This window comes from Nonomuraea composti (assembly GCF_012034275.1).
GTDB classification, from domain to species: Bacteria; Actinomycetota; Actinomycetes; order Streptosporangiales; family Streptosporangiaceae; genus Nonomuraea; species Nonomuraea composti.
Window position 1 is genome coordinate 1 of record NZ_JAATEP010000047.1, and the last position, 93295, is coordinate 93295.

A 93295-nucleotide genomic window follows, 5' to 3' on the forward strand; every position below is an offset into this window, starting at 1 on the left:
CCCGGCCCTTGACACCGTCCTCGGCACCGCCCGGGCGCGCGATGTTCGTGGCGCAGCAGCGGCTCGTCGGGGACCTGGCCGAGCCGGCGCAGCGCCCACTCGGGCGGGTTGTGGGCGGCGCGCTGGCCGAGCTGCTCGGTGCGCTGGTCCATCCGCCCCTTCTACGCTCCGCTCCGCGTGCGTCTCACGATGGCCGGGTGCCGAGCTCGGATTGCAGGCCGTTCAGGATCGTGCGCAGCCCGAACTCGAGATCCTGGTCGGGCGCCGGCGGGAGGGTGCCATCCTCCTGCGCCTGGCTGTGGGCGCGGAGCCGCGGGAACCTCATCGCGATCTCGGTCGCCTGCGCCATCATGGTGCGGATCTGCTCCTGCTCGTCGCCGCCCGTGCGGCGCAGGCGCGCTCGCCACGCCGCTTCGGAGGCCACGCCGAGCGCGTTGCCCAGGACGAAGGTGAAGACGGTCTTCATGGCCCGCTCGGCGTCTCGTCCGGTGAAGCCGGCCGCCAGGTAGACCGCGAGCAGGTGATCGTCGTGGCGGGCTTTGCCGGGGCCGTACAGCAGGTGGGTGCTCATGGCGGGGACCAGCCACGGATGCCGGATGATCATGGCGTACAGCCCTTTGGCCATGGCGGTGGCCGCCGCCTGCCAGGTGACCTTCTCCAGGTCCGGTAGCTCGATCTCCGCCCAGACCGCGTCGGCGGCGAGCACGAGGAGGTTGTCCTTGCTCTTGACGTGCCAGTAGACGGCCGTGGCCGCGGAGTTCAGGCGGGTGCCGAGCTGGCGCATGCTCAGGCCTTCGATGCCGTCGCTGTCCAGCAGCTCGACGGCCGTTCGGACGATCTGGTCCTGGGTCAGCGTCTCGCGTGGCACCTGCCCAGGATAGGGCGGTCTTGCACAGCGTTCGAGCCTGGACTTGCACAGTGTTCAAGTGCGGCCCTACGCTCCCACTTGAACAGTGTGCAAGTCGTCGGAAGGCATGCCGTGATACCGGTCGTAGTTCTGTGCGCGTCACTCCTGCAGCTCCTGCTCGCGGGCACCTTCTTGGTCATCCCCGTCATCGGCCGGCGCCGTGGCCCCGACGCGCAAAGGGCGGCCGAGGCCGAAGTGGCCAGACAGGGCATTCCGGGCGACGTCCTGGCCCGGCACCGGATCGACTTCGGAGCCAGCCGGGCCAGCGTCGTCCTCGCGATGTCCATCGGCGTGTGCCTCATGGCGCTCGCCCTGCTCAACCTGAGCGGAAGCGGCACCGGCCGACTGCTGTCCTGGATCTTCCAGGCGATCGTCTTCGTGCTCGGCTGCGTGATCATGCCGGGTGAGGTGTTCACCACGCGATACCTGAAGGCGGCCGCCCGCAAGTCGGACGACCCGAGCCTGCGCGGCCTCGACGTCGGAGCATTCGTCGACGCTGCCGCGAAGGCGTACCCGTCCTGGTTCCGCGGGGTGATCGCCGCCCGCCTCGCCCTGACGACGGCCGGCTCGCTCCTGGTCATCGGCTTGCTGGCCACGCCTGCAGCCGGCGGCTACTTCGCGTGACACCACTGCGGCGAAGCGCCCGACGCGCACCGAGTGCAGTGTGGCGCCCGGCAGTGCGGATCAGCGCCTCGATCATCTGAACCGGCCCGCGCGGCAGTGGGTCGTGCACCGCGCAATCGAGAATGTCCTCGGCCGTCGCGCTCGGTGCCTCCATCGCCGTCCGGGTCGCCATGAAGTCCACGTCAGCCCTTCACCGGCCGCGGCGAGTTGCGCGCTCGCGCGGAAAGCGCGCAACGGCTCTCCCGCCGTCAGCCCGGACCGTACGTGAGCTCGCCACCGCCCAGGGACACCCGGCCGCCTGAGCCGGCGTACATTTCGCGTAGTCATTCGCGCTGTTGGCGTCAGAAATGCATCGCCTGTCCGTAGTCGGCGGGCTGGACGCGCTGTCGCTGGACGCGATGGCGGCGGTCGCGTACGGGCCAGGCCCGAGGCGGTCGTGCTGGTGCTCGCCCTCGCGGGCGTTCGGCATCGGGCCCGGACGTTGAGCACGCCAGTCGCGTGGCGTCCCGCTTTCCCGCGATCAACCGGTGCGCTTCCGGATGAGCCCTCGTCAGGCGGGGACGTGAGCCTCCAGCCTGGCCCGCGTGGCGTGCATGTCCCACAGGAGGTCCGCCAGCTGGGCAGGGTCGGCTGCGGGCATGTCCGGCATGGGCTCGCCCTGGGCCAGCCGTCGCTGGTAGTCCTTCTCGAAGGGGGTGCCCAGGATGCGGGCGCCGATGTAGAGCAGGCCGACGTACACGCCCTGGCCTGTCACCTCGGCCGCCAGCGACTGCAGGTAGTTCCGCTGCGCGGCCAGGATCGTGGGCCAGCCGCTCATGTGCGGGCGGCCGTGGACGGCGGCGGCCCCCTGAGCGCTGAGGATGGCGCCGTCGCCGCGCTCGATCATGGCCGGCAGGAACTCGCCGACCAGGCCCATGAGGGTGTAGAGCGTGATCGGCAGCCGGTCCAGGATCAGCTCGCGGGTGAGCCGGGTGGCGGGTACGAAGGCCAGTTCCGTGGGGGCCGGGCCGTAGTAGAACGCTGTGGGGTCGCCCACCTTCTCCCTGATCCGGCCGGCGAGCGCGGGGACGGTGTCGCTCCGGTCGAGGTCGCCGGTGATCACGTGGGCGGTGACGCCGTCGGCGGCGAGCTCTCCTGCCAGGGACTCCAGACGTTCGCGGCGGCGGGCGACGAGGACGACCTCGTACCCCTCCTTGCCGTAGCGGCGGGCGACCGCCTGGCCGACGCCGGGACCGCTTCCGAAGACTGCGATGGATTTCGTCATGACACTCAGCGAACCGCACCGGCCGGCAGATGATCCATGGGAGAAAGTCTGAAATGCCTTTGCGATCGTCTAGGTTGGGCGGGTGGACGTGCTCACCGATCTGCTGCACCGTGCCCGCGCGCAGGACGCCCTCGTCCGGCAGCTGATCCAGCCGCCGCCGTGGGCGATCACGTACGCCGACGCGCCGCCCCTCACGGTCGCGGCCACGCTCGGCGGGCGGGCCGTGATCCGGCTCGCGGACGCTCCTCCCACCCGGCTCTGCTCGGGTGACATCGCGCTCATCACCGCTTCCGGCGGCTACACGATCGCGGACGACCCCGCGACCCCGCCCCAGTACGTCATCCGCGACGGCCGCAAGTTCCTGCCCAGCGGCGCGCCCGTGCCCGTGGACGACGTCCCGGCACCGGTCCCCCGCACGTTCGGCACGGGCCTGTCCGGTGCGGGCCTGTCCAGCCCGGGGTCCGGCGCCACCGTCATGCTGCGCGGTGCGTACGACCTGCGCGGCGACGTGGCGTCCCGCCTGCTGGAGCTGCTTCCCCCGCTGGCCGTCGTGCCGGCCGGGCCGCGTACCCGGGTGCTGCTCGACCTGCTCTCCACCGAGGCCGCCAGCGGCGAGCCGGGACAGGACACCGTGCTCGCCGGCCTGCTGGACCTGATCCTCGTGATCGCGCTGCGGGCCTGGTGCATCAGGCCGGAGGCGACGCCGCCCGCCTGGTACCGGGCGTTGAGCGACCCGGTGATCGGCGAGGCGCTGCGCCTGCTGCACGAGGAGCCCGCGCATCGGTGGACGGTGGCCTCGTTGGCGGCGAAGGTGGGCCTGTCCAGGGCCGCCTTCGCCCAGCGGTTCACCGCCCTGGTCGGCCGGCCGCCGCTCGGCTACCTCACCGATTGGCGCATGACCCTGGCCGCCGACCTGCTCCGCGATCCCCGCAGGAGCGTCGCCTCGGTGGCGCGCGAGGTGGGCTACGGGGATGCTTTCGCGTTCAGCGTCGCGTTCAAGCGTGCTCGCGGGTGCACGCCGTCGCAGGCTCAGCGTTCGTCCACGACCTGACCGTTCTGGGCGGTGGCGTCCTTGGTGAGGGCCATGGTCAGCGGCGCCTCGGCGAAGGTGGCGATGGCGGCGAACGCCGCGCCCATCTGCCCGGCGTCCTCCCAGTGCCAGGTGTCGGTGTAGGTGCCGTCCTCCAGGCGGATCAGCACGGTGCGGGTGAGCCCGGGGTGCCGCTCCCGTACGGTGGCGATGAGGGAGGTGCGGCGGGCCAGGAACTCCTCCAGGTCGGGGTCGGCGACGGAGTAGTGGTGCGCGCGTACGGCGGACATGTCAGTTGTCTTCCTTTCGTGGGTGTGCGTGGATTACCAGCTGCCGGCGACCTGGCGGATGGGGGCGTTGAGGCGGTTGAAGAGGTTCGTGGTGGCGGTCATCAGCAGGATCGAGGCGAGCTGCTTCTCGTCGAAGTGGTCCGCGGCCTCGTCCCAGATCTCGTCCGGCACGGCGTCGGTGCGGTCGGCCAGCCGGGTCGCGCACTCGGCCAGCGCCAGCGCGGCCCGCTCGGCGTCGGTGTAGTACGGGGCCTCGCGCCAGGCCGCGACCAGGCCGAGGCGCTCGTCGGTGGTGCCGAGCTTGCGCAGGTTCTTCAGGCCCGCGTCCACGCAGAAGCTGCAGCCGTTGATCTGGCTGACCCGCAGGTGGATCATCTCCATGAGCTCCTGCGGGAGGCCCTGCGACTGGGCGGCCTTCATCAGCTCCATGATCGGCTTCATCGCGGCGGGGATGACCGTGGCGGGGTTCTTCATCCGGGCTTCCATCGTTGTCTCCTCTGTCGTGCTTCGTGTGAGATCAGAGTGGACGTCCGGATTGATACATTCGCTATGCGTCCACGATGTGCCGGAGATGGGGGTCACGATGCTGCGCTTCTCTCTGCTCGGACCCGTGCAGCTGACCCTCGACGGCACGCCGGTCCCGAGCATCGCCCCACGTCATCGGGCGGTCCTGGCCTACCTTCTGCTCAACGCGGGCCGGGTGATCAGCATCGAGCGGCTGATCGAGGCGATGTGGGGTTACGACATGCCGGACACCGCCCGCTCGCAGATCCACGCCTCGATCACCGCCATCCGCAAGGCGCTGCGCGGCGCGGGCGCCGAGGGGCTGCTGGAGACCCGGGCCGGCGGCTACGTGGCGCGGCCCGAGCCGGGGCAGGTGGACACGCAGGAGTTCACCGAGCTGGTGGCGGCAGGGGCACTGCGCGAGGCGCTGGGGCTGTGGAGTGGTGAGGCGCTGGAGGGGGTGCACGCGCATTACGTCGCCGGGGTCAGGGAGTTGTGGAACGAGCGGCGGCTGTCGGCGTACGAGCGGCTGGTGGAGGGTGAGCTGGCCGCCGGACGGCACGCTGAGCTGCTCGACGAGCTGGCCGCGCAGGTGAGCGCGTACCCGCTGCGCGAGAAGCTCACCGGCCATCTCGTCCTGGCCCTGCACCGCGCGGGCCGCCAGGCCGACGCCCTGGCCGCGGCCCGCGCCTACCGCACGGCCCTCGCCGACGAACAGGGCCTCGACCCCGGCCACGCTTTCACCGAGCTGGAGCAGGCCGTCCTCAAGGACGACCCGTCCCTGCGCCTGCCCGCCGCCCCGGCCTCCTTCGTGGGGCAGAGCGCTTCCGCGGCCGGGGCGGTGGCCGTCCCGGCGGGCTCGGGCGCCTCCCCTGCGGGGCCGGGCGCCTGGCCGGCGGGGTTGATCACCGCCGCACAGCCGTCTCGCCGCCCGGCCTTCCTTCCGTACGACATTCCCGACTTCTCCGGAAGGGCCGTCGAACTGGAGCGGCTCGTGGCCGAGCACCACGAACCGGGCGTCATCACCATCGACGGCATGGCGGGCATCGGCAAGACCACGCTCGCCGTGCACGTGGCCCACCGGCTGGCCGAACGCTATCCGGACGGGCAGCTCTTCCTCGACCTCCAGGCCCACACCGCAGGCCGGGAGCCGATCGACCCGGCCGCCGCGCTGGAGGCGCTGCTGCGGCAGCTCGGGGTACAGGCCGACCGCATCCCGGTCACGACGGCCGAGCGGGGCGCGCTCTGGCGGGCCGAGCTGGCCGGGCGTCGCGTGCTGGCCGTCCTGGACAACGCGCGCGACGCCGACCACGTACGCCCCTTGCTGCCGGGCCGCTCCGACACCCTCGTCCTGATCACCAGCAGACGGCGGCTCGTCGGCCTGGACGGAGCCCACGCGCTGTCCGTCGACGTGCTGGCGGAGCGGGACGCGCAAGAGTTGTTCGAACGCATCGTGGGCGAGCGCGCCCGGCAGGAGCCGGACGCCGTCCGCGAGGTGCTGCAGCTGTGCGGGCACCTGCCGCTCGCCCTGCGGATCTCGGCCGCCCGCCTCCAGCACCGCCCGAGCTGGACCGTGGCGTACCTGGCCGGCCGGCTGAACGACCACCGGCGGCTGCTGAACGGCGTGTCGGCCGCCTTCGCCCTGTCGTACGAGCAGCTCGACGAGGCGGAGCAGCGCATGTTCCGCCTGCTCGGCCTGGTGCCCGGCCGCGACATCGACGCCTGCGGCGCGGCGGCCCTGGCCGGGATCGACGAGGACGAGGCCGAGGAACTGCTCGAAGGGCTCCTCGACGCCCACATGCTGCTGCAACGCGAGCCCGGCCGCTACACCTTCCACGACCTGCTCCGCGAGCACGCCCGCAGCCTCGCCGAGAACGACGGCGCGGTCATGCGGCTGCTCGCGTACTACCTGCACCGCTCCCGCGCGGCGATGGACCGGCTCTTCCCGCACAGCCTCGCCGAGCGCGAGGGCATCCCCCAGCCCGCGACCCCGATCGCGCCCCTCCGCGACGCCGCCGAGGCGAGCGCCTGGCTGGACGCCGAACGCGCGAACATCATCGCCACCGCCGTCCACGGCCCGGAGATCTGCCTGGGCATGCTGGCTTTGACCATGCGCCCGTACCTGGACCGGCAGGCCCACCACGACGACGCGCTCACCCTGCACACCCTGGCGCTCCAGCGCAGCCGCAAGCTCGGCGACCGCGAGGTCCAGGCGCGGGCGCTGACCGACCTGGCGTGGACGTACTGGCGGCTGGGCGAGTACGAGCGGGCCGAGGAGCACGCCCACCGGGCCCTCGACGCGTGCGAGGAGGCCTACGAGCGGGCCAGGGCCCTGCTCACGCTGGGCAACGTGGCCCTGCGCAGGCGACGGGACGTGGAGGCTGAGCAGTACCTCAGGCAGGCGCTCGACCTGTCCCGCATCGGCGCCGACACCTGGGGCGAGGCGCACGTCCTCGGCATCCTGGCCCTCACCCTGGACCGGGCGGGCCGTGCCGAGGAGGCCCGCCGCCACCTCGACCTGGCCCTCGCCCTCCACCGCAAGGTCGGCAACCCGGCGGGAGAGGCGGCCACCCTCGACCACCTCGGCATCGTCCTGCGCCGCCAGGGCGAGCCGGCCCAGGCCCGCGCCCGCCACGAGCAGGCCGCCGCCCTCTACCGCGAGCTGGGCAACCCCGCCGACGAGGCCGGGGCGCTCAACGGTCTGGCCGAGGCGGCGGACGATCCGGCCCGCGCGATCGAAGAGCACACGGCCGCGCTCGCCCTGGCCGACCGCACCCGCAACCGCCCGGAGCAGGCCCGCGCGCACGACGGGCTGGCCCGCGCCCACCTCGCCCTCGGCCACCCCGAACAGGCCGGCGAGCACGGCCGCCTGGCCCTGGCCCTGTACGCCGAGCTCGGCGTCCCGGAGGCCGAGGAGCTGCGCGCCTTCCTGGAACCCGCGTGAATCACGCTGACCTGCCGAAACGTGCAGCGCACGGGCTATCGCGGGGAGCCGTCCCGCAGCCGGGACGCGACCTCCACGTGCAGACCGCCGCCCTCCCCCGCCCCCGGCACGTTGAACTCCACGGCGTTGTCCACCCGGCTGTCCACCAGGTTTGGCCACCAGGTTGGCCAGCAGCCGTTCGACCTGGGCCCGGTCGCCCGCGACCGGTGCGGGCTTCGATGTCCGCGTCCAGCACCCAGTGATCGGCGGATTCACCCCGGACGACTTCGCCATCGACACCGCCGCCGGCACGGTCACCTGCCCCGCCGGGCACACCGTCCCGCTCGCCGCACCAGGAGGCCGCTACCAGCAACGCCGCGCCACCTTCACCGGCCTGTGCGCCGCCTGCCCGCTGCGCGAGCGGTGCACCACCGCCAAGACCGGCCGCGTGCTCACCATCCGCCCGCACCACCACCTACAGGCCGCCGCCCGCCACCAAGCCGCCACCGACCCCCGCCTGGCAAGACGACTACCGCCGCTGGCGCCCCATGGTCGAACGCGCCGTCGCCTGGCTCGTCGCCCGAGGCAACCGCCGCCTGCACTACCGCGGCACCGCCGCCAACGACCGCTGGCTCCACCACCGCGCCAGTTCCGGCGCAAGGGTGCTGGACCTGCTAGGAAAGGCGGGTCGTACGGCGACCGACGTGGCTCGTGACTTAGACATCAGCACCCAGACGATCCAAACCTGGCGGCGGCAAGACCCTATCGACTGTGGTTTGGGAGAGATGGAGCCGCATCATGCCGGCTGGAAGCTGATCTGGACCCGTAGACCGCCCTCGGGAAGGGCGTGGGCGTCGAGCCGGGCGTTGTGGGCGGCGGCGATGGCGGCCACGATGGACAGTCCCAACCCCGACCCGTCCTCCTGCCCGGTCCGCACCGTGGCGAGTCTGCGGAACGGTGCGAACAGGGAATCGACCTGATCGGCGGGGATGGTCGGCCCGCTGTTGCTCACGCACAGCGTCGGCCGCCCGGCGTCGAGGCCTGTCCGGATTCTCACCCAGCCTCCCCTCGACGTGTTGTGGCGCACGGCATTGTCCAGGAGGTTGGCCGCCAACCGCTCCACGAGCGTTGGATCGCCTGATGTGCAGGCCACGTCCAGCTGTGTCTCCAGTCGTAGCCCGGGATTGAGCGGATCGAGATCCGCTGCGACGAGGCCACCACCGCCGGCGCGGCCATCCCCAGGCGGCTCGGCTACTGCCTGGACCACATTGAGGACTACAACCGGGACGCGCCCGAAGACACTTGCCGCAAGATGATCTAGATCCACGCTAAGGCTGGTGGATCGCAACACGGCTGAACCAGCGAGAGAACGATGCCGGGCATGCCCATGAGGATCACACCGATGCCGGTGCGGTCGGTCACCAGGAGCGGCGCGGGCGCCGGCTCGGAGCGGTTCGCGGGAGCGCGACATCAGTGAGTTCTTTCATGCTCCACCGGTGACCGCCGGACGGGGCGGACCGGCCCTTCACCTGCGCGGTTCGCTCTGGCGCCGGGTGGCGTGGATGGAGCCGAGGAGGCCGAGGGCCTGGGCGCTGGCGCTGCCCGGCTCGGCGTGGTAGATCACGAGCTGCTGGCCGGGGGCGTCGCGGACGTCGAAGGCCTGGTAGGTGAGCGTGAGCGGGCCCACGTCGGGGTGCAGGAATCGCTTGGCGTCCTGGGTCTTGCCCCGTACGGTGTGGGCGTTCCACAGCCGGGCGAAGTCCGTACTCCGCTCGGCGAGATCGCCGACGAGCTCGGCCAGCCGCGGGTCGTCCGGGGCGAAGCCGGCCGCCTGGCGCAGGTTGGCCACGGTGGCCTGGGCCGCCCGGTCCCAGTCGGTGTAGAAGCGCCGGCCGGCGGGGTCGAGGAAGGTCATGCGGGCCAGGTTGTCCGCCGGCTCGAAGGGGCTGTAGAGGGCGTCGGCCAGGGCGTTGGTGGCCAGGATGTCCAGGGTCCGGTTCATCACGAATGCGGGGGTGTGCGGGTAGCCGTCCATCAACTGGCGCAGCGCCGGGCTGACCCGCTCGGCGGCCTGCGTGAAGGGCCGGTCGTCAGGGGTGGTCCCGGCCAGCCGGTACAGGTGCGCCCGGGCGTCGGCGTCGAGGCGCAGCGCGCGGCCGAGGGCGTCGAGCACCTGACCTGAGGGATTGCGCTCGCGCCCTTGTTCCAGGCGGGTGTAGTAGTCGGCGTTCACACCGGCCAGGACGGCGACCTCCTCACGGCGCAGCCCGGCGACTCTGCGGGCTCCGTAGCTCGCCATGCCGACGTCCTCCGGCCGCAGGGCGGCGCGGCGTGCGCGCAGGAATTCTCCCAGGTGGTTGCTCCCCATGCGACCACGCTATCCGGCGGCCCCGTGTGCTGCCTGGGTGCGCCGCACCCAGGCAGCACACGTCCTGGTTGATGCCTTCTGACCTGCGCAGACTCGATGAAGTACGGCACCCGCCACCGACTCCTCACCCTCGGAGGAAGCCCTTTGAACGCCATCCTGGACCAGCTGCGCAACGCCGTCCCCGGCCGCCGCGTCCTGCTCACCGGAGCAGCAGCCGTCGTCACCATGAGTCCGAGCTCGCCGTCGGCGTCCGGCCAGGGCTGAGCATCGATGTCGACGTCGCCTGGCCGGCGACATGTTCACGCAGATGCGCGCCCTGCACACCGTCCAGCGCATGCGCGCCGTCAACGCCGCCTACGGCACCGGCGAGCGCCCGCCCGGATCGGCGTGCACGGCGTCCTCGACTCGCCGACCGCCGGCTTTGACCGGCCGCACCGTTGCCGGCGCCGGCGTGACCATCACTTGTCCATTCAACGGAGCCCGTCCATGTTCAGAGATCCCCTGCACCTCCTCGGACTGTTCACCACGCTGCTCCCCTGCGCCGCTCCGGGCAGTGGCCGCGTGGAGCGCGCTCCGCACCCGTACGTCGGCATGTGGGTCACCGCCGACGGACGGATCCGCCAGGGACTCCTCGCCGGCGGCCGCCACGAGGAGGAACGCGACGGCCGCCAGCGTGCCTGCACGGGCCGCTACCCCGTCACGGGCACCCATCTCGACGACCACGACGACCTGAGCTTCACCGCCACTGGCGACGTGCTCCACCACGAGCGCCTCGTGCTGTACCGGCAGGAGCGGCCGTCATGAGCGGGATCGCCGGATCGGCTCCCCCGTCACCGGCGCCCGCAACGCGACAAGACCTGACCGGACCGACCACATCAACGAGAAACCCGAAGGAGTTCCCATGACAGGACCACGACTCGCCGGCAAGGTCGCGCTGATCACCGGCGCGACCGGCGGCATCGGCGCGGCGACCGCCGAACTCTTCGCCCGCGAGGGCGCCCGGCTGATGATCACCGATGTCGCCGAAGGGCCCCTGCGGGAACTGGCCTCCACGATCGAGGCCCTCGGCGCGGAGGTCGCCGCCGCCCGCCTCGACGTCTCCTCGGTGCGGGAGTGGCAGGAGGTGATCGGTCTCGTACGCGAGCGTTTCGGCAGGCTGAACGTGCTGGTGAACCTGGCCGGCATCGTGGACTGGCCCGGCATCGAGGACACGGCGGAGGATGCCTGGGACCGCGTCATCGACGTCAACCAGAAAGGCACCTGGCTCGGCATGAAGGCCGCGATGCCGCTCCTGCGCGCGAGCGGCAACGCCTCGGTGATCAACACCTCGTCGGTGCTCGGGATCGTCGGCAGCGGCGCCGCGGCGGCCTACCAGGCGTCCAAGGGCGCGGTACGCCTGCTGAGCAAGACCGCCGCGGTCGAGTACGCGCGCCAGGGCGTGCGGGTCAACTCCGTGCACCCCGGCGTCATCGCCACGCCGATGATCCAGGAACTCCTGGACGAGCAGGGTGACCAGCAGCCGGACATCCAGCGCACCCCGATGCGCCGGGCCGGGCGCGCCGAGGAGGTCGCCCCCGCCTACCTCTTCCTCGCCTGCGACGATTCCTCCTTCGTCACCGGAGCGGAGTTCGTGATCGACGGCGGGCTCACCGCGTACTGAGCAGCCGGACACCGAACAGATAGGGCCGCCGGCGCGTCGTCGCGCCGGGAACCGGCCGGTCACGCCTGCGGCGCCTGGCCGCCGCGGCAGGAAGGAAAGGGATGATGACATCCACGCATGCGTCCACCCGGACCACAGAGTCCACCGAGTCCACCGAGTTCGCCGGAAAGGTGGCCCTCGTCACCGGGGCCGCGCGTGGCGTGGGCCGGCAGACCGTCCGGCTGCTGCACCGCCGCGGCGCCCGGATCGTCGCCCTCGATCAGCGCCAGGAGGTGGCAGAGCTGCCTGCGGAGTTTCCCGGCGTGCATCCTCTGATCGGGGACGTGGCGGACGAGGCGGTGGCCGAGCGGGCCGTACGGGAGGCCGTGGAGCGGTTCGGCGCTCTGGACATCCTGGTCAACAACGCGGGCCGCACCTTGAACAAGCCGGTCACGGACACGACGGCGCAGGACTGGGACGCGCTGATGGCGGTCAACGCGCGCGGCTCGTTCTTCTTCGCCCGCGAAGCCTTCCGCGTGATGCGCGAGCGCGGCGGCGGCGCCATCGTGAGCACGGGCTCCTACGTCTGCACCGTCGGCATGCCGGAGGGCGTCGCCTACGCGGCGTCCAAGGGCGCCTTGGCCCAGCTCACCAAGGTCCTCGCCATCGAGGGCGGCCCGCTGGGCATCCGGGCCAACCTCGTGGCCGCAGGCGTCATCGAGACCGACTTCCTCGACACCTTCCGCACCGACAGCCGCGCATATTTGGCCTCTTTCGCCGGCGCCCAGCCGCTCGGGCGGGTGGCCCAGCCCGAGGAGATCGCCGAGGTGCTCTGCTTCCTCGCCTCACCGCGCGCCGGCTTCATCACCGGTGCCGTGCTCGCCGCCGATGGCGGCTTCACCGCCATGTGAGAGTCAGTCAGCGCCGGCGGCCGCAGTTCGTGGACGATCGGGTTGAGGCCCGGCGTGCAGGAGTCCGCATCACGCAGATCGCCTGGGTTGACGGCACTGATCAACTCCTTCGGTCAGTCATCGGTCGATGCGGACACTCCTACGGTGACGGTGGCCGCGTGACGCGCAGAAGAGATGGCAACGCGACGCAGAGCTATGGGGGTGTGTCCAGCGATCGGCTCAGCGGCGGACGCGGTAGCGGATGTGGGTGGCCTCGGGCGTGTCGATCACCTGAATGATCTCCAACTCGATCTCCGACGGCAGGACGTCGAACAACCGGCGTCCTGCGCCCAGGAGTACGGGGATGTGGTGGATCTGCACTTCATCCAGCACCCCCGCCTGGAGGGCCTGCTGCACCGTGTACGCGCCGCCACGAATCTGCACGTCCCGTTCCCCGGCGGCGGCCTTCGCCTGCGCCATCGCGCTTTCGATGCCGTCGTTCACGTAGGTCACCAGCGGATAGCCCCACCGGGCGGCCGGGCTGGGCGGCCGATGGCTGGGAACGAAGATCGGCAGACCGCCGTGAGAGCCGCCCCAGTGGTCCATGAGCTCAGCGGTCCGCCGTCCCGCGAGGATCGCACCGGCCCCGTTCCATTCGTCTTGGAACTGCTTGACCGGCCCGGGATGCTGGTCCGAGTCGGCCCACTTGTGCAGCCGCTCGCCATCGTCGCCACCGAGGAAGTCGTTGGGGTCGGCGATGTACCCGTCGAGGGACATCGACATGTCGAGCACTGATTTGGACATGGCCCACTCCTTGTTTCACGGCGTGGCCCCTCGGCCACCGCGTTCCTCATGATGCGGCCAGGTCAGAGCCGTCCGCGATACATTCGGCGGCAGCCGAATCCGGCGGAACCCGGGCATGCTCACGCTGACGTTCACCGCCTACGACGTGACCTCGATCAGGTTCGCGTTCCCCCGCTCAGGGAGGTCTCCGCCGGCATCCACGCGCTGCGCACCGTGGCCGGCCGGACGCAGCACCTGCCCTGGTCGAGGGAGGTACGCTCCAAGCTCACCGCCGGCCTGGCGCCCCTGCTCGGCCTCATTCCCCGGGGGCGAGTACATCCCCGACTTCCTGAGCCCCATCCCCGGCCGCCCACCCCGGACCTGACCGCCGAGCTGGCCGCGCTGCGTGCCATCCCCGATGAGGTGATCCGGAGCACCCTCACCAACGGCACTGTCGTCAGCGCTGACTTCGACGTCGCGCTGGCACCCACCGGGACCGGCCCATGAAGACGGGGGTTTCCGGACTTTCTGGACAGGCCCTACGCGCTGGGCGTGCGCGAGAGGAGCGGATGATGTGACCTACAGCGCACCTTGGCTGGGGAGCAGCAACGTTATCTGGCCGGACGTCACTCGTAGTGACGCGGCCTCTGAGCCAGATCACGTTAGGTGGAGCCTTTCGGGCATCCGGCCATCTTCTTCTTCACGCGCACAGTCAGCTCGGAAGTGAACTTCACCCGGTCCGACTGTGCCCAGACGAGCACCTGCCCCCGGGGCTGTCGGCACCGCGTCGCCGACGAACCAGTTGCCCGGCACCTGCGCTGGGCGCGGTCCGAGCTCATGCCGACCCTGAACCCACCGTCAGCGGCGCTGTATCGGGAGTTGAGGCCGCTTTCATGGGGCGGGCGCATCGTGATGGTGTGTCCAGTGAAATCCTGGCTCACCCGACGTGACCGAGCTCGTGGCAAGCCCGTCATCGCGGAAGCCGGCGGGCGCAGCGCCCGGGCCGCAAGAGGTTGATCAAGGACGGCCGACATGGATCGATCCGAACTCCAGGCGACCCGTTCCCGCCTGACCGACGACCTGTCCATTGACCCGGGCGAGCTGCGCGAGATCGCCCTCCGGCTGCTCGACGAGGTCACCCGCGAGCGGCTCAGGGAGAGCCTGCTGCGCGCCGACTACGCCGACCTCCTGGAGGCGTCCAGGGCCGCGGTGGCGGCCACCTGGCAGGGCTGCCCCGACCCGACGGCTCCTCTGGAGCACCGGCTGCGCCGCCTGGGCCTGCTGCCGCCCCTGGGCATGCCGCCCGGCCAGGCCCTCGCCGACGCCGCCAGCCTCTGTACGGTCCTGCGCGGGACGCCGTGACCCGATGGACGTCAGGCAACTGGGTCACGACGGCCCGGTCACCTCGGTCATCGGCGTCGGCGGTACGGCCTTCTCCGGAGCCGTGGACGTCGAGGACTGCGTCCGGGTCGTCCGTCACGCGCTTGATCTGGGCGTCACGCTGCTCGACACGACCTGCCGTACCGGACATGAGCAGGTGGAGCGGCTGGTCGGGCGGGCGGTCGCGGGCCGCCGCGGTCAGGCGGTGCTGGCGGCGCCGGCCCGCCCCGGCGGCGGGAGCCTGGCGCGGGCCTGCGACGCCGTCCTGCGCCGGATGGCCGTCGACCACCTCGACGTCTTCTACCTGGACTGCCCGACCTGGACGCGGCCGATCGAGGAGGGGGTGGGCGAGCTGGCCGAGCTGGTCGCGGCGGGCAAGGTCCGGCACATCGGGCTGGCCGAGCCGCTGGCCGGGCAGATCCACCGCGTCGCCGGGCAGCCGGTCTCGGTGATCGCCTGCGAGTACTCGCTGCTGAAGCGCCGGGCCGAGCTGGACCGGATTCCCGCGGCCCGGGCGCACCGGCTCGGGGTGGTCGCCCGCGGCCCGCTCGGCCGCGGGTTCCTGGCCGGCGCCGACAGGTTGTCGGCGGCGCATTCGGCGTGCGGCGACCCGCGGCGGGCCGGGCTCGGCATCGCGGAGGCCGGACCGCTGGCCGAGCGCATGCGGGCGCTGCGGGCGGCTGAGGAGATCGCCACCCAGCTCCATCTCGGCCTGGCCAGGCTGGCCCTGGTGTGGGTGCTGGCGCAGGGCGACGTCGTGCCCGTTCCGAGCACGCGCAGCCGGGTGCACCTGGAGATGAACGCCAGCGCCGCGGCCATCCGGCCTGACCCCGCGCTGCTCGCCCGGCTCGGCACGCTGTTCCCGCCGGACTGGGGGAACGGGACCGACCACCGGGACGACCCGCAGGCTCGGGATGGCCGGACGGCGGTCTGACCGGGGACGCCGGCCTGCTTCACCGCCGTCCGGGTAGGGATGGCCGGACAGCGGTCTGGTTCATCGCCGTCCGGCTAGGGATGGCCGGACGGTGGTCTGGTTCATCGCCGTCCGGCTAGGGATGGCTGGACGGCGGTTTGACCAGGGATGCCGCCACGGCCTTGTTGACCGCGTCGACCCGGGAGACCGCGCCCAGCTTGACGAAGATGTTGCGCAGGTGCCGCTTCACGGTGGCCTCCGTCAGGTTCAGCCGGTGGGCGATCTGCCGGTTGCTCAGCGCCTCGGCGACCAGTTCCAGCACCTGCAGCTCACGTGCGGACAGCGGGTTGCCGCGGGCCGGCTGCACCTGCGCCAGGCTCTCCCGGGAGACGGCGAGCACGACCCGGTCGTGGTCGGTACGGGCGGCGTGCACCGCGCCCAGCAGTTCCACCCGGCCCACGCTCTTGAGCAGGTAGCCCCGGATGTTCTGGGCCAGCAGGTTCTGCACGAGGTACGCCCCGTCGTACATGCTGAGGATGATCACCTCGGAGCGGGGGGAGACGGCCTGGATGCGGCTCACCGTCGTGGTCACCTCGTCGCCGGGGATCTCCACGTCGAGCAGCACGACGTGCGGTTCGTGCTCGGCGGCCAGCGCGACGGCGCCCTTGCTGTCGCCCGCCTGGCCGACCACGACGATGCCGCCGTCGCTCTCCAGCAGCTCCTTCAGCCCCTCGCGGAACAGCGCGTGGTCGTCCACGATGAGGACGGTGGTGGGGTCATTCATCACGGTGCTCCGACAGCGGTACGACGAGTTCCACGTAGGTGCCGCGGTTGACCACCGGCGTCAGCATCAACCGGCCGCCCATCAGCTCGGCCCGTTCCCGCATCGAGGTCAGCCCCAGGCCGGCGGACCGGCGCGCCTCGGCCAGGTCGAAGCCGCCGCCGTCGTCCTCGACCGTCGCGTGCAGCCGGCGGGGCGCGATGTCCACGTTGATGAGCACCATGCTCGGCGTGCCGTGCGCGAGCGCGTTGCGCACGGCCTCCCTGATGATGAGGTACGTCTCCTCCAGCACGTGGCCGGAAGCCCACGCCTCGTCGCCGTTGACCCGCAACCGCATGGTGACGTTCGTCGGTGCGATGGTCTCCAGCAGCGTGTTCAGCGCCTTCTCCAGGTTGTGCACCTGCTCGTCCATGCGCAGGTCGGAGGCGATCGAGCGCATGCTGAGCATGGCGTCCTGGATGGCGTCGTGGGCCAGCGTCACGCGTTCCATGGCGGTGCCGGGGTCGGTGGCGTGGTAGAAGCGGGCCAGTTCGAGCTGGTGGTGGGCGACGCCCAGCCCGGAGCCGACCCGGTCGTGCAGGTCACGCGCGATCCGCCGCCGCTCCTCGACGTGCGCGGCGTTGATGTCGTGCAGCAGCTGGGAGGAGTAGGCCAGCGAGGCCTCGTTGACGCGCATGATGACGCTCTCCGTCAGCGCCCGGACGACGAGCCGGAGCAGCTCCTGGGCGCCCTCGCGATCGGCGAGGTAGTCCAGGGCCGCGTTCATGACGACGTCCACCAGGTAGGTCGCGGCCTGCAGGGAGGCGCGGGGGTTGAGCCGGCTCTCGGCCCGGCGCTTGCCGATGTCCCTGGCGAGCAGTTTGTAGCCCTCGTCGAGGGCGGCGCGGCCCAGCCGCACGCTGCGTACGACGTCGCTGATGGTGACGGCGGCGTGGGCGAGCAGTTGCGGGCGGCTCGCGTGGTCGTCGATCAGCGGGCTGTGGACGCCTTCCAGCTCGGCCTGGTAGGCGGCCAGGATCGCCGGCCGTTCGGCGTCGAGGTGGTCGGCCAATGCCTTCCGCAGCGGATTGTTGTCTCCGGCTTGCACGATCGCGGGCCCCTCCCCATGAGGTGAACGCCCGAACCCGATACATCATGGCTTAACCGAAAAGAACCGGCAACATCGCCGTGGCGTTCGCCGCGTATTGCGTGGCCATGAACCCCTGGTACGGCCCGCGGCTATCGACATCGGCTCTCACCGCCAGCCCGGTCACCACCACGGCCCCGGCGGACAGGGTCAACGCCATCCCGATCACGCGCGGCTCGGCCAGGCTGACCACGTCGGCCGCGACGGCCACCGCGGCGGCCGCCGCGACGAGCAGGATCCGGGTGCCCGTGGCGCCGTACACGGCGGACAGGTTGCGCCGGCCCGCCACCGCGTCGCCGCGGGCGTCGGGCAGGTCCTTGGCCGGGGCGCCCACCAGCCCCATCCAGGCCGCGAGGAGCAGCGCGACCGGCAGCAGCGGCGTGCCGGCCACCTCGGTGACCGGGCCGCCGGCGGCGACGAAGCCGGCCGCGTAGGTCAGCAGCGCCGAGCCGACCGCGGTGCCGACGCTGGTGGCCGGCCGGGCCTTGAGCAGCAGCGGCGGGGCCGAATAGGCGTGCCCCAGGAAGAGCAGCGCCACGACGAGGACCGTGAACACGACGCCGGTCAGGACGCCGAGACCCAGTGCGAGCGCCGCCGCGCCCACCGCGACCCGGGCCGCCGTGCCGGGGGACAGCAGGCCACCGGCGATGGGCCGGGAGGAGCCGTTCGCCCGGTCCTCCACCACGTCGGTCACCCCGTTGAAGAGGTAGGCGAAGAACACCGCCAGCATCCAGGAGACGAACCCGGGGAGCAGGCTGAAGGGCCACGCCGCCGCCCCGGCCAGCGCCGCCCCGGTGCAGAACCGCAGCGCGAACGCCCCCAGCACGGACGGCCGGGACTCACGCAGGCACAGGACCAGCACGCGCCACCACGACGGAGGGCGGTCGGCTCGCATAGCCGTATGATGCGCCGCCGGACGCGGCTGATAAAGGGAAGTACCACCGAGGATTACAACTTTCGGGGGCACCGGGAGATACTTCGCATTATCTGGGTAGCTCTTGCGGGGCACTCCCCTTGTTTCCCCATGTCAGGCGCGTAAGGCTGGTACGTGAATCGAGCCCGGCCTGATTTCGACCACACGAAAGGGACATTCGGTGGTGACTTCTTCGTCGGCTGCCCGGATTTACGACTGGAATACGGTCCCGGACGCGGCGGCCCCGGCCTGCGGGGGCCGGCTGGTCGAGCTGAACGACGAAACCCTGCGGGACGGCCTGCAGAGCCCGTCCGCCCGCCAGCCGGACCTGGCCGAGCGGATGCGGCTGCTCCAGCTCATGGACCGGCTCGGCATCGACGCGGCGAGCATCGGCATGCCGGCCTCCGGCGCGGTCGCCGGCCGCATGGCCGCGGAGCTGGCCGCGTACGGCGCCAGGCAGACCCCGCGGCTGAGGCTGCACTGCGCCGCCCGCACTGCGGTCAGCGACATCCAGGCCGTCGCCGACGTGAGCCAGGCGGCCGGTCGCAGCCTCGACGTGACGGCCTTCATCGGCTCCAGCCACATGCGGATGGGCGCGGAAGGCTGGACGGTCGCGCAGGCCGAGCGGATCGTCCGCAAGGCCGTCCGCTTCGCCGTCGCCGAAGGGCTGCCGGTCTGCCTGGCCGCCGAGGACGGCACCAGGGCCAGGCCCAGACTGCTGCGCCGCCTCTGCCTGGCGGCGCTGGACGAGGGGGCCGTCCGGATCTGCCTGTGCGACACCGCGGGCCACGCCGATCCCCGGGGGACCGCCGCGCTGATCCGCCACGTACGCGAGCAGATCATGGACCCCGCCGGGTACGCCCACGTGCCGATCGACTGGCACGGCCACAACGACCGGGGCCTGGCGCTGGCCAACGCGCTGGCCGCCGTCGAGGCGGGGGCCTCCCGCGTGCACGCCACCGCGCTCGGCATCGGCGAGCGGTGCGGCAACACGGCGATGGACCAGCTCCTGGTCAACCTGAACCTGCTGGGCGACGGCCGCGACCTGGACGTGCTGGGCGAGTACTGCCGTACGGCCTCAGCCGCCGTCGGCCGGCCCATCCCGCCGGAGTACCCGGTGTTCGGCAGGGACGCCTTCTTCACCGCCACGGGCGTACACGCCGCGGCCGTGGCCAAGGCGGAGCGCGCCGGCGACCCGTGGCTCGCGGACCTGGTCTACTCCGGCGTTCCCGCCTCCCGGTTCGGGCGCCGGCAGGAGATCGGCGTGGGCCCGGCCAGCGGGCGCTGGAACGTCCAGACCTGGTTGCGGCGCAGGGGGCTGCCCTCCGACCCCTTGGTCATCGATCGAATCCTCACGGCCGCGCGCAGCGCGACCCACGTGCTCACCGACCACGAACTGGCCAGTCTCGCAGCGGACTGACGCCATCAGCCACAAGGGGAGATCATCAATGGCGAGTTTCCGTTTCCTCGGTCCCGTAGAGATCGTCGTCGACGGCCGCGCGCACACGCTGCGCCAGCACAAGCTGCGCCAGATCCTGGCGCTGCTGGCGTTGCGCGCAGGCCAGATCGTGGACACCGATCTGCTGATCCAGGAACTGTGGGCCGAGCAACCCGCCAAGAACGCGCGGACCATCCTGCACACCTACGTGTACCAGCTGCGCAAGCACGCCGAGCGCTACGGGCTGTGCCGCCAGGGAGAGGAACTGGTGGAGACGCGCACCGCGGGCTACCTGCTGCGCGCCGACCGCGCCGCCATCGACGTCTTCCGCTTCGACGACCTGGTACGGCGGGGGCGGCTGCTGCTGCAGGCCGGCGACGCCGGGCAGGCCGCCGTGCTGTTGCGCGAGGCGCTGGACATGTGGTCGGGGCGGGCGCTGGCCGACGTGGTGCCGGGGCCGGTGCTGAACGGGCACGTGGTCGCGCTGGAGGAACAGCGGCTGTGCGCGCTGCAGACGCGCATCGAGGCCGACATGGAGCTGGGCGGGCATCGCGAGCTCATCCCGGAGCTGCGGCTGCTGGTGGGGCAGCATCCGTACAACGAGTGGTTCCACGGCATGCTCATCAGCGCGCTGGGCCGCGCCGACCGGCGCAACGAGGCGCTGGACGCCTACCAGAACCTGCGCCGCATCCTGGACGAGGAGCTGGGCCTGGCCCCCTCGCCGGCGACCCAGGAACTGCACCGTGAGCTGCTGTCCGCCGGCATGGCGCACCGCTGACGCGCCACCCGGTGGCGGGCCTTCGCCGTGTCGTGCGGATGCCGTACGGCGAAGGCCGTCCGGTCTGGGCCTTCGCCGTGGTGGTGCGGCGAAGGCCGCTTGCTGATGTGCTACGCCGCTTGCTGATGTGCTACGCCGCTTGCGGACGTGCTACGCCGCTTGCGGACGTGCTACGCCGCTTGCGGACGTGCTACGCCGCTTGCTGATGTGCTACCCGGAGTGCGCTACGCCGTGTCGTGCGGATGCGGCGCGGCGAAAGCCGCTCGCGTGCTGTCCGGTGCGCGCCGGGTCGTGCGGGTGCCGTACGGCGGTCTCGTGCAGGTGGCGTACGGCGTTGTCGTGCAGGTGGCGTACGGCGAAGGCCGCCGTCGCCGCCGCGCCCCTGGCGCAGCTCAGCGCCTCGCGGGCGCCGTCCACGCTGCCCCGGGGGAAGGCGGCGACCGCCTCGGCCGCGCAGGCGATCAGCTCCTGCGTGGCCCGGACCAGCAGCTCGTCACAGTCGTCGAGGTCGGCCACCCGGTCGCGGGCGGTCTGGAGCAAATCCAGCACCTCGTGCGTGATCGCGTTCATGATGGCTCCAATCGGATGACCCGCCCGTCGTGCCGGCCGCCGTTCTCCGCCGCGATCGTGGCGGCCCAGCCGGGCGGCAGCTCGCCGGGCGGCACCAGGTGGTCGAGCAGTTCGGGGAAGGCGACCAGGTGCGCCTCGCGTACCGGGACGCGGGTGAGCGCGTCCACGTCGGCCGGTGACAGCCCGCCCGCGCCGGCGATCTCCACGGGGCCCGCCGGGATGAGCGCGCCGCCGGGCAGCACCCGGCCGACGGACTGCAGGCCGGCCAGGTGCAGGCCGGTGGGCACCTGGGCGACCCGTTCGGCCATCGGGCCGAACTCCGCGCCGACGCCCAGGGCGTCCACGATGCCCTGCCGGATGACGGGCAGGTACATGGCCTGGTAGTAGCCGCCGACGCAGCTCAGCCCGCGGGCGAAGGCCAGGGTGGCGAAGCAGGTGAACAGCGACGGGACCAGCCGCTGGTCGAGCAGCGCCGGTACCAGCTCGTCCTGGCTGAACTTCCACTCCAGGCGGTGGCCGCGCTCGTCCACGCCGGTCAGCAGCTCGCCGTCGAGGACCAGCGGCACCCGGCGGCCGGCCGCGCTGAGCCCCCAGCAGAAGACCGTGCCGCGCGAGCCGTCGCGCCGCCAGCAGGCGCGCGCCCCGTCCAGCGCGTCGAGCAGCGCGTCGCGCACCTGCGGTACGAAGAACAGCTGGTGGATCAGGCTGCCGGGATCGCGGAGGTCCTTGCTGAGCAGGGTGGCGCAGATCGGCTCGATCGCCAGTTGCACCAGCCGGGCGGGCGGCTCGGCCTGGAACATGCCCTCCCACAGGGCGGTGTTGACGCGGGTGGCCTGCAGGGCGTGCGACGGCAGCGCGAGCGCCGAGCCGTACGCCCGGTGCAGGACGTCGTCGGCGCTGCGCGCGCAGAACTCCGAGACCTCCCCCTCCTGCCGCATCCGGACCAGCCGGGCGCGCGCCCGCTCGATCATCCCGGCGTCGTACGGCCGCGCCGCCAGCACCGTACGGTGCTTGTCGCGGTTGGGCTGGACGGGCAGCCGCTGCGGCAACCCGCCCAGCTCGCCGTGCCGGGGATCGTAGAGCCGCAGCCCCATGGGGTAGGTCAGGTTGTTCAGGCTGACCGAGCCGAAGCCGAGCACGACGACGTTGCGCGGGGCGCCCGGCCGCAGCGCGAACAGCAGCGTGCCCTGCACGGAGTCGGCGAAGGTGTCCACGCCGAAGTGGTTGGAGGTGGGCACGATCGGCTGCTCGCGCAGGTCGGCCAGCACGTCGGCGGCCAGGGCCGGGCCGTACAGTGCCGTCGTCTGGCCGGCGACCGCGGCGTACAGGTCGTCTCTGGACTGCCAGGGCTCGCACCGGCCGGGGCGGAGCTCGGCCAGCAGGTCGGCCAGCGGGGCGTCGGCCAGGCGGCGCAGCGTGTCGCGGACGAGGGGCGAGTGCCGTGCCGCCAGGTCGAGGGCGTGGGCGCGCAGCGTCATGGGCTCAGCTCCACGGGTAGAGAATGATCTTCCCGCACTCGTAGCGGGTCTGCCGTTCGAAGGCGTCGGCGATCTGGTCCAGGGGGTAGCGGTGGGTGATGAAGCGCTCGATCTGGCCGGGGATCTGGCCGATCACGCGCAGCAGCCGGTCGGCGTCGTTCAGGTTGATGTCCAGGCTGCCCATCAGCGTCACCCCCTTCTGCACCAGGTCGTCGTCCACGTGGACGGTCAGCTCGCCGGGCTCGGCCAGGAAGCCGACCGTGCCGAGGCGGCCGACCGCGTCGATGCACAGCCGCTGGTACTGCGGCTGGCCCGAGCAGTCGATCGCGAAGTCCACGCCGCCGCCGGTCAGCGACCTGATCCGGGCTCGCAGGTCGCCGTCGCGGGGGTCGAGGACCGCGGCGCAGCCCAGCTCGCGGGCCAGCCGGGCGCGGTACGGGCTGCGGGCCACGCCGATCACGGTCGCCCCGCGGTACCGGGCGTTGATCACCCCGCCCAGGCCGACCGCGCCGAGTCCGGTGATGAGCACGGTGTCGGACGCCGCCACGCCCATGCGCTGCATCACCCCGAACGTCGGCCCGAGGCCGCAGCAGGCCATGGCGGCGTGTTCCAGTGGCATCCCGTCCGGCACGGGCACGCACAGCCGGCCGGGCTTGACGGCGTACTGGGCGAAGCCGCACTCGCCCGACTCGCTCTTGCACACCTCGCGCGGGTCCTCGGTGGCGGCGCAGTGGGAGTAGTAGCCGCGCCGGCACGGCCGGCACCTGCCGCACGGGTAGCCGCACAGCGCCACCACGCGGTCGCCGGGCCGCACCGGGGAGCCCTCGGGCGCGTCCACCACGATGCCGGCCATCTCGTGGCCCAGCGAGTCCGGCCGGTTGCGCTCCAGGTAGACCTGGTCGCGGTAGGCGAGGTACTCGTTGCACATCGGGGCGACCTCGACCTTCAGCAGGACGTAGTCGCGGGCGATGACCGGCTCCGGCTTGTCGACGATCGCGCAGGCGCGCGGGCCGGTGATCTGTACGGTCTTCATCAGCCCACGTCCAGGTACTGGCCGGCACCGCCGCGCCGGCGCACGTCCACGGTCACGCAGTGGAACGAGCCGCCGAAGGTGTACACGTGGCGGAAGTCCACCGGGATGCAGCGGAAGCCCCAGTCGGTGAGCAGCTCGATCATCGGCTCCTCCTGGCGTTCCACCACGACGGTCCGCTCGTCCAGGGAGAGCATGTTCATGCTCACCCACGGGCTGCAGAAGAACATCGGCCAGTCGCGCGGCAGGGCGGGCTGCGGCGCCTTGCGGATCTCCCAGCCGTCGAACAGCTTGTTGTGCACGTACCGCTCGGGGTTGACCAGCAGCTTGCCGGGCGCCAGCGGCAGCAGCGTGGCGTCGATGTGCATGGCGTGCGGGTCGTTCACCTCGACGGTGTGGACGCGGTACGCGCTGCCGACCGCCCGCTGCAGCCAGCGGATGCCGAACGCGTTGGTGACGTGGCTGCGCTGTACCACGATGTCGCGGCCGAAGCGCATGAAGTCGGCCGCGTCGAAGACCGGCTCGAACTCGGTGACCGCCCAGCCGTCGTGGTGGCCGCCGGTCGCGAACAGCTCGTCGGTCAGCTGCGGACGGGGAGCCTGCAGCCACCGGGCGCCGCGGTCGAAGTACGACTTGAGCAGCGGCCGGAACGCGTCCCCCTCGAACTGGCGGCAGCGCCACGACATCGGGGACTCGATGATGGTGTCCCCGACGACGATGAGGTAGTCGCGCGGCATGGCCGCGTAGAGCCCGCCCTGGCTGCGCCAGTGCGGCGTGGCGAACTCGCCGGTGTGGTCGGCGGGCGCGGGCCTGACCACCTTGACGCCCTCGGCCTCCAGGGCGCGGGCCAGCCCGTCGAGCTCCTCGTCCGCGGCATCCACCAGGTCCTGCGGGAACGGCTGGCCGCCCTTCTCCTGGAAGAGCCGCCACGACCCGGGCGGCATCGTGGCGCGCATGGACTCCTGCCAGGTCGGGAAGACGCCGCCGGACAGCCGCCCGACGATCACCTCCTCCAGCGGGTCCCACTCGTTGGAGGAGTTCACCGCCCTGGCCGGTGAGTGATCTTGTGGGTGGTTCTGGGCAAGCGAGGACACGGTCATCAGACGTACACCTTTCTGAGAGCGCCTTTCCTGGGGTTGTTCAGCGGCGGAACGGGCAGCGGTCGTGGAGGTCGGCGTCGTCGTCGGTGATGAAGTACTGCCGCCACTCGTCGTCGGACATCTCGTCGAACTCGCCCATGCTGGGGTGGCGGCCCACCAGGTCCCACCGCCGCAGCCGGTCGCGGATCCGGGTACGGGTGACGTTTCCCGCCGGGGTGCCGACGCCGATGCCGTCGAAGACGGTACGCGGCTGGAACGACAGCACCAGGCACGACGGGTGCCGCCGCGACCTGCGCAGCCGGTTGGACGGGGCCAGGGCGAAGACGAACAGCGAGGTGCCGTGGAAGCAGAACTGCCAGCCCGGGTCGTCGGGGTCGGCGGGCACGTCGGCCGGCCACGGGCGGTCGTCGTGCAGGTGCAGGTACTCCAGGATCTCCCAGAACCGCCGGTCGTAGTCGGCGGCCGTGGTCATCCGGGGCGACGGCTCGACGAAGACGATCAGGGGCTGGCGGCGTTCGGGTTCGGGGCTGACCCGGTCGACGAAGGCGGTCAGGTCACCGGGGAGCGTACTGAGGTCGTCATGGGCGACCCAGGTCATGTGCATGTCGCCGGCCCGTAGCGCGTGCCTGCCGAACGTGCACGGGTAACCCGGGTTCAGCAGGTCGCGGCGGAATTCGGCGAGGGCGGTGCGCAGCCATTGCGGGCCTACGCTCCAGCCGGGGTCCGGGTCGAGAATCTGTAGGCGGTCCACCGACAACACTGCGATCTCTTCCTTCATGTTGTGGAGAAGCACGAGAACTACGAATTCATCGTCGGGGTCGGCGCTATAACGCCGGTCCAACGGTGCTTACGACTCATGCGCTGGCCAGCCCGCCGGCCGTTTCGCCGCCGTCGATGACGAACGTCTGCCCGGTCGCGAATTCCGCCTCGTCCGAGGCCAGGTAGGCGGCCAGCGCGGCGATCTCGGCCGGCCGGCCGAGCCGGCCGAGCGGGACCTTGCGCGCGCATTCCGCCAGGGCGGCGGGCGAGTACTCCGCCTCCTGCATCGGGGTGAGCACGTAGCCGGGGCAGATGGCGTTGACCCGTATCTCTGGTGCCAGCTCCAGCGCCAGCGTCCTGGTCAGCTCGATCACGCCGGCCTTGCTGACGTTGTAGGCGCTGTAGTTCGGCATGCCGACCATGCCGCTGACCGAGGCGATGTTGATCACCACCCCGCCGCGGCCCCGCATCCGCCGTACGGCCCGCTGGGCCACCAGGAACACGCCGGTCAGGTTGACCCGCAGGACGCGCTCCCAGTCGGCCAGCGGCAGGTCGGCGAAGGCGCCGGGGACGCTGATGCCGGCGTTGTTGACGGCGACGTCCAGCCCGCCCCAGCGGCGGTCGAGCTCCTCGAACGCCTCGTCCACCGCCGCCGGTTCCGTCACGTCGGCCACCAGCGCCAGGTCGGCCCCGGGCACGCGGTCGTCGATCAGCGCCATGGCCTCCTTGTCACGGTCCATGACGGCGACCCGGGCGCCTTCGGCGACGAAGCGGCGGGCGATGGCGGCGCCGATGCCGGAGGCCCCGCCGGTGACGATCGCCCGGTGTTCAGCCAGTCTCTTCATCGATGCTCCCCCAGGTTTCGAGGTCGAGCGCTCCCCCGGTACGCGGGTCCTCGCGCAGGCGGCGGCAGAACTGCGCGTTGTGCCGCCGCACCTGCTCGGCGGCGGCGGCAAGGACGCTGTCGGAGGAGAGGTCGAGCAGCCACAGCGGGCGCAGCCGGGCGCCGTACAGGGCCTTGGCCGCCGGGGCCTGGACGCCCGCGTGCACCCACCGCAGGCCCAGCTCGGCCGCCAGGTCGAGCTGGCTCACCAGGACGACGTTGGCGTACTCGTGGGCGCCCGACAGGCGGTCGTAGTCGAAGCCGGCCCACCGCAGGAAGATCGCGTCGGTGCCCACGTAGTACAGGCAGAACGCGACGGGCTCGCCGCCGTCGCGGGAGCAGACCGCGACCCGGGCGGCCTCGCCCATGTGTTCGGCGTGGCTGTTCAGCGCCACGAGCTCGGCCTCGGGATCGGTGTCGATGCCGTACTTGGCCAGGGTCTTGGCCGCCGGCACGGCCAGCGAGCCGACGCACTCGGCCAGCGGCAGGTGCTTGACGGTGTACCCGGCCTCGGCGAAGGCCCGGCGGTCTGAGCGCACCATGTACCGCTTTTTGCGCGACAGGTAGCCCGGCCAGCCGTCGACCGCGATCCACGCGTCGGCCTCCAGCACCACGGCCGGCGCGCGGACCCCGGCGCGACGGGCCAGCTCCACCTCGGAGGTGGGCACGTACAGGGCCAGGCAGGGCCGACCGGCCGCCCGCTCGCGCAGTTCCGCGATGACGCCGGGCACCCCGCCGGGCTCGCCCAGGAAGTGGGTCTGGTAGCCCTCGCGCGGCCCGACCAGCAGCCCGCGGGGTGGGGGCGCGGGCAGGCCGCGCGCCGCCAGCAGCTCACCCCACCGGTAGGGCCCCCGCGCCGGCGGCCCGTCCAGCTCCACGTACGGCACGGCCGCCCCGTCGCGCACCACGGTGTCACCGCAACCGCCGTACTCGGCCGCGCAGAAGCGCAGCCAGGCGCTGGTCGAGTAGAAACGCGGCCCGGCCAGCGCGTCCCAGGCGGCCGGGGTCAGTCCACCGAACACGACGCCTCCTTCGTGCCGAAGACCTCGTCAGCCGACCGGATGCGGGAGAACGCGAAAGCCACGGACCCCGCCACCAGGACGGCGACGGCGGCCGCCATCGCCGTGCGGACCCCGAGCATCCCGCCGAGCGCCCCGCCGAGCAGCCCGCCCAGCGGGATCGTGCCGAAGACGAAGAACCGGTAGGTCGCGGTCACCCTGCCGAGCAGCTCGGGTGGCACCAGGACGCCGCGCAGGCTCAGGCTGTGCACGTTGAACACGGCCAGCGCGAGGCCGTACACGAACAGGCCGGCGGTCATGACCGCGCCGGCGACGAGCGGCGACCCCGTGGCCGCGGGCACCAGGCCGAGCGCGGCCGCGCTGACGATCATCGACCAGATCAGGGCGCGGCCGACGCCGAGAACCCGGCCCGCGCGGTCGGCCACGATCGAGCCCGCCAGCGCGCCCACGCTGCCGATGCCGAGGATGACGCCCAGCAGGCTGGTGGACAGGTGCAGCTCGCGCACGCCGTACAGCAGGTACAGGGTGAGGATGACCTGCTCGAACAGGTTGAACCAGGCCGAGCCCAGCAGCAGCGGGCGCAGCCGCGCGTCCCGCAGCGTCGAGGCCACGCCTTCCTTGATCTCCGCCCAGGTGGAGGGCCGGTCCGCGGGCGGGGCGGGGGGCGGCTCCCGGTGCCTGATGGCCGCCACGCTGAGCGCGGCCACCAGGTAGGTGACCGCGTTGGCCACGATCGAGATCGGCGCGCTCAGCCACTGCACGAGCAGGCCGCCCACGCCGGGGCCGCCGATGGAGGCGATCGAGTACGTGGCCTCCAGCCGGGCGTTGGCCGGGACGAGCTGGTCCTTGGGGACCAGGGACGGCAGGTAGACGACGTAGGCCACGTCGAAGACCGCGGTGAGCAGGCCGGTCAGGAACGCGATGGCGTACAGCAGCGGCATGGACAGCAGGTCGGCCAGGTAGAGCAGGGGGATCAGGCCAAGGAGGGCGGCCCGGCCCAGGTTGGCGACGGTCAGGGCCGGGCGCTTGCGGTGGCCGTCCAGCCACACCCCGGCGAACAGGGTGATGAGCAGCACCGGCGCGAACTGCATCGCGGTCAGGACGCCGAGCTGCTCCGGAGTGGCGCGCAGGGTGATGATCGCGGTCAGCGGCAGGGCCAGCACGGTGATCTGCGCCCCGAACTGCGAGATCGTCTCACCGCCCCACAGCTTGAGGAAGTCGCCATGGCGCCAGAGGCCGGACATCACGCCTCCTGGGCGATGCCGAGCTTCTGGTGCAGCGCCGCCAGCTTCGGACGGTACCTCGGGACGTCGCCGGGGTCGGCCGCGTACCACAGCGACCACAGCTCCACGCCGGTGAAGCCGTACCGGCGCTTGAACGCGTCGTTGCCCTTGCCGAACTCCAGGCGCTCCCAGCCGCGCTCCGGCCCCATCCGCAGCAGCTCGTAGAGCAGGAACAGGTACGGGCTGACCTGCTGGACCACCGTGTGGTCCATGCCGCCGGCCCACAGGTAGAGCCGGTGGTCGTGCTCCAGCGCGAGGTAACCGGCGACCGTGCGGCCGTCCCAGTCGGCCCGCAGCAGCCGGCCGCCGGGCATGCCGAGCACCGCCTGGGCGGTGGCCCGGTCGTACAGTCGCGGCCAGCCGTGCCGCAGGGCCGAGCCGTTGGCCAGTGCGACGACCTCGTCGATGCGCTCGGGCGCGGGGTCTCTCTCCTCCACCAGCCGCAGCCCCTTCTCGGCGGACCGGCGCCACCGCCGCCGCCAGTCGTGGCGCTTGTCCTTGGCCACGTCGCCCACGATGGGGTCGCGACCGGCGCCGACCACCCGGTGGTAGGCGTGGTCCAGCCGCAGCATGCCGTCGGGCGGCCGGACGGTGGCCCAGTCCAGGGCGGCCTCCAGCGGCAGGTTGAGCACGAGCAGGCCGCAGGTGCCGGGCATCAGGCCGGCCGCGTGGTCGAGCAGGCCGGCCACCTCCTCCGGCCGCTCGGCCAGGTACGCGGGGCCGTACCCGGCGTAGAGCGAGCCGACGGTGAGCAGCGGCCGATCCCAGATCCGGCCCAGGCCGGTGTCGACCTCGTAGCCGTGCCAGAACGGGGAGTACTCCAGGCACTGCAGCAGCGGCAGGCCGGTCGGCCGCCGCCGCTCGACGGTGCTGGCCGACCACGCGGCGAGCCATTCGCCCGTGTCGTAGACGGTACGCGGATAGCGCATGGTCTGTGGCAGGGTCATGGTTTCCTCCACGGTATGGCGGCGCCGTATGCGGCGAACCGTTCGCCGTGAAACGCGGCGCTCACCATCGTGCCCAGTTCGTAGTGCCAGAATTCCCACGAGTAAGGCGCGAAGCCGGCGCCCAGCATCGCCCAGTAGAGCATTCTGCGCAGCCGCCGGTATGCGGACCGGTCGTCGTTCTCGTAATAGGCGAGCCAGGACCGTTCGTTGAACTCGTCGAACTCGGCGCCGAGATCCAGGGGCCGCCCCTCGGTGTCGCACAGGGTGACGTCCACCGCGCCGCCGGTGGCGTGCGGCGGCGGCGAGGCCAGGAACTCCTCCTGGGAGGCGGGCGGCAGCGCCAGGTACATCTCGACCGTGGCATCGTCGCTGGGATCGGGCAGCGTCCTGCGGAACTGCTCGACGATCTCCGCCTGGGTCTCCAGCGTGCGCAGGCCGTCCCAGACCAGGAGGTCGATGCCGTCGGGCAGCGCGGCCGAGGCTTGCTGGAGCGCCGCGAGCACCCTTCGCCGGACGAAGATCCGCGGGCCGGCCGCGGTGATGCCGCGCTGGTGGTAGGCGGGGGCGGCGTGGACGCCGGGCACGCCGGCCACCTCCGCCAGCGGTTCGCCGCACTCGCGTACGCCGATGCCGGGCGGCGGCGAGAGCGTCGGCTCGATGACGATGGGGCCGTCCAGGGTGGTGATCACGTCGCTCAGCTCCCGAACCAGGCTTTGGCGAACCCCTCGGCCAGATCGGGTGGCAGCTCGACGGGTTCGGCGGCGGACAGGCCCTCCACAGGGGCGGTGTAGCCCCACGCGTAGGCCCCGGAATTGGGCAGGACGACCAGGTCGCCCTCGGCCAGCGGCGGCAGCGCCGCCTTCCTGGCGATCACGTCGAAGGAGTCCATGACCGGGCCGAGCACGGCCGCGGGCGCCGGGTCGCCGGAGGGCGCGGCGAAGATCTCCACGCCGGCCTCCGGCTCGATGAACGTGGTCTCGAACAGGCCGGCGTACGCGCTGGTGTCCAGGTGGACCAGGCGGCGGCCGGCCACGACCCGGTCGGCCACCACGCGGCTCAGCATGGCCATGGCCGGCTGGCACAGGTACCGGCCGGGCTCGCACAGCACGTCCACGTCCGGCGGCAGCGCGCGGGCGATCCGCTGGAAGAAGTCCGGGTGGTCGCGGTGGAACCGGTCGCGGGAGCCGGGGAAGCCGCCGCCGATGTTGATCGTCGGCACCGCGATGCCCGCCGCGGCCAGCCGTTCGCGCAGGCCTAGCAGCGTCTCCAGGCCGCGCAGGTACGGCAGCGCCTGCTCCATGCCCGCGCCCGCGGTGCCGACGAAGAACGACAGCGCCTCGATCTCCATGCCGCGCGCGGCGGCCCGCTCGGCCAGCCCGGCCAGCGCGTCGGCGGTGTTGCCGAACCGCACGATCGAGCGGGCGGACTGCCCGGCGTCGGGCGGCCGCAGCCGCAGGGTGATCCTGGCCGTGTCGGGCAGCAGCTCCAGGCCCCTGGCGTCGTCCACCACGAAGCGGGTCACCCCCGAGGCGAGGACCGTCTCCAGGGTCCGCCGGGTGCAGACCGGGTTGAGAAAGGCGATGCGGTGCGGCGGGACGCCCAGCTCGAGCAGGGCCGCCAGGTGCGCGGTATTGGTGACGTTGAACTCCTCCACCAGCGGCTCCAGCGCCCGCAGCACCATCGGATGGGCGTTGGCCTTGGTCGCGTAGGAGATGCGGGCGCCGAGCCGGGTCCGCAGCTCGGCCACTCCGGCGCGCAGCACGGCGGGGGCGAACAGGAACGCCGGCGTCTCGATCCGCTGCTTCGCCGCCCAGTCGGCCACCTGGCCGACGAGTTGCTGGGAAAGCATCACGGCTCCTCAGTGGTGGACTCGATGGGGGTCAGTGGTAGGCGGGGCCGCGCAGCAGGTAGCCGAGCTCGACCCCGCTGGAGTCGATGCGCGGGTCGGTCGAGGTGAACGCGGCCACGGTCAGCCCGGCGCGCCGGAACAGCTCGTCCCAGTAGTCCTTCCTGGCCAGGCGCTGGCGGGTGAAGTAGTGGATGAGGAAGTACGGGTTCCAGAAGTTGCGTGCCACGCCGTGCCGCATGACGGCCGGATTGCCGATCTCGTCGCTCACCTCGATGACCACGACGTTGATCCGCGGGAACCGGGTGATGATGCCGCGCAGCAGCTCCAGCACCGCCTCCTCGCCCTCCTGGGCGAGGATCTCCTGCAGCACGTAGCCCAGCACGATGAGGTCGGGCCGGCAGTCCTGCGGCGGGTGGCGCAGGAAGTCGGTGGCCGAGGCGTGCACCAGCCGTACCCGGTCGGCCATGTCCTCCCGTCCCACCAGGGAGAGCGCGGCGCGGTAGCCGTCCGCGTCCGGTTCCACGCCCCAGGCCCGCAGGCCGGGGACGGCCTTGGCGAACTCCGTGAGGTACAGCGCGTTGCCGCAGCCGAGGTCGAGCAGTTCGCGGGCGGTCACCCCGCCCTTCTGCAGCAGGTCGAGCGTCATCGGCATGCCGTCGTAGCGGCTGATCTCGCAGCTGCCGACGCCCACGTACTCGCCGTTGCGGGTGCAGTCGGGGGCGCCGCGGGTGAGGGCGCCGCCGATCTGCTGGATGGTGCCGGCGTACCCGCCGATGAGGAAGGTGTACCAGGCGCGGAACTCGTTCAGCCCGACGGCTTTGGCGGTCAGCGCCACCCGGTCGTCGGCCACCTGCACGATGTCCTCGTTGGCCAGGTAGAGCAGGAACCCGCGCAGCCGGTCGACGTCCATGGCCAGCTCGCCGGCCAGGACGGGGATCGCGACGGCCGGCCGGTCGGCCAGCGCGTCGTAGATCCCGGTGTCGAACAGGTGGTGGATGCCCACGGCGAGGAAGTGCTCGCTGATGGGGCGGATCGCCTCGATGAGCCGGAGCTCGAAGGACGGATCCACGGTCGTCCTGATCGCTTGCGGCACGGTGGCGGGGCCGGTGGTGGGATCGGTGGTGGGGCCGGTGGTGATGGTCACGGCGGTCTCCCCGGGGTCAGTCGGTGGCCGGATCGTTGTCGCGCGAGAAGTCGCCCCAGCGCAGCAGGTCGAACAGCCGCTTGCCGGTCGAGGGCGGGCTGAAGAAGAACGTGGTCTGCTCCCGGCGGCGCAGCAGCCCGTGCGCGACGAAGTCCCGCGCGGTCGCGGCCCAGTACCGGGGACCGCTTCGCAGCAGCAGCGAGGCGTAGTCGGCCGCGGTCATCGGCGGGCCGAACCAGTGGTTGACGGACACGGACGGCGTCCGCGACCTGATGTCGTGCCAGCAGCCGCGCGGCAGGAACAGCACGTCGCCCGGCTGCACGGTGCCGGCGTAGAACACCGCGCGGCGCAGCCGCGGGAACCGGCCCAGGTCCGGGTAGGCCAGGTCGACCTGGCTGTTGACGAGGTTGCCGGGGAAGGGGTAGACGTCCCTGGCGTGCTTCCACGGCACCAGCACCACGTGCTTCTCGCCCCAGATCTGGCAGAAGAAGTTGTCCTTCAGATCCGAGTGCAGCATCGACCGGGTGCCCGCCGAGCCGATCCACACCCGGGTGTCCGTGCCGTGCGGCGGGCTGCCGGTGAGCGGCTCGAAGTCGTAGTCGGTGGCCGGGAACAGCTCGGCGGCCCGGGTGTAGGCGAGGTAGCAGGGCGAGTCCGGCGAGGTGGTCAGCATGGCGTCGACGAACTCGGCGAACGGCAGCGCGCGTTGGTAGTTCTTCTGGTCCTGGGGGAACAGCACGCCGCTGGACGGCAGGTCCATCAGCGCGGTGACCTGGCGCCGGCCGTACGACCTGACCAGGTTCTCCGGTGTCCAGCGGGTCCGGGCGGGCCAGGAGTCGGCCAGCCCGGGGAACAGCATCGGGCCCGAGCGGCCGGCGACGGCCTGCCGTACCGCCGCCGGGGTGGGGTGGTGGTGGCGGGGCAGCGGCCGTACGTCGAGGCCGGCCTCGCGCAGGACGTCGGCCGGGTCAGCCTGCAGGTGCAGCGAGAGCATGGCTGGAGTCCTTAGCGGATCGACGGTTGCTGATGGTCTGGTACGCCGACGCGTTCGGCGTCATGGGGACGGTGCCGACGCAGACCAGCCGTGGCCGGCCTGTCACGACATATCCGGATTCGGTGGTGGTGACGGTGAGGGCGGCGTCCGGCTGGTACCAGCGGCACCGGTGCGGCCAGAACGTGATCTCCCCCTCGGGCAGGAGCCCGAGCCGCCGCCCGACGTACGTCATGGCCACCGTGCCCGAGCCGCAGGCCAGCGTCTCGCAGTTGATCGCCCGCTCCCACGTCCGGTACTCGACCCGCCGCCCCTCGACGCGGGCGAAGTTGAGGTGCACGCCCTGCGGGAAGAGGTCGCGGTAGGCCTGGTTGACGTGGGTGCCGATGTGGTGGGCCAGGGCGACCGACTCCTTGACGGCGGCGCCGTCCGGCCTGCCGACGGCGCCCCGCGCGTCGATGAACAGCCGCTCCGCCAGCTCCTCCGGCAGCCCGTGCCCCTGGAACAGCGCCAGGTGCGGCTCGCCGCTGAAGGACAGGTAGCCGCTCAGCTCGCCCACGCCGGGAACGTCCAGGCCGGTGATCCGGTCGATGCCGTCGGACGGCGGCGGCCCGCTCCGGTTGATCAGCTCCTCGGGGGTCGGGCGCGTCCAGCCCATGTCGACCCAGGTGCGGCCGTTGTCCTCGTCCGCGCCGATGTGCACCAGCCGGGGCCGCCCGGTGGGGAGCTCGGTGAGCACCCCCCACCGGGTGCCGCCGTGCGTGCGCCGCAGCGCGGCGGCGGTGGACAGCAGGCCGTTCCCGCAGGACAGCGTCTCCGACCCGTCGACCTCGAAGATCCGGAAGACGTAGTCGGCGTCGCCCCCGTCGGCCTTCGACAGGTACAGGACGTTGTCGGTGCCGCCGATGCCGAAGTCGCCGTTGAGCGCCCAGCGCGCGAAGTCCGCGCGCTGCTCGTCGCCGTCCAGCGGCGTGCGCGTCTCGTCGACGATGAGGAACGTGTTGCCGAACGAGGTGTACTTGGCGAACAGGATGTCCATGATCACACCGTGGGATCAGACCGTGGCGGTGAGCGGGCCGGTGGCCACCGGCAGGCCCACGTCGCTCTGGATGAGCGACTTGATCCCGGCCGCCAGCGGGGTGGAGTCGTCGGGGAGCTGCGTGCCGAACAGGTTCTCGCAGTGCCGGGCGCGCAGGTCACGGTCCTTGCCGTGGTACTCGGCCCGCCGGTGCATCATGCGGTAGTTGTCGATCACCGCGACGTCGCCGGCCGACCAGCCGATCTCGACCTCGTTCTCGAACGCCCAGCGCTCCACGGTCTCCAGCAGCTCCCGCGGCACCGGCGAGCCGTCGCCCAGCGACATGCCGTAGAAGGTCTGCTCCGTCATGGCCTGCAGCATCGTGTTGCTGAAGCTCTCCTGCCCGCCGGGGGTCTTCACCACGATCGGCGCCTCGTAGCAGGTGTACAGCCTGCCGTCGGGCAGGAACCGGTGGCTGAAGCCGGGCAAGGAGTCCAGCACCTTCTCGATCTCCTCGGTCGCGGCCCCGCCGGTCGCCGACCGCCAGGTCTCCTCGGCCCAGTGGCGCTCGAAGCGAAGGGTGTTCGTGCGGCAGAACTCCTGCCAGTGCGGGCTGAGCTCGTTCAGCAGCCGTACGCCGTCGACCGCGCCGGTGGGCGCCCCGCCGTCGCTGCCCTCGTACAGGCACAGGAACCAGATGGCGTCCGGCCGGTAGGGGTTGTAGGAGTCCTCGGCGTGGAAGCCCAGCGCCTCCCCGCCCTCCGGGTAGTGCACGTGGCGGGCTCCGGCGCAGGTGCCGAACCGCCGGGTGAACGCCTCGAACTCCTCCAGGGTCGGCTGGTACCCCGTGAAGTACACGTAGCCGTCCCTCTTCAGCAGCGAGACGACGAGCGCGGGGTCGATGTCCGCGAGCCGCTCACCGGGGTTGGCGACGATTTCGCTGCCGATGTTCTTCGAGTGAATCTTCATTCCACACCTTCCGGGTGCTCCCTGCGTCCATCACGGATCAGGCTCCCCCGGCGGTCTGAAACGGCTGTCCAACGCCGTTGATACGCCGCTCAAACGCCTACCGCGCTGGGTACCCCGGACGGAGTTCGAGCGGCTGATTCGCAGCGGTGCGATCACGGACTCCTCCTCCATCGCGGCCTACACGCTCTGGCTGCTGGATCGCGGGTGACCCGTTCCGGCCTGGCCGTGGGGTCCTCGGGTGCCCGTCTGCGTCGCCGATTCGGCCGGCCGATTTGGCGCGTCCTGGTCTTGTCCATGCTCGGTCTTGGGGGACGGGACCAGTGGGTGAGGGCCGCCTCGGCGGTGTCAACGGGGCTGCCCTCGAGCAACTGGACCTCCTCTGACAGCCGGGCCGAGCGCCGCTCCAGAGTCGTGGCCGGCCAGCCGGACACCAGCAGGCCTGCGCCTGGCGCGCCGTCGGCCGGAACGTCTTCGGTGACGGCGTGGCCGAGGCCGGCCAGGGCGGCCGCGGCCTCACGCATCCGGGGCCAGGATGACAGCCGCACGCGGACGTCGTGAGCCTGTGGCGTCACCTGGCGGACCGTCTCGCCGTGGTGATGCGCAGCGGAACGACGGCACACCTGTTCGATGGCCGTGGAGGCCAGCCCGTTCATCGATCGCTCCTCCGCGTCGTCGGATGTGCTTTGAGTGGCCCGCCGCTGAACGTACTGCGCGGCGGTTTCGCCGTACGCGTCCCTCCGAGCACGCGTCCGGGAGCCTGCTGCCGGGCGCCGGGTCCGGGATGTACGGGCTTACGCGACATCGGGTGTGTCCAGTCAGTGCCCCTGGAGGGATCTGCCCCATGGCCACGGCATATGGCCGGAATATGGCGAAGTCGTGCGGCGCACGCTGAGGAGGGGGTGCCGTCGTCGGCACCCCCTCCAGGTCGGGACTCAGCCGGTGTAGTCGGTGGTGTGGCCCTTGTTGTCGGTCGGCCACAGGTATTTGCCGTGGTCGGCGGTGGTGTGGCGGGTGTTGAGGTCGCCGGTGCGGGCCTGGAGCAGGTTGCCGCGCCAGGTGGAGCCGGCGGCCTTGCCGCCCCAGAGGTTGCCGTACAGGAAGCCGTACAGTTGCGGCAACTCGGCGGAGAAGACGTTGTCGGCGACGGTGATGTTCTTGGCGTTGTTGACGGTGCCGATGCTCAGGGCGTAGCCCCAGCCGGAGACGTAGTTGTCCTCGAAGGCGATGTCGCTGTAGACGCCCTTGCCCTGCAACGCCAGGCCGTTGGTGTTGCCGATGGAGGCGATGGTGTTGTTGCGGATCACCATCGGGCCGCCGTCGCCTTCGCTCTGCGGGCCGATGCCGTCGTGGTGGTACTCGTCACGGGCGGTGTCGGCGCTGTCGTGGATGTAGTTGTTCGTCCACGTCGAGGGCCGGCCGGGGAAGCCGGTGACCATGATCAGGCCGGCGTTGCCCCAGATGTCGTTGTGGTCCATGACGGCGACGGCCTCCTTCATCGTCGTCATGAGCTGCCAGGACTTCTCGTACGGGGTGCCCGGCTTGGTGTGCGAGGACGAGACCGTGCCGTCGTTGCCGGGCGGCAGGTCGTAGGAGCTGGGCTTGAACGTCGAGTACAGGAACTTGACGTTGGTGTCGGAGTAGACCTGGACCAGGTTGTCGTTCGGGCTGGTGCCCTCGAACAGGCAGCCGACGAAGGTCAGGTTGTCGCCGTAGATGATGACCTTGGAGGCCAGGAAGCGGGTGAAGGAGATGACGCTGCCGTCCTCGTACTCCAGCCGCAGTGGCTTGGACGAGCTCATGCCCGTGGTGTGGTCCTTCAGCTTGCCCGGGTAGGCGCCCAGCCCCAGACCGCCCGCGTTGGCGGGCGTGTGCTGGTAGCCGGTGTTGGAGAAGTCCGGCCACAGACCCGAACCGTCGTTGGGGCGGGCGTGCAGCCGCGCCGCGGCCGACACCGCTGTCCGGCTGGGTGTCGCCGAAGCCGAAGCCGTGGAGGTGGGGGTCTTGGTCGGCGTGACGGTGGACGTGGCGGTGGGGGTCGCGGTCGGGGTCGCGGTCGGGCTCTCGGTGGGGCTCTTGGTGGGGCTCTTGGTCGGCGTGGCCGTGGGGGAGGTGGTGGGCTGCCTGGAGGGCGTGGGCCGCGGCGTGCGTTTGCGCTTGGGCTTGCGGCTGCGGGTGGGCGTGGGGGCGGGAGTGGCGGCGGCCTGCTGAACCGTCTCCGCGCCGGCAGCCAACCGGACATTCACCTTTGTCAGGCCCTGTTCCGGACTTGCGGCGATAACGAGGGCAGAAGCGACAAGAGCCGTCGCTGTCGATACCACGCCGATGAATCGGCTTTTCTTGTTTAATGGGCGTCGTGCCATAGCTTTCCTCTCAGCGAGATCAAGGTTGGCAAATTACGGCGAACGGCTCACTCAACCCCGAGACATGGCCTGTGGGTCCGTAGATGCCGGGACGCGGCGAACGAACGCTCGCCGCGTCTCCGAAGGCGAAAGGCGCCGTGGATGCAGGCCACGGCCCCTGCGAGCCGCATGATCGGCAAGTGTAGTAGATGGGTCGTCCGTAATTTGGAGATTCAGTCGGCCTTTTCACAGGGGGGAAACGCGCAGTGCCGCGCGACCGTCCTGCGCAGGAGATTCTCTGATCTCGACTCCGTAAAGTCGTTGGCCGGCTCCAGTGCGTACCAGACCGCTCTCGTAGGCGAAAACCACGGGCTGGACACCACGGGGTGGGCTGCCCCTGCATCGGCAGCGTTGTGGGCTCACGGAAGCGGGGCGGGCACGTTCAGCTCTGCAGAAGCTCGACCTGCCCACCGCACTTGAGGCTGCCGTAGATGTGGACGACGGCCTTGCCGGCTGCCTCCTTGGTGCCGGTGTCGTGCACGAGGAACACCTCGGCCAAGAACCGCACCGTGCTCTCGGGCCCGACGGCTCCTACCGAGGGCGCGTCGTAGAAGCTGCAGACGTTGCGGCCGTTGACCGACGTGCGCCCGCCGGCGAGCTAGAACGGATTGGCCCGCCAGAGGTTGTCGAGCGGGGGACCCAGCGACTTGACGACCTGGATCCACACTGGGGGAACCTGGGCCGGGCCGTCGCGGCGTACAACACCGCTCTCAGCGATGGTGAGCGAGTCCTGGGGCCTGGTCACTCCACGACCCGTGCCGTCAGGGGGAACCTGGCGGTTGTCGTCTCCGAGGCTGCTCTTCGAAGGGTTCGCGGGCGGAGGTAGCTGTTCTGTGTCCACGTCCATGAGGAACGCTTGACGATGCCACGCCCTGATGGCCGCCCGCGGAGATCCTCCTGCACGGGTAGCCATCCGTCCCACCGTGCCGATCGACGGGCTCGACGTCTTCTACCGCGAGGCCGGTGACCCGTCCGCCCCCACCCTCGTGCCCCTGCCGGGCACGCCGACGCGTGGGAGTACACCTTCGACCACCTCGCCGACGTGGTGGACCGACTGCTCGACGGCATCGGCGTCACCAGGTACGCGATCTCCGTGCACGGCTACGGCGCACCGGTCGGCTTCCGCCTCGCACTGCGCCACCCTGAGCGGATCACCGGCATCTCAGCCGGAACGGCAACGCCTACGAAAGGGCCTGACCGCGTTCTGGGAGCCGGTCAAGACGGCGTGGGCCGACCCGCCACAGGCCAACACCGACGCCCTGCTCGGCTACTACACCCGGGAGGTCACCCATGGGCAGTACACGCACGGCGTGCGCGACACCACGCTCGTCAACCCGGGAGACAAGGCGGCCCTGGATCAGGCCGTGCTCGACCGGCCCGGCAGCCAGGCCATCCAGCTCGCCCTCTTCCTCGACTACGCCACCAACCCGCCGCAGCACCCGCGCCGGCAGGAGTACCTGCGCACCCGCCAGCCGCCGCTGCCGGCCGTCCGGGGCCGCCACGACGAGATCTTCGGGCCGGACGGGGCGCCGGCCTTCACCCGTGACGCGAAGAACGCCCGCGTCCAACTCCTGGACAGCGGCCACTTCGCCCTGGAGACACGTGGCACGCAGATCGCGGCCCTGGTCCGCGACTTTCTCCGCCGCCTGCCGGATTGGTCCCGCCAAGCTTGGCAGGGCGATCGGATTCGGCGATACCCCGGTTTTCCCGGCGCTTGCGGTGGCGCCTCCGGCGCCGGTGTGGAGGGCTTACCCACCGGACAGGTCAGGCTGCCGTCCGGTAATGGGGATGAAACCCGCCCGCCGCCTCCCTGCTCACGGCGTTTTTGTGAATGGGCCATGCCGCTTCGTCGTTTTCGGCAGCGGCGCTGAGCAGGGAAAAGGACCGGGCCGCGAATTCGGACCGGCCATTTGATCACGCTCCCCGGCGACATTACAGTTCCATGACTGTCGGGATATCCGAGCAGTAAGGGAGTCGCCATGCTGGCGTACACAGAGCCGAAAGTGGAGGTCCTGGGGGCGGTTGAGGAGCTGACGCACCTGGGCTTCATCCTGCTCAGCGACAATCCGGCCCACCGCACGCTGCTGATCTGATTCCTTCTCGGTCCTCTTCCCGGAAAACCGATTTCCGGGAAGAGGATCGAAACGGCTCGGCGCATTCCAGGAAAACTGAAGAGGAGAGGTCGCGGCAGTGGCTGTGGTGCTGACAGGAGATTATCCGGGGTGTTACGGCGACGTGCGGCTGGGCCGGCCCGTCACGTACGAGTGTCGCCCCTACGGGGAACGCCTTTCCCGCCCCGGAGGCGTCGCCGTCCAGTGGACCAGGGCCGGCGCGAGCGGCGTGCCGGCGCCGCCGGCGGACGGCGCCGGCCGCCATCTCACGCTGTCCGGTGTCCTGCACGGGCCGGTGACCCGGTCGTGGTCGCGGCGCGTCATCGAGGCGCTGGAAGGCGGCCACGACGCCGAGCTGGCCGCCGTCCCCGGGCCGCTCGCCGGTTGCCTGGTCACTGCGGACAAGGTCTTCCTGTTCCGCAACGCGGTGGCCCCCGAAGGTCTGCTGTACCGGCGGGAAGGCTCACGCGTGCGCTGGTCGACCGATCCGCTGGACCTGCTCGACGGAACGCCGGACGACCTGGACGAGCAGGCACTGTGGCGCTGCTGCCGGGGCGACGACGTCTTCGTCTACCGGCATCCGCAGCCCGTGGGCCCCGGCGAGCTGGTCGTCATGGACGCCCGCGGCACCACCCGCCGCGTCTTCGACCGCATCACCCCGCTGGAGCTGCCGCGGCGCACGTCCATGGCGGAGTACGCCGACCTGGCCCACCACATGCTCCTGGACGCGGTCCGCCCCTACGCCGGGCGCGGCAGGATCGGCATCATGCTCAGCGGCGGCCTCGACTCCTCCGCCGTCCTCACCGCACTGGTCGAGGTGGGCGCCGACGTCGTCGCCTACCACATGCACACGGACGACCCGCTCGCCGACGAGTCCGCGTACGCCCGTACCGTCTGCGACCACCTGGGCGTGCCTTTCGTGGCGGTGCCCACGGAGTCGGGCGAGGGCTACCTGTCGCGGGCCCGGCCGTTCCCCCATCCTTTCGTCGGCTTCGCCTACCGCTGGGTCGAGCAGCTCGCCGAACGCGTCCACGAGGACGGCATCACCTTCCTCACCTGGGGCGCCGACGGCGACCTGTGTTTCGGGCCGTACCGCTACGGCCTGCACGACGTGCTCTTCGGCGACATCGCGCCGCACGAGAAGGCGGCGCTGTGCCGCGGCCTGATCACCTCCCGGTGGGAGCTGTCGCGGGTGCTCAGGAGCGTGCGCAGGTCGTCATCGCTGCTGGACGAGTATCTGCCGGTCGGCGCCAACGCCCGGCCGACCGAGTTCACGGCCCCGGCGCCCGGGGTGCCGGACGACAGGTACGACAGCGACTACTCGGCCAAGGAACACACCATGGACCTCATGCTGTGGTGGCCACGGGGCATCCTGCGCTGCTCGCCCCTGGGCGACCGGCAGATCAAGCGGCTCACCGCGCGCATGCCGCACGCCTACCGGCTGCTGGTGCACCAGGGACGGATGATCCCCAAGCCCGTGCTGCGGCTCCTGCTGTCCACCCGCCTGCCCGCCACCGTGTGGCGCAGGTACGGGCGGCTCTGGCAGGACTCTCCGCACAAACGGTACGCCATCGCCCACCCCCACGTGTTCGCCGACCTGATCGGCACCCCGCAGTCTCAGCTCGTGGCCAGGGGCATCGTCGATCGGAGCCGGCTGGCCGCGGTTCTGGCCGAGCCCGCCTCGCTGCGCCGCCACAGCGAGACCCTGATCTGCGCCGCCATGACCGAGTTGTTCCTGCGCGATCACGCCGCCCTGACCAGAGAAGGTGGGACGTATGCCGATACTGCGACTGGCTGAGCACGCCATCTTCGACGACACCGACGACGCGGGCGTCATCCTCGACAATCGGCAGGGGGTGTACCTGAGCCTGAACGGCGTCGCCACGGTCATGCTCAGGGCCGCCCTGCGCCACGAGACGCTCGACGAGCTGATCGCTGAGCTGCGGGGCCGGATCGACGCGCCCGAAACCACCCTCAGGGCCGGGTACGCCAAGCTGGTCTCCCAGCTCGGCGACCAAGCCCTGCTGGCCGGAGCGGAGGAACGGCGATGAAGGAGCGCCGGCTGGAATGGGAGTTCTTCCTCGGCGACCTCGGCCCGTCCACGCTGCCGCCGCGCACCCCGCCGCGGCTGCGCGGCCACGCCATGGCCCGCACCGCCGCGGCCCTGTGGACCTATAACCGCCACGGCTGGCCGGCGGCTCAGCGGTACCTGCGCGAGCTGGCCCCCGCCCGCGGCTCGGCCCCCATCACCCGGCTTCCCGAAGCCACCGCGGTCCGGCTGGCCCGCCGCGAGGTCCTGTTCTGCCAGCTGGTGACGCGCGTGCTCGCCCCCGACGGGCAGTGCCTGCCCCGCTCCTTCGCCCTGGCCGTCCACCTCAACGCGCTCGGGCTGCCCGCCCAGGTCATCGTGGCCAGGGGGCGCACCATCTCCGTTCCTCGCAACGCCTTCCATTCCTGGACCGAGTTGTACGGCCACGTGCTCAACGACAACCCGGACGTCCAGCTCGGGTACGCCGTGCTGCAACGGGTGCAGTCCGGCCGCGTCGGCGAGGCGCGTCGGCCGGTTCGTACGTGAAGGCCGACGCACCCGTAAGTGTCCCTCGGCGGGCAGGTACCTCGCGCCTGCTGCGGAGCAGCATCGGTGGGCGCGGCACTCGATCCGACGATGCTCGCAAGGCAGCGCCCCATGAGCATCACCGCGAGAAGATCGGCTCTGGCGGGCCTGGCGGCCGTGCTGCTCTGGGCGGTGCTGCCGTCCGGTGCGGGTGCGAGTGCGCAGCGCGGCGCGGCGTACGGCTGGACGCCGGTCGGCACCGTGGACCCTCAGACCGTGGACCCGCAGCACGTCATCTCGGCCGACACCCACTCGCCACGCGGCCGACGACGGGCTTGTGCGGCGGCGATCCGCCGGCCGCCGGGCGCTGATCGCGGCGGCGTTCACCGCTCACCCGCGCCCGTCACGTCCGTGGCGCTGGCCGCGGTCAGCGCGGTCCTGCGGGTCCGGCTGCCGCACCGGTGTGACCTTCCGCTGATCGCCGTGTGCGCCTTCACCGGGATGAGCGCCTACCCGTTGCTGCTCAACTGGGGCGAGGTGCACGTCCCGGCCGGGACCGCCAGCCTGCTCATCGCCACCGCGCCGGTGTTCAGCGTGCTGCTGGCCTCGATCTTCCTCGGCTAACGCCTCTCCGTGGCCATCGTGGCCGGCACCGTCCCGGCCCTGGCGGGCGTGGCGCTCATCGCCTGCGCCGCCGGCTCCGCGCAGGTGACCACCAGCGCGCTGGTGATCCTCGCGGCGGCCGTCGTCCAAGGCGTCCACCACTTCGCCGTCAAGCCGCTGCTGAAGCGGTTCACAGGGCTGGAGGTCGCCTGTTACGCGATCGCGGCCGCCCGGTATCCCATCGCGCGATCCACGGCGGCCCTGTAGCTGGCCCCCCGATCGCCATCGGGGTGGCGTTCGTGTGGCTGGGCGAGATACCGGGTCCGGTCGAGTTCGTCGGCGGAGTCATCAGCATGGCCGGCGTCATCCTGATCCACCGGAGCACGGCCCGTCCGGCCGCTGTTCGGTCGCGGTCCCCCTGCGCGGACGCGACCTGAGCAGGCCGGATCCCGAGCCGCTCCGGCCCGCATGGCGCGGGCATCGATACGTCGTAGCACCGTATGGCGGCCGGCGTTCCGGCAGCGGCCGGGGCCGCACAGGGGTCGGCCGGGGGTTCATGCACTTGCATCGAGCCGCCACATGCGCAATAGTTGGTTTGACGCAACCAACCATTCGAGAGCGGTACGGAGATGGAACAGGTGTCGGCCGGCGCGGGCGGCTCCTCTCGCGCACAGCGTCAGGCCGTGGACGAGGTGGCGGCGGCGCTGGCCACGGTAGGGAACTGGATGTTCTCCCCGGCCACGCGGCGCAGGATCATGGCGTCCTCCGGGCTGGAGCTGTCCCTGGGCGACTACACCCTGCTGGCGCAGGTGTCGCTGCACGCGCCGGTGCGGCTGTCGGTCCTGGCGGAGCTGATGGAGGTGGACAAATCCACCCTGTCGCCCCCGGCCAAACGCCTGGAGGCACGCGGCTTCATCGAGCGCCGGCCCGACCCGGCCGATGCCCGGGCCCAGCTCGTGAGCGTGACACGGGCCGGGAAGCTCGCCATCGGCAAGCTGTGGAAGGCGCGCGCGGCAGCCGTCGCCGCCCTGCTGAGCGACTGGGATCCGGCCGACGTCGAACGACTGGCCGCCGGTCTCGGCGCGCTCAGCGAAGCGATCAAGAAGGGGCCGTGAGCCCATCACGGTTCCCTCGTCCCGCCCGCGCCGGGACGTAACCCGCGGCCACGCAGAAAACCCGCTGCCGCTCCACACCCTCTCGGCTCGTGGCTTCGTGCTGCCCGCACGCCACCTGCCGTCCTCGACACGTCGCCGCACCTGCATCCGCGGCGGCTGACCCCCATCCAGCCCGGCCAGGGCCGCCGTGGCCGCCGTGGCCGCCACCGGGCCCTACCCCGGTCCCGGCCCTGTGCCTGAGCGCGACGCTGCCGTCCGCGCCCCGCCGTCGCGCGCTCCTCCCGCCTTTCACTCAAGGAAGTGATGTCACATGCGTGCCGTTGTGCTGCACGAATTCGGGCCACCGGACCACCTGCGTGTCGCGGACGTGCCCGCGCCGAAGCCGGCCGCGGGCGAGGTCGCGGTGCGGGTGGCCGCGGTCGGCGTCCAGTTCCTGGAGACGCAGGCCCGCGCGGGAACGATGCGCGGCGCGCTCGGCGGCGCCGCCCTGCCGGTGATCCTCGGCAAGGAGATCGCCGGGCTGGTCACCGAGGTCGGCCCCGGGGGCGACACCGCCCTGATCGGCGCGCGGGTCCTGGCCAGCACCACGGGTCTCGGCGGGTACGCCGAGACCGCCGTCGTCCCCGCCGGCACCCTCATCCCGGTCGGTGACGGCATCGGCCTGCCCGAGGCCATCGCCCTCTACCGGTACGGCGCCACGGCCCAGGGCCTGATCGGCGCGGCCCGGGTGAGCGCCGGTGACCGGGTCCTGGTGCTGGCCGCCGCGGGCGCCGTCGGCACGCTCCTGGTGCAGCTGCTCAAGCGGGCCGGGGCGACGGTCGTCGCGGCGGCCCACGGCGAGCGCAAGCTCGCCCTGCTCAGCGAGCTGCGGGCGGACCACGTGGTGGACTACACGCTCCCCGGCTGGACGGAGCAGGCCCGCGACGCCGCGGGCGGCTCGATCGACGTGGTCTTCGACCATGTCGGCGGAGCGCTCGGACGCGCCTCCTTCGAGCTGCTCACCCCGGGCACCGGACGCCAGGTCACGTTCGGCCTCTCCAGCGGCACGCCCCTGGAGGTGCGGCCCATGGAGCTCATCGGCCGCAGCGTGACCCTGACCGGGTTCAGCGCGGGGCTCATCTGGAGCAGGCCCGCCTACGCCCGTGCCCTGGTGACCGAGGTCCTGGACCTGGCAACGGCGGGACGACTCACCCCGGTCATCGGCCAGCGCTTCCCCCTGGAGCGGGCGGCCGACGCGCACGCCGCCATCGAGGCGCGCGCCACGATCGGCAAGACCCTGCTCATCCCCTGACCGCATCCATGAAACGCTCCCTCGGCCCGCCATGGACCCCGGGACGAACCTTCACGTTGGCTACCAACAAGGAGTTCCTCCATCATGTCCGCTTTCCCAAGATCTTCGTGGCCGGCGCGACCGGGCTGCTCGGTGGCCGGATCGTCCGGGCGCTGCTCGGCCAGGGCGGGCCGGTGCGGGCTCTGGTGCGGCCCGGCGGCAGCGCGGAGAAGAAGAGCTCCCTGACCGGCCTGCGGGCCGCAGGCTTGGAGGTGGTCGAGGGCGACCTCACCGATCCGGCCGAGCGGCTGGCCGAGGCCGTCGGCGACGCCACGATCGTGATCTCGGCCGTCCAGGGCGGCCCGGACGTGATCGGGGACGGGCAGGTCAATCTCGTGCGTGCCGCCGAGAAGGCGGGCGCCCGGCGGTTCATCCCGTCCGACTTCGCCGTCGATCCGGCCGCCACCGGCACGCCGCGGTTCACCGGCGAGGTCATGTCGATGCCCCAGTTCCACGACGCGGTCCAGCGCGGCTCCGGCCGTACCCTGGAACTGCGGCACCTCGGCACCGCCGACGACCTGCGCGCCGAGATCAGCCGCCAGGCGGCGGTGGCGCAGAACCCGTTCGACTATGTGGCGCTGCAGTACCAGTGGTGCATGGTGAGCGGCAAGGCCAAGTTCGACCGCCTGGACAACGACAGGTACCCGCAGATCACGCCCCAGCCGCCGGCCGGCTTCGTGCGCGCCACCGCACCCGCGCTCTGACCCGCATACCGGAACGCGGCGCACAGCGTGCGGCAGTGGACCGTGTACCCGGGCTTCCTCGGCCGGGCCGGGAGATCCGGTCGAGAACCGCGGGCCGGTCCCCGGCGGGAAGCGCTCCTGTCCAGCAGCGCTGTCAGCCGGCGCGCAGTTCCCTGATGACCGCGAGGGCGTCGTCCCTGAGGTCGATGGGGCAGCCCCAGTAGTCGTAGATCCCTCCCCTGGCGCGGTTGCTGCCGCAGACGACGAACACGCCGGTGCCGAGCCGCGCTTTGAGACGGGTGGCCAGCCAGCCGACGAAGCCACTGTTGTCCACGCCGGCGGGAAAGTGGAAGGAGAAGACCCCGAACCGTTCGGCGCCATCATGCTCCGGGGCGAACGGGACCAGCGCGCTCCAGCTCTCGCCGTCCCGGACCACCGCCAGCGTGTCACGGGTTAGGGCCGGCGGGCGGTCGGCCGGCGACTCCTCGAAGCACCAGACGCCGTCGTGCACGACGAGCTCGGCCGCCGCGATCACGCGCCGGAGCCGGGCCTCCGTCTGCTGCGCGCTCTCCACACTGACGCTCACCATGGGCGGACCTCCTACGGCGGAGCACAACGTCCTCGCCGGCGCGCTGATTCCGGTCACGTCCGAACGGCAGGCCCGCCTCGATCGGCACCTGCTCCGTCTCGGACTGCCTGCACCTGGTGCCCGCCGGATCGACCGTGCGCTTGACCCCGGACGGCGACATCACGTCCTATCGATGAGCGGATCCGGCTCAGTCCTCGCCCACGACCGTCAGGTCGTCGCCCAGGGCGGTGGCGATCTCGGCGGCCCTGGAGTGGTCGTCCAGCCGGCGGGTCAGGTAGGCGCAGCCGTGGTGGTGCCTGCGCGACCACCAGGCGGCCGAGCCACCGATGCCGCCCTTGGCGATCTTGCCATGGTCTCGGACGAAGCCCAGCGTCCAGGTGATCCTGGTGCCGAAGACCTCGTCGAAGTCCGTGACCTGCGGGGCGAGCAGTTCGGCGTGCAGCTCGGGCCCGAGCAGGGCGCGCACGGGGCCGTCCTCGGCGGTCAGTTCGGAGAAGAAGCGGGCCATGGCCGTGGCGGTCGTGTGCAGGTTGACGGCGCCGAAAACCGTCTGCCGCCACACCACGGAGTTCGCCCGCTGGACGTCCAAGGTCCCGTCCGGGATCTGGAGCCATGGCGCGGCGTGCAGCCGGCGGGGCCAGTCGGGGTCGGCGTACTCCAGATCGGCGACCCGTCCCAGCTGGTCGTCCGGCACCCCGAACCACGCGTCCAGCTCCAGCGCGGGCCGCACGACCTCGTTGAACGTCTCCCTCAGCGTGGTGCCGGCGCCCGCGCGCAGGATGCCGTCCACCAGGTGTCCGTAGGTCAGCGCGTGCTCGCCGAGCGACGTTCCCGGAGCGTACTCGGGCGCCGCCTGCGCCAGGCTCTCGCGCAGCCCGGCGTCGTCCAGGAGGTCGAGGCCGGCCGCCTCCGCGGGGAAGCGCGGCTGGCCCGCCCGGTGGGTGAGAACGTGGCGCAGCGTCGTCCGGTCCTTGCCCCTGACCCCGTACTCGGGCCAGTACCTGGCCACCGGCTCGTCGAGGGCCAGTAAGCCGTCGCTCACCGCCACCAGGGCCGCGAGGGTCACGAAGGACTTCGACAGCGAGTACGGCTGCACGAGGGTGTCGGCACGCCAGGGGCGGCGACGGGAGCTGTCGGCCCATCCCCCGCTCAGCCGGACGACCTCACGCCCGTCGCGCCAGACCGACACCCCGGCCCCTGTCTCCCGGCCGTCGTGCACGAGCTTCTGGAAGACCTCGCGGACCTTGTCGTATCCGTCCGCGACGAATCCCTCGACCTGGGCCTCGCCGGGCCTCTCGGATGCGTCACTCATACTGCCCGCCTCCCACACGTCGACTTCTCTCGAAGATACCCCAGGGAGGTATTCAACGCCAGCAGGGAGCCGCGACTTGCCGGACCCGTTGGCGGCGCGAACAGGCCCGGCAACCCGTCGTGCCACCGGCGTATCACCCTCTGATCCAACGCCTGATCTCCACGGCGAGCACCTCCCTCAAGGCCCCGTCGCGTCCAGCTCTCAAGGTCAAGCTGCCGCTCAATGGCGGCTATGCGGCGGGTTCCCCTGGCCGCAGGCCCACCAGAAGATTGAAGGCGCCAGTCAGGACGTTCAGGGCCACCACCCCGACGATCTCGGCGATGATCCGGTCGCTCCACCCGTGCGCACGCAGCTCCGCGACGTCGGCATCGGTGATGGAGGGCGGCTCGGCCAGCACCCGTCCGGCCACGGCGAGCAGCGCCGCCTCCCTGGCTGGCGTCGGCGGACGTGCCCCGCCGCGCGCCAGCGCGATGTGGGCCTCGCTGAGCCCCGCCGCTCGCCCCGCCTCGGTGTGCGCCTGCAGGCAGGTGCCACATCCGGTCCATTCCTGGACGGCGAGCGAGACCTTCTCGCTGAGGGCCCGCGGCAGCTCGACCCGTTTCATGGCGCGCGAGAAGTTCCGGTAGCCCTCCAGCAGCGCCGGCGAGTGCGCCATCGTGGCGGCCATCTCTCCCACGCCGCCTCTCCTGCCCAGGATGTCCTGCAGCGGCTCCGGCTTGCCGGGCGCGTCAGCGGGCTCAAGCGGGATCGGACGTCGCGCATGCCCTCCCCATGCCGTCTTATACCGTACCCTCCTACCGTATAGAGACTGGCCCGCGACCACCGGACTGGAGGTCGTCGGCTCACCGGAGCGGGAGCGGCCCGGCTGGGACGGCGAGCCGCAGCCGGCCCTCGGGGTGTCGAGCCCGGAGGGTGGCGTGTTGTCGGTCCCGCCGCGCGCCGCGGCGGCCGTGGCGGAGCAGTAAGCGAAGGACGGAGCCCTTGACCTGGTGTGGCTGCGGATTCCGGCCATGGTGGGCTTCCTCGAGCGCGGCTGGTTCACTGCCGTCTACCGGCGGACCACCCCGCGAGCATGGCGGGCTGAAGCCGTCCGTGGAAGACGGAGGTCCCCAACCGGGCACCCGCGGCACCGAGCGGCGCGGCGCTCCAGGCGAGAGAACTCGAGAGCCTCGCCCGCCGCCGCCAGCGGGTCCATCCGCGCTACAGCGTCCCTTACGGGAGGCAAAGCGCCCGCACCGGGTCAGAGCTTTCCAGATTCACGCATGGGGCCCAGCAGGAGCCATGCGGAGGACAGGATCGAGGCGGCGGCCCACAGGGTGGCGTCCACCCCGGCGATCTGGCCCAGCACGCCGCCCAGGCCGGCACCGACCGCGAGCGCGCCGGTGAACAGGAAGCGCATGGTCGCGGTCATCCGGCCAAGGAGGTGCTCGGGGGTGACCCGGGTGCGATAGCTCACCTTCAGGACGTTGCCGGCGCCCGACTTGGACATGGTGAGCGCCCACGCCGCGCCCGCCACCCAGACCGACTCGTCCACGAGAGGGAGCAGCAGGGCGCAAGGCGCGACGGCGCTGCTCCACCAGATGGCCCGGCGCTCGCCCAGCCGGCGGCCCAGCCGTGGTGCGACGGCCGAGCCGAGGAGATAGCCGGCGCCGCCGGCCGCCAGGAACAACCCGAGCACGAGCTCCGGCTGCCCGAACCGGGCGACGAACACGATGGGCAACATGACCTGCACCATCATGGAGGCGCAGTTGCCCAATGACCCCTCGAACGCGATCAGCCGCAGATGTGGGTGACCGAAGACGAGCCGCAGGCCCTCACCGATCTCGTGCCGCAAGGAGGTGCGCGGGCCCCGGGAGGGCGCCGGCTCGGCGAACCGGATCCGGGCCAGGCAGAAGGCCGACCACAGATAGGAGGCGGCGGTGACGCCCAGCGCCATGGGCGCGGTCACCACCGCGACCAGAAACCCTCCGAGGCTACGACCGGCGACCTGGTTGACCCCGTCGAGACTGACCAATGCCGAGGTGGCCCGGGTGAGGCGCTCCTTGCCGACGAGCGCGGGCAGGAAGCTCATGGCGGCCACGTCGCCGAAGACCGTGGCGATCCCGGTCACCAGCACGACGGCGTACAGCTGCCCCAGCGTGAGCACGCCGCACAGCTGCGCCACGGGCACCGAGACCAGCGACGCGGCGCGCACCAGGTCCGCGGCCACCATGAGAGGACGCTTGCGCAGCCGGTCCACCCACGCGCCCGCGGGCAGGCCGATGACCAGGAAGGCGCAGGTGTTCAGCATCCCGAGCACGCCCGTCTCGAGCGGTGAGGCGGCCAGCACGGCCACGCCCGTCAGCGGGACCGCCAGCGAGCTGACGGACACCCCCAGCTTGGCTCCGGCGTCCGCACCGTACAACCATCGGAAATCCTTCGTCATGGCCACGACCGTCGCTGCGCCCGCTCACGAGCGCCACGAATTCAGCCATGGCTAAACTCAACGGGTGCTGGAGCTGTCGTTCACCGCGGTAGACGTCGCCTACACCCGATTTGCGATCTCCCCGCTGTGGGAGGCCGTCGCCGGGGCACGACTGATCAAGCAGCCGCATCCTGTCTATGGGCCATGGCTCGACGAGGTACGGCCTCGCCTGCACGGCATCCGGTGGGAGCTGCTGGACGCGCTCATCCCGCCACGCGGGCTGCCCGCCTTCCTGGCACCGCCCCCAGCGGTGGCCGTACCGGACCTCGACCTCGAGCTCGCCACCCTGCGCGCCACCCCGCCCGAGACCCTCGCCACCGACCTGGCCTGGCTGCCGCCCTCGGCCGCGACCGCGCTGCTGGGCGAGGACCCCGATCGCGGGCTGGCCCTGCTGGCCGACCAGATCGCCGCGTTCTGGGAGACGGCGGTGGCGCCGTACTGGCCGAAGATCCGCGCCCTGCTCGAAGGAGACCTGCTCTATCGCGCCAGGCAGCTGGCCGACGGCGGCGCGCACAGGCTCCTCAACACCCTCGACCCTACAGTCGAGTGGTCGGAGGACACGCTGCGCGTCCAGCACCGGTACTGCACGGCGCTACGGGCGCTGAGAGGCCGCGGGCTCCTGCTCGTGCCATCGGCCTTCACCTGGCCGAACGTCTGGTCGATCACCACCGCGCCCTGGCAGCCCACCCTGCGCTACGGGACCCGGGGCATCGCCACCCTCTGGGAGCGGCGCTCCGCGTCCGTGCCGCAGGCGCTGGCCGCGGCTCTCGGCCGCACCCGCGCGCTGCTGCTCACCGAACTCGCCACCCCGGCATCCACCACCGACCTCAGCGCTCGCCTCGGCCTGACCAAGGGAGGCGTCTCACAACACCTCACCGTGCTGCGTGACGCCGGTTTCGTCAGCGCTCACCGAACGGGTCGCTTCGTCCTGTACGCCCGGACCGGCATCGGCGAAGCGCTCTGCCGGCAGCAGTGACGGAACTTCGACTACGGATACTTCCTTGGTGGACACCGGCAAGCCGTTCTCACCGATCGCGTCACACGCCAGGATCAGCCTGGCCCGCAACGCCATGTCCTGAGCGCCCTGACGCCGCCGTACCCGCCGCTCAAGCTCAGCCCGCTCGCCATCACTCAGATGCAGCGGCTCGGCCTTCGGACCAGGACGCCCCATGACCGAAAGCTATGGGCGAATCACTGACTCAGGACACTAGGAGAGGATCTCGAAGCTCACCGTCACGTTGCCGTTCTCGGCGACCGCCACGGGGATCATCTGGCGGATGGCGGCTCCCACGACGGCCAACGGGCGGTCAGCGCCGCGTACGTTGCTGACCAGGGTGTGGATGCGGCGCTGGTGGCGCAGGTACCGGCGGTAGAGCCGTGCCACGGCCAGTGCCCGGAACCTCGGGCCGAACAGACCGGCCGCCGAGGCCTGCGCGGCCGCTCTCTTGTGCCCGGCCAGCGGGACGGCGATTCCTGCCATCCGTCGTTCAGGAGGTCCAGTGACAGGGAGGGCCGCGAGGCCACTGAGCCGTCGACTCCTGCGATGATCATGTGGACCTCCTTCCTCACCTCATCGAACGTCGCGAAACGTGCCCGGCGCAGGGCCGGAGGTCGCCGGCACAGGGATGAACGGCCCTGTCTGATGCCGGACGTGGATGGGTAACGTCACCGCCATGGCCGCTCCCGACCTGACCAGGCTGGAGCCGTGATCTTCGACACCGACGTCGTCGTCACCGACACGGCCCGGACAGGTCACCGACCGCGGCGTCGCCCGCTACCGCGACCTGCGCGGCGACCACCTGACGTGCCACAGCATCGGCACCGATCACCTGCTCGACCTCACCGAGGGCGAACCGGCGACGCTGACGAAGATCGTCGCCTTGGTGACGTCTCGCGATCCCGCCGTCCACGACCCGCTCTCGGCCGCCCTGCGCCGGGCCCGGCAGCCCCCGGCTTCGGCGAACTGCTGGCCGCCCACGAGGCGGCATGGGAGCGGCTGTGGGAACGGGCGTGCGCGCGCGTGGCCTGAGCGGCGAGGCGTACCGCGGGCACGTGTTCTGGGACGAGCTGTTCGTGCTGCCCTGGCTCGGCCTGCGCTTCCCCGAGGTCTCGCTCGGCCTGCTGCGCTACCGCTGGCGCCGCCTGCCCGAGGCCAGGGCGGCCGGATTCGACGGCGCCATGTTCCTCTGGCAGAGCGGCGGCGACGGCCGCGAGGAGACCCAGATGTTCCACCTCAACCCCGCGCCGGGACGCCGGCTCCCGGACGTCTCCCACCTGCAGCGTCACGTCGGCCTGGCCATCACGGTACGAGATCCACGGCGTCATGGGCCCCGCGACGACGTCAACCGTTACCAGGCGTCCAAGCAGGCCGACACGCTGCCGCGCGGGTCCGGCACCACCATCGCTCAACCGGCGGTGTGAGAGCCTGGCCCCGGCGTCGGGCGGGATTCCTGCCAGCTCCAGTTTCGCGATCTTGCCGTTGGCCGTCTTGGGGAGCGTGTCCCGGATCTCCACGTGGCGGGGTATGTGTAGGCGGCCGGGCGGTCCTTGCAGTAGGCGATCAGCTCCGCCTCCGTGGCGCGCCTTGCGGGCTTGAGTGACACGTACGCCGTGGCCTCTTCCCTCAGCCGCGCATCGTGGTCCGTCCAGATCCACCTGGCCGAAACGGGACGGGCGACGGCCGCACGCGTGCCGGCCGGCCTCGCCGGCAGCCTGGTCCCCATGCGCGCGAGGTGACATCGCCGAGTGCCGGATCGCCTGTCCGCGACCGTACATGATGGCATCGAGCACGGGCATCGGCCCGTTGTGGTGTGCGCTGCGCCGGCTCAGCTTTCGGTACGCGCTTGCCTGCGCACCACGACCAGCGGGCACGGAGACTGGTGCAGCAGCGCCTGGCTGACCGAGCCGAGGATCATTCCGGCGAACGTGCCGTGCCCGTGCGAGCCCACCACCAGCAGGTCCGCTCCCGAGGCGGCTTCACGCAGCACCGCGACCGGATGGCCGTGCACGACGTCCGCGACGACGGGCACGTCCGGGTGGCGCTCGCGGTGCCCGGCGAGTGCCTCCTTCAGGATGAGCGATTGGTCGCGTTCGGCGTCGGGATCGGCCGGGTCGAATCCGCCGGCGTGCGGCCAGGACCAGGCCAGCACCGCGCGCAGGACCGCACCACGCAGCTCGGCTTCGGCGAAGGCGGACTCCAGCACCCGGTGCGCCTGCGGCGAGCCGTCCACCCCGGCCACGATCTCGCCCCGGGGCAACGACGGCAACTCGTGCACCACGGCCACATCGCACGGCGCGTGCCCGGCCACGCCGAACGCCACCGACCCGACGAGCAGCCCGCGCACGCCACCGACGCCGTGGCTGCCGATCACCAGCAGCTCGGCGTCCCGCGCGGCCCTGGTCAGCGCGGTACGCGGGTCTCCGGCCGCGAGCACCGTCTCCACCTTGAGGCCCGGGTGCTCGCGGTGGGCCCTGTCCTCCGCGACGGCGAGCAGGTCCAGCCCTCCTCGCCGCATCCACCCGGCCACATCGGCGTAACGGCCCTCGGCGGTGTCGACGCACCAGCGCGGCAGCGCATGCATCACCGTCAGCGGCGTGCCACGCAGCACCGCCTCCCTGGCCGCCCAGCCGCACGCCTCCAGCCCGGCCCGTGAGCCGTCCACTCCAGCGATGATCATCGCGTCGCCTCCTCTTCTTCCATCGCAACGCCTGGGTGCGGAAGTGGCCAGGGCCGAAGGTCCCGTCCTCGCGGTTTCGTCCCGAGCCGGCCAGGATCACCGAGTGTTGTCCGCGGCGCGAGGTGCGCCGTCCTGCGATCCGGTTGATCCAGCTCGGGCCAGAGCCACGGGGCGAGATCGGCCTCGACTTCCGCAAGCGCTGCGGCCTGTGCGTGGCGGAGTCCCCGGGGAACGCCGTCGAGACGGCTCAGGAGATCAGCCGGCCGGACCTGCCACCGCGACGGGGCACGGCGCGTGCCGAAGGAGATGCTCGGGGTGCTCGCGTCCGACAACCATGAGCGTCGCCGGCGCCTGGTCGGCGCTTCGCTGGAGCCGTACTCCCGGGTGGCGTCTGCGGTATTCGGTGAGGTCCACCGTGGCCGTGAGCGGCAGCCGACGCAGCTCGGCCTCGCCGAACGCGAATTCCAGGACGGCCCCGTCCGGGTTCGTCTCGGCCACGACGACGGATCCTCGTGCTGTCGCGGCGGGCAGCGGTCCTGGCCCGCGTACGACGATCACGGGGCTTCGGGCGTGGGCGGCGACGTAGCCGGCCACGGAGCCCACGACCGCTCTCGGCAACGCGCCGAGCCCCCGGGAACCGACCACGACGAGCGCGGCACCGCCGGAGAGCTCGACAAGGTGTTCGGCGGCAGGACCCTCGTACAGGTCGGTGTCGACCTGCACGCCGGAGCTGGTCTGCCGGGCGCAGTCGGCGCCGTGCCACAGCACGTGCTCGGCCGCCTTGCGGAGGTGGGCCTTGGTCTCCTCGTCCGCCTTGCCGTACGGCCATTGCCACGCGTGCGCGACGATCAAGGGCAGCTTTCTGAGCTCGGCCTCGTCGAGCGCCCAGTCCAGGGCCTGCATGGAGAAGTCCGAGCCGTCGTAGCCGAGCACGATGTGGTGCATGGCGTCGCCTCCTGACCTGCGGCGGGCGAGGGGTCCCGGGCCGATGCCGCGCCGTGCTCGCTGTCTTCAGGCTCGCGCCGTGCGGGCCCGGCCGGCAGGGACCTTGGGCCTGCACGCCGGGGCCGTCCGGCTCTGCCTGGCCAAGCGTCGCCCGGGCAGCCTCGGAGGTGGGGAGCACCTTCGAGGAACGGGAGGCTCGCCATGGCCGAGGGATACGACGTCCTGCTGCGTGACGGCGGCATCGCTCATGTGCGCCCGCTGCGGCCCGGCGACCGCGCGGCGCTGCACGAGCTGGTGGACCGCTCGTCGGAGCGCTCGGCCTACCTGCGCTTCTTCACCGGCGGCCGGAACACGGCGCACGCGTACATGGACCGCGTCACGAGCGACAAGTACCGAGGCCACGCCTTGGTCGCCGTCATGCACGAGCGGCTGGTGGCGGTGGCCGAGTACATCCCCATGGACGACGATCGTGCCGACCTGGCGATTCTCATCGACGACGCGGTCCACGGCCACGGGCTCGGCACGCTGCTGCTGGAGCACGTCGCGCTGGACGCGGCCGGGCACGGCGTACGGGAACTGGTGGCCGAGGTCCTGGCCGAGAACCGGCCGATGATCCGGGTGCTGCACGATCTGGGCCTTCCGGTGGGGCAGCGCTTCGAGGACGGCACGCTGCACGTCGCCATCACCGCCGAGCCGACGGCCGGGCTGCGGGAGGGTATCGAGGCCCGCGACCATGAGGCGGAGCGGGCGTCGCTGGCGCGGGTGCTCGCACCGCGCTCGGTGGCGGTGATCGGAGCTTCGCGCGACGAGCGCGCGGTCGGGCACAAGGTGCTGCGCAACCTCCTCGACGGCGGCTTCGCCGGGCCGATCCACCCCGTCAACCCGAACGCCACCGAGGTGGCCGGGCTGACCTGCCGCCCTGGAGTGCCGGCCGGCGTCGATCTGGCCGTGATAGCGGTCCCCGCCGCACACGTGCTCGAGGTCGCCCGGGACTGCGCGAAGGCCGGCGTGGCCGGGCTGGTGGTGCTCTCCTCCGGCTTCGCCGAGGCCGGGCAGCATGGTGCGGAGGCGGAGTTGCTGCAGGTCTGCCGCTCGGCCGGGATGCGCCTCATCGGCCCGAACTGCCTGGGGGTGGTCAACACCGCGGTCCGGCTGAACGCCAGTTTCCTGCCGCACCCGCCGGTCCGGGGGCGCATCGCGCTGATGTCGCAGTCGGGCGCGGTCGGCGCGGCGCTGCTGGACCGCCTGGAGGTCTCCGCGTTCGTCTCCGTCGGCAACAAGGCCGATGTCAGTGGCAACGACCTGCTCGAGTACTGGGAGGACGACGACGGCACCGATGTGATCGCGCTGTATCTGGAGTCGTTCGGGAATCCGCGCAAGTTCGCCCGAATCGCCCGCCGGGTGACCGCGCGCAAGCCGGTGCTGCTGGTCAAGAGCGGGCGCAGCGGCGCCGGTGACCGTGCGGTGCGCTCGCACACCGCCGCCGCGGCAACCCCGGACGTCGCGGTGGACGCGCTGGTCCGCGCGGCCGGGGTGATCCGGCTCGACAGCGTCCACGATCTGATGGACACGGCCAAGCTGCTCGCGTCCCAGCCTCTTCCCCGGGGGCGGCGGGTCGCCATCGTGGGGAACTCGGGCGGGCCTGAGGCGATGGCCGCTGACGCCTGTGAGTGTCGCGGGCTGACGGTTCCCGAGCTGCCGCCCGGGCTGCCGGCGGCCCGGCCGGGCGCCGCGATGACCAACCCGGTCGATCTGACCGCCGACGCGAGCGCGGCTGAGATCGGCGCCGCGCTGAAGGCGCTCATCGCCTCGCCTCATGTGGACGTGATCCTGGCCGTTTACACGCCGCCGTTCGGATCCGGTCTCGAGGAAACCCGTCAGGCCATCGCCGAGGCCGCCATGGGGGCGGACAAGACGGTGCTGGCCTGCGTTGTCGGCCACGACGACCTGATCGGGGGGCGTATCCCCGCCTATGCCTTCCCCGAGCAGGCCGTCGAGGCGCTCGCGCACGTCGTGGGCTACGCCGAAGGGCGCAGGCGCCCGGTTCCGCCCCTCGTTCTGCCTGTCGCGGATGACAGGACGGCACGGGAGATCGTGCAGGCCGAGCTGGCGGCGCATCCCGACGGGAACTGGCTCTCCCCCGCGACCGCCGCTCGGCTCCTGAGCTGCTACGGCGTGCCGCTCGTGGAGTCCATCCAGGTGGGCGGTCCCCAGTCGGCCGCAGAGGCGGCCCGCAAGGTGGGGCTGCCCGTGGTGCTCAAGGCCGTCGGGCCGGTGCACAAGAGCGACGTCGGCGGGGTCCGGCTCGGCCTGCGTACCGAGGAAGAGGTGCGGCGGGCCTACGGGGAGATGTCGGGGCGCATCGGCGAGGACATGTCCGGCGCCATCGTCCAGCCCATGCTGGCGGGCGGCGTGGAGATCATCGCCGGTGGCGTCAACTATCCGGCGTTCGGGCCGCTGGTCATGGTCGGCATGGGCGGGGTGACGGCCGACCTGCTGGCCGACCGCGTCTTCCGCGTGCCGCCGATCGCCGATGCCGCCGCCATGATCGACGAGATGCGCTGCGCCCCGCTCCTGCACGGCTACCGTGGTTCGCCGCCCGCCGACATCGACGCGCTGGCCGGGCTGCTCGTACGCATCGGCCGGTTGCTCGAAGACCTCCCCCAGGTGGCCGAGCTGGACCTCAATCCGGTCATGGTCACCCCCGGCGGTGCCACCCCGGTGGATGCCCGGATCCGGGTCGTGCCCTGCGAACCTCGCCCCTCACCACTGCTTCGCCGCCTGCGCTGAGCGGGCCGGGCTCGGGAGCGCGGGAAGGACTTTCGTCCCTGGCGACGAACCCGCCGCTGGGATGAGCTGTAGGTAGCGGCTCAGAAGGGAGGCCGTCATGGCTCGGCCCCTCCCGATCGTCCTGATCGCCGTGATCACGATGGTCCTCACGTCGTACATCACTCGCCCCAAGAGAGGACCGAGTGCCGGTGCGCGCGGCGTCCGGCCGTACCTCGTCCCGCAGGAGGATGACACCGGCGAGTACGCCGTCCACGTTCACCCAGAGCGTCATGGCGCTGTCGAGCGCGGCCTTGGCCCGCTGAGCCGCGGCCCACGCCGAGCTCGAGCAGGCTGGGATCCGTCCGACCGCGATCGCGCGTCCACCGGCACCACCCGTCGTGCCGACGCCCGGCTCCTCATGCGGCGTGTGCCCGGCCGTGGCGACCACGTCCACCACGTCGGGATGGCCTCGGGTGAGAGTTCCGGTCTTGTCCAGAACGAGAGTGAGGAATGTGTCATGCGTATGGCCGTCGCAGATGTGATGACGACCAAGGTCGTCTCCGTCACCGCCACCACCCCGTTCAAGGACGTCGCCGAAGCGCTCATCGCCGGCGGTACCAGCGCCGTCCCAGTCACGGACGACGGCAACCGCGTGCTCGGCACGGTCTCCGAGGCCGACCTGCTGCGGAAGGAAGAGTTCAGGCGTCCACGGTCCAGGCCGCTCGCCTGAGGGAGGCCCATGACGTCAAGCGGCTCGCGGTCGTCGACCGCGACAACCTCCTGGTCGGCATCGTCAGCCGGCGGGAGCTGGTCAAGCTGTTCCTGCGCTCGGACGAGGAGATCGCCGCCGTGGTACGTGACGACCTGTTCGACCGCACTTCGTGGATGAGCACCGGTGGGGCCCGGATCGAGGTCCGTCAGGGCATCCTGACATTGTCCGGCCGCATGGAGTGCCGCACGGAGGCCGAGATCGCGGTGCGCATGACGCGCCGGATGAACGGCGTGGTGGACGTCGTGAACGAGCTGGCCTGGAGGCAGGCCGACGCACCCGCGCTGGGCGGAGCCTGAATTGAGCGCATGCCGGTTCAGCCGACGAGGGAGAACGCCTGTACTGCACGTAACATCCGTCCGGCCTCTTCCAGGTCGCGGTGGGCCTCCAGGACGCGACCGGCTGCTGTGGCGAAGCGGATGAGGTACTCCTCGGCGTGCTCGTCGAGGTCCGAGCCTGCCACCCAAATGGCGGCACGGCTGCGCGTGTTCAACGGGACGGGCACGCTCAGCAGGCGGAATCGACCCATGTCGACATGGACCGGTTCGGACTGCCCGGCCAGCGCGAGGAGCACGTTGCCGGACCCCAGCCATTGCCGGACCCGCAGCGGATCTCCGGGCGGCATCGTCATCTGGATCAGCTGGGCGAACTGGGGTGGTGCTCCCGCCTCGACCAGGCCGGCGTAGCCGGTGCCGCAGATCTCCGCCGCGACGGTGACGATCTGCTCGAACAGCCGCCGAGAATGACAGGCGGAGATGGCGTCGATCAGTTGCCGTAGTCCCTCTGTGGAGGGCTGCGGGCGCATCACTGGACCGGACCTGCTCATGGCTCGCCCCCTACTTCCGCCTTCATGGTCCGGCCGCTCACCGGAAGCGGAAAGGGTCTTTGGCCCTCACTCCCCGCCCCAGGCCTCAGGACCGTTCACGGACGATCCGACCCGAGTACGGGCCCTGCGATCAGGATCGTCGGGACTTTCGGCCCTGTGTCCGTCGAACGTCGCAAGGTCTGATGGGGGGTAACGAGGCAGGGGACGACGATGAAGATCACCGTTCAGGACCTGATGACCACCGACGTCACAGCCGTCCATCGCGAAGCTTCCTTCCACGCCGTGGCCGAGCTTCTCATGAGCGCGGGCGTCGCCGGTGTGCCCGTCGTGGACGACGACGACCATGTCGTGGGCGTCGTCTCCGAAGCCGATCTCCTCATCAAGGCGGAGTTCAAGCAGCGGTACCACGGCGACGCCTACCGGCCTCCGCTCCGTGCGCGCATCCGCCACCTCGCCGGCGTCGGCCGCCACGAACCCGCCGGTGAAACGGCCGGGGACCTCATGACCGCCCCTGCCCACACCATCGCCCCCATGGCGTCCATCGTGACCGCCGCCCGGCAGATGGATCGTCACGGCGTCGCACGCCTGCCCGTCATCGACGCCGACGGCCGCCTCATCGGTATCATCAGCCGCCACGACCTCGTCAAGGTCTTCCTCCGCAGCGACGACGACCTCCTGAGACAGGTCAAGAACGCCATCCGCGCCGACGCCCTCGGGCTGAGCGTCACCGTCGCCGAGGGCCTCGTCACCATCTCCGGCGCCTTTCCCGAGCCCAGCCGGCCCGACACCGCCCTGCGGCTGGCTCAGGGAGTGGACGGCGTCGTGGCCGTGCGTCACTCTCTCACCTGAGGTGTCCGGGCTCCTGCGGCCGGGCCGTCCGGGCATGCCCTGCCCGGCTCCCAGGCGACCGCGATGACGACGGCGACCGCGGCCATGATGACCCGCGCCGCCACGATGGCCAGTGACCACCAGGCGATCCACGACGTGGCGCGGTGCGCCTGGAGCAGGGCGGACCAGTGCCAGATGGCCCACACCACGCTCACGATGAGCGCTGCTCCCAGCGCGCTGCACCGTTCCCGCTGCTACGCCTCGACGGCGTAGGAAGACCAGCCGAACTCCTCGCACAAGGCGCTCACGAAGAACACGGCCGCCATCGCCAGTACCGGCACCAGAGCGATCTGCGGGCCCGGCCACGGCGCCGGTGCTCGAGGATCATCGCGGCGGTGACAGGACAAACAACCGCGAGCGCGGCCAGTGGCAGGCCGGGCAGGATCCGGGTCCCGGCCACCCAGCTGAATTCCGCCCGATCGACAAGCGCCAGCTCCTGGAGGTCATCGGCGTCTTCCTGGCCGACGACGCGCTGAAGCGCGTCTACCGCACCTTCAACGTCACCTCCTTCGGAGACAGCAGTGACGCGTAAGACGATCCGGGTCGGCGGCCTGACCCGGGTCGAAGGCGAGGGCACCCTGCTCGTCCACGCCCGCGACGGAGTGGCCGAGCTGAGCGGGCCGTCCCACGAGCACGCCGGCAAGATCGCGGATGGCACCGCAGGGACTTGGGTCTGGTGACGGTCACCGTGCAGCTCGCGTGGTTCAGGAGGACGTGCCGGCTGAGCGAGCCAGCAGCGCATCGGCGGACCCAGCGGCCTACGGGACGGTCCCGCACAGCACCCGGCACGGCGACGGTTCGGGCAGCGAGCCGGAGTCTTCCGGATACGAACGCACGCGGGTGCTCTGCTGGCCGCTGCAGCAAGGTACTGTGCCTCCAACCTTGTGCGCCTGCTCGGTCATGATCGGTTCCAGGGTCCGCAGACCACGGCCACCGGGCAGCGAGCGCGACGCAGCACCCCATGGCTGACCGAGCCGAGCACGGCCGCCGTCAAGCCTCCGAGCCCGCGCGACTCCACGACCACGAGGCATGCTGTCTGTGATGCCTCGGCCAGGACCGGCACCGGGTGGCCGCGGACAGCCTCCTCGGTGATCTGGATTTCGGGGTACTTGCTGCGCCACGGCACCAGCTGCTCCGTCAGGTCGCCCATGTCGTCGGGCGGGAGGGGGCCGTAGCCGACGGGGTGCGGGGCGAGGGCGACGTCCTGTCCGGCCTGGATGACGCGGACGCCTGCCTTGCGCGCGGCGGCCTGCTCCAGGGCGTACTCCACGGCCATGCCCGCATGGGGAGAGCCGTCGTGGCCGACCACGACGGCACCGCGCCGGCCACGCGGGCGCACTCCGACGATCACCAGGGGACTGCCCGTGCGCCCGCTGAGCGCAGCGGCCGGCGTCTGCGTGCGGCATCTTCCGCCGCCCACGCGAGTGCCGCTCTCGCGGCCTGTGACCCATCGACCACGACTGGTCTGCTCATCCCGGCCTCCTCTGCTTCCGGACGCGGGCAGGCGGCCCTGCCCGCGCCGGACAGGCCGTCAGTGCTCGACGGTGATCCGCCTGCCCTCGGCCTTTTCCTCCTCGGTCAGCCCCACGCTGACCTCCAGGACGCCGCCCCTGTAGACGGCCTTGACGTCATCGGTCCTGGCCGTCGCGGGCAGTGTCACGGTTCTGGAGAGCGACCCGTAGGAGAACTCGGAGCGGTGCGGTTCGGTGCACTTCCGGGTCTTCTCCGCCCGGATGTGCAGCATGCCGCCGAGCACCGTGACCTCGATGTCCTTGTCGGGGTCGATGCCGGGCAGCTCGGCGCGCACCACGTACCGGCCGTCGGCGATGTAGTCCTCGACCCGGACGATCTGGCCGAACGGGCGGAACCCGAACATCGGGCTCTCCATCCACTCCAGCATCTCCGGGAAGAACCTGATCTCCCTCCGCTCGGGCAGCTTCATCACGGCCTCCTTCCGTGGGCTTCGGTTCCCACACCTCCAGCACACCCCTGGCGGCGGCCTGACGGCAGAGGACAAAGCCCCTCGTGAGCAGGGACCATCGCCGGTCCGAGGCCGCGGGCGTCGATCCCCTGCGAGGTAGGCGACGGGCTGTACGAAGACCCCCAGCCATCACAGCCCTTCGCCTCCGCGCACATCGGCTGGCGGGCAGCGGCAGAGATCCGCCGCCGCGGCCGTGGTGAGCGCGGCTTCCGTCGGTTCCCAGAGCCATCAGCCAGTCTTGCCGCCTCTTCGGCACCTGGTTCCAGTGCCTTGACGAACTCCTCTCCATCAGCCCTCCGCACCAGGATGAGGGCGCGCTCCCTGTTCATCCCGAGCAGGAAGTCATGCCTCGCAAGGCCGTTGCTGGTCCTCGTCGCCGCCGTCAGCGTGCTGTTGACCGGCCGCTCTCCGCGAGGGCTGTACGACCTCGTGGTCGGCATGAACCGGTGTTGGCTCAGAGTCGCCGCGTACGCGACTCTCATGACCGGCGCCAATCCGCCGTTCCGGCTGGAACAGGGCGGCCACGAGCTGTCCCGCATGGATGCTCCCTCGGCCGCGGCCAAGGTCCGGCACGACGCCGGCTCCATCGTTACCCTCGCCCTGGGCGTCTTCCTCGCGCATCGACGACTCCCCCCGTTCCTCGTCGGCAGAACCCGCGCATGCCACGCCGACGATCTGATGGGCCGTTTCCGCACGATCGATCCTTGGAGCTCGTCGGCCATCCTTTGGGCTCGGCGAGTGGGACCTTCGTCCCTGTTCCGTCGCCGCCGCGGGCAGAAAGGTGAAGGAAAGGACAAGGAGGTCCCGATGAAGGCACTGATCTATCACGGGCCTGGCCGGCGTGCCTGGGAACAGACCGCGGACCCGCGGCTCACCGAGCCGACGGACGCGATCGTCCGCGTGGACGCCGTCACGATCTGCGGCACCGACCTGCATATCCTCAAGGGGGACGTCCCCACGGTCGAGCCCGGCCGGATCCTCGGTCACGAAGCCGTCGGCACCATCGTGAAGGCCGGCAGCGCGGTCACCACCGTCAAGCAGGGGGATCGGGTGCTGGTCTCCTGCATCACCGCCTGCGGCCGCTGCCGCTATTGCCGCACCGGCACCTTCGGGCAGTGCCTGGGCGGGGGCGGCTGGATCCTCGGCCACCGCATCGACGGTACCCAGGCCGAGTACGTCCGCGTTCCGTTCGCGGATACTTCCACGCACCTGCTGCCCGAGGGCGTGAGCAGCGAGGCGGCGCTCATGCTCGCCGACATCCTGCCCACCTCCTACGAGGTCGGCGTGCTCAACGGCCGGGTCCGGCCCGGTGACACCGTCGTCGTGGTCGGTGCCGGACCGATCGGCCTGGCCGCCGTCACCACCGCACAGCTGTTCACGCCCAGCCACATCGTGGCCGTCGATCCGGCCGCGGCCCGGCTGGAGGCCGCCAAGCGGCTCGGCGCGGACGTCCTCGTCGGCGCCGGAGACGACCCGGCCACCGCGGTGGCTGAACTGACCGGCGGCCTGGGCGCGGACGTGGCCATCGAAGCGGTCGGCATCCCAGAGACGTTCGAGCTGTGCACCCGGCTGGTCCGCCCCGGCGGCCACGTCGCCAATGTCGGTGTCCATGGCGCCCCCGCCACCTTGCATCTCGAAGATCTGTGGATCCGCAACCTGACCATCACCACCGGTCTTGTCGACACCCGCTCCACCCCGGCGCTGCTCGACATGATCGCCGCTCACCGGCTCGACCCGACCGCCTTCGTCACCCACCGTTTCGGCCTGCACGACATGGAGGCCGCCTACCGGACGTTCTCCGACCCCGCGGGCACCGGGGCGCTGAAGGTCGTGTTGTCCCGCACCATGACCGGCTGACAGGCACGCCCGGCCGGTGCGTCCTGACCGCGGCCGTCGCGCCGTCGGTGTGCCGACGGCCGCGGCGCCGGTAACGGTGTGCCACGGACGTCAGAAGAGCTCACCGTTTCCGGTCCTCTGCCACCTGCATGAACGCGGCCTTTGCCCGTGCTTCGCGGGTCCGGCCATGAACGCCCGCGACCGGCCCTGCCGCGTGGCCGGCCACGGCCAGGCTGAACGAGCCGGCCGTGGCCGCGTCCCTCGCCCCGGCCCTCGCGCCGTTCACCACCAGAAGGCGTGCTTCGTGAGCCGCCTTGAGCGGGCAGGCGCACGGGCTCGTCGGCGTGCTCGACGCCCCCGTGGGGTCCCGCATGCCGACGCTGTCAGGAGGTCAGCTCCTCCCAGGTCCGCAGCATCCCGAGCAGCACCGCCGTGTCCAGGCCGGCGAGGTCGCGGGTTGGCGTGCCGCACGCCGGGACGCATGCCGCCGGCCGAGGGCCGAGGCGATCGCGGGCCCTTCGGCGGGTCGCGCCGGGTCGAACGGCTCTGGGGCGCGAGCGCCAAGCATGATGCGGTGGACGCACCGGCAGGCACAGTGCCGACGAGTTGCTCGCCGGTCAGGACGACACGATCACCGCAAGGTCCGCCGCACATCCACTCGTGGAGGGGTGCCGTGAGCGACGAACACCTGCCCCGGATCATCCAGGGCGGCATGGGAGTGGCCGTCTCCGACTGGCACCTGGCCCGGGCCGTCTCCCGGCTGGGCCAGCTCGGCGTGGTCTCGGGCACGGCCATCGACCTGGTGTGCGCGCGCCGACTGCAGCTCGGTGACCCGGGCGGCCACCTGCGCCGCGCACTGGCGCACTTCCCCATCCCGGAGATGGCGCGGCAGGTCATCCGCACCTTCTACATTCCCGGCGGCAAACCGCCAGGGACGCCGTTCCGGCCGGTGCCGCGGTACTCGCTGCGGCCGGGCCGCGCGCTGGTGGCGCTGACCGTCGTGGCCAACTTCGCCGAGGTGTACCTGGCCAAGGAGGGACATGACGGGCGGGTAGGCGTGAACTACCTGCGCAAGATCGAGCTGCCGATCCCGTTCGCCTGCTACGGCGCCCTGCTGGCCGGGGCCGACCACATCCTGATGGGCGCGGGCAACCCGGCCGAGCTGCCCGCGCTGCTCGATCGGCTGGCCGGCCATCGCCCGGTGGCGCTGCCCGTACGGGTGCAGGGGGCGGCCCCCGCCGACGGCGACGCCTGCGTGGAGTTCGACCCGGCGGACCTGTGGCAGGCGCCGCCGCCGGTGCTGCGGCGGCCCCGGTTCGAGGCGATCGTGGCCTCGGTCGACCTGGCCGCCGCGCTGGCCGCCGACCCCGTGACCCGGCCTGACGGTTTCGTGGTGGAGGGGCCGCCGGCGGGCGGGCACAACGCGCCGCCGCGCGGCCCGCGCCTCCTCGACGACTCCGGCCAGCCGATCTACGGCGAGCGTGACGTGGTCGTCCCGGAGGAGATGGCCGCGGTCGGGCTGCCGTTCTGGATGGCCGGCGGGTACGGCAGCCCGGACGGGCTGGCCGCGGCGCTGGCCGGGGGCGCCACCGGGATCCAGGTCGGCACCGCGTTCGCGTTCTGCGCCGAGTCCGGCATGGCCGCGCCGCTGAAGCAGGCCGTACTGGCACGCGTGGCGCGCGGCGACGCCCGCGTGCGCACCGACCCGCGGGTCTCGCCGACCGGATTCCCGTTCAAGGTCGTCGACCTGGAGGGCACCGTGGCCCGCGAGGACGTCTACGCCGGCCGGCCCCGCCTGTGCGACCTGGGCGTGCTGCGCTCACCGTACCGCAAACCGGACGGTTCGATCGGCTACCGCTGCCCGGCCGAACCGGTCGAGGTCTACCAGCAGCGGCGCGGCGGCCGCGTCCAGAACACCGAGGGCCGCCGCTGCCTGTGCAACGCGCTGCTGTCCACCGCCGGCTACGCCCAGGAACGGGCCGGCGGCTACGCCGAGCCCGCCATTGTGACCTGCGGCACCGACCTGACCGCCGTCCGCCACCTGGCCACGACCCACCCCGGCTACACCGCCGCCGACGTCCTGGCCTACCTCCTGCACTGAAACCAGCCGGACAGCGGCCATCCTCCGCTCGCGCAGGAGGCCCGCGATCACGGCCCCGACGACAGGCTTCAGGTGGGACAACGAGGATCCGAACGGCCAGGATGCCAAGGCGGGGACTCGGACGAAGGCCCCGCACCGGGTGACGCCCGACACGAGCCGTGGCCCCCCGGAGGTGCTCAGGCGTGTCAGCGTCTCCGGCCGTTCACGGCAATCCTGCGCTCGAAGCCGGAGCATTCACGGCGGTCCGGCGCGCGAAGCCGGGACGTTCGCCCCTACCGGCGCCTCCGGCCTCGCGAGATGCTTTGATCAAGGAGCACTCACGGGGAAGAAGATGATCCATCATGCTCCCGATCCGCCCCCTCATCATCGGCGCGACCATGGCGGCGGCGGTGACCGTCCCGCTGTCCCTGCCGGTGCAGGCCGCCCAGCTCGCCCCGGTTCCGACACTGACCGGCGTCCGCGTCGCGCACCACCCGGGCTTCGACCGGCTGGTGTTCGAGTTCCGCGGCCGGCTGCCGCACACCGTGCAGACCCGCTACGTCAACCGGGTCGTCGACCAGGCCACCGGACGCACCGTCGGCCTCGTGGGCGACGCCCTGCTGCGGGTCCGCTTCGAAGAGGCGAGCACGGCCACCGGCCCGGCCCGCACCACCTACCCACTGCCCGGCGTCATCCAGGTCGCCTCGGCCACCCCGTACAACTCCGAGCTCACCTACGGAGTGGGGCTGTCCAGGCAGGCCCCGTTCCGGGTCTACAAGCTGACCCGGCCCAGCCGCGTCGTGGTGGACATCACCACTCCCTACCGGACCGTCCCGGTACGGGACCACTTCCTCAACACCGCCAACTACAACGCCGGCCGGCAGCCGTACACCACGGCGGTGCAGCGGCCGGTCATCTCGCCGGCGACCGCGTACGGCGCGCTGCAGCGGCTGTTCGCCGGCCCCACGCCGGCCGAGCAGGCGCAGGGGCTGAGCTTCGTCTCCTCCAACGCCACCGGCTTCAGCAAGCTGACCGTCAAGCGGGGCGTCGCCAGGGTCTACCTGACCGGCCGCCTGACCAGCGCGGGATCGACGTTCACCATCGCCGACGAGATCAAGCCGACCCTCAAGCAGTTCCCGTCGATCAGGTACGTGAAGATCTACGACGCTCGCGGGCACACCCAGCAGCCCTACGGCCCGTCCGACTCCGTCCCGCGGAGCCTGGAACCGTAACCGCGGCCGGCGGATCGACGCCGACCTGGCCCGTGCCGCGAACTGGCCCAGCCGACAGACAGGTGTCCATGATCCTCACCTCCACCTCGGGTGGCGCGGCGGCAGGCGGGCGTGGAAGTGGACGACCGCTGGAACGGGGAGCAGGTGCACGATCGCGGCCCCGGTGAGCGCCGCCGCCGTCGCCGCCATGACCGCTCCGCCCAGCACGCCGATGGCCACGACCAGCCAGCCGGGCTGGCCCTCCTGCCACAGCGGCGTGGTCACCAGTGCGAAGGCGCCCAGCGCGACCAGCCAGGAGCCGGCGGAGGCGACCGGCCACCGCCACGCCTTGCGCAGTTGGCCGCGCAGCAGCCGGGCTTGCAGCAGCCCCATCGACCCGAGCAGGGTCAGCCCGAGCAGGATCAGGACGGCCGGCGGCCAGCGCAGGATCCGCTCGCCCAGGACGACCGGCAACACGCCGACGGTCCAGGCGATCGCCGCTCCGGCCGCCGTCGCGTGCACCCACGCTCGCGTGGGGAGCGCGGGAAGGGCGGCCCTGAGCACGTACGCCTGCGCGAGGCCGAGGATCGCCCCCTCCACCGCTCCCGCCGTGACGATGGCCGCGCCCTGGAGCAACGGCCCGATGCCCAGCCACGTCCACTCGGCCGCCGCCACCTGGGCCGCCACGACGGCCGGCACGGCGAACCCGGCGATCTCCCCCAGCGTGACCGCCTTCGTCCAGCGCCGCCACAGCCGCCCGCGATCCGGCGGAGGGCCGCACTGCTCCGCTGCGAGGCGGATGGTCACGACGACTGCGTGACCGGCCCGGGCGACGGTGGCGTGGCCGTGCCGGTCCTGCCCCCGCAACGTGATCCGTACCGGCGCGCCCTCGTTGAGGTTGCGCCACCACCGTCGCGACGGCCTGCTGACCACGGTGAGCGTGTCTCCGTGCTGCTCGTACTGCACGGGAAGGCGGATGGTGGCCCCGCTGCGGCGGCCGGTGAGGGTCAGCAGGGCGACGTGCTCCGACAGCAGGTCGTGCAGCGGCGTACGCAGCAGCCGGCCGGCGACCGGGTTCACCAGGAGCGTCTGGAGCCGGTCCACAACCCTCAGCATGGTCACGCGCATGACGAGGCCGCCTCAGGTCTTCTCAGGGGAGTGTCGCCGCCCCCACAGCAGGTAAGCGATCGGGCCGATCGGCTGGACGAAGATGCCCAGCCACCACAACCCTCTGCTCCCCCGCACCGCGCCCTTGGGGCTGAACGCCAGGTCGACGGCCGCCGCCGTCGTCAGCGCCATCTCGGTTGACACCAGCGCCATCAGCAGGCCCCGCCGCCGCTTGGACATCTGTTCCCATCGCATACGCCCCTCCTTCGTCAGCCCGAGTGTGGCAACGTCGCGGTGCTCCCGGTGGGGCCGAAAGTCCCCGGCCTCGAAGCGTTGGACAGGTGCTCGGGCTGTGGGGCCAACGGTGTGAACCGCAGGCCGAAGGCCTCCTGTCCGCGCCGTCCGCAGGGCGGAGGGTGGAGTCGTGAAGGCTTCCGTGCGCCTGGGGCGTCTGTTCGGCATCCCGATCGCCGCGAACCGGTCGGCGTTGCTCGTGCTCGCCCTGATCGCGCTGATCATCGCCGACGGCGTGCTGCCCGCCGCCGCCCCGGGCCATGCCAGAGCGCTCTATTGGGTGACCGGCGTCGCCGCCGCACTGGTGTTCCTGGCCTGCCTGCCGGCCCACGAGCTGGCTCACAGCGTGCTGGCCCGGCGGCACGGCGTGCGGGTCAAGTCGATCACGCTGTGGATGCTGGGCGGCCCCTCCCAGCGTCCCACCAGCACCGCAACGGGCACGAAGCGGCACCGCCACCCGTCCAGGGCCACGACCGCGCGAGGCCGCCGAGCAGGTCGTGCCGTGGCGGGAGGGGAACCCTGACGTGCGCATCGTCGACGACCAGGTCCGCGATCACCCCGTGGCGGCCCTCAGGAACGCTTCGTCTGCAGCCGACCTCGTTGTGGTGGGCTCGCGCGGGCTGGGCGGGTTCAGCTCCGCGGTGCTGGGGCCGGTCGGTCATGGCGTGCTCCACCACGCGGTGTGCCCGGTGGCCGTGGTGCCTCCTTCCGAGGCCGCCCACGAAGCTCGCTGAAGGCTGGTGATCCTGTGCTCAATGAGTACCGTTCACGTCGGCGTGATTCCCTTCGATGCGGCTCTGTCCGCATCGCCCAAGCACGGTTTCTGAATCTTCGATGAGCGGTGGCTGCTGGTCGAGACGATCGCCGGCGTCGCCGCCCGCGCCCGGGTGAGCGCGGTGGCGGCATGGGGCCTCTGCGTCACCGGCCGCCGGCGGTCCTTCCGGCAGCGCGGTTGGTCCTCTCCCTTTGCCTTCTCAGGTACCCCTGGGGGTATCTTAGAGGCATGGAGCTGAACGAGAGCATGGTGGGCGACGCGCTGACCCGCTTGAAGCGGGCGCACGGCCAGTTGGCCGGGGTCATCACGATGATCGAGGCGGGCGAGGACTGCGCGAAGGTCCTCACCCAGCTCGCCGCCGTCTCCAAGGCACTCGACCGGGCCGGCTTCAAGATTGTCGCCACCGGCCTGCGGCAGTGCCAGGACGCCGACAGGCGCGGCGACGAGCCGCCCATGAGCGTCGCGGAGCTGGAGAAGCTGTTCCTGGCGCTCGCCTGACCTCACCATGCGGCCACGGGGCTGTCCGTGGCCGCACCTTTTTGACCTTTACATACCCCGGGGGGTATAGAGATCATGGATGTCACGTCGTTCCGGACTCCCGGCCTGGGAGACCAGACCTACCTGCTGAGCCACGACGGCCAAGGGGTGCTCGTCGATCCCCAGCGCGACATCGGCCGCTTCCTGGAGGCCGCCGCCGCGCGCGACGTCGAGCTGCGGTTCGTGGTCGAGACGCACCTGCACAACGACTACGTCTCCGGCGCCGAGCAGGCCGCCCTGCGCACCGGCGCCGAGCTGGTGCTGCCCGCCGCCGCGGCGCCCGCCTACCGGCACACGCCCGCCTTCCACCTGGAGGACATCCCCGGAGGCGCGGGCCTGACCCTGCGGCCGATCCACACGCCCGGCCACACCCCCGAGCACACCAGCTACCTGGTGCTCATCGACGGCGAGCCGGCCGCGCTGTTCTCCGGCGGCAGCCTGCTCGTCGCCTCCGCCGGCCGTCCCGACCTGCTCGGTCCCGAACGCGCCCGCTCCCTGGCCCGCCTCCAGCACCGCTCGCTGCGCCGGCTGGCCGCGCTGCCGCCCGGCCTCGCCCTCTACCCCACCCACGGCGAGGGCTCGTTCTGTACCGCGACCGGCGCCGGCCGGCTCACCTCCACCATCGGTGCCGAACGCGACGGCAACCCGCTGCTGGCCATCGACGACCCGGAGAAGTTCGCCGACACCCTGCTGGCCGACCCGATGCCCATCCCCGCCTTCTACCGCCACATGGGCCCGGCCAACTTGCTCGGCGTGCCGCCCATGCCGCCCGTCCAGGTGCCCGACCTCGACGAGCCCAACGGTCACGTCGTGGACCTGCGCCCGCGCCACGTCCAGGCGCGCGGCATGCTGCCCGGCTCGTACGGCATCGAACTGGACGACGACTTCGGCACCTGGACCGGCTGGCTGCTCCCCCGCGACGAGCCGATCACCCTGGTCGCCGAACCCGCCCAGGACGTCACCGAGGCCGTCACCCAGCTCGCCCGGATCGGTATCGACACCGTCGAGGGCGTCGTCCGCGATCTTGGCCGGGCCGCCGTCCAGACCTACCGGCTCACCGACCTCGACGCCTTCGTCAAGCTGCTGCTCCAGCCCGACGCGCAGCTCCTGGACGTGCGGATGCCCGGCGAGCGGGAGCAGACCCGGCTCGCGGGCGCCGTCGAGCGATTCCTGCCCGACCTGTTCACCCAGGGCGTCCCTGCCGAGCTCGACCCGGAGCGGCCGGTGCTCGTCGCGTGCGCCTCCGGCCGCCGCGCCGCCATCGCCGCCGGCCTGCTCGCCCGCGAGGGCTACCGGCCGATCGTGCTCAGCGGAGCAGGTGTCCCCGACGTCGCCGCCGCCCTGCACGACCCTGACGCCGCCTGACCCGCACCAGGAGAAAGCCGTGTCCCCCATCGACGCCGCCGCCCGCTCGCTGATCGCGGCCCATCCCGACCAGGTCGACGCGCGCCTGCGGCGCATCGTCACCGACGCGGGCGGCCGCTTGCTGCTCCTCTGCCAGTCGTGCTGGTGTGGTGGCCTCGGCCTCGGATCCTGTTGCCGATTCCGCTTCGAGCAGGGACGAAGGTCCCTGTCGCCGCGGCTGGCCGTCCGCACAGGATGAGGGGAATCGAACGCATCCGAGGTGATGGCGATGATGTGGTGGGGTTACAACGGCATGAGCGGCTGGGGCTATGTGCTCATGGGTCTGAGCACCCTCGTGTTCTGGGGGCTCGTGGTCAGCACGATCGTCCTGGCCGCCCGTCACGCGAGCCGGGTCATCGGCGCGGGACGTACTTCCCCGCCGCCGACGGCGCAGGAACTGCTTGCGCAGCGCTACGCGCGGGGCGAGATCGACACTGACGAGTACCGCTCCCGGCTGGACGTCCTGCAGCGCGGGCCCGACCATCCGGTTCGCGGCTGACCGCGCAATGCCCCTGCTCGCACCGGCGGGGATCAGCTCCACGGCGCTCGCCCGGTCCCTGGACGGCAGCGCACGCACCGTCGATGTGGGCGATCTGCGGCGCAGGAGGCGGTGACAGCGGCCCGCTCGCGGGCCCCGCAGTCGCGTCCATGGCGGGCCCGCTGATGTGCGGGCACGGCCGAGGCCGTCGAGGCATCTCGGCCTGGCCGTCGTGATGTTCTCCCGGCGGCCGGGCCGCTGCCGGCGCGCCCTCCCGGGGTGGTCGCCGCGGTGCGGCGGTCGCGGCCACCATGCGTCCATTCGCCGGACGCCACGTCGTGATCAGCGGGGGCGTTGCAGTATGGCACCATCGGCCTCCTGGATGACGGGTGACGCGGCGTCCGGGAAGCCGGAGGTGTGCCAGGTGGCACCGGTGGTGGTGATGGCGAACGCCTCCACACCGGGAAGACGTTCGACCCAGTCCCGGGCCGACCGCCCATCGCGAAGGCGGCGGTGGCGTAGGCGTCGACCATGGTGAGGCCGGTGCCGGTGCCGGTGATGGTGATGGTGATGGTGATCGAGGCCAGTTCCCGCGCCGGTCGGCCGGTGTGCGGGTCGATGATGTGCGGCCCGCGTTCGACCGTGCCGGAGGTGGCCACGGCCAGGTCCTGGCCGGACACCACCGTGGCGGTGATACCTGGGCGCTGGGGGTGGGCGACGGCGATCCGCCACGGCCGGTCGGGGGCGGGCCGGCCCGCGCACTGGATGTCGCCGCCGCCGTTCAGGCAGTGGTTCACCGCTCCATGCCGGACGAGCATGCGGGACGCCTGCTCGACGGCCCAGCCCTTGACCAGGGCGGACGGGTCGAGGAGGCCCGCAGGGCGGGTGGAGGAGTATCCGCCCGACGCTTCCGCCGCCGCGGCGCAAAGGTCGAGGACCTCGGTCACCTCGGGCGGGCAGTCGTCCAGGCCGATCTCGCCCCTGCCGAGACGGCTCATGGGGCTGTCTTCTCGGTAGGGGGAGAAGATGGCGTCCACTCGGTGCAGCCAGGTGACGGCCTCGGCGACGGCCCGTCGCGCGTCGCCGAGCGGGGGGCGGAGGTCGAAGGAGAAGACCGTGCCCATGGCGTGTTCGACGTGGCGCATCACAGGCCGGCCCGGTCCAGGGCGCTTTGCAGGGACCGCACGTGACCCTCGCTGGTGTAGGTGGCACCGGAGACGGCGTCGATCTGGGCTGATTGCGCGGCCAGCGCTTCGTCGTTGAGCGTCGGCAGTGCCTGGCTGTTGATGGCGAGGTCACGGTGGTTGCCGTCGGGGGCCCGCAGGACCCGGATGCCGGTCATCTTGCCGCCGTTCAGGACGACCTGCACCTGCACGGGCCCCCAGCGGGTATCGGCGAGGTCGCCGGTGACCACTTTGTCCCCGCTGGTGGCGCCGGCGACGGCGCCCGGCGAAGCGGGTGCCGGGGAGACGGCGGACGGCGGGGTGGCCACCGCGGTGAGCTCGTGGGGTTTGAACGACAGCAGCAGCACCAGCCCGACGCGGTGACAAGGACGGCGAAGATCGCTCTGCGCATCAGGGCTTCCTCAGAACTCGAACGACTCACGATGGATGCGGCGACCGCCAGCCCGACCACGTACCGGCCGCCCATCGCGTGCCAGCGGGCGAGCCGGTCGGAGCCCACACCGCGTTCCAGGGCGGGATGCGGGCCATCAGCGCGAGCAGGACCGCTACGCCGTACGCGGCGAGCAGGCCGGTGATGCGAGGAGCGCGAGCACGCCGACAGCCGCGGCCAGTCGATCGGCACTCTGGGCGTCCGTCTGGTGAACGGTCAGGTGACCGACGCCGCCGTGGTCCGTTCGCGCAGCGCGGATGACGTCAGGGTCAGCATGTCGGCCGGGGACGTCGCCGTTCTGGCCACCGTGCCGGCCGACGGGGGGCCATTCGGTCGAGCCGTCGGAGCTGGACGACTACCGCGTCATGGCGACCCCGGGCGCCGACGGCGACGTGCTGATGGGCGGGCTCCCGATGGAGGGGGTCGAAGCCACGGTGCGCCGGCCGGTGGAGGACCCGCGCACGGAGATCGGCGGGCTCAACGCCGCCTTCAACCGCATGCTCGGGCACGTCGGGGACGCGCCGGCCCGGCAGCACGCCAGCGAGCAGCGGATGCGCACCTTCACCGCCGACGCCGGCCACGAGCTGCGTACGCCCCTGGCCACCGTGCGGGCCCACACGGAGCTGGCCCGCCGCCATTCCGGCGAGCTTCCGGCGGAGGTGGGGCACTCGCTGGAGCGGATCGAGGCCGAGTCGGCACGGATGAGCACGCTGGTCGACGACCTGCTCCTGCTGGCCAGGATCGACGCGGGCCGGCCGCTGGCGCGCGAGGAGGTGGACCTGACCCGCGCGGCCATCGACGCCACCGGCGACGCCCGCGTCGCCGCGCCCGGCCACCGCTGGCGGCTGGAGCTGCCGGAAGAGCCGGTGACGGGTGTCGGTACGCGTCCTGCCGCAGGAGGTGGAGCTGACCGTGACCGACGACGGGCCGGCCATCCCCGAGGAGTGGCGGCGGGAGCTGTTCGAACGGTTCGTCCGGGCCGACAGGGCCCGCTCGCGGGCGCAGGGCGGCAGCGGGCTCGGGCTGGCCATCGTCAAAGCCGTGGTCGGAGCCCACGGAGGAGCCGTGTCCGTCCAGAGCCGGCCGGGCCGCACCGCCTTCCGCGTGACCCTGCCCGCCTCTGCGAGCTGCTCCGGGGCCGCGCCACAGTAGTCCGGTCACGAGCGAGCACGGCGTCGGCGGACCCAGCGGCGTAGCTCGTCGGTGCCCCAGACGATGACGGGGAAGGCGGCGATGACGGCCAGGACGTCGATCGGGAGCGCGGCGGTGCCGAACAGGTGCTGGAGCGGCGGCAGGTAGATGAGGGCGGCGGCGAAGGCCAGCTCGAAGGCGATGCCGGCGAGCAGCAGCGGGTTGGAGGTGAGACCGACCTGCCGCAGCGGGGCGTGGTCGGTGCGGGCGGCCATGGCGGTGCCGATCTGGCAGGTGACCAGGCCGGCGAAGGTGGCCGTGGTGGCCATCAGGTACGCCTGGTGCAGCGGGCTACCGGGGCCGGTGGGGTCGCCCGGCTGCCAGCCGGCGCGCCGGAGCACGTAGAAGAAGACGCCCATGACCAGGGCGGCGGAGACCAGCCCGAGGTAGCCCCAGGCGCGCACCAGTATGTCGCGGGAGATGACGCCCTGGGAGGCGGGCCGGGGCGGGCGGGACATCAGGCCGGGCTCGGCGGGCTCGCGGCCCAGGGCCAGCGCGGGCAGGGTCTCGGTGCCGAGGTCGATGGCCAGGATCTGCAGGACGGTCAGCGGCAGCGGGATGGCGCCGCCGCTGAGCGCGAAGATCAGGAACGGCACGATCTCGGGGACGGCGTGGGCGAAGATGTAGAGGATGAACTTGCGGACGTTGTCGTAGACGCGGCGGCCGGATTCGATCGCGGCGACGATGGTGGCGAAGTTGTCGTCGGTGAGCACCAGCGTGGCGGCTTCGCGGGCCACGTCGGTGCCCGAGGCGCCCATCGCCACGCCGATGTGGGCCGCGTGCAGCGCGGGGGCGTCGTTGGCGCCGTCGCCGGTCATGGCGACGATCCGGCCGTGGGCGCGCAGCGCGTCGGCGACCTTCAGCTTGGTCTCGGGCGAGGAGCGGGCGAAGACGACCTCGGCGTCTCCGGTCAGCAGCTCGTCCAGCTCGTGGTCGTGGAGTTGTTCGGCCTCGGCGACCACGGTCAGCCGGGGCACGCCGATCCCGACCTCGGCGGCCACCGCCGCGGCGGTCGCCCCGTTGTCGCCGGTGACGACGTGCACGCGCAGGCCGGCCTCGTGGCAGCGGGCCACGGCCTCGGCCGCTTCAGGTCGCGGCGGGTCGTACAGGCCGACCAGGCCGAGGACGCGCAGCTCGGTCTCGGCCTCCTCACGGTGCGCGGGGATGGGCGCCGCGGCGGGCAGGTCGCGGGCGGCGATGGCCAGGACGCGTAAGCCGCGACGCGCCAGATCGTCGACGGCGGCGAGCACGTCGGCCCTGGCCTGCTGCTCGATGGCGGCGTGGGCCAGCACCGCTTCCGGCGCGCCCTTGACGTTGACCGTCAGTCCGTGGCCGTGCCGGCTGACGGTGGACATCAGGCGCAGGCGGGCGTCGAAGCGGAACACCGCGCGCCGGCGTTCGTCCCTGCCGGCCAGGTCCGGCGATCCGGCACCTTCGACCAGCGCGATCTCTGTGGGGTCGCCCCGCAGTGCGCCGTCGTCAGCGCGGGAGACCGTGGTGCAGTCGCTCATCACCTGTGCCAGTTCGGCGGGCGGCGGTCCATCCCGCGTGACGATGCCGGAGGCCGGCGTCCAGTACGCCCGCAGGCGCATCCGGTTCTCGGTCAGCGTGCCGGTCTTGTCGGTACAGATGACGTTGGTGGAGCCGAGGGTCTCCACGGCGCTGAGCCGTTTGACCACCGCTCCCCTGCGGGCCAGCACGCGCACGCCGACCGCCAGCGCGAGCGTGATGGTCGGCAGCAGCCCCTCGGGGACGTTGGCCACCAGCAGCCCGATCGCGAACATCAGCGCATCGGTCACCGGCAGCCCCACCAGGGCGCCTATCAGGAGGAAGGCTGCCCCCATGCCCACGGCGACCGCGGCGATCAGCCACGCCACCCGCTTGACCTGCACCTCCAGCGGGCTGTCGCGGCGCCGGCCGCGCTGGCTGAGCGACGCGATCCGGCCGAGCTCGGTGTGCCCGCCGGTGGCGAACACGATGGCCTGTGCCTGGCCGCTGACGCAGGTGGTGCCGCTGAAGATCAGGTTCGGCTCGCGGAGCAGGGCGACACCGTCCTCGGAGGGCCCGGCCACCCGTTCCACCGGAGCCGACTCCCCGGTCAGCATCGACATGTCGATCTCCAGGGCGCCGCCGGTCAGGCGGGCGTCGGCCGGTACCTTGTCGCCTTCTTCCAGTACCACCAGGTCGCCCGGCACCAGCTCAACGGCCTCCACGGCCTGCGTACGGCCGTCTCGGACGACCAGGGCGCGCTCGGGCAGGTAGGCCGCCAGTGCCTCCACCGCGCGCTCGGCCTGACGCTCCTGTAACCGGGCGAACGCGGCGTTCACCACGATCACGGCCAGGATCGCCCAGCCGAGCACCGGCATGGCCGCCACGAACGCCAGCGCGGCCGCCGCCCACAGCAGCAGCGCGAGCGGATGGGCCAGTTGCCTGCCGAGCTGCGGGAGGAGCGAGGAGCGCCGGCTGCGGCGCACGGTGTTGGGACCGTAGACGACCAGCCGCCGGGCGGCCTCGCGGGCCGACAGTCCGCGCGGGCCGGTTCGCAGCTCTTGCCGCAGCAGGGGCAGCGGCTCGCGTGGATCGGTGATCAGGTGAGCGTGGCCGGCGGCGTGTTCCATGCCCGCGGCCAGCCCTGCTCTGCGATCGCCCGCACTGGCACTGCGCGATTCCTGACAGGTCGGCCGGTCACCCGCTGCGGCCCTCATGACGATCGCCTCGCTCTCCGGTCGGCCTTCCGTCTTCTTCACACTCGGCGTCGTGGAGGGAGTGCAGGAGGGCCGGAGGTCTTGACGACACAGGACTTTGGGCCCGCACAGGACTTTGGGCCCGGCATCGCCGGAGGTTCAGGCCACCGTGACGTCGGGATCGAGATAGACGTCCTGCACCCGCTGAGCTGGAGGTCGGCTTCCACCTGATCGATCGACAAGCTCGCGAGCTTGGCTGAGCGGATCAGGACCGCCGCCGTCCTACCGGCATGGGGCCTGGATGGAACGGGCATGCACCATCGGGGACGAGCATGCTCACCATGCCGACCTTTCCTGCTCCGCCGAGTTGGTCAGTGACGGGAGCCCGTTCACGAGGCCATTGGTCCTTCTCCTCGGGTGTGGCGGCCGGATGGATGACTTCCAGAAGGCAGCGTCCCGTCGGCGTCGCCGGCCGACCCCCGTGGAGGACCCGCTCGTCCGCCGCCGTGCTCCGCGGCGTTGAGCACGCCATCGTTGGTCGCGAAGAGGATGTCTGCGAGCCGCTCGCCGGCCAGTCCCTGTCGTTGTGCGGCAGCCCGAGACGGCATCACGGATGTCGCCGAGGGGGTTCTCGTCGAAGCTCGCGGTGAGCACGATCTTCATGTCACGCCTTCACGGGCGCATAGCTGTGGGGCAGGGGCCCATGCCCCTGCCCCTGCCCCTGCCCGGATGGTGGGCTGTCGTGTCCGGTGCTCGCCGGTCACGTCATCCGCTGGGCCATTTCGACGAGGCGGTTGGCGTAGCCCCACTCGTTGTCGTACCAGCCGAAGACCTTGACCAGGTCGCCGCCGGCCTGGGTGAGCGGGGAGTCGAAGACGCATGAGGCGGCGTCGCCGATGATGTCGCGGGAGACGAGCGGGTCGGTGCTGTAGCGCAGGATGCCGTGCAGCTCGTTCTGGGCGGCGTCGGCGAAGGCGTCGTTGATCTCCTGGACGGTGACCGGGCGGGTGAGCTGGGCCGACAGGTCGGTGATGGAGCCGTCCTCGACGGGGACGCGGATGGCCACGCCGTCCAGGCGGCCGTTCAGCTCGGGCAACACCTGGCCGACCATGCGGGCGGCGCCGGTGGTGGTGGGCACGATGTTGACGGCGGCCGAGCGGGCCCGGCGCGGGTCCTTGTGCGGGGCGTCCAGCAGCATCTGGTCGCCGGTGTAGGCGTGGATGGTGGTCATGAAGCCGCGGACGAGCCCGAACCGCTCGTGCAGCACCTTGACCATGGGGGCGACGCAGTTGGTGGTGCACGAGGCCAGGGAGATGATCTCGTGCCGGTCCGGGTCGTAGGCGGCGTCGTTGACGCCGGGGACGATGGTGGCGTCCAGGCCCTTGCCCGGGGCCGACAGCAGCACCTTGCGGGCGCCGCCCTTCAGGTGCGCCGCCAGGGCGTCGCGGGTGCGGAAGCGGCCGGTGGCGTCGATGACCAGCTCGACGCCGTAGGCGCGCCAGTCGATCTGCGCGGGGTCGGCGCACGAGGTCACGGCGATCTCGCGGCCGTTGACCTCCAGCAGGCCGGGGGCGGCGGTGACGGGCAGGTCCAGCGGCCCGTACGTGGAGTCGTGCTTGAGCAGGTGGGCCAGCGCGGTCGCGTCGGCGATGTCGTTGACCGCGACGATGTCCAGGTCGGTGCGCAGTGCGCGGCGCAGGACGGCCCTGCCGATCCTGCCGAATCCGTTGATCCCGATTCTCATGACCTCATCGTCCGGCGCTGAGGATCCGCGGGTGAGGGGCCACGGTCCCGCGGGCGAGGGACCTTCGGCCCCCTTTTCGGGGGGCCGGGCGCGTGGAGGCCCTCGCGGGACGGCGCTTGAGCGGGCCGGGCAGGCTCAAGGACCCGGCCGAGGTGCGCGGCCTGCTGGAAGGGCACGGCTACGAGGTGCTGGAAGCGGCGGGCTCGGACCTGCCGGGCACGCACCACCGCTTCGCGGCGAAGCTGGCCGGGGCGTGGGCGAAGAGCGGAGAATCCCGTGCTGGAGGTGCTGGAGCCCGCGGAGTGCCTGCGCCTGGTCGCGCCGGGCGGCGTCGGCAGGGTGGCGTCGGCAGGGTGGCGTCGGCCGGGTGGCGTTCACCGGCTCGTACGGCCCGACGGTGCTGCCCGTCACCGGCCGCCGCGTCCACGGCCTCTGACCGCGCCCGCGGTGCCGGGCGGATCTCTCGCCTCGGCGCGGGCGGCTTCCTTCGTCCTCGTGACGTGCTCGGGGGCGGGCGCCGGGTCGTTGATCCTCACCTCGCGGGCGAAGGGCCTGCGAAAGGCGGCTGCCTCGGGGCAGCGCGGTGGTGGTCAGAGGCCTGATGTGTGCTTCCGGCCCGGCGGGAAAGGACTAACGTCCCTGTTCGCTGCGGTCCGGGTTCGCGAACAGTAGGACGCGGACACATCGGAGCGATCATTCGCCTGCCGGAAGGCCGCAGCGAGCACGGAGGACATGACGGTGACGCCTTTGACTGGGCTGACGTCGGCCGAGGCGGCCTCACGGCTGGCACGGGACGGCGCCAACCTGCTGCCGCAGCAGCCCCCCGTGCCGTTGTGGCGCCGTGTCGTCACGCAACTGCGCGACCCGCTCATCGTCGTGCTGCTCGTCGCGACGGTGCTGACCATCACGACCGGCGACTGGGCCGATGCGGCGGTGATCCTGCTGGTGATCGTCGTCAACACCACCGTGGGGGTGGTGCAGGAGATCCGCGCCGACCGCGCGATCACGGCCCTGGCCCAGCTCGCCGGGCCGGAGGCGCGCGTGGTGCGCGACGGCCGCCAGCAGCGGATTCCCTCCAGCGACGTCGTGGTGGGCGACGTGCTGATCCTGGCCGAGGGCGATGTGGTCCCCGCCGACGCCGAGGTGACCGAATCGGCGTCGCTGCTCGTCGATGAGTCGGCGCTGACGGGCGAGTCGGTGCCGGTGGACAAGCGCGCGGGCGAGCGGGTCTCCTCCGGCACCGTCGTCGTGCGCGGGCGCGGCCGGGCGGAGGTCACCGCGATCGGGGCGGCGAGCACGAGTGGCCGCATCGCGTCCCTGATGGTCAAGGGAGCCGGGCTCACCCCGCTGCAACGCCGCCTGGCCGGGGTGGGCCGGCTGCTGGCCGGCGTGGCCGTCCTGCTGTCGGCCGTGGTCCTGGCGCTGGGGCTGGTGCGCGGCCAGCCGGTGGAGCTGATGGTGATCACCGCCATCAGCCTGGTCGTCGCCGCGGTGCCCGAGTCCCTGCCCGCCGTCGTGACGCTGAGCCTGGCGCTGGGCGCGCGCCGGATGGCCACCCGCAACGCTCTGGTCCGCAAGCTGCCCGCGGTGGAGACCCTGGGCTCGGTGACCGCCCTGGCCACCGACAAGACCGGCACTCTGACCGAGGGCCGCATGGTCGCCCGCCATCTGTGGACCCCGCGGGCGCAGGCCACGATCAGCGGCACCGGCTACGCCCCCGGCGGCGAGATCACCGCCGACGAGCCCGGAGCCTTCGGCGAGCTGCTGACGGCGGCGGTGCTCTGCAACGACGCCCGGCTCTCGCCCCCGCACGACGAGGGCGGCGAATGGGCGGCGCTGGGCGATCCCACCGAGGCGGCCCTGCTCGCCGCCGCCGCCAAGCTCGGCCTGGACCGCAGGGAGGTGCAGACCCGCCTGCCCCGTCTGGCCGAGCTGCCCTTCGACAGCGAACGCAAGCGCATGAGCACCCTGCACCGGCTCCCCGGCGGCGGTGCCCGGCTGATCTGCAAGGGCGCGCCCGAAGCGCTGCTCCACCGGCCCGTCCTGATCGACGACGCGGATCTGCTCGCCCGCGCCGCCGCCCAGGCCGACCGGTACGCCCGGAACGGGTACCGGGTCCTGGCGGTGGCGAGCGCGGACCTCGACGCCGTACCGGCCACACTTCAGGAGAGCGGCCTGTCGCTGCTCGGCCTGATCGCGATCCTGGACCCGCCGCGCCCGGCCGCCGCCACCGCCATCGCCGAGTGCAAGCGGGCCGGCATCAGGCCCATCCTCATCACGGGCGACCATCCGGGCACCGCCGGCGCGATCGCCACCGAGCTGGGCATCATCGCCGGCGGCGACCGCGTCGTGGACTGCCGCGAGCCCGCAGCCCTCGGCGGGGCCGAGGCGGGCGTCTACGCCCGGGCCACCCCCGAGCAGAAGCTCGACATCATCCAGAGCCTCCAGGCGCAGGGCGGTGTCCTGGCCATGACCGGAGACGGGGTCAACGACGGGCCCGCCCTGCGCCGGGCCGACATCGGCGTGGCCATGGGCCGGCGCGGCACCGAGGTGGCCAGGCAGGCGGCCGACCTGGTTCTCGCCGACGACAACCTCGACACCGTCGTCGCGGCCGTCGAGGAGGGCCGCCGGGTGTACGCCAACATCCGCCGCTTCCTCGTCTACGGGCTGTCCGGCGGGGCGGCCGAGATCGCCGTGATGCTGCTCGGCCCGTTCGCCGGGCTGCCGCTCCCCCTGCTTCCCGCGCAGATCCTGTGGATCAACCTGCTCACCCACGGTCTGCCCGGCGTGGCTCTGGGCGGCGAGCCGACCGTCCCGGGAGCCATGGGCGAGCCGCCGCGGCCGCCCGGCCAGAGCATCATCGGCGCGGGCCTGTGGCAGCGTGTCCTGCGCATCGCCGTCGTGCTCACCGCCGTCACCCTCGGCGTCGCCGTCTGGGCCGCGGCGACCGGGCGGCCCTGGCAGAGCATGGCCTTCTTCGCCCTCGGCGCCACCCAGCTCGGCGTCGCGCTCGGCTCCCGCACCCGGCCGGGGTCGCTGGCCAACCCCATGCTGCTGCTCGCCGTCGCCGGCGCGTTCGTCCTGCAAGTCGCGGCCCTGTACGTGCCGCCGCTGCGCCAGCTGCTCGGCACCCAGCCGCTCAACGCCGGCGACCTGCTGATCGTGACCGCGCTGTCCGTGCTCGGCTACGCCGCCGCGCGTCTCGACCGGATCCTGCACCCTTCCCCCCGCCCGCAAGGGCCTGCGGTCGGGCCGCCGGTGGGCGGTGATGTGTACGCGGGAAGGCCTCTCCCCTGACTCGACAAGCCGCCGGATCCCCCGGCTCAGGCCATGACCTCCTTGTCGGACCAGTACGACGCCGCGTTCGACCGGCCCGTGGTGCCGATCCGTCAGGCAGGATGCGAAGACGAGCGTTCGCCGCGGGCGGGGGTGGTCAGTGCCATTGGTCCCTCGGGGCGAGGGCGTTCGCCGGTGTTCCGGGTGTGGTGGAGGGGATCATCATGGGCTTATCAGGAGGTGAACCGATCATGATCGGTGGACGCGTGATCATGGAGGCTCCGCTCGTGGACGCGGAGCTGCTGACGCTGAAGAAGCGGGTCGACAGTCTCGAGGAGCAGGTGCGCACGCTGACGGCCGCCCACCTGGCCCTGGTGCGCAGCATGGAGAGCCTGCCGGGGCCCGCACCCGTACCGGCTGCTGCCGGTTGAGGACTCAGGCGATGGCGGCGAGCTCGTCACGCAGGAAGGCGACGAGTTCGCCGAGGTCGGGGACTCCGTCGGGGTCGGCGATGACGGTGATGGTCACCGTGCCGGCGTAGGAGAGGATCTCGAAGCTCACCGTCACATTGCCGTTCTCGGCGACCGCCACCGGGATGATGTCGCGGATGGCGGCGTCGGCGAAGGTTAGCGGGAGGTCGGGGCCGCGTACGTTGCTGACGAGGGTGTGGATGCGGCGCTGGCGGCGCAGGTAGTGGCGGTAGAGCCCGAGCGCGGCCAGCAGCCGGAACAGCGGGCCGAACAGATCGGCGGCGGAGGCGGTCGCGGCCTGTTTCTTGCGCGTGGCGAGCAGGGCGGCGATCCGCGCCATGCGGTGCGCGGGATCGCCGGTGACGGGGAGGGCGGCGATCAGCACGCCGAAGCGGTTGCCGAGGTCGCTGGTGGTGGTGCTGCGTCGGGCCGCGACCGGCACTGAGACCGACAGGGCGCCGACGTGCTCGCCCCGGCGTTCCAGGAGTCTGCCCAGCGTTCCGGTGATGGCGGTCAGGAGGGCGTCGTTGACGGTGCAGCCGTGGCGGTGGGCCGCGGCCCGCAGGGGCGCCAGGCCGGTCCGCACGACAGCGAAGGTCCGGCGCGGGCCGGTCGGCCGCAGCAGCGAGCACGGCGCTATCGGCTCCGGACGCAGCCCGCCGGTGGCCGCGAGGGCCGTCCTGGCCTGCCGCCAGAAGGTTCGCATGCGGCCGATCGATCGCAGGCGTTCGGCGAAGGCGTCGGCCGCCAGACGCGGCAGGGGCGGCGGGGACTGCGGGAAGCCTGTGGGTGCCGGCCGTCGCGCGGGGTCGGCCAGCGCCGCGAGCAGGGCGAGCCCGCCGATTCCGTCGGCCAGCACGTGGTCGAGCACGACGATCAGCGCCACCGCGCCGTCGGCCAGCCCGGTGACGAAGACCGCGGCCCACCGCGATGGCGGCAGCGGGCCGGCCAGAACGGTGGCGGCCACGTCCAGCAGCGCCCGTTCGTCGCCCGGCGCGGGGCAGGCCAGCTCTCGTACGTGCAGCCGCGGGTCGAACTGCGGATCGTCCACCCACACGGGGCGGCCGGCGCCGAACGGCACCCGCACCAGGCGCTGCCGGAGCCGCGGCACGGAGCGGATCCATTCGGCCAGCAGCGCCGAGGCCCGCGCCACCTCGAACCCGGGCCCCGGCTCCAGCAGCAGGACGGCACCGGCCCGCTGTGGCAGCGCGTCCCCCGCTCCCATGGCCAGCATGGCCACGTCGGAGGGGCCGGCTCGGTCGATGAGCCTCATCGCGTTCATCGGTGGCCGGGGACGACGCGCGCGTCGGGCCCGGGGTAGACAAGAGATTCGCGCCCGTTGTCGAGCCAGCGCACCTGGTAGGGAGGCGAGCCGTCGGCGTGCTCGACGCCCACGACGAAGCCCTCCCGGCGGAGGTTGCCACCGTACGTGCCCTCCACGATCAGCCGATCGCCCACGGTCGCTTTCATGGTGAGCTCCTCGTCTCGCTGCGAGCAGGATGGCTGTCATCCCGGCTCCAGCCTCCGGCCGCCGGCTCGCGCGTGGCAGGGCCGGAGGTCGGGGAACGGGCGGGACGTTCGTCCCTTCACGTCCGGACGGGATGGCGGCGCTGCCGGTGATCGCCCCGCGCCGCGAGGAGGTGTCGTGCCGGTCGAGCTCGGGGCGCTCCAGCACACCGCGACGTCGTCGGTGTGCAAGCCGAACGACCGGCCGGGGAGGTCGGCGTTCATGGCAGCTGCAGGTGGGTCGGCTCGGCACCCTTCGGCCCGCCGGTGGTGTTCGATGTGAACGTGATGGCGGGCCTTCGGCGACCGAGTCGGACCGCACGTCCAGTTCGGCGTGGGGCATGGCGCCGCCGTCACTTGCGGATTGGCCGGCTTGCCTGGGGTGGTCTTTCGCCGATGCGCGCACGATGGCGGCGAGGTCGACCTGGTTCTCTCCTCCGGTCAGGCCGGCTGCGGCTCCGCGACCGTGGTCCGTGTAGCCCCCGGCGTGCATGGTTTCGCGGCACGCGGGCCTGGGAGCCGGGGGTGGGCAAGCGGGACGCGCCCCGGTGATCGCCGACAGGACCACGTCGTTGAAGGTCGCTCCGGACCGGTGCACGACGCCTTTGACGTCGTTCAGCGACGCGCTGGGCGAGGGCGCGCGGCGAGGCCGGCGGCGCCCGTAGGGGAGGTGGGTGCCGGACACCCCGTCGGCCATGCGGTGGTGCACCTTGGACACGAGCGAGAAGGCCCCGTGCCGGCGGGACCATCGTCACCCTCGCGGGGCCAGGCGCGGGACTTTCGTCCCTGGCGCCGGCGGTGGCGATGACCTGGGCTGGAAGTGTCGAACCCGGTGGAAGGGAGGCCGTCATGAACTGGCCCCTCGCGATCGTCCTCGTCTCGGTGATCATCGCCATCATGGTGATCATCACCTCGCTCATCGCCCGGCCGAAGGGATAGCCCGTGGCCGGAACGGGCGCACGGGAACCCAGGCTCCCGTGCGCCCTTGCTTGCGGACCACGGGTCCGTGGCGTCCGGTCCGGACGTTCTCCTGGTCACAAGGCCAGCGTGGGCGGCAGGGAGGTGCACCATGACCGTTCCTGCACCCGTTGTCGGCCAGGCGATCAGGCGGCTCCTCGTGAGGCCGGGCCGGCCTGCGGACGCCGCCGCGGCCGGGCGCGCCCGACTGCCGATCGAGGATCGGTGGCCGGGCACGGGCTTCTTCACAGCTCGAAGACCAGGCGGGCGGGCACGCTGCCGTCCAGGACGTCCTCGAAGGACTGGTTGATCTCCTCCAGCTTGCGCGTCTCGTAGATGACCTTGGTGCGGCCGGCGGCGTGCAGCTTGAAGACTTCGGCCAGGTCGGCGCGGGTGCCGACGATGGAGCCGATGACGCTGATGCCGCCCAGGACGGTCTCGAAGATCGGCAGGCTCATGGCGTTGTCCTTGGGCAGCGAGACCAGCACCAGGCGGCCGCCGCGGCGCAGCGAGGCGTGCGCCTGCTCCAGCACGCGCGGGCTGGCGGCCAGCACGACGGCCACGTCCGCTCCGCCCAGGGCCTTGATCTCGGCGACCGGGTCGACCAGCGCGGCGTTGACGGTGTGGGATGCGCCGAGCTCGCGGGCCAGGCGCAGCTTGTCCTCGGTGACGTCCACGGCGATGGTCTCGCCGCCGAAGATCTGCGCGTACTGCTGTGCGAGGTGGCCGAGCCCGCCGATGCCGAAGATCGCCGCCCGCTCGGAGGGGCGCAGGCCGGAGACCTTGACCGCCTTGTACGTGGTCACGCCCGCGCAGGTCAGCGGCGCGGCCTCGGCGGGGACGACGCCGTCGGGCACGGGCACCACGTAGGCGGCGTGCGCGACGGCGTACTCGGCGTGGCCGCCGTTGACGGCGTAGCCGCTGTTCAGCTGGGACTCGCACAGGGTCTCCCTGCCGCTGACGCAGTACTCGCAGGTGCCGCAGGCGTAGCCGAGCCAGGGGATGGCCACCCGCTCGCCGGCGACCCGGCCGGTCACGGCGGCGCCCACCTCCTCGATGACGCCGACGCCCTCGTGCCCGGGGGTGAACGGCAGCGCCGGCTTGACCGGCCAGTCGCCGTGGGCGGCGTGGATGTCGGTGTGGCACAGCCCGCTCGCCTCGATGCGGACGAGGACCTGGTCCGGGCCTGGTTCGGGGACGGGCACCTCCTGGAGCTCGACGGGCTGGTCAAAGGCGGTGACGACGGCAGCGCGCATGGGTGTTCTCTCTCTATCGGGTCTCATTGTCAGCTTCCGGGTTCGGCGGCGTTCCCGATCAGGGCCGAAGGTCCCGTCCGAGAGGGTCGCGCGTCACCTCCGGCAGGGCCCTGCGTCACCCGTCAGGCGTGATCGACGTATGGTGGACGCGAGGAACCGGAGCGCGGCGCGGATCACGGCCGCCGGCAGGTCGGGCCGGGCGGGCCTGCGGCGGGTGTCAGTCGCCGTGGGCGGTGCTGAGCAGGCCGTAGTCGCCGTCGTCCCGGCGGTGGAGGACGCAGCCGGCGCCGGTGTCGGCGTCGGCGAAGAAGACGAACGGCCATCCGGTCAGCTCCAGCCGCTCGACGGCCTCGTCCAGGGTGAGCCGGGCGGCGGGCGACGGGCTGATGGAGATCGCCGCGCAGGTCGGCGTCGGCAGGCAGGGGTCGGGCACGAGCTGGGCGAGCCGGTAGCCGCGGCCGGCGCGGTAGACGACGCTGTCCTGACCCGTCACGTCCTCGACGAACAGCAGGAAGTCGTAGCCGAGCTGCTCCATGTCGACGACCGCCTCGTCGGGCACGGTGCGGTCGGCCGCGAGCCGCCGCACGATCCGCGGCTCGCCGCCGCTGCCGGCAGCCCTGCCGGCAACGCTGTCGGCAGCGTTGGCGGCGGCGTTGGCGGAGGTGCGCTGCCGGTGGTGGCGTCCCCGCCGGTTCTCCCAGTCCCGGGTGCTCTCCAGCAGCCGTGCCCGGAGCCGGTCGCGCAGCACGTGGATGGCCGCACGGGTGGAGGCGGCGCTGGCCCGGGCCCTGATGAGCCGCCCCTGGACGTCCAGGACGGCCTGTGCCGTCCGCCGCCGCGCGGCCAGCCCGGGCGCGGTGGCGAGCGTGATCCGCGCGTCGAGCACCGGTTCGTGCGACAGCCTGGCCAGCTCCGCCATGGTCTGCCGGGCTCGCAGGACATCGGCGGGGCGGATCCCGCCGCGGACCTTGACCTGCACGTCGGCGGGGTCGAGAGCGATGGGCCTGTGCCTCATGCGTGAGCACCTTCTTCGCGTCCGTTGCTGATGAGTCCACCCTCTGACCAGCACGGACCCTGCTGCCAGGGACTTTCGCCCCCATCGGCGAGGACCTTTGGGACGGGCGGGACCACAGTGGCCGGCGGGACGGCCGGCCCGGGCCCCGCCGCGGCGTATGCCTCCAGCATCGTTCAGGCCCGCCAGCTCGTCCTTGAGGGAGGAGGAGCCCGTGTTCAGGTCGAGGACGGGAGCGGCCATGACGGTGAGCCTGGTCGATCCGGGTCAGACGCTGGCGACGCCGTGGGCGCGGAACTGGGCGTGCACCCGGTCCAGCAGCTCCTGGCCGGGTGGCTCAACGTGGGCGAGGGGGAAGCGCAGGCCGAGGCGTTCGTACTTGCCGGTGGCCATGCGGTGGAAGGGCAGCACGTCCACCCGTTCGACGTTGCCGAGCCCGCTCACGAAGCGGGCCAGGGCGTCCACATTCTCGGGCGCGTCCGTCAGGCCGGGGACCAGCACGAACCGCACCCAGGTGGGGCGGCCCAGGTCGGCGAGGCGGCGGGCGAAGCGCAGGGTGGGCTCCACCGGGCCGCCGGTGACGCGGCGGTAGGTGGCCGGCTCGTAGGACTTGATGTCGAGCAGCACCAGGTCGGTGTCGGCGAGCATCGCGTCGGTGGCGCGGACGCCGAGCAGGCCGCTGGTGTCCAGGGCGGTGTGCAGGCCGGCCGCGTGGCAGCGGCGCAGCAGCTCGCCGGTGAAGCGGGGCTGCAGCAGCGGCTCGCCGCCGCTGATCGTCACCCCGCCACCGGCCACGGAGATGAACCGCTGGTACTTCCCGATCTCGGCCATGATCTGGCCGGTGGTGACCTGGCGGCCGTCGCGCATCCGCCAGGTCTCCGGGTTCTGGCAGTACCGGCAGCGCAGCGGGCAGCCCGCGGTGAAGAGCACGAACCGGGTGCCGGGGCCGTCCACGCCGACCGACAGGTCCCACGAGCTGACGGAACCGTTCATCGCGGGCCGGTCACAGCGAGCCGTGGAACGTGCGGTTGACGACGTCGCGCTGCTGCTCGGGAGTGAGGCGGACGAAGTTGACCGCGTAGCCGGAGACCCGCACGGTGAGCTGCGGGTAGCGGTCGGGGTGCGCCATCGCGTCCAGCAGCACGGCGCGGGTGAGCACGTTGACGTTCATGTGGAAGCCGCCGGCGTCGAAGTAGCCGTCCAGCACCCCGGCCAGGTTCGCGACGCGTTCCTCCGGGGTGCGGCCGAGCCCGTCGGGGGTGACGGTGCTGGTCAGGGAGATGCCGTCGAGGGCCTGGTCGTAGGGGAGCTTGGCGATCGAGAGGGCGGAGGCGATCATGCCGTGGCGGTCGCGGCCGTTCATCGGGTTGGCGCCGGGCGCGAACGGCTCGCCGGCGCGGCGGCCGTCCGGGGTGCTGCCCGTGTGCTTGCCGTAGACCACGTTCGAGGTGATCGTCAGGACGGACTGGGTGTGCTCGGCGTCCCGGTACGTGCGGTGCCGGCGGATCTTGTCCATGAACGTGCGCACCAGCTCGACGGCGATGGCGTCGGCGCGGTCGTCGTTGTTGCCGTAGGCCGGGTAGTCGCCCTCCACGATGTAGTCGACCGCCAGGCCGGTGGCGTCGCGGACGACCTTGACGCGGGCGTGCCGGATCGCCGACAGGCTGTCGGCGGCGACGGACAGGCCGGCGATGCCGCAGGCCAGGGTGCGCTTGACCGGATGGTCGTGCAGGGCCATCTCCAGGCGCTCGTAGGCGTACTTGTCGTGCATGTAGTGGATGATGTTGAGCGCGTTGACGTAGGTGCGGGCCAGCCAGTCCATCATCCGGTCGAAGGCGGCGGCCACCTGCTCGTAGTCGAGGACCTCACCGGTGATCGGCGGCTGGGCTGGGCCGACCTGGGCGCCGGTGAGCTCGTCGCGGCCGCCGTTGATCGCGTACAGGAGGGTCTTGGCCAGGTTGACGCGGGCGCCGAAGAACTGCATCTGCCGGCCGACCGGGGCGGCCGACACGCAGCAGGCGATCGCGGCGTCGTCGCCGAGGCGGGGGCGCATCAGCTCGTCGCTCTCGTACTGGATGGCGCTGGTCTCGATCGACAGCGCGGCGCAGAACCGCTTGAACGGCTCGGGCAGGCGCGGCGACCAGAACACGGTCAGGTTCGGCTCCGGGGCGGGGCCGAGGTCGCGCAGCGTCTGCAGATAGCGGAAGCTCGTGCGGGTGACCAGGGGACGGCCGTCGGAGCCGAGGCCGCCGATCGACTCGGTCACCCAGGTCGGGTCGCCGGAGAAGAGCTGGTCGTACTCGGGGGTGCGCAGGAACCGCACGATCCGCAGCTTGATCACGAAGTCGTCGATCAGCTCCTGCGCGCGCTCCTCGGTGATCCGCCCCTCCGCGAGGTCGCGTTCGAGGTAGATGTCCAGGAACGTGGAGGTGCGGCCGATCGACATCGCGGCCCCGTTCTGCTCCTTGATCGCGGCCAGGTAGGCGAAGTACAGCCACTGCACCGCCTCGTGCGCGGTGGCGGCCGGGCGGGAGAGGTCGTGGCCGTAGGCGGCGGCCATCGCCTTCAGCTCGTTCAGCGCTTTGAGCTGCTCGGCCAGCTCCTCACGGTCGCGGATGACGGCGTCGGTGGCGTCGGCGTCGTCCAGGGAGCGCAGTTCGGCGTGCTTGGCCTCGATGAGCCGGTCCACGCCGTAGAGCGCGACGCGGCGGTAGTCGCCGATGATGCGGCCGCGGCCGTAGGCGTCCGGCAGGCCGGTGATCACGCCGGCCTTGCGGGCCCGCAGGATCTCGGGGGTGTAGGCGTCGAAGACGCCGTCGTTGTGGGTCTTGCGGTACCTGGTGAAGATCTCCTTCACGGCGGGGTCCAGCTTGTGGCCGTAGGCGGCCAGGCCGTTCTCCACCATGCGCAGCCCGCCCGCCGGCATGATCGCCCGCTTGAGCGGCGCGTCGGTCTGCAGGCCGACGATCAGCTCCCGGTCGCGGTCGATGTAGCCGGGCGCGTGCGCGGTGATGGACGACGGCGTGGCCGCGTCCACATCGAAGATCCCGCGCCGCCGCTCCTCGGGGAAGAGCGCGCTCACCTTCGCCCACACGGCCAGCGTCCGCTCGGTCGGGCCGGACAGGAAGCCCGCGTCGCCGCTGTAGGGGGTGTAGTTGTCCTGGATGAACGGCCGGACATCCACCTTGTCCCGCCAGGCCGTGCCCTGAAAGCCGCGCCACGCCTCGCCCGCGATCGCCGTCATGGTTCCCCCTTCGTGTCGGATGTCCGCTTTCACCCTCCTTGATCTGAGCGGCGATCACGGCGGCCGAAGGGCACCCGCACGAAGGACCAAGGTCATCAGGATGGGGGACGTCGGCCTCCGTGCCTGCGGTGACGGCGCGGATGTGCTGGTGATGCCGCTGGAAGGAGGACTCATCATGTCCGCCACGCCGCTGCCACGCCGCCGCGAGCCGGGCCCGTGGACGGCGACCGCACTGGTCGTCGGCAACATGATCGGCTCAGGGGCGTTCCCAGCGCCGGCGACGGCCACGGTGCGCCCTGCGCCGGTCTGACGGCCGGCGGGCGCTGCCCGCTGCCGGAAGAAGACGTCGACCTCGTCGTGGCCGTCCGCCCGGCGCCCGGACGGCTCACGCTGCGCGAGGCAGGGGTGCTGTGCGCGTTACGCACCCGCGTCCCGCTGCCGGCGGCCGGGCCGATCCCGGAGGACACCGCGCTGGGTGAGGCGGCGACGACCTGCCGAGCCGGCGAACCGGTGAACGCCTGCGCCTGCGCCGTGGCCGCCACCGGTCCCGCGGCCTGGCTCGCCTGCGCCCAGGCCACCAGAGGACGCCACAGGATCATGGCCGTGCTCACCCCGGTCGTTCACGTCAAGGACGGTCCCAGGAGTAGGGCAGTTCGAGGACGTCGTCGCGCCGCCAGACGAGGTCCTCGCGGACGTCCACGACCCCGTCGAGGTGCTCGGCGGCGTGCACGGCGGCCTGGGCCTGGCTGCGCCGGTCGGTGTAGCCGGACAGGGTGACGATGCCGTCGTGCACCTCCACGAGGATGCCGTCGCGATCGTTCCACCGGTCCTGCGCGGGGATGCCCGCGACCACGAGCCGCCGGGTCTCCTCATCGTCGCGCAGGAACGCCCCGAGCAGGTCGCGCCGGCTGACGACGCCCTCCAGCCGGCCTTCCTCGTCGACGACGATCAGCCGCTTGACGCCGTGCTCGTCCATCATGCGCGCCGCCCTGACCGTCGAGGCGTGCGGGGCGACCGTCACCGCGGGCGCCGTCATCAGGCCCGCGGCGGCGTCCGCCGCCGCCTTCGCGCCGCCGTCCTCGTCCCGCATCGTCACCTTCCGCCGCATCCTCGCCCGCAGCGAGGGCCGGTAGCTCTCGCCGTGGTACTGCTCGCGGAACTCCTCCTTGCGCATCAGGTCTCCCTCGGAGACCACGCCGACGACCCGCCCGGCGGCGTCCAGCACCGGCACGGCGCTGATCCCATGGGTCACCAGCACCCGGGCGACCTCCTTGAACGGCATGTCCTGCCCGACCGCGATCACCTGCTTGGTCATGACATCGTGCACCGTGGTCCGCATCATGGTCCTCCTTCGCTCTCCACTGTCATGACATCGCTTCCCGCGGTGCCTCACGTAGGGACCGAAGCCCCTGATGGCACGGTCGTTGGTCGCGGCGAGTGTCATGCCCGTGGGGACGTTCGCCACAGGCCGACAGCCGCGGTTCTGGGCGCGGAGGACGCGAGCAGGGCGGTGATGACGGCACCGGACATGGGGTGGGCGCGTACTCGACGGGATGCGAAACTGATCGCATGTCGGAAAGCGAGGTTCGTCCGTTGATGCCCCAGATGCGGCTCGATGAGCTGCTTGCAGAGCTGCAGACCAGGCTCACCGCGGTGCTGGCCACCCGTGACCGCGTGCACGCGCTGCTCGAAGCCGTCGTGTCCGTGGGCAGCGACCTCGACCTGGAGACCGTGCTGCGGCGCATCGTCGAGACCGCCACCACGCTGGTCGACGCCAGCTACGGCGCGCTCGGCGTGGTCGGCGAGGAGAACACGCTCCTGCAGTTCATCCCCGTCGGCCTCACCGAGGAGGAGATCGCCAAGATCGAGCACTGGCCCCACGGGCTCGGCCTGCTCGGCCTGCTCATCAAGGACGCCCGGCCGCTGCGGCTCGGCCGCATCTCCGACCACCCCGAGTCCTACGGGTTCCCGCCCGGTCACCCGCCGATGGGCACGTTCCTCGGGGTGCCGGTA

The 93295-nt window shown here is 72.0% G+C and carries 93 protein-coding genes and 3 pseudogenes; 45 read left to right on the forward strand and 51 right to left on the reverse strand.

The features are described 5' to 3' along the window. Nucleotides 1-184 precede the first annotated feature (184 nt). Nucleotides 185-868: a TetR/AcrR family transcriptional regulator C-terminal domain-containing protein gene (locus tag HCN51_RS43560; RefSeq protein ID WP_168017847.1), complete on the reverse strand. Its 684-nt coding sequence runs from the start codon at nt 866-868 to the stop codon at nt 185-187. Between the two features lie 111 nt (nt 869-979). Here HCN51_RS43560 and HCN51_RS43565 point away from each other — a divergent pair, with 111 nt between their 5' ends. Continuing rightward, complete coding sequence (locus HCN51_RS43565) at nt 980-1531, forward strand: hypothetical protein (protein ID WP_168017848.1); 552 nt, start codon at nt 980-982, stop codon at nt 1529-1531. A 550-nt stretch (nt 1532-2081) separates the two neighbouring features. On the opposite strand, the gene HCN51_RS43570 is transcribed toward HCN51_RS43565, so the two are convergent. Continuing rightward, nucleotides 2082-2795 carry an SDR family NAD(P)-dependent oxidoreductase gene (locus HCN51_RS43570; protein ID WP_206068579.1) on the reverse strand — a complete coding sequence of 238 codons (714 nt, stop codon included), beginning with the start codon at nt 2793-2795 and terminating at the stop codon, nt 2082-2084. An 82-nt stretch (nt 2796-2877) separates the two neighbouring features. On the opposite strand from HCN51_RS43570, the gene HCN51_RS62650 reads away from it, so the two are divergent. Then, on the forward strand, nt 2878-3846 hold the full coding sequence (locus tag HCN51_RS62650) for a cupin domain-containing protein (RefSeq protein WP_168017849.1): 969 nt from the start codon (nt 2878-2880) through the stop codon (nt 3844-3846). Here HCN51_RS62650 and HCN51_RS43580 read toward each other — a convergent pair. Beyond that, entirely contained in the window at nt 3825-4115 is a 291-nt protein-coding gene (locus HCN51_RS43580) for a hypothetical protein (RefSeq protein WP_168017850.1), read from the reverse strand. The genes HCN51_RS62650 and HCN51_RS43580 overlap by 22 nt on opposite strands. A 33-nt stretch (nt 4116-4148) precedes the next feature. Further along, entirely contained in the window at nt 4149-4601 is a 453-nt protein-coding gene (locus tag HCN51_RS43585) for a carboxymuconolactone decarboxylase family protein (RefSeq protein ID WP_168017851.1), read from the reverse strand. A gap of 97 nt (nt 4602-4698) precedes the next feature. Here HCN51_RS43585 and HCN51_RS43590 point away from each other — a divergent pair, with 97 nt between their 5' ends. Beyond that, nucleotides 4699-7563 carry an AfsR/SARP family transcriptional regulator gene (locus HCN51_RS43590; RefSeq protein ID WP_206068580.1) on the forward strand — a complete coding sequence of 955 codons (2865 nt, stop codon included), beginning with the start codon at nt 4699-4701 and terminating at the stop codon, nt 7561-7563. Between the two features lie 235 nt (nt 7564-7798). Further along, nucleotides 7799-8195 (forward strand): annotated as a pseudogene (locus tag HCN51_RS43595) (transposase); the annotation flags it as partial. 143 nt (nt 8196-8338) lie between these two features. Here HCN51_RS43595 and HCN51_RS43600 read toward each other — a convergent pair. Both HCN51_RS43600 and HCN51_RS43605 read right to left on the reverse strand, forming a co-directional pair. Then, nucleotides 8339-8809 carry an ATP-binding protein gene (locus HCN51_RS43600; protein WP_168017853.1) on the reverse strand — a complete coding sequence of 157 codons (471 nt, stop codon included), beginning with the start codon at nt 8807-8809 and terminating at the stop codon, nt 8339-8341. Nucleotides 8810-9067: 258 nt separating this feature from the next. Then, nucleotides 9068-9910, reverse strand: coding sequence for a helix-turn-helix transcriptional regulator (locus HCN51_RS43605; protein ID WP_168017854.1), 843 nt, complete (start codon nt 9908-9910; stop codon nt 9068-9070). A gap of 486 nt (nt 9911-10396) precedes the next feature. Here HCN51_RS43605 and HCN51_RS43615 point away from each other — a divergent pair, with 486 nt between their 5' ends. The 3 genes from HCN51_RS43615 (at nt 10397) to HCN51_RS43625 (ending at nt 12460) form a co-directional block, all read left to right on the forward strand. Beyond that, nucleotides 10397-10714: an Atu4866 domain-containing protein gene (locus HCN51_RS43615; protein WP_168017925.1), complete on the forward strand. Its 318-nt coding sequence runs from the start codon at nt 10397-10399 to the stop codon at nt 10712-10714. 97 nt (nt 10715-10811) lie between these two features. Then, the gene (locus tag HCN51_RS43620) at nt 10812-11570 is read left to right on the forward strand and encodes an SDR family NAD(P)-dependent oxidoreductase (RefSeq protein WP_168017855.1); all 759 of its coding nucleotides are present in this window, start codon (nt 10812-10814) and stop codon (nt 11568-11570) included. Between the two features lie 101 nt (nt 11571-11671). Continuing rightward, the gene (locus HCN51_RS43625) at nt 11672-12460 is read left to right on the forward strand and encodes an SDR family NAD(P)-dependent oxidoreductase (protein WP_240973865.1); all 789 of its coding nucleotides are present in this window, start codon (nt 11672-11674) and stop codon (nt 12458-12460) included. A 219-nt stretch (nt 12461-12679) separates the two neighbouring features. Here the strand turns inward: HCN51_RS43625 and HCN51_RS43630 are convergent, their stop codons facing one another. After that, nucleotides 12680-13243, reverse strand: coding sequence for a dihydrofolate reductase family protein (locus HCN51_RS43630; protein WP_168017857.1), 564 nt, complete (start codon nt 13241-13243; stop codon nt 12680-12682). A 213-nt stretch (nt 13244-13456) separates the two neighbouring features. On the opposite strand from HCN51_RS43630, the gene HCN51_RS43635 reads away from it, so the two are divergent. The 3 genes from HCN51_RS43635 to HCN51_RS43645 all read left to right on the forward strand — a co-directional run bounded on the left by HCN51_RS43635 (nt 13457) and on the right by HCN51_RS43645 (nt 15536). Continuing rightward, complete coding sequence (locus tag HCN51_RS43635; RefSeq protein WP_168017858.1) at nt 13457-13729, forward strand: hypothetical protein; 273 nt, start codon at nt 13457-13459, stop codon at nt 13727-13729. 525 nt (nt 13730-14254) lie between these two features. Further along, the gene (locus HCN51_RS43640) at nt 14255-14584 is read left to right on the forward strand and encodes a hypothetical protein (protein ID WP_080038554.1); all 330 of its coding nucleotides are present in this window, start codon (nt 14255-14257) and stop codon (nt 14582-14584) included. A gap of 4 nt (nt 14585-14588) precedes the next feature. Further along, complete coding sequence (locus HCN51_RS43645) at nt 14589-15536, forward strand: aldo/keto reductase (protein WP_168017859.1); 948 nt, start codon at nt 14589-14591, stop codon at nt 15534-15536. Between the two features lie 115 nt (nt 15537-15651). Here HCN51_RS43645 and HCN51_RS43650 read toward each other — a convergent pair whose 3' ends face one another. Genes HCN51_RS43650 through HCN51_RS43660 form a run of 3 tightly spaced genes read right to left on the reverse strand, consistent with a single transcriptional unit; the run spans nt 15652 to nt 18317 of the window. After that, nucleotides 15652-16299, reverse strand: a complete 648-nt coding sequence (locus HCN51_RS43650; protein ID WP_168017860.1) for a response regulator — start codon at nt 16297-16299, stop codon at nt 15652-15654. Then, entirely contained in the window at nt 16292-17383 is a 1092-nt protein-coding gene (locus HCN51_RS62655; protein ID WP_168017861.1) for a histidine kinase, read from the reverse strand. The genes HCN51_RS43650 and HCN51_RS62655 overlap by 8 nt, the downstream gene beginning before the upstream one ends. A 52-nt stretch (nt 17384-17435) precedes the next feature. Next, entirely contained in the window at nt 17436-18317 is an 882-nt protein-coding gene (locus tag HCN51_RS43660) for a UbiA family prenyltransferase (protein ID WP_168017862.1), read from the reverse strand. Between the two features lie 199 nt (nt 18318-18516). Between HCN51_RS43660 and HCN51_RS43665 the strand changes: the two genes are divergently transcribed. Both HCN51_RS43665 and HCN51_RS43670 read left to right on the forward strand, forming a co-directional pair. After that, complete coding sequence (locus tag HCN51_RS43665) at nt 18517-19755, forward strand: 2-isopropylmalate synthase (RefSeq protein ID WP_168017863.1); 1239 nt, start codon at nt 18517-18519, stop codon at nt 19753-19755. Nucleotides 19756-19783: 28 nt separating this feature from the next. Beyond that, nucleotides 19784-20551 carry an AfsR/SARP family transcriptional regulator gene (locus HCN51_RS43670; protein ID WP_168017864.1) on the forward strand — a complete coding sequence of 256 codons (768 nt, stop codon included), beginning with the start codon at nt 19784-19786 and terminating at the stop codon, nt 20549-20551. A gap of 210 nt (nt 20552-20761) precedes the next feature. Here the strand turns inward: HCN51_RS43670 and HCN51_RS43675 are convergent, their stop codons facing one another. From HCN51_RS43675 to HCN51_RS43750, 16 genes are all read right to left on the reverse strand, one after another. Continuing rightward, nucleotides 20762-21121 carry a hypothetical protein gene (locus HCN51_RS43675; RefSeq protein WP_168017865.1) on the reverse strand — a complete coding sequence of 120 codons (360 nt, stop codon included), beginning with the start codon at nt 21119-21121 and terminating at the stop codon, nt 20762-20764. After that, on the reverse strand, nt 21118-22599 hold the full coding sequence (locus tag HCN51_RS43680) for a hypothetical protein (protein WP_168017866.1): 1482 nt from the start codon (nt 22597-22599) through the stop codon (nt 21118-21120). The genes HCN51_RS43675 and HCN51_RS43680 overlap by 4 nt, the downstream gene beginning before the upstream one ends. A gap of 4 nt (nt 22600-22603) precedes the next feature. Next, the gene (locus HCN51_RS43685) at nt 22604-23632 is read right to left on the reverse strand and encodes a zinc-dependent alcohol dehydrogenase (RefSeq protein WP_168017867.1); all 1029 of its coding nucleotides are present in this window, start codon (nt 23630-23632) and stop codon (nt 22604-22606) included. Then, entirely contained in the window at nt 23632-24729 is a 1098-nt protein-coding gene (locus HCN51_RS43690; RefSeq protein WP_168017868.1) for an amidinotransferase, read from the reverse strand. Before HCN51_RS43690 ends, HCN51_RS43685 begins: the two co-directional genes overlap by 1 nt. Before the next feature lie 40 nt (nt 24730-24769). Then, the gene (locus tag HCN51_RS43695) at nt 24770-25507 is read right to left on the reverse strand and encodes a YqcI/YcgG family protein (RefSeq protein ID WP_168017869.1); all 738 of its coding nucleotides are present in this window, start codon (nt 25505-25507) and stop codon (nt 24770-24772) included. A 76-nt stretch (nt 25508-25583) separates the two neighbouring features. After that, nucleotides 25584-26333: an SDR family NAD(P)-dependent oxidoreductase gene (locus HCN51_RS43700; RefSeq protein WP_168017870.1), complete on the reverse strand. Its 750-nt coding sequence runs from the start codon at nt 26331-26333 to the stop codon at nt 25584-25586. Beyond that, nucleotides 26317-27393 (reverse strand): GNAT family N-acetyltransferase, encoded by a 1077-nt coding sequence (locus HCN51_RS43705; protein WP_168017871.1) that lies wholly within the window; start codon nt 27391-27393, stop codon nt 26317-26319. Before HCN51_RS43705 ends, HCN51_RS43700 begins: the two co-directional genes overlap by 17 nt. Then, complete coding sequence (locus HCN51_RS43710; RefSeq protein ID WP_168017872.1) at nt 27378-28634, reverse strand: MFS transporter; 1257 nt, start codon at nt 28632-28634, stop codon at nt 27378-27380. Before HCN51_RS43710 ends, HCN51_RS43705 begins: the two co-directional genes overlap by 16 nt. Further along, nucleotides 28634-29620, reverse strand: coding sequence for a GNAT family N-acetyltransferase (locus HCN51_RS43715; protein WP_168017873.1), 987 nt, complete (start codon nt 29618-29620; stop codon nt 28634-28636). Before HCN51_RS43715 ends, HCN51_RS43710 begins: the two co-directional genes overlap by 1 nt. Continuing rightward, nucleotides 29617-30309 carry a M15 family metallopeptidase gene (locus tag HCN51_RS43720; RefSeq protein WP_168017874.1) on the reverse strand — a complete coding sequence of 231 codons (693 nt, stop codon included), beginning with the start codon at nt 30307-30309 and terminating at the stop codon, nt 29617-29619. The genes HCN51_RS43715 and HCN51_RS43720 overlap by 4 nt, the downstream gene beginning before the upstream one ends. A gap of 5 nt (nt 30310-30314) precedes the next feature. Further along, a complete protein-coding gene (locus HCN51_RS43725; RefSeq protein WP_168017875.1) occupies nt 30315-31469 on the reverse strand; it encodes a type III PLP-dependent enzyme domain-containing protein in 1155 nt (384 codons plus the stop codon). A gap of 31 nt (nt 31470-31500) precedes the next feature. Beyond that, nucleotides 31501-32613, reverse strand: coding sequence for a methyltransferase domain-containing protein (locus tag HCN51_RS43730; protein WP_168017876.1), 1113 nt, complete (start codon nt 32611-32613; stop codon nt 31501-31503). A 16-nt stretch (nt 32614-32629) separates the two neighbouring features. Beyond that, a complete protein-coding gene (locus tag HCN51_RS43735) occupies nt 32630-33607 on the reverse strand; it encodes a cupin-like domain-containing protein (RefSeq protein WP_168017877.1) in 978 nt (325 codons plus the stop codon). Continuing rightward, complete coding sequence (locus tag HCN51_RS43740; RefSeq protein ID WP_168017878.1) at nt 33582-34643, reverse strand: diaminopimelate epimerase; 1062 nt, start codon at nt 34641-34643, stop codon at nt 33582-33584. Before HCN51_RS43740 ends, HCN51_RS43735 begins: the two co-directional genes overlap by 26 nt. A 15-nt stretch (nt 34644-34658) precedes the next feature. Continuing rightward, the gene (locus tag HCN51_RS43745) at nt 34659-35591 is read right to left on the reverse strand and encodes a TauD/TfdA family dioxygenase (protein ID WP_168017879.1); all 933 of its coding nucleotides are present in this window, start codon (nt 35589-35591) and stop codon (nt 34659-34661) included. 932 nt (nt 35592-36523) lie between these two features. Beyond that, the gene (locus HCN51_RS43750) at nt 36524-37822 is read right to left on the reverse strand and encodes a hypothetical protein (RefSeq protein WP_168017880.1); all 1299 of its coding nucleotides are present in this window, start codon (nt 37820-37822) and stop codon (nt 36524-36526) included. A gap of 1478 nt (nt 37823-39300) precedes the next feature. Here HCN51_RS43750 and HCN51_RS58460 point away from each other — a divergent pair. The 9 genes from HCN51_RS58460 to HCN51_RS43790 all read left to right on the forward strand — a co-directional run bounded on the left by HCN51_RS58460 (nt 39301) and on the right by HCN51_RS43790 (nt 46407). Further along, complete coding sequence (locus tag HCN51_RS58460) at nt 39301-39861, forward strand: alpha/beta fold hydrolase (protein WP_206068581.1); 561 nt, start codon at nt 39301-39303, stop codon at nt 39859-39861. A 319-nt stretch (nt 39862-40180) separates the two neighbouring features. Continuing rightward, nucleotides 40181-41899, forward strand: coding sequence for an asparagine synthase-related protein (locus HCN51_RS62660; protein ID WP_168017881.1), 1719 nt, complete (start codon nt 40181-40183; stop codon nt 41897-41899). After that, entirely contained in the window at nt 41877-42152 is a 276-nt protein-coding gene (locus tag HCN51_RS43765; protein WP_168017882.1) for a PqqD family protein, read from the forward strand. The genes HCN51_RS62660 and HCN51_RS43765 overlap by 23 nt, the downstream gene beginning before the upstream one ends. After that, nucleotides 42149-42676: a lasso peptide biosynthesis B2 protein gene (locus HCN51_RS43770; protein WP_168017883.1), complete on the forward strand. Its 528-nt coding sequence runs from the start codon at nt 42149-42151 to the stop codon at nt 42674-42676. The genes HCN51_RS43765 and HCN51_RS43770 overlap by 4 nt, the downstream gene beginning before the upstream one ends. Nucleotides 42677-42787: 111 nt before the next feature. Beyond that, complete coding sequence (locus tag HCN51_RS58465; RefSeq protein ID WP_206068582.1) at nt 42788-43279, forward strand: DMT family transporter; 492 nt, start codon at nt 42788-42790, stop codon at nt 43277-43279. Between the two features lie 9 nt (nt 43280-43288). Further along, on the forward strand, nt 43289-43525 hold the full coding sequence (locus HCN51_RS58470) for a hypothetical protein (protein ID WP_206068583.1): 237 nt from the start codon (nt 43289-43291) through the stop codon (nt 43523-43525). Nucleotides 43526-43941: 416 nt separating this feature from the next. After that, on the forward strand, nt 43942-44373 hold the full coding sequence (locus HCN51_RS43780) for a MarR family transcriptional regulator (protein ID WP_168017884.1): 432 nt from the start codon (nt 43942-43944) through the stop codon (nt 44371-44373). Between the two features lie 310 nt (nt 44374-44683). Further along, nucleotides 44684-45664 carry a zinc-binding dehydrogenase gene (locus HCN51_RS43785; protein WP_168017885.1) on the forward strand — a complete coding sequence of 327 codons (981 nt, stop codon included), beginning with the start codon at nt 44684-44686 and terminating at the stop codon, nt 45662-45664. A gap of 56 nt (nt 45665-45720) precedes the next feature. Further along, nucleotides 45721-46407: an NmrA family NAD(P)-binding protein gene (locus HCN51_RS43790; protein ID WP_240973866.1), complete on the forward strand. Its 687-nt coding sequence runs from the start codon at nt 45721-45723 to the stop codon at nt 46405-46407. A 133-nt stretch (nt 46408-46540) separates the two neighbouring features. Here the strand turns inward: HCN51_RS43790 and HCN51_RS43795 are convergent, their stop codons facing one another. From HCN51_RS43795 to HCN51_RS43810, 4 genes are all read right to left on the reverse strand, one after another. After that, nucleotides 46541-46975 carry a DUF6196 family protein gene (locus HCN51_RS43795; protein WP_168017887.1) on the reverse strand — a complete coding sequence of 145 codons (435 nt, stop codon included), beginning with the start codon at nt 46973-46975 and terminating at the stop codon, nt 46541-46543. A 187-nt stretch (nt 46976-47162) separates the two neighbouring features. Then, the gene (locus HCN51_RS43800; protein WP_168017888.1) at nt 47163-48287 is read right to left on the reverse strand and encodes a serine hydrolase domain-containing protein; all 1125 of its coding nucleotides are present in this window, start codon (nt 48285-48287) and stop codon (nt 47163-47165) included. Between the two features lie 229 nt (nt 48288-48516). Beyond that, on the reverse strand, nt 48517-48954 hold the full coding sequence (locus tag HCN51_RS43805) for a carboxymuconolactone decarboxylase family protein (protein WP_168017926.1): 438 nt from the start codon (nt 48952-48954) through the stop codon (nt 48517-48519). 573 nt (nt 48955-49527) lie between these two features. Continuing rightward, complete coding sequence (locus tag HCN51_RS43810) at nt 49528-50712, reverse strand: MFS transporter (RefSeq protein ID WP_168017889.1); 1185 nt, start codon at nt 50710-50712, stop codon at nt 49528-49530. A gap of 64 nt (nt 50713-50776) precedes the next feature. Here HCN51_RS43810 and HCN51_RS43815 point away from each other — a divergent pair, with 64 nt between their 5' ends. After that, nucleotides 50777-51727, forward strand: coding sequence for a DUF5937 family protein (locus HCN51_RS43815; RefSeq protein ID WP_168017890.1), 951 nt, complete (start codon nt 50777-50779; stop codon nt 51725-51727). Between the two features lie 231 nt (nt 51728-51958). On the opposite strand, the gene HCN51_RS43820 is transcribed toward HCN51_RS43815, so the two are convergent. Both HCN51_RS43820 and HCN51_RS43825 read right to left on the reverse strand, forming a co-directional pair. Next, entirely contained in the window at nt 51959-52231 is a 273-nt protein-coding gene (locus HCN51_RS43820) for a WS/DGAT domain-containing protein (protein WP_168017891.1), read from the reverse strand. Between the two features lie 250 nt (nt 52232-52481). Beyond that, entirely contained in the window at nt 52482-52661 is a 180-nt protein-coding gene (locus HCN51_RS43825; protein WP_168017892.1) for a hypothetical protein, read from the reverse strand. Nucleotides 52662-52761: 100 nt separating this feature from the next. Between HCN51_RS43825 and HCN51_RS43830 the strand changes: the two genes are divergently transcribed. Next, the gene (locus HCN51_RS43830; protein ID WP_428981572.1) at nt 52762-53172 is read left to right on the forward strand and encodes a hypothetical protein; all 411 of its coding nucleotides are present in this window, start codon (nt 52762-52764) and stop codon (nt 53170-53172) included. Nucleotides 53173-53576: 404 nt separating this feature from the next. Here HCN51_RS43830 and HCN51_RS43835 read toward each other — a convergent pair whose 3' ends face one another. Both HCN51_RS43835 and HCN51_RS43840 read right to left on the reverse strand, forming a co-directional pair. Continuing rightward, nucleotides 53577-54428, reverse strand: coding sequence for a universal stress protein (locus HCN51_RS43835; protein WP_168017893.1), 852 nt, complete (start codon nt 54426-54428; stop codon nt 53577-53579). Between the two features lie 255 nt (nt 54429-54683). Next, complete coding sequence (locus HCN51_RS43840; protein WP_168017894.1) at nt 54684-55373, reverse strand: universal stress protein; 690 nt, start codon at nt 55371-55373, stop codon at nt 54684-54686. Between the two features lie 201 nt (nt 55374-55574). On the opposite strand from HCN51_RS43840, the gene HCN51_RS43845 reads away from it, so the two are divergent. From HCN51_RS43845 to HCN51_RS60450, 4 genes and pseudogenes are all read left to right on the forward strand, one after another. Beyond that, nucleotides 55575-58163 carry a bifunctional acetate--CoA ligase family protein/GNAT family N-acetyltransferase gene (locus HCN51_RS43845; RefSeq protein WP_168017895.1) on the forward strand — a complete coding sequence of 863 codons (2589 nt, stop codon included), beginning with the start codon at nt 55575-55577 and terminating at the stop codon, nt 58161-58163. 97 nt (nt 58164-58260) lie between these two features. Then, nucleotides 58261-58872 (forward strand): CBS domain-containing protein, encoded by a 612-nt coding sequence (locus HCN51_RS60445; protein WP_240973867.1) that lies wholly within the window; start codon nt 58261-58263, stop codon nt 58870-58872. Then, a pseudogene (locus HCN51_RS62665) lies at nt 58869-58922 on the forward strand (hypothetical protein); the annotation flags it as partial. The gene HCN51_RS60445 and the pseudogene HCN51_RS62665, both read left to right, overlap by 4 nt. Before the next feature lie 69 nt (nt 58923-58991). Continuing rightward, entirely contained in the window at nt 58992-59210 is a 219-nt protein-coding gene (locus HCN51_RS60450) for a BON domain-containing protein (protein WP_346434010.1), read from the forward strand. Between the two features lie 17 nt (nt 59211-59227). Here HCN51_RS60450 and HCN51_RS43855 read toward each other — a convergent pair whose 3' ends face one another. Further along, a complete protein-coding gene (locus HCN51_RS43855; RefSeq protein WP_168017896.1) occupies nt 59228-59716 on the reverse strand; it encodes a hypothetical protein in 489 nt (162 codons plus the stop codon). Nucleotides 59717-59947: 231 nt separating this feature from the next. Between HCN51_RS43855 and HCN51_RS43860 the strand changes: the two genes are divergently transcribed. Next, nucleotides 59948-60586 (forward strand): CBS domain-containing protein, encoded by a 639-nt coding sequence (locus HCN51_RS43860; protein WP_168017897.1) that lies wholly within the window; start codon nt 59948-59950, stop codon nt 60584-60586. Here the strand turns inward: HCN51_RS43860 and HCN51_RS43865 are convergent. Further along, on the reverse strand, nt 60571-60780 hold the full coding sequence (locus HCN51_RS43865; RefSeq protein ID WP_168017898.1) for a hypothetical protein: 210 nt from the start codon (nt 60778-60780) through the stop codon (nt 60571-60573). The two genes, HCN51_RS43860 and HCN51_RS43865, sit on opposite strands and share 16 nt — an antisense overlap. A gap of 158 nt (nt 60781-60938) precedes the next feature. On the opposite strand from HCN51_RS43865, the gene HCN51_RS43870 reads away from it, so the two are divergent. Beyond that, a complete protein-coding gene (locus tag HCN51_RS43870) occupies nt 60939-61157 on the forward strand; it encodes a hypothetical protein (RefSeq protein ID WP_168017899.1) in 219 nt (72 codons plus the stop codon). Beyond that, the gene (locus HCN51_RS43875; protein WP_168017845.1) at nt 61147-61305 is read left to right on the forward strand and encodes a hypothetical protein; all 159 of its coding nucleotides are present in this window, start codon (nt 61147-61149) and stop codon (nt 61303-61305) included. The genes HCN51_RS43870 and HCN51_RS43875 overlap by 11 nt, the downstream gene beginning before the upstream one ends. Nucleotides 61306-61523: 218 nt before the next feature. On the opposite strand, the gene HCN51_RS43880 is transcribed toward HCN51_RS43875, so the two are convergent. Beyond that, entirely contained in the window at nt 61524-61976 is a 453-nt protein-coding gene (locus HCN51_RS43880) for a universal stress protein (protein WP_168017900.1), read from the reverse strand. Between the two features lie 180 nt (nt 61977-62156). After that, nucleotides 62157-62567, reverse strand: coding sequence for an Hsp20/alpha crystallin family protein (locus tag HCN51_RS43885; RefSeq protein ID WP_206068584.1), 411 nt, complete (start codon nt 62565-62567; stop codon nt 62157-62159). An 846-nt stretch (nt 62568-63413) separates the two neighbouring features. Between HCN51_RS43885 and HCN51_RS43890 the strand changes: the two genes are divergently transcribed. From HCN51_RS43890 to HCN51_RS43900, 3 genes are all read left to right on the forward strand, one after another. Continuing rightward, nucleotides 63414-64463 (forward strand): zinc-dependent alcohol dehydrogenase family protein, encoded by a 1050-nt coding sequence (locus HCN51_RS43890; protein WP_168017902.1) that lies wholly within the window; start codon nt 63414-63416, stop codon nt 64461-64463. Between the two features lie 652 nt (nt 64464-65115). Next, on the forward strand, nt 65116-66543 hold the full coding sequence (locus tag HCN51_RS43895; protein ID WP_346434007.1) for a nitronate monooxygenase: 1428 nt from the start codon (nt 65116-65118) through the stop codon (nt 66541-66543). 341 nt (nt 66544-66884) lie between these two features. After that, nucleotides 66885-67754, forward strand: a complete 870-nt coding sequence (locus HCN51_RS43900) for a GerMN domain-containing protein (protein WP_168017903.1) — start codon at nt 66885-66887, stop codon at nt 67752-67754. Nucleotides 67755-67829: 75 nt separating this feature from the next. Here the strand turns inward: HCN51_RS43900 and HCN51_RS43905 are convergent, their stop codons facing one another. Together HCN51_RS43905 and HCN51_RS43910 are read right to left on the reverse strand one after the other, a co-directional pair. Next, complete coding sequence (locus HCN51_RS43905; RefSeq protein WP_168017904.1) at nt 67830-68849, reverse strand: nitroreductase/quinone reductase family protein; 1020 nt, start codon at nt 68847-68849, stop codon at nt 67830-67832. A gap of 24 nt (nt 68850-68873) precedes the next feature. Beyond that, a complete protein-coding gene (locus HCN51_RS43910) occupies nt 68874-69095 on the reverse strand; it encodes a PLD nuclease N-terminal domain-containing protein (RefSeq protein WP_168017905.1) in 222 nt (73 codons plus the stop codon). 169 nt (nt 69096-69264) lie between these two features. On the opposite strand from HCN51_RS43910, the gene HCN51_RS43915 reads away from it, so the two are divergent. The 6 genes from HCN51_RS43915 to HCN51_RS43940 all read left to right on the forward strand — a co-directional run bounded on the left by HCN51_RS43915 (nt 69265) and on the right by HCN51_RS43940 (nt 72349). Next, on the forward strand, nt 69265-69657 hold the full coding sequence (locus HCN51_RS43915) for a zinc metalloprotease (protein ID WP_168017906.1): 393 nt from the start codon (nt 69265-69267) through the stop codon (nt 69655-69657). 1 nt (nt 69658) lies between these two features. After that, a complete protein-coding gene (locus HCN51_RS43920) occupies nt 69659-69868 on the forward strand; it encodes a universal stress protein (RefSeq protein ID WP_346434008.1) in 210 nt (69 codons plus the stop codon). Between the two features lie 269 nt (nt 69869-70137). Next, on the forward strand, nt 70138-70407 hold the full coding sequence (locus HCN51_RS43925; protein ID WP_168017908.1) for a metal-sensitive transcriptional regulator: 270 nt from the start codon (nt 70138-70140) through the stop codon (nt 70405-70407). A 75-nt stretch (nt 70408-70482) separates the two neighbouring features. After that, nucleotides 70483-71811: an MBL fold metallo-hydrolase gene (locus tag HCN51_RS43930; protein WP_168017909.1), complete on the forward strand. Its 1329-nt coding sequence runs from the start codon at nt 70483-70485 to the stop codon at nt 71809-71811. Nucleotides 71812-71830: 19 nt separating this feature from the next. Beyond that, nucleotides 71831-72049, forward strand: coding sequence for a hypothetical protein (locus HCN51_RS43935; protein WP_168017910.1), 219 nt, complete (start codon nt 71831-71833; stop codon nt 72047-72049). Nucleotides 72050-72079: 30 nt separating this feature from the next. Beyond that, nucleotides 72080-72349, forward strand: a complete 270-nt coding sequence (locus tag HCN51_RS43940; RefSeq protein ID WP_168017911.1) for an SHOCT domain-containing protein — start codon at nt 72080-72082, stop codon at nt 72347-72349. Between the two features lie 32 nt (nt 72350-72381). Here the strand turns inward: HCN51_RS43940 and HCN51_RS43945 are convergent, their stop codons facing one another. Together HCN51_RS43945 and HCN51_RS43950 are read right to left on the reverse strand one after the other, a co-directional pair. Further along, complete coding sequence (locus HCN51_RS43945; RefSeq protein WP_206068585.1) at nt 72382-73473, reverse strand: FAD:protein FMN transferase; 1092 nt, start codon at nt 73471-73473, stop codon at nt 72382-72384. Next, complete coding sequence (locus tag HCN51_RS43950; protein WP_206068586.1) at nt 73473-73859, reverse strand: FMN-binding protein; 387 nt, start codon at nt 73857-73859, stop codon at nt 73473-73475. Before HCN51_RS43950 ends, HCN51_RS43945 begins: the two co-directional genes overlap by 1 nt. 634 nt (nt 73860-74493) lie before the next feature. On the opposite strand from HCN51_RS43950, the pseudogene HCN51_RS63160 reads away from it, so the two are divergent. After that, nucleotides 74494-74634: pseudogene (locus tag HCN51_RS63160) on the forward strand (histidine kinase dimerization/phospho-acceptor domain-containing protein); the annotation flags it as partial. Between the two features lie 181 nt (nt 74635-74815). Further along, on the forward strand, nt 74816-75094 hold the full coding sequence (locus tag HCN51_RS58480) for an ATP-binding protein (protein ID WP_206068587.1): 279 nt from the start codon (nt 74816-74818) through the stop codon (nt 75092-75094). Between the two features lie 5 nt (nt 75095-75099). Here the strand turns inward: HCN51_RS58480 and HCN51_RS43960 are convergent, their stop codons facing one another. Beyond that, nucleotides 75100-77751, reverse strand: a complete 2652-nt coding sequence (locus HCN51_RS43960) for a cation-translocating P-type ATPase (protein ID WP_168017912.1) — start codon at nt 77749-77751, stop codon at nt 75100-75102. 826 nt (nt 77752-78577) lie between these two features. Then, the gene (gene gap / locus HCN51_RS43965) at nt 78578-79561 is read right to left on the reverse strand and encodes a type I glyceraldehyde-3-phosphate dehydrogenase (RefSeq protein WP_168017913.1); all 984 of its coding nucleotides are present in this window, start codon (nt 79559-79561) and stop codon (nt 78578-78580) included. 738 nt (nt 79562-80299) lie between these two features. Here gap and HCN51_RS43970 point away from each other — a divergent pair. Together HCN51_RS43970 and HCN51_RS43975 are read left to right on the forward strand one after the other, a co-directional pair. Then, nucleotides 80300-82858 carry a cation-translocating P-type ATPase gene (locus HCN51_RS43970; RefSeq protein ID WP_346434009.1) on the forward strand — a complete coding sequence of 853 codons (2559 nt, stop codon included), beginning with the start codon at nt 80300-80302 and terminating at the stop codon, nt 82856-82858. Between the two features lie 230 nt (nt 82859-83088). Then, nucleotides 83089-83268, forward strand: a complete 180-nt coding sequence (locus tag HCN51_RS43975; protein WP_168017915.1) for a hypothetical protein — start codon at nt 83089-83091, stop codon at nt 83266-83268. Nucleotides 83269-83272: 4 nt separating this feature from the next. Here the strand turns inward: HCN51_RS43975 and HCN51_RS43980 are convergent, their stop codons facing one another. The 6 genes from HCN51_RS43980 to pflB all read right to left on the reverse strand — a co-directional run bounded on the left by HCN51_RS43980 (nt 83273) and on the right by pflB (nt 91282). Beyond that, the gene (locus HCN51_RS43980; protein ID WP_168017916.1) at nt 83273-84580 is read right to left on the reverse strand and encodes a wax ester/triacylglycerol synthase domain-containing protein; all 1308 of its coding nucleotides are present in this window, start codon (nt 84578-84580) and stop codon (nt 83273-83275) included. Nucleotides 84581-84585: 5 nt separating this feature from the next. Next, entirely contained in the window at nt 84586-84777 is a 192-nt protein-coding gene (locus HCN51_RS43985; RefSeq protein WP_080039450.1) for a DUF1918 domain-containing protein, read from the reverse strand. Nucleotides 84778-86015: 1238 nt separating this feature from the next. Continuing rightward, nucleotides 86016-87026: a zinc-dependent alcohol dehydrogenase gene (locus HCN51_RS43990; protein WP_168017917.1), complete on the reverse strand. Its 1011-nt coding sequence runs from the start codon at nt 87024-87026 to the stop codon at nt 86016-86018. 217 nt (nt 87027-87243) lie between these two features. Further along, the gene (locus tag HCN51_RS43995; protein ID WP_168017918.1) at nt 87244-88041 is read right to left on the reverse strand and encodes a sigma 54 modulation/S30EA ribosomal C-terminal domain-containing protein; all 798 of its coding nucleotides are present in this window, start codon (nt 88039-88041) and stop codon (nt 87244-87246) included. Between the two features lie 264 nt (nt 88042-88305). Next, nucleotides 88306-89031, reverse strand: coding sequence for a pyruvate formate-lyase-activating protein (gene pflA / locus HCN51_RS44000; RefSeq protein WP_168017919.1), 726 nt, complete (start codon nt 89029-89031; stop codon nt 88306-88308). 10 nt (nt 89032-89041) lie between these two features. Further along, complete coding sequence (gene pflB / locus HCN51_RS44005) at nt 89042-91282, reverse strand: formate C-acetyltransferase (RefSeq protein ID WP_168017920.1); 2241 nt, start codon at nt 91280-91282, stop codon at nt 89042-89044. Between the two features lie 175 nt (nt 91283-91457). Here pflB and HCN51_RS60460 point away from each other — a divergent pair, with 175 nt between their 5' ends. Then, entirely contained in the window at nt 91458-91592 is a 135-nt protein-coding gene (locus HCN51_RS60460) for an APC family permease (protein WP_240973869.1), read from the forward strand. Between the two features lie 315 nt (nt 91593-91907). On the opposite strand, the gene HCN51_RS44010 is transcribed toward HCN51_RS60460, so the two are convergent. Continuing rightward, nucleotides 91908-92624: a CBS domain-containing protein gene (locus HCN51_RS44010; RefSeq protein ID WP_168017921.1), complete on the reverse strand. Its 717-nt coding sequence runs from the start codon at nt 92622-92624 to the stop codon at nt 91908-91910. A 227-nt stretch (nt 92625-92851) separates the two neighbouring features. On the opposite strand from HCN51_RS44010, the gene HCN51_RS44015 reads away from it, so the two are divergent. Beyond that, nucleotides 92852-93295: GAF domain-containing protein (locus HCN51_RS44015; protein WP_168017922.1), on the forward strand; the 444-nt coding region annotated here is incomplete at its 3' end.

Excerpts from the sequence above, each read along its gene's own strand:
- HCN51_RS43860 (WP_168017897.1), top strand. The coding sequence starts at position 59,948 with ATGAAGATCACCGTTCAGGACCTGATGACCACCGACGTCACAGCCGTC.
- HCN51_RS43620 (WP_168017855.1), top strand. The coding sequence starts at position 10,812 with ATGACAGGACCACGACTCGCCGGCAAGGTCGCGCTGATCACCGGCGCG.
- HCN51_RS43930 (WP_168017909.1), top strand. The coding sequence starts at position 70,483 with ATGGATGTCACGTCGTTCCGGACTCCCGGCCTGGGAGACCAGACCTAC.
- HCN51_RS43715 (WP_168017873.1), bottom strand. The coding sequence starts at position 29,620 with ATGACCCTGCCACAGACCATGCGCTATCCGCGTACCGTCTACGACACG.
- HCN51_RS43725 (WP_168017875.1), bottom strand. The coding sequence starts at position 31,469 with ATGCTTTCCCAGCAACTCGTCGGCCAGGTGGCCGACTGGGCGGCGAAG.
- HCN51_RS43905 (WP_168017904.1), bottom strand. The coding sequence starts at position 68,849 with ATGCTGAGGGTTGTGGACCGGCTCCAGACGCTCCTGGTGAACCCGGTC.
- HCN51_RS43810 (WP_168017889.1), bottom strand. The coding sequence starts at position 50,712 with ATGACGAAGGATTTCCGATGGTTGTACGGTGCGGACGCCGGAGCCAAG.
- gap (WP_168017913.1), bottom strand. The coding sequence starts at position 79,561 with ATGAGAATCGGGATCAACGGATTCGGCAGGATCGGCAGGGCCGTCCTG.
- HCN51_RS43615 (WP_168017925.1), top strand. The coding sequence starts at position 10,397 with ATGTTCAGAGATCCCCTGCACCTCCTCGGACTGTTCACCACGCTGCTC.
- HCN51_RS43960 (WP_168017912.1), bottom strand. The coding sequence starts at position 77,751 with ATGGAACACGCCGCCGGCCACGCTCACCTGATCACCGATCCACGCGAG.
- HCN51_RS43975 (WP_168017915.1), top strand. The coding sequence starts at position 83,089 with ATGATCGGTGGACGCGTGATCATGGAGGCTCCGCTCGTGGACGCGGAG.
- HCN51_RS43580 (WP_168017850.1), bottom strand. The coding sequence starts at position 4,115 with ATGTCCGCCGTACGCGCGCACCACTACTCCGTCGCCGACCCCGACCTG.
- HCN51_RS43650 (WP_168017860.1), bottom strand. The coding sequence starts at position 16,299 with ATGAATGACCCCACCACCGTCCTCATCGTGGACGACCACGCGCTGTTC.
- HCN51_RS43770 (WP_168017883.1), top strand. The coding sequence starts at position 42,149 with ATGAAGGAGCGCCGGCTGGAATGGGAGTTCTTCCTCGGCGACCTCGGC.
- HCN51_RS43840 (WP_168017894.1), bottom strand. The coding sequence starts at position 55,373 with ATGCACCACATCGTGCTCGGCTACGACGGCTCGGACTTCTCCATGCAG.
- HCN51_RS43680 (WP_168017866.1), bottom strand. The coding sequence starts at position 22,599 with ATGACGCTGCGCGCCCACGCCCTCGACCTGGCGGCACGGCACTCGCCC.
- HCN51_RS43645 (WP_168017859.1), top strand. The coding sequence starts at position 14,589 with ATGGACGTCAGGCAACTGGGTCACGACGGCCCGGTCACCTCGGTCATC.
- HCN51_RS43800 (WP_168017888.1), bottom strand. The coding sequence starts at position 48,287 with ATGAGTGACGCATCCGAGAGGCCCGGCGAGGCCCAGGTCGAGGGATTC.
- HCN51_RS43700 (WP_168017870.1), bottom strand. The coding sequence starts at position 26,333 with ATGAAGAGACTGGCTGAACACCGGGCGATCGTCACCGGCGGGGCCTCC.
- HCN51_RS43670 (WP_168017864.1), top strand. The coding sequence starts at position 19,784 with ATGGCGAGTTTCCGTTTCCTCGGTCCCGTAGAGATCGTCGTCGACGGC.
- HCN51_RS43845 (WP_168017895.1), top strand. The coding sequence starts at position 55,575 with ATGGCCGAGGGATACGACGTCCTGCTGCGTGACGGCGGCATCGCTCAT.
- HCN51_RS43855 (WP_168017896.1), bottom strand. The coding sequence starts at position 59,716 with ATGCGCCCGCAGCCCTCCACAGAGGGACTACGGCAACTGATCGACGCC.
- HCN51_RS43900 (WP_168017903.1), top strand. The coding sequence starts at position 66,885 with ATGCTCCCGATCCGCCCCCTCATCATCGGCGCGACCATGGCGGCGGCG.
- HCN51_RS43695 (WP_168017869.1), bottom strand. The coding sequence starts at position 25,507 with ATGAAGGAAGAGATCGCAGTGTTGTCGGTGGACCGCCTACAGATTCTC.
- HCN51_RS43980 (WP_168017916.1), bottom strand. The coding sequence starts at position 84,580 with ATGAGGCTCATCGACCGAGCCGGCCCCTCCGACGTGGCCATGCTGGCC.
- HCN51_RS43945 (WP_206068585.1), bottom strand. The coding sequence starts at position 73,473 with ATGCGCCACGTCGAACACGCCATGGGCACGGTCTTCTCCTTCGACCTC.
- HCN51_RS43630 (WP_168017857.1), bottom strand. The coding sequence starts at position 13,243 with ATGTCCAAATCAGTGCTCGACATGTCGATGTCCCTCGACGGGTACATC.
- HCN51_RS43805 (WP_168017926.1), bottom strand. The coding sequence starts at position 48,954 with ATGGCCGCCACGATGGCGCACTCGCCGGCGCTGCTGGAGGGCTACCGG.
- HCN51_RS43765 (WP_168017882.1), top strand. The coding sequence starts at position 41,877 with ATGCCGATACTGCGACTGGCTGAGCACGCCATCTTCGACGACACCGAC.
- HCN51_RS43710 (WP_168017872.1), bottom strand. The coding sequence starts at position 28,634 with ATGTCCGGCCTCTGGCGCCATGGCGACTTCCTCAAGCTGTGGGGCGGT.
- HCN51_RS43570 (WP_206068579.1), bottom strand. The coding sequence starts at position 2,795 with ATGACGAAATCCATCGCAGTCTTCGGAAGCGGTCCCGGCGTCGGCCAG.
- HCN51_RS43985 (WP_080039450.1), bottom strand. The coding sequence starts at position 84,777 with ATGAAAGCGACCGTGGGCGATCGGCTGATCGTGGAGGGCACGTACGGT.
- HCN51_RS43795 (WP_168017887.1), bottom strand. The coding sequence starts at position 46,975 with ATGGTGAGCGTCAGTGTGGAGAGCGCGCAGCAGACGGAGGCCCGGCTC.
- HCN51_RS43685 (WP_168017867.1), bottom strand. The coding sequence starts at position 23,632 with ATGAAGACCGTACAGATCACCGGCCCGCGCGCCTGCGCGATCGTCGAC.
- HCN51_RS43590 (WP_206068580.1), top strand. The coding sequence starts at position 4,699 with ATGCTGCGCTTCTCTCTGCTCGGACCCGTGCAGCTGACCCTCGACGGC.
- HCN51_RS44010 (WP_168017921.1), bottom strand. The coding sequence starts at position 92,624 with ATGATGCGGACCACGGTGCACGATGTCATGACCAAGCAGGTGATCGCG.
- HCN51_RS43890 (WP_168017902.1), top strand. The coding sequence starts at position 63,414 with ATGAAGGCACTGATCTATCACGGGCCTGGCCGGCGTGCCTGGGAACAG.
- HCN51_RS43660 (WP_168017862.1), bottom strand. The coding sequence starts at position 18,317 with ATGCGAGCCGACCGCCCTCCGTCGTGGTGGCGCGTGCTGGTCCTGTGC.
- HCN51_RS43640 (WP_080038554.1), top strand. The coding sequence starts at position 14,255 with ATGGATCGATCCGAACTCCAGGCGACCCGTTCCCGCCTGACCGACGAC.
- HCN51_RS43925 (WP_168017908.1), top strand. The coding sequence starts at position 70,138 with ATGGAGCTGAACGAGAGCATGGTGGGCGACGCGCTGACCCGCTTGAAG.
- HCN51_RS43745 (WP_168017879.1), bottom strand. The coding sequence starts at position 35,591 with ATGAAGATTCACTCGAAGAACATCGGCAGCGAAATCGTCGCCAACCCC.
- HCN51_RS43885 (WP_206068584.1), bottom strand. The coding sequence starts at position 62,567 with ATGAAGCTGCCCGAGCGGAGGGAGATCAGGTTCTTCCCGGAGATGCTG.
- HCN51_RS43675 (WP_168017865.1), bottom strand. The coding sequence starts at position 21,121 with ATGAACGCGATCACGCACGAGGTGCTGGATTTGCTCCAGACCGCCCGC.
- HCN51_RS43940 (WP_168017911.1), top strand. The coding sequence starts at position 72,080 with ATGATGTGGTGGGGTTACAACGGCATGAGCGGCTGGGGCTATGTGCTC.
- HCN51_RS43690 (WP_168017868.1), bottom strand. The coding sequence starts at position 24,729 with ATGACCGTGTCCTCGCTTGCCCAGAACCACCCACAAGATCACTCACCG.
- HCN51_RS43735 (WP_168017877.1), bottom strand. The coding sequence starts at position 33,607 with ATGCTCTCGCTGCACCTGCAGGCTGACCCGGCCGACGTCCTGCGCGAG.
- HCN51_RS43835 (WP_168017893.1), bottom strand. The coding sequence starts at position 54,428 with ATGATCATCGCTGGAGTGGACGGCTCACGGGCCGGGCTGGAGGCGTGC.
- pflA (WP_168017919.1), bottom strand. The coding sequence starts at position 89,031 with ATGAACGGTTCCGTCAGCTCGTGGGACCTGTCGGTCGGCGTGGACGGC.
- HCN51_RS60460 (WP_240973869.1), top strand. The coding sequence starts at position 91,458 with ATGTCCGCCACGCCGCTGCCACGCCGCCGCGAGCCGGGCCCGTGGACG.
- HCN51_RS43820 (WP_168017891.1), bottom strand. The coding sequence starts at position 52,231 with ATGGCAGGAATCGCCGTCCCGCTGGCCGGGCACAAGAGAGCGGCCGCG.
- HCN51_RS58465 (WP_206068582.1), top strand. The coding sequence starts at position 42,788 with ATGAGCATCACCGCGAGAAGATCGGCTCTGGCGGGCCTGGCGGCCGTG.
- HCN51_RS43740 (WP_168017878.1), bottom strand. The coding sequence starts at position 34,643 with ATGGACATCCTGTTCGCCAAGTACACCTCGTTCGGCAACACGTTCCTC.
- HCN51_RS43625 (WP_240973865.1), top strand. The coding sequence starts at position 11,672 with ATGATGACATCCACGCATGCGTCCACCCGGACCACAGAGTCCACCGAG.
- HCN51_RS43785 (WP_168017885.1), top strand. The coding sequence starts at position 44,684 with ATGCGTGCCGTTGTGCTGCACGAATTCGGGCCACCGGACCACCTGCGT.
- HCN51_RS43605 (WP_168017854.1), bottom strand. The coding sequence starts at position 9,910 with ATGGGGAGCAACCACCTGGGAGAATTCCTGCGCGCACGCCGCGCCGCC.
- HCN51_RS60445 (WP_240973867.1), top strand. The coding sequence starts at position 58,261 with ATGGCTCGGCCCCTCCCGATCGTCCTGATCGCCGTGATCACGATGGTC.
- HCN51_RS43585 (WP_168017851.1), bottom strand. The coding sequence starts at position 4,601 with ATGGAAGCCCGGATGAAGAACCCCGCCACGGTCATCCCCGCCGCGATG.
- HCN51_RS43910 (WP_168017905.1), bottom strand. The coding sequence starts at position 69,095 with ATGCGATGGGAACAGATGTCCAAGCGGCGGCGGGGCCTGCTGATGGCG.
- pflB (WP_168017920.1), bottom strand. The coding sequence starts at position 91,282 with ATGACGGCGATCGCGGGCGAGGCGTGGCGCGGCTTTCAGGGCACGGCC.
- HCN51_RS43995 (WP_168017918.1), bottom strand. The coding sequence starts at position 88,041 with ATGAGGCACAGGCCCATCGCTCTCGACCCCGCCGACGTGCAGGTCAAG.
- HCN51_RS43990 (WP_168017917.1), bottom strand. The coding sequence starts at position 87,026 with ATGCGCGCTGCCGTCGTCACCGCCTTTGACCAGCCCGTCGAGCTCCAG.